Source organism: Pseudoduganella plicata, assembly GCF_004421005.1.
GTDB lineage: Bacteria > Pseudomonadota > Gammaproteobacteria > Burkholderiales > Burkholderiaceae_D > Rugamonas > Rugamonas plicata.
On record NZ_CP038026.1, the window covers coordinates 1 to 115,343 of the forward strand.

92 protein-coding genes, 4 tRNA genes and 2 pseudogenes (1 of these 98 running past the window's edge) are annotated in these 115,343 nt (G+C 66.5%); 53 read left to right on the plus strand and 45 right to left on the minus strand.

Annotation, left to right across the window (positions count from 1 at the left end; translation table 11 throughout):
• Positions 1-68: 68 nt before the first annotated feature.
• The 7 genes from cysS to E1742_RS00040 all read left to right on the plus strand — a co-directional run bounded on the left by cysS (position 69) and on the right by E1742_RS00040 (position 9,268).
• Entirely contained in the window at positions 69-1,454 is a 1,386-nt protein-coding gene (gene cysS / locus E1742_RS00005) for a cysteine--tRNA ligase (RefSeq protein ID WP_134382592.1), read from the plus strand.
• Positions 1,454-2,128: a DNA-3-methyladenine glycosylase family protein gene (locus tag E1742_RS00010; protein WP_134382594.1), complete on the plus strand. Its 675-nt coding sequence runs from the start codon at positions 1,454-1,456 to the stop codon at positions 2,126-2,128. The genes cysS and E1742_RS00010 overlap by 1 nt, the downstream gene beginning before the upstream one ends.
• Positions 2,129-2,195: 67 nt before the next feature.
• A complete protein-coding gene (locus E1742_RS00015; protein WP_134382596.1) occupies positions 2,196-3,170 on the plus strand; it encodes an acetyl-CoA carboxylase carboxyltransferase subunit alpha in 975 nt (324 codons plus the stop codon).
• A 115-nt stretch (positions 3,171-3,285) separates the two neighbouring features.
• Positions 3,286-4,647, plus strand: coding sequence for a tRNA lysidine(34) synthetase TilS (gene tilS / locus E1742_RS00020; protein ID WP_134382598.1), 1,362 nt, complete (start codon positions 3,286-3,288; stop codon positions 4,645-4,647).
• A gap of 138 nt (positions 4,648-4,785) precedes the next feature.
• Positions 4,786-6,033: an aspartate kinase gene (locus E1742_RS00025; protein ID WP_134382600.1), complete on the plus strand. Its 1,248-nt coding sequence runs from the start codon at positions 4,786-4,788 to the stop codon at positions 6,031-6,033.
• Between the two features lie 117 nt (positions 6,034-6,150).
• Positions 6,151-6,243 (plus strand) — tRNA-Ser (locus E1742_RS00030).
• A gap of 769 nt (positions 6,244-7,012) precedes the next feature.
• Positions 7,013-9,268, plus strand: coding sequence for a PhoX family protein (locus E1742_RS00040; protein WP_134382603.1), 2,256 nt, complete (start codon positions 7,013-7,015; stop codon positions 9,266-9,268).
• Between the two features lie 275 nt (positions 9,269-9,543).
• Here the strand turns inward: E1742_RS00040 and E1742_RS00045 are convergent, their stop codons facing one another.
• The 8 genes and pseudogenes from E1742_RS00045 to E1742_RS00075 all read right to left on the minus strand — a co-directional run bounded on the left by E1742_RS00045 (position 9,544) and on the right by E1742_RS00075 (position 18,554).
• The gene (locus E1742_RS00045) at positions 9,544-10,818 is read right to left on the minus strand and encodes an aminotransferase class V-fold PLP-dependent enzyme (RefSeq protein ID WP_134382604.1); all 1,275 of its coding nucleotides are present in this window, start codon (positions 10,816-10,818) and stop codon (positions 9,544-9,546) included.
• Positions 10,819-11,001: 183 nt separating this feature from the next.
• Complete coding sequence (locus E1742_RS00050; RefSeq protein WP_307721898.1) at positions 11,002-11,535, minus strand: AAA family ATPase; 534 nt, start codon at positions 11,533-11,535, stop codon at positions 11,002-11,004.
• Positions 11,495-11,716: pseudogene (locus E1742_RS27185) on the minus strand (ATP-binding cassette domain-containing protein); the annotation flags it as partial. The pseudogene E1742_RS27185 and the gene E1742_RS00050, both read right to left, overlap by 41 nt.
• 7 nt (positions 11,717-11,723) lie before the next feature.
• Positions 11,724-13,133 carry a DUF3526 domain-containing protein gene (locus tag E1742_RS00055; RefSeq protein WP_134382605.1) on the minus strand — a complete coding sequence of 470 codons (1,410 nt, stop codon included), beginning with the start codon at positions 13,131-13,133 and terminating at the stop codon, positions 11,724-11,726.
• Positions 13,130-14,566: a DUF3526 domain-containing protein gene (locus tag E1742_RS00060; RefSeq protein WP_134382606.1), complete on the minus strand. Its 1,437-nt coding sequence runs from the start codon at positions 14,564-14,566 to the stop codon at positions 13,130-13,132. The genes E1742_RS00055 and E1742_RS00060 overlap by 4 nt, the downstream gene beginning before the upstream one ends.
• A complete protein-coding gene (locus E1742_RS00065) occupies positions 14,566-16,491 on the minus strand; it encodes a TonB-dependent siderophore receptor (RefSeq protein WP_134382607.1) in 1,926 nt (641 codons plus the stop codon). Before E1742_RS00065 ends, E1742_RS00060 begins: the two co-directional genes overlap by 1 nt.
• Positions 16,482-16,682: a hypothetical protein gene (locus tag E1742_RS00070; RefSeq protein WP_134382609.1), complete on the minus strand. Its 201-nt coding sequence runs from the start codon at positions 16,680-16,682 to the stop codon at positions 16,482-16,484. The genes E1742_RS00065 and E1742_RS00070 overlap by 10 nt, the downstream gene beginning before the upstream one ends.
• Before the next feature lie 222 nt (positions 16,683-16,904).
• The gene (locus tag E1742_RS00075) at positions 16,905-18,554 is read right to left on the minus strand and encodes a M14 family metallopeptidase (RefSeq protein WP_229466370.1); all 1,650 of its coding nucleotides are present in this window, start codon (positions 18,552-18,554) and stop codon (positions 16,905-16,907) included.
• Positions 18,555-18,834: 280 nt separating this feature from the next.
• On the opposite strand from E1742_RS00075, the gene E1742_RS26495 reads away from it, so the two are divergent.
• A complete protein-coding gene (locus E1742_RS26495; RefSeq protein WP_229466372.1) occupies positions 18,835-20,145 on the plus strand; it encodes a TonB-dependent receptor in 1,311 nt (436 codons plus the stop codon).
• Between the two features lie 2 nt (positions 20,146-20,147).
• The gene (locus tag E1742_RS26500; RefSeq protein ID WP_229466374.1) at positions 20,148-20,882 is read left to right on the plus strand and encodes a TonB-dependent receptor domain-containing protein; all 735 of its coding nucleotides are present in this window, start codon (positions 20,148-20,150) and stop codon (positions 20,880-20,882) included.
• Positions 20,883-20,981: 99 nt separating this feature from the next.
• Here the strand turns inward: E1742_RS26500 and E1742_RS00085 are convergent, their stop codons facing one another.
• Together E1742_RS00085 and E1742_RS00090 are read right to left on the minus strand one after the other, a co-directional pair.
• Positions 20,982-21,680, minus strand: coding sequence for a hypothetical protein (locus E1742_RS00085; RefSeq protein ID WP_134382613.1), 699 nt, complete (start codon positions 21,678-21,680; stop codon positions 20,982-20,984).
• A 166-nt stretch (positions 21,681-21,846) separates the two neighbouring features.
• Entirely contained in the window at positions 21,847-22,524 is a 678-nt protein-coding gene (locus E1742_RS00090; protein WP_134382615.1) for a hypothetical protein, read from the minus strand.
• A 408-nt stretch (positions 22,525-22,932) separates the two neighbouring features.
• Here E1742_RS00090 and E1742_RS00095 point away from each other — a divergent pair, with 408 nt between their 5' ends.
• The gene (locus tag E1742_RS00095) at positions 22,933-25,629 is read left to right on the plus strand and encodes a bifunctional diguanylate cyclase/phosphodiesterase (RefSeq protein WP_166793368.1); all 2,697 of its coding nucleotides are present in this window, start codon (positions 22,933-22,935) and stop codon (positions 25,627-25,629) included.
• Between the two features lie 48 nt (positions 25,630-25,677).
• Here the strand turns inward: E1742_RS00095 and E1742_RS00100 are convergent, their stop codons facing one another.
• From E1742_RS00100 to E1742_RS00145, 10 genes are all read right to left on the minus strand, one after another.
• Positions 25,678-26,325 (minus strand): TetR/AcrR family transcriptional regulator, encoded by a 648-nt coding sequence (locus tag E1742_RS00100; protein ID WP_166793369.1) that lies wholly within the window; start codon positions 26,323-26,325, stop codon positions 25,678-25,680.
• Positions 26,326-26,561: 236 nt separating this feature from the next.
• Entirely contained in the window at positions 26,562-27,287 is a 726-nt protein-coding gene (locus tag E1742_RS00105) for a ribonuclease activity regulator RraA (protein WP_134382621.1), read from the minus strand.
• Positions 27,284-28,057 (minus strand): polysaccharide lyase family 7 protein, encoded by a 774-nt coding sequence (locus tag E1742_RS00110; RefSeq protein WP_134382623.1) that lies wholly within the window; start codon positions 28,055-28,057, stop codon positions 27,284-27,286. The genes E1742_RS00105 and E1742_RS00110 overlap by 4 nt, the downstream gene beginning before the upstream one ends.
• Complete coding sequence (locus E1742_RS00115) at positions 28,054-28,809, minus strand: GDSL-type esterase/lipase family protein (protein WP_134382625.1); 756 nt, start codon at positions 28,807-28,809, stop codon at positions 28,054-28,056. The genes E1742_RS00110 and E1742_RS00115 overlap by 4 nt, the downstream gene beginning before the upstream one ends.
• A gap of 12 nt (positions 28,810-28,821) precedes the next feature.
• Positions 28,822-30,141: an MFS transporter gene (locus tag E1742_RS00120; protein ID WP_206076716.1), complete on the minus strand. Its 1,320-nt coding sequence runs from the start codon at positions 30,139-30,141 to the stop codon at positions 28,822-28,824.
• Between the two features lie 31 nt (positions 30,142-30,172).
• The gene (locus tag E1742_RS00125) at positions 30,173-31,129 is read right to left on the minus strand and encodes a sugar kinase (protein ID WP_134382629.1); all 957 of its coding nucleotides are present in this window, start codon (positions 31,127-31,129) and stop codon (positions 30,173-30,175) included.
• Positions 31,122-33,140: a DUF4962 domain-containing protein gene (locus tag E1742_RS00130; protein WP_134382631.1), complete on the minus strand. Its 2,019-nt coding sequence runs from the start codon at positions 33,138-33,140 to the stop codon at positions 31,122-31,124. The genes E1742_RS00125 and E1742_RS00130 overlap by 8 nt, the downstream gene beginning before the upstream one ends.
• A gap of 11 nt (positions 33,141-33,151) precedes the next feature.
• Positions 33,152-33,907, minus strand: a complete 756-nt coding sequence (locus tag E1742_RS00135) for an SDR family NAD(P)-dependent oxidoreductase (protein WP_134382633.1) — start codon at positions 33,905-33,907, stop codon at positions 33,152-33,154.
• A 27-nt stretch (positions 33,908-33,934) separates the two neighbouring features.
• Positions 33,935-34,969: a LacI family DNA-binding transcriptional regulator gene (locus E1742_RS00140; protein ID WP_134382635.1), complete on the minus strand. Its 1,035-nt coding sequence runs from the start codon at positions 34,967-34,969 to the stop codon at positions 33,935-33,937.
• Positions 34,970-34,994: 25 nt separating this feature from the next.
• The gene (locus tag E1742_RS00145; protein WP_134382637.1) at positions 34,995-37,418 is read right to left on the minus strand and encodes a TonB-dependent receptor; all 2,424 of its coding nucleotides are present in this window, start codon (positions 37,416-37,418) and stop codon (positions 34,995-34,997) included.
• A 595-nt stretch (positions 37,419-38,013) separates the two neighbouring features.
• Here E1742_RS00145 and E1742_RS00150 point away from each other — a divergent pair.
• Both E1742_RS00150 and E1742_RS00155 read left to right on the plus strand, forming a co-directional pair.
• Positions 38,014-39,822, plus strand: coding sequence for an AI-2E family transporter (locus E1742_RS00150; RefSeq protein ID WP_229466376.1), 1,809 nt, complete (start codon positions 38,014-38,016; stop codon positions 39,820-39,822).
• A gap of 419 nt (positions 39,823-40,241) precedes the next feature.
• Positions 40,242-42,155, plus strand: coding sequence for a methyl-accepting chemotaxis protein (locus E1742_RS00155; RefSeq protein ID WP_134382639.1), 1,914 nt, complete (start codon positions 40,242-40,244; stop codon positions 42,153-42,155).
• Positions 42,156-42,501: 346 nt separating this feature from the next.
• Here the strand turns inward: E1742_RS00155 and E1742_RS00160 are convergent, their stop codons facing one another.
• A complete protein-coding gene (locus E1742_RS00160) occupies positions 42,502-42,723 on the minus strand; it encodes a hypothetical protein (protein ID WP_134382641.1) in 222 nt (73 codons plus the stop codon).
• Positions 42,724-43,003: 280 nt separating this feature from the next.
• On the opposite strand from E1742_RS00160, the gene E1742_RS00165 reads away from it, so the two are divergent.
• The 3 genes from E1742_RS00165 (at position 43,004) to E1742_RS00175 (ending at position 46,070) form a co-directional block, all read left to right on the plus strand.
• Complete coding sequence (locus E1742_RS00165) at positions 43,004-45,139, plus strand: TonB-dependent receptor (protein WP_134382643.1); 2,136 nt, start codon at positions 43,004-43,006, stop codon at positions 45,137-45,139.
• Between the two features lie 209 nt (positions 45,140-45,348).
• A complete protein-coding gene (locus E1742_RS00170) occupies positions 45,349-45,573 on the plus strand; it encodes a hypothetical protein (protein ID WP_134382645.1) in 225 nt (74 codons plus the stop codon).
• Between the two features lie 5 nt (positions 45,574-45,578).
• Positions 45,579-46,070, plus strand: coding sequence for a hypothetical protein (locus E1742_RS00175; protein ID WP_134382647.1), 492 nt, complete (start codon positions 45,579-45,581; stop codon positions 46,068-46,070).
• A 284-nt stretch (positions 46,071-46,354) separates the two neighbouring features.
• Here E1742_RS00175 and E1742_RS00180 read toward each other — a convergent pair whose 3' ends face one another.
• From E1742_RS00180 to E1742_RS00190, 3 genes are all read right to left on the minus strand, one after another.
• Entirely contained in the window at positions 46,355-46,603 is a 249-nt protein-coding gene (locus tag E1742_RS00180; protein ID WP_134382649.1) for a DUF3297 family protein, read from the minus strand.
• Between the two features lie 170 nt (positions 46,604-46,773).
• Positions 46,774-47,103: a DUF5710 domain-containing protein gene (locus tag E1742_RS00185; RefSeq protein ID WP_134382651.1), complete on the minus strand. Its 330-nt coding sequence runs from the start codon at positions 47,101-47,103 to the stop codon at positions 46,774-46,776.
• 28 nt (positions 47,104-47,131) lie between these two features.
• Complete coding sequence (locus E1742_RS00190) at positions 47,132-49,342, minus strand: hybrid sensor histidine kinase/response regulator (protein ID WP_134382653.1); 2,211 nt, start codon at positions 49,340-49,342, stop codon at positions 47,132-47,134.
• A gap of 159 nt (positions 49,343-49,501) precedes the next feature.
• On the opposite strand from E1742_RS00190, the gene E1742_RS00195 reads away from it, so the two are divergent.
• From E1742_RS00195 to E1742_RS00205, 3 genes are all read left to right on the plus strand, one after another.
• Positions 49,502-50,110 carry an SGNH/GDSL hydrolase family protein gene (locus E1742_RS00195; RefSeq protein ID WP_134382655.1) on the plus strand — a complete coding sequence of 203 codons (609 nt, stop codon included), beginning with the start codon at positions 49,502-49,504 and terminating at the stop codon, positions 50,108-50,110.
• A gap of 50 nt (positions 50,111-50,160) precedes the next feature.
• Positions 50,161-51,129, plus strand: a complete 969-nt coding sequence (locus E1742_RS00200; protein ID WP_134382657.1) for an MBL fold metallo-hydrolase — start codon at positions 50,161-50,163, stop codon at positions 51,127-51,129.
• Between the two features lie 94 nt (positions 51,130-51,223).
• Positions 51,224-52,234, plus strand: a complete 1,011-nt coding sequence (locus E1742_RS00205) for an AI-2E family transporter (protein WP_134382659.1) — start codon at positions 51,224-51,226, stop codon at positions 52,232-52,234.
• 12 nt (positions 52,235-52,246) lie between these two features.
• Here the strand turns inward: E1742_RS00205 and E1742_RS00210 are convergent, their stop codons facing one another.
• From E1742_RS00210 to E1742_RS00220, 3 genes are all read right to left on the minus strand, one after another.
• The gene (locus E1742_RS00210; RefSeq protein WP_206076717.1) at positions 52,247-55,573 is read right to left on the minus strand and encodes an exo-rhamnogalacturonan lyase family protein; all 3,327 of its coding nucleotides are present in this window, start codon (positions 55,571-55,573) and stop codon (positions 52,247-52,249) included.
• An 8-nt stretch (positions 55,574-55,581) separates the two neighbouring features.
• On the minus strand, positions 55,582-55,815 hold the full coding sequence (locus tag E1742_RS00215; RefSeq protein ID WP_134382661.1) for a hypothetical protein: 234 nt from the start codon (positions 55,813-55,815) through the stop codon (positions 55,582-55,584).
• Between the two features lie 295 nt (positions 55,816-56,110).
• The gene (locus E1742_RS00220; RefSeq protein WP_166793370.1) at positions 56,111-56,452 is read right to left on the minus strand and encodes a TonB-dependent receptor domain-containing protein; all 342 of its coding nucleotides are present in this window, start codon (positions 56,450-56,452) and stop codon (positions 56,111-56,113) included.
• A gap of 431 nt (positions 56,453-56,883) precedes the next feature.
• Between E1742_RS00220 and E1742_RS00225 the strand changes: the two genes are divergently transcribed.
• The 3 genes from E1742_RS00225 to E1742_RS00240 all read left to right on the plus strand — a co-directional run bounded on the left by E1742_RS00225 (position 56,884) and on the right by E1742_RS00240 (position 61,242).
• Positions 56,884-58,845 (plus strand): TonB-dependent receptor plug domain-containing protein, encoded by a 1,962-nt coding sequence (locus tag E1742_RS00225; RefSeq protein WP_229466378.1) that lies wholly within the window; start codon positions 56,884-56,886, stop codon positions 58,843-58,845.
• Complete coding sequence (locus tag E1742_RS00230) at positions 58,842-59,324, plus strand: YfiR family protein (protein WP_134382665.1); 483 nt, start codon at positions 58,842-58,844, stop codon at positions 59,322-59,324. Before E1742_RS00225 ends, E1742_RS00230 begins: the two co-directional genes overlap by 4 nt.
• A gap of 82 nt (positions 59,325-59,406) precedes the next feature.
• Entirely contained in the window at positions 59,407-61,242 is a 1,836-nt protein-coding gene (locus E1742_RS00240; protein WP_166793371.1) for a putative bifunctional diguanylate cyclase/phosphodiesterase, read from the plus strand.
• A gap of 12 nt (positions 61,243-61,254) precedes the next feature.
• Here the strand turns inward: E1742_RS00240 and E1742_RS00245 are convergent, their stop codons facing one another.
• Positions 61,255-61,743 carry a hypothetical protein gene (locus E1742_RS00245; protein WP_134382669.1) on the minus strand — a complete coding sequence of 163 codons (489 nt, stop codon included), beginning with the start codon at positions 61,741-61,743 and terminating at the stop codon, positions 61,255-61,257.
• A 207-nt stretch (positions 61,744-61,950) separates the two neighbouring features.
• Here E1742_RS00245 and E1742_RS00250 point away from each other — a divergent pair, with 207 nt between their 5' ends.
• Positions 61,951-63,519, plus strand: a complete 1,569-nt coding sequence (locus E1742_RS00250) for a methyl-accepting chemotaxis protein (protein ID WP_134382671.1) — start codon at positions 61,951-61,953, stop codon at positions 63,517-63,519.
• A 66-nt stretch (positions 63,520-63,585) separates the two neighbouring features.
• Here the strand turns inward: E1742_RS00250 and E1742_RS00255 are convergent, their stop codons facing one another.
• Positions 63,586-63,999: an Rrf2 family transcriptional regulator gene (locus E1742_RS00255; RefSeq protein ID WP_134382672.1), complete on the minus strand. Its 414-nt coding sequence runs from the start codon at positions 63,997-63,999 to the stop codon at positions 63,586-63,588.
• 103 nt (positions 64,000-64,102) lie between these two features.
• Between E1742_RS00255 and E1742_RS00260 the strand changes: the two genes are divergently transcribed.
• On the plus strand, positions 64,103-65,008 hold the full coding sequence (locus E1742_RS00260; RefSeq protein ID WP_134382674.1) for an NAD(P)/FAD-dependent oxidoreductase: 906 nt from the start codon (positions 64,103-64,105) through the stop codon (positions 65,006-65,008).
• On the opposite strand, the gene E1742_RS00265 is transcribed toward E1742_RS00260, so the two are convergent.
• Complete coding sequence (locus tag E1742_RS00265; RefSeq protein ID WP_229466890.1) at positions 64,998-65,687, minus strand: 4'-phosphopantetheinyl transferase family protein; 690 nt, start codon at positions 65,685-65,687, stop codon at positions 64,998-65,000. The two genes, E1742_RS00260 and E1742_RS00265, sit on opposite strands and share 11 nt — an antisense overlap.
• 61 nt (positions 65,688-65,748) lie before the next feature.
• Here E1742_RS00265 and E1742_RS00270 point away from each other — a divergent pair, with 61 nt between their 5' ends.
• On the plus strand, positions 65,749-66,699 hold the full coding sequence (locus E1742_RS00270; protein WP_134382678.1) for a 2-hydroxyacid dehydrogenase: 951 nt from the start codon (positions 65,749-65,751) through the stop codon (positions 66,697-66,699).
• Positions 66,700-66,723: 24 nt separating this feature from the next.
• Here the strand turns inward: E1742_RS00270 and E1742_RS00275 are convergent, their stop codons facing one another.
• Together E1742_RS00275 and E1742_RS00280 are read right to left on the minus strand one after the other, a co-directional pair.
• Positions 66,724-67,608, minus strand: coding sequence for a helix-turn-helix domain-containing protein (locus tag E1742_RS00275; protein ID WP_134382680.1), 885 nt, complete (start codon positions 67,606-67,608; stop codon positions 66,724-66,726).
• A 31-nt stretch (positions 67,609-67,639) separates the two neighbouring features.
• Positions 67,640-68,107, minus strand: coding sequence for an Lrp/AsnC family transcriptional regulator (locus tag E1742_RS00280; RefSeq protein ID WP_134382682.1), 468 nt, complete (start codon positions 68,105-68,107; stop codon positions 67,640-67,642).
• Positions 68,108-68,237: 130 nt separating this feature from the next.
• Between E1742_RS00280 and E1742_RS00285 the strand changes: the two genes are divergently transcribed.
• The 6 genes from E1742_RS00285 to E1742_RS00305 all read left to right on the plus strand — a co-directional run bounded on the left by E1742_RS00285 (position 68,238) and on the right by E1742_RS00305 (position 76,169).
• On the plus strand, positions 68,238-71,831 hold the full coding sequence (locus tag E1742_RS00285; protein WP_134382684.1) for an indolepyruvate ferredoxin oxidoreductase family protein: 3,594 nt from the start codon (positions 68,238-68,240) through the stop codon (positions 71,829-71,831).
• 222 nt (positions 71,832-72,053) lie between these two features.
• On the plus strand, positions 72,054-72,626 hold the full coding sequence (locus tag E1742_RS00290; RefSeq protein WP_134382686.1) for a hypothetical protein: 573 nt from the start codon (positions 72,054-72,056) through the stop codon (positions 72,624-72,626).
• Between the two features lie 223 nt (positions 72,627-72,849).
• Positions 72,850-74,034: a zinc-dependent alcohol dehydrogenase gene (locus E1742_RS00295; RefSeq protein WP_134382688.1), complete on the plus strand. Its 1,185-nt coding sequence runs from the start codon at positions 72,850-72,852 to the stop codon at positions 74,032-74,034.
• Positions 74,035-74,044: 10 nt separating this feature from the next.
• Positions 74,045-74,308, plus strand: coding sequence for a hypothetical protein (locus E1742_RS26505; protein ID WP_229466380.1), 264 nt, complete (start codon positions 74,045-74,047; stop codon positions 74,306-74,308).
• Entirely contained in the window at positions 74,305-74,622 is a 318-nt protein-coding gene (locus E1742_RS26510) for a hypothetical protein (protein ID WP_229466382.1), read from the plus strand. The genes E1742_RS26505 and E1742_RS26510 overlap by 4 nt, the downstream gene beginning before the upstream one ends.
• 11 nt (positions 74,623-74,633) lie before the next feature.
• Positions 74,634-76,169, plus strand: a complete 1,536-nt coding sequence (locus E1742_RS00305; protein ID WP_134382690.1) for an FAD-dependent oxidoreductase — start codon at positions 74,634-74,636, stop codon at positions 76,167-76,169.
• 87 nt (positions 76,170-76,256) lie between these two features.
• On the opposite strand, the gene E1742_RS00310 is transcribed toward E1742_RS00305, so the two are convergent.
• Positions 76,257-76,673, minus strand: coding sequence for an NUDIX hydrolase (locus E1742_RS00310; protein ID WP_166793372.1), 417 nt, complete (start codon positions 76,671-76,673; stop codon positions 76,257-76,259).
• Positions 76,674-76,933: 260 nt separating this feature from the next.
• Here E1742_RS00310 and E1742_RS00315 point away from each other — a divergent pair, with 260 nt between their 5' ends.
• From E1742_RS00315 to E1742_RS00350, 8 genes are all read left to right on the plus strand, one after another.
• Positions 76,934-77,989: a hypothetical protein gene (locus tag E1742_RS00315; RefSeq protein ID WP_134382694.1), complete on the plus strand. Its 1,056-nt coding sequence runs from the start codon at positions 76,934-76,936 to the stop codon at positions 77,987-77,989.
• Positions 77,905-78,195, plus strand: coding sequence for a hypothetical protein (locus E1742_RS00320; protein WP_134382696.1), 291 nt, complete (start codon positions 77,905-77,907; stop codon positions 78,193-78,195). Before E1742_RS00315 ends, E1742_RS00320 begins: the two co-directional genes overlap by 85 nt.
• A gap of 10 nt (positions 78,196-78,205) precedes the next feature.
• Positions 78,206-78,637, plus strand: a complete 432-nt coding sequence (locus E1742_RS00325; RefSeq protein ID WP_229466390.1) for a phosphate ABC transporter substrate-binding protein — start codon at positions 78,206-78,208, stop codon at positions 78,635-78,637.
• Positions 78,634-81,294 carry a bifunctional diguanylate cyclase/phosphodiesterase gene (locus E1742_RS00330; RefSeq protein WP_134382700.1) on the plus strand — a complete coding sequence of 887 codons (2,661 nt, stop codon included), beginning with the start codon at positions 78,634-78,636 and terminating at the stop codon, positions 81,292-81,294. Before E1742_RS00325 ends, E1742_RS00330 begins: the two co-directional genes overlap by 4 nt.
• Before the next feature lie 244 nt (positions 81,295-81,538).
• Positions 81,539-83,758, plus strand: a complete 2,220-nt coding sequence (locus E1742_RS00335) for a hybrid sensor histidine kinase/response regulator (RefSeq protein ID WP_229466394.1) — start codon at positions 81,539-81,541, stop codon at positions 83,756-83,758.
• Positions 83,759-83,795: 37 nt separating this feature from the next.
• Complete coding sequence (locus E1742_RS00340; RefSeq protein WP_134382702.1) at positions 83,796-84,371, plus strand: hypothetical protein; 576 nt, start codon at positions 83,796-83,798, stop codon at positions 84,369-84,371.
• Positions 84,372-84,396: 25 nt separating this feature from the next.
• Positions 84,397-84,987 carry a lysozyme inhibitor LprI family protein gene (locus E1742_RS00345; RefSeq protein WP_206076718.1) on the plus strand — a complete coding sequence of 197 codons (591 nt, stop codon included), beginning with the start codon at positions 84,397-84,399 and terminating at the stop codon, positions 84,985-84,987.
• A gap of 134 nt (positions 84,988-85,121) precedes the next feature.
• Positions 85,122-85,355 carry a hypothetical protein gene (locus E1742_RS00350; RefSeq protein WP_134382704.1) on the plus strand — a complete coding sequence of 78 codons (234 nt, stop codon included), beginning with the start codon at positions 85,122-85,124 and terminating at the stop codon, positions 85,353-85,355.
• A 397-nt stretch (positions 85,356-85,752) separates the two neighbouring features.
• Here the strand turns inward: E1742_RS00350 and E1742_RS00355 are convergent.
• Positions 85,753-86,920, minus strand: a pseudogene (locus tag E1742_RS00355) (mandelate racemase/muconate lactonizing enzyme family protein).
• A 112-nt stretch (positions 86,921-87,032) separates the two neighbouring features.
• On the opposite strand from E1742_RS00355, the gene E1742_RS00360 reads away from it, so the two are divergent.
• Entirely contained in the window at positions 87,033-87,932 is a 900-nt protein-coding gene (locus E1742_RS00360; RefSeq protein ID WP_371860188.1) for a LysR family transcriptional regulator, read from the plus strand.
• Here E1742_RS00360 and E1742_RS00365 read toward each other — a convergent pair.
• Both E1742_RS00365 and E1742_RS00370 read right to left on the minus strand, forming a co-directional pair.
• Complete coding sequence (locus tag E1742_RS00365; RefSeq protein WP_134382710.1) at positions 87,929-88,762, minus strand: HDOD domain-containing protein; 834 nt, start codon at positions 88,760-88,762, stop codon at positions 87,929-87,931. The two genes, E1742_RS00360 and E1742_RS00365, sit on opposite strands and share 4 nt — an antisense overlap.
• A 269-nt stretch (positions 88,763-89,031) precedes the next feature.
• Positions 89,032-90,315: a D-amino acid dehydrogenase gene (locus tag E1742_RS00370; RefSeq protein ID WP_134382712.1), complete on the minus strand. Its 1,284-nt coding sequence runs from the start codon at positions 90,313-90,315 to the stop codon at positions 89,032-89,034.
• Positions 90,316-90,419: 104 nt separating this feature from the next.
• Between E1742_RS00370 and E1742_RS00375 the strand changes: the two genes are divergently transcribed.
• Positions 90,420-90,911, plus strand: a complete 492-nt coding sequence (locus E1742_RS00375) for an Lrp/AsnC ligand binding domain-containing protein (protein WP_134382714.1) — start codon at positions 90,420-90,422, stop codon at positions 90,909-90,911.
• Positions 90,912-90,914: 3 nt separating this feature from the next.
• On the opposite strand, the gene E1742_RS00380 is transcribed toward E1742_RS00375, so the two are convergent.
• The gene (locus E1742_RS00380; RefSeq protein ID WP_134382716.1) at positions 90,915-91,382 is read right to left on the minus strand and encodes a GNAT family N-acetyltransferase; all 468 of its coding nucleotides are present in this window, start codon (positions 91,380-91,382) and stop codon (positions 90,915-90,917) included.
• Between the two features lie 217 nt (positions 91,383-91,599).
• On the opposite strand from E1742_RS00380, the gene E1742_RS00385 reads away from it, so the two are divergent.
• From E1742_RS00385 to E1742_RS00395, 3 genes are all read left to right on the plus strand, one after another.
• Complete coding sequence (locus tag E1742_RS00385) at positions 91,600-93,183, plus strand: hypothetical protein (RefSeq protein ID WP_229466396.1); 1,584 nt, start codon at positions 91,600-91,602, stop codon at positions 93,181-93,183.
• 267 nt (positions 93,184-93,450) lie between these two features.
• Complete coding sequence (locus E1742_RS00390) at positions 93,451-93,945, plus strand: hypothetical protein (protein WP_134382718.1); 495 nt, start codon at positions 93,451-93,453, stop codon at positions 93,943-93,945.
• 116 nt (positions 93,946-94,061) lie between these two features.
• Complete coding sequence (locus tag E1742_RS00395; RefSeq protein WP_229466891.1) at positions 94,062-95,315, plus strand: NAD(P)/FAD-dependent oxidoreductase; 1,254 nt, start codon at positions 94,062-94,064, stop codon at positions 95,313-95,315.
• 219 nt (positions 95,316-95,534) lie between these two features.
• Here the strand turns inward: E1742_RS00395 and E1742_RS00400 are convergent, their stop codons facing one another.
• Positions 95,535-96,239 (minus strand): sensor histidine kinase, encoded by a 705-nt coding sequence (locus E1742_RS00400; RefSeq protein WP_134382722.1) that lies wholly within the window; start codon positions 96,237-96,239, stop codon positions 95,535-95,537.
• A 160-nt stretch (positions 96,240-96,399) separates the two neighbouring features.
• On the opposite strand from E1742_RS00400, the gene E1742_RS00405 reads away from it, so the two are divergent.
• Positions 96,400-96,915, plus strand: coding sequence for a hemerythrin domain-containing protein (locus tag E1742_RS00405; protein ID WP_134382724.1), 516 nt, complete (start codon positions 96,400-96,402; stop codon positions 96,913-96,915).
• A gap of 69 nt (positions 96,916-96,984) precedes the next feature.
• Here the strand turns inward: E1742_RS00405 and E1742_RS00410 are convergent, their stop codons facing one another.
• Positions 96,985-98,622 (minus strand): response regulator, encoded by a 1,638-nt coding sequence (locus E1742_RS00410; protein WP_134382726.1) that lies wholly within the window; start codon positions 98,620-98,622, stop codon positions 96,985-96,987.
• 203 nt (positions 98,623-98,825) lie between these two features.
• On the opposite strand from E1742_RS00410, the gene E1742_RS00415 reads away from it, so the two are divergent.
• Complete coding sequence (locus tag E1742_RS00415) at positions 98,826-99,242, plus strand: hypothetical protein (RefSeq protein WP_134382728.1); 417 nt, start codon at positions 98,826-98,828, stop codon at positions 99,240-99,242.
• Between the two features lie 119 nt (positions 99,243-99,361).
• Here E1742_RS00415 and E1742_RS00420 read toward each other — a convergent pair whose 3' ends face one another.
• From E1742_RS00420 to E1742_RS00430, 3 genes are all read right to left on the minus strand, one after another.
• A complete protein-coding gene (locus E1742_RS00420; RefSeq protein ID WP_134382730.1) occupies positions 99,362-100,354 on the minus strand; it encodes a diguanylate cyclase domain-containing protein in 993 nt (330 codons plus the stop codon).
• Between the two features lie 267 nt (positions 100,355-100,621).
• The gene (locus E1742_RS00425; protein ID WP_229466398.1) at positions 100,622-103,570 is read right to left on the minus strand and encodes a PAS domain-containing hybrid sensor histidine kinase/response regulator; all 2,949 of its coding nucleotides are present in this window, start codon (positions 103,568-103,570) and stop codon (positions 100,622-100,624) included.
• 171 nt (positions 103,571-103,741) lie between these two features.
• On the minus strand, positions 103,742-104,575 hold the full coding sequence (locus tag E1742_RS00430; RefSeq protein ID WP_134382734.1) for a response regulator: 834 nt from the start codon (positions 104,573-104,575) through the stop codon (positions 103,742-103,744).
• A gap of 325 nt (positions 104,576-104,900) precedes the next feature.
• Between E1742_RS00430 and E1742_RS00435 the strand changes: the two genes are divergently transcribed.
• The 4 genes from E1742_RS00435 (at position 104,901) to E1742_RS00450 (ending at position 106,643) form a co-directional block, all read left to right on the plus strand.
• Positions 104,901-104,977 (plus strand) — tRNA-Arg (locus tag E1742_RS00435).
• 101 nt (positions 104,978-105,078) lie between these two features.
• Positions 105,079-105,155 (plus strand) — tRNA-Arg (locus E1742_RS00440).
• A gap of 55 nt (positions 105,156-105,210) precedes the next feature.
• Positions 105,211-105,287, plus strand: a tRNA-Arg gene (locus E1742_RS00445).
• Positions 105,288-105,488: 201 nt separating this feature from the next.
• Positions 105,489-106,643 carry an alpha-hydroxy acid oxidase gene (locus tag E1742_RS00450; protein WP_134382736.1) on the plus strand — a complete coding sequence of 385 codons (1,155 nt, stop codon included), beginning with the start codon at positions 105,489-105,491 and terminating at the stop codon, positions 106,641-106,643.
• Here the strand turns inward: E1742_RS00450 and bla are convergent.
• From bla to E1742_RS00465, 3 genes are all read right to left on the minus strand, one after another.
• Positions 106,636-107,517, minus strand: a complete 882-nt coding sequence (gene bla / locus E1742_RS00455) for a class A beta-lactamase (protein WP_134382738.1) — start codon at positions 107,515-107,517, stop codon at positions 106,636-106,638. The genes E1742_RS00450 and bla overlap by 8 nt on opposite strands.
• Before the next feature lie 121 nt (positions 107,518-107,638).
• Positions 107,639-108,577 carry a D-2-hydroxyacid dehydrogenase gene (locus E1742_RS00460; RefSeq protein WP_134382740.1) on the minus strand — a complete coding sequence of 313 codons (939 nt, stop codon included), beginning with the start codon at positions 108,575-108,577 and terminating at the stop codon, positions 107,639-107,641.
• Complete coding sequence (locus E1742_RS00465; protein ID WP_206076719.1) at positions 108,574-109,527, minus strand: LysR family transcriptional regulator; 954 nt, start codon at positions 109,525-109,527, stop codon at positions 108,574-108,576. The genes E1742_RS00460 and E1742_RS00465 overlap by 4 nt, the downstream gene beginning before the upstream one ends.
• A 228-nt stretch (positions 109,528-109,755) precedes the next feature.
• Here E1742_RS00465 and E1742_RS00470 point away from each other — a divergent pair, with 228 nt between their 5' ends.
• The 4 genes from E1742_RS00470 to E1742_RS00485 all read left to right on the plus strand — a co-directional run.
• Positions 109,756-109,941, plus strand: a complete 186-nt coding sequence (locus E1742_RS00470) for a hypothetical protein (protein ID WP_229466899.1) — start codon at positions 109,756-109,758, stop codon at positions 109,939-109,941.
• Positions 109,941-110,822, plus strand: a complete 882-nt coding sequence (locus E1742_RS00475; protein WP_134382744.1) for an alpha/beta hydrolase — start codon at positions 109,941-109,943, stop codon at positions 110,820-110,822. Before E1742_RS00470 ends, E1742_RS00475 begins: the two co-directional genes overlap by 1 nt.
• 212 nt (positions 110,823-111,034) lie before the next feature.
• A complete protein-coding gene (locus E1742_RS00480; protein ID WP_134382746.1) occupies positions 111,035-112,243 on the plus strand; it encodes an efflux RND transporter periplasmic adaptor subunit in 1,209 nt (402 codons plus the stop codon).
• Between the two features lie 35 nt (positions 112,244-112,278).
• On the plus strand, positions 112,279-115,343 hold the 5' portion of the coding sequence (locus E1742_RS00485; RefSeq protein WP_134382748.1) for an efflux RND transporter permease subunit. It continues 124 nt past the right edge of the window; only the first 3,065 of its 3,189 coding nucleotides appear in the window; its start codon is at positions 112,279-112,281; the stop codon falls past the right edge of the window.

Genomic DNA, 115,343 nt, shown 5'->3' on the forward strand with positions numbered 1-115,343 from the left:
GGCACGGCACAAAATGCCGGCGCCCTGATTTCGTATTGCCGCGATCGGCAGCAAGGAATATGAGTCCGATGAGCAACTTAAAGATTTACAACACGCTGGCGCGCGAGAAGCAGCCGTTCGTACCGATGGAACCGGGCAAGGTGCGCATGTATGTGTGCGGCATGACGGTGTACGACTACTGCCACGTGGGCCACGGCCGCATGATGATGGCGTTCGACGTGATCTACCGCTGGCTGAAGGCCTCGGGCTACGACGTGCGCTACGTGCGCAACGTGACCGACATCGACGACAAGATCATCCGCCGCGCCGTCGAGAACAACGAATCGATTTACGCGCTGACGTCGCGCTTCGAGCGCTACATGGACGAGGACACGCAGGCGCTGGGCATCCTGCCGCCCACCGACGTGCCACACGCCACCGAATACGTGCCGCAGATGCTGTCGATTATCGAGCAGCTGGAAGCGAAGGGGCTGGCGTACCAGGGCGAGGACGGCGACGTCAACTACGCCGTGCGCGGCTTCGAAGGCTACGGCAAGCTGTCCGGCAAATCGCTGGACGACCTGCGCGCCGGCGAGCGCGTGGACGTCAACACAGGCAAGCGCGATCCGCTCGATTTCGTGCTGTGGAAGGCCTCGAAGGAGTCCGAGCCGGCCGAAGTGAAATGGGACTCGAAATGGGGCCAGGGCCGTCCCGGCTGGCATATCGAATGCTCCGCCATGTGCCTCGGCACCCTGGGCGAGCAGTTCGACATCCACGGCGGCGGCGCCGACCTGCAGTTCCCGCACCATGAAAACGAGATCGCGCAGTCGGAGGGCGCGTTCGGCCACCCGATGGCGAACTACTGGCTGCACAACGGTTTCATTCGCGTCGATGGCGAAAAAATGTCCAAGTCGCTGGGCAATTTTTTCACGATCCGCGATGTGCTGAAGGTGTTCGACGCCGAAGTCGTGCGCTTCTTTATCCTGCGCGCGCACTACCGCAGCCCGCTCAATTACTCGGATGCGCATCTGGAAGACGCGCGTGGCGCGCTGACGCGCCTGTACACGGCGCTCGACGGCGTCGAAGGCGATGGCCAGCCGCTCGACTGGAACGAAGAGAACGCGAAAAAATTCGCCGAAGCGATGGACGACGATTTCAATACCCCGATCGCCGTCTCCGTGCTGTTCGACCTGGCGTCGGAAGTGAACAAGTCGAAGTCGCCCGTTGCCGTGCGCCAGCTCAAGGGCCTGGCCGGCGTCATCGGGCTCTTGGAGCGCACGCCGCAGGAATTCCTGCAGGCCGGCGCAACGGACGCTATCGGCGAAGCCATGATCGGTGAAGCCATCGCGGCGCGTGCGGCGGCCAAGAAGGCGCGCGACTTCGCGCAGTCCGACAAGATCCGCGCCGACCTGCTGGCACAGGGCATCGTGCTGGAAGACAAGCCGGACGGCACGACGAACTGGCGTCGCGCATAATGGTGCTTCAATCCAGGGACAAGACGGACGCCGTCGGCCGCCAGCTGGTGGTGCCGCCGTACTGGGAAGAGGCCAAGCTGGAACTAATGCGGCGCGACCGCATCATGAACAAGCTGATCCCCCAGTTCGGCGACCTGCACCTCGTCGGTCACGACGACCCGTTCACGACCCTGGCCCGTTCCATCGTCAACCAGCAGGTCACGCCCAAGGCCGCCAACGCAGCCTGGCAGAAGCTGCTGGCGGCGTGCCCGAAATTCACGCCGGCGCTCGTCATCAAGGCGGGTGCGGCGCAGCTGGCGGACTGCGGGCTGTCCAAGCGCAAGACGGAATACATCCTCGACCTGGCCGACAACTTCAAGACGAAGAAGGTGCATGCCACGGAGTGGCATGCGATGGAGGACGAAGCCGTCATCGCGGAGCTGGTGCAGATCCGCGGCATCACGCGCTGGACGGCCGAGATGTTCCTGATCTTTAACCTGCTGCGGCCGAATGTGCTGCCGCTGGACGACCCGCGCCTGATCGCGGGCATCAGCCATAACTATTTTTCCGGCGAGCCCGTCTCGCGCAGCGATGCGCGCGAGGTGGCCGCCAACTGGGAACCGTTCCGCACCGTGGCGACATGGTATCTGTGGCGCAGCCTCGATCCGGCGGCGCCGGCGGTTCCGGTAGAATGACGAAAAATTCGAATTCGCGCGACCCGGCTACCCGCCAACGCACGGGATTCATACTCTCGGAGGACCAATGACCAAAACTACTTTCCTCAATTTTGAGCAGCCGATCGCGGAACTGGATTCCAAAATTGAAGAGCTGCGTTTCGTCCAGGACGATTCGGCCGTCGATATCTCGGAAGAGATCGACCGCCTGGCCAAGAAGAGCCAGCAGCTGACCAAGGACATCTACGCCAAGCTGACGCCATGGCAGGTGGCGCAGATCGCGCGCCATCCGCAGCGGCCGTACACGATGGACTACGTCAACGAGATCTTCACCGACTTCCACGAACTGCACGGCGACCGCACCTACGCGGACGACCAGTCGATCGTGGGCGGCCTGGCCCGCTTCAACGGCCAGCCCTGCATGGTCATCGGCCACCAGAAGGGCCGCGACACGAAAGAGCGCGCGATGCGCAACTTCGGCATGCCCAAACCCGAAGGCTACCGCAAGGCCATGCGCCTGATGAAGGTCGCCGAGAAATTCAACCTGCCGATCTTCACGTTTGTCGACACGCCCGGCGCGTTCCCCGGCATCGACGCGGAAGAGCGCGGCCAGTCCGAAGCCATCGGCCATAACCTGTACGTGATGGCCGAACTGAAAGTGCCGCTGATCGCCACGATCATTGGCGAAGGCGGCTCCGGTGGTGCACTGGCGATCGCCGTCGGCGACGCCGTGCTGATGCTGCAGTACGCGACCTACTCGGTCATCTCGCCGGAAGGCTGCGCGTCGATCCTGTGGAAGACGGCCGAACGCGCGGCCGAAGCGGCCGAAGCGCTGGGCCTGACGGCGCACCGCCTGAAAGCCATGGGCCTGATCGACAAGATCGTCACGGAACCGCTGGGCGGCGCCCACCGCGATCCGAAGGAAATGGCACGCCTGCTGAAACGCGCGCTGGCCGACTCGCTGCGCCAGTTCCAGGGCATGAAGACGAAAGAGCTGCTGGACAACCGTCACAAGAAGCTGCTCAGCTACGGCAAGTTCAAGGAAACCACGCCGCAGGAGTAAAGCCTGCGGCGGTACCAAAGTTGGGGATAGTCCCGACGTCGGGGACAGGCACCTGTTGTCGGGAATGCATTCCCGAAAACAGGTGCCTGTCCCCGGTTTTTTTTATGAGTACCCAATGAAGTCCAGTCTCGACACCATTTTCGCCGCCGCCATCGCCGGCCTGCCGTCCAGCCAGCCGCTCGCCATTGCCTGCAGCGGCGGCCTCGATTCCTCCGTCCTGCTGCACCTGGCGCGCGCGCTGGGCCGCCCGCTGTTCGCCTTCCACATCCACCACGGGCTGAGCGCCAATGCAGACGCCTGGGAGGCCCACTGCGCTGCAGAAAGCGCGAGGCTGGGCGTGACGTTCGCGAGCCGCCGCATCAACGTCAACGGGGCAAGGGAGGGCATCGAGGCTTCGGCCCGCCAGGCCCGCTATGCGGCGCTGGGCGAGCTGTGTCGCGAGCATGGCGTGACCTTGCTGCTGACAGCGCATCACCTGGACGACCAGGCCGAAACGCTGCTGCTGCAACTGGCGCGCGGCGCAGGCCCGGCCGGCCTGTCCGGCATGGACGCGGCCAACCACGCGCCGGCGTTATTGGGCAGCGCGGACCTCGTGCTGGCGCGCCCGCTGCTGCAGGCATCGCGCCAGCAACTGGAAGCATACGCCCGCGAACACGGCATCGCGCATATCGAGGACGAATCGAATCTCGACACGCGTTACGCCCGCAATGCGCTGCGGCACACGGTCATGCCGGCGCTGGCCGCCGCGTTCCCCGGCTACCAGGAAAGGTTCGCCCGCAGCGCCGCGCACGCGCAGTCGGCGCAGCGGCTGCTGACGGAACTGGCGCAGCAGGATCTGCAAGCCTGCGCGCGCGACGGCGGCATCGACGTGGAAGCACTGCGCGCATTGAGCGCCGACCGCCGCAACAACCTGTTGCGGCACTGGTTTGCGGTGGAAGGCATTCGCATCCCGTCGGCCAGCTGGCTGCTGGAAATGACGACGCAACTGCTGGAGGCACGCGAGGACGCCAACCTGCTGGTCACGCATCCGGACCGCGAAGTGCGGCGCTACCGCGGCCGCCTGTACCTGGCGCCGAAACAGCGCGAGCTGGCCGGGACGCGCGAGGACATTTTCGAGGACGCGCCGTTCCAGCATTTCCGATGGCGCGGCGAAGCGTCGCTGGCGTTTCCCGACTACGGCGGCACCTTGCATTTCGACGTGGCGGAAGGGGGCTGCGCACCCGAGTGGCTGCGCGAACAGCTGCTGACAATCTCGTTCCGCCGCGGTGGCGAACGCCTCAAGCTTGCACCGAACCGGCCCACGCGCGGGCTGAAGCAGCATTACCAGGCACTCGATATCCCGGCCTGGGAGCGCGGCCGGCTGCCCGTGGTCGGCATTCCCGGGCAGTTGTTATACGCCGCAGGCCTCGGCATGGATTGCCACAACATTGTGCAGGGCCGCAATGACTGCGTTGTTTTGCGCTGGCAGCCGGAATAATCTTCGGCCCTGGAGCCGTTTTTCGCATGAGCTTATGCCGTAACTGTATGGGGCTGTTAACCTTTTGACTTGTCCTTTTGCAGCGCAGCATGTAGAGTTAAGGACCCCCTTACTTCAACCGAGTGGAAAACGCAAGTTATGGCTTTAATCGTTCACAAGTACGGCGGTACGTCGATGGGATCGACGGACCGTATCAAGAACGTCGCGCGCCGAGTGGCCAAGTGGCACGACGCGGGACACCAGATCGTCGTGGTGCCGTCCGCGATGTCCGGAGAAACCAACCGCCTGATCGCGCTGGCCAAGGAAGTGCAGAACCCGCCCGACCCGCGCGAACTGGACATGATCGCCTCGACGGGCGAACAGGTCTCCGTGGCGCTGCTGTCGATGGCACTGCAGGCGATCGGCAAACAGGCCGTCTCGTACGCCGGCTGGCAGGTGGGCATTAAAACCGATTCCGCGTTCACGAAAGCGCGCATCCAGTCGATCGACGACAAGCGCGTGCGCGCCGACCTCGAAGCGGGCAAGATCGTCGTCATCACGGGCTTCCAGGGCGTCGACGAGAACGGCAACATCGCCACCCTGGGCCGTGGCGGTTCCGACACGTCGGCAGTGGCCATCGCGGCCGCGCTGAAGGCGGCCGAATGCCTGATCTACACGGACGTCGACGGCGTCTACACGACCGACCCGCGCGTCGTTTCGGAAGCACGCCGCTTGAAGGCGATCACCTTCGAAGAGATGCTGGAACTGGCGTCGCTGGGCTCGAAAGTGCTGCAGACCCGCTCCGTCGAATTCGCCGGCAACTACCGCGTGCCGACACGCGTGCTGTCGTCGCTGACCGACCCGCTGATGGACCTGGCCGAGGAAGCCAGCTCGGGAACCCTGATTTCGTTTGAGGAAGACAAGAATATGGAACAAGCAGTCATCTCCGGCATCGCCTTCAACCGCGACGAAGCCAAAATCTCCGTCATGGGCGTGGCCGACCGCCCGGGCGTGGCGTACCACATCCTGGGCCCGGTCGCCGCGGCCAACGTGGAAGTGGACATGATCATCCAGAACCAGTCCGTCGAAGGCAAGACCGACTTCACGTTCACCGTCTCGCGCAACGACTACAACAAGGCCCTGGAAGCGCTGAACGCGCAGAAGGACGAAATCGGCTTCGCCACGCTGATCGGCGACGCGAAAGTATCGAAGATCTCCGTCGTCGGCGTGGGCATGCGCAGCCACGTGGGCGTCGCCTCGGACATGTTCCGCACGCTGGCCGAAGAGGGCATCAACATCATGATGATCTCGACCTCCGAGATCAAGATATCGGTGCTGATCGACGAGAAATACATGGAGCTGGCCGTGCGCGCGCTGCACAAGGCGTTCGATCTGGACAAAGAGTAAATATTTCAAAAAAAGATCGCCGATTTCCTTGACCAAAGTGGTCGTGGCAATTACTATGGCGGTCGTCTGATGTGACACAGAAATGCGGAGCAGAAGACATAGTTGAGCGATCGACTAGGAGACGTGGCCGAGTGGCCGAAGGCACTTCCCTGCTAAGGAAGCATACGGCTTATACCTGTATCGTGGGTTCGAATCCCACCGTCTCCGCCAGAACAAATAAAAAAGCCTCCCCTGCGGGAGGCTTTTTTATTTGTTCTTCCCGGACGACGGTGGATTCGAAGACGAGCGCCTGCCAGCGCGAGGCCCTGTCGAATCGCCCATCTGCTGGCGCTTCAGCGCCAGCGCCGCGCGCCGAGGGCGCGCGACGTATGCGCCGTCTATCGCCGGGCGATGAGCGCGCAGTGCAAGGCGCCCGCTAAGCGGAGCGCCACCGCAAGAACACTGGCGCTCCGCGCTGCTCCAGCTGCCACTCACGCTGCCCGCCGTGCTCAGCGGGATCAACCACCATAATGGCGCTGACGATGCTCGCGGTTGCCACGCCCTGCACATGATCGCGCCAGTCAGCGCGGGCACGGACAGCATCCACACGATGCCCGCCGGCGCGGCCGGCAGCGCGGACACGATGACGGCCGGGTCCAGCCACGACTGGAAGTTCACCACGATCGGCAGGTATCGGACAATCGCACCCAGTGCGATCCTGACCTGTGGACCCCACAAGCGTACCCACAAACGTACCCACAAATGCCCGCGAGCTGCCCGGATACGGCGGGAGACCTCCCGTGGCAAGGGCCGCTGGATCGGATGCTTCGCCACTATGATGCTCCTTCATAGCGCCGTTCTCTCGAAAAATGGCGCCTCTACAGAACCCGGGGCGATTCAGTCGCACGAATTCTTTTGAATACATGTCGGCTCGTCACAGCCCTGTCATTTACCTGCCCTACAATCCGCGCAGTTTTAAAACCCACCTAAGGATACGGGAATGCACAAGCCGGATGAACTGGTAGTTACTATTGTCGAGTCGGATGAGAATTGCAATAACTCGTCTAACGAGCACTTCAACACCGTGCTGAGCGCACGTCTCTCGCGCCGCAACATGCTGCGCGGCGGCTTCGCCACGGCAGCCAGCGCCGTCTTTGGCGGCCTGGGTCTGGCAGGTTGCGGCAGCTCGGACGATCCTGTGGCCGAGGCCCCCGCGCCGACCCCGCCGGTGATTACCCCGCCTGCCGAGAAACTGCTGGGCTTTGCCGCAGTGCCGAAGAGCCTGGCCGACAGTGTCATCGTCCCGACCGGCTACACTGCCGCCGTCCTGTACGCGCTGGGCGATCCGCTGCGCGCCGGCACCCCGGCCTATAAGAACGACGGCACCGACGCCGATTTCGATAACCGTGCCGGCGACCACCACGACGGCATGGAATACTTTGGCCTGTCCGCCACCGGCACCCCGTCGGCGACCGGTTCCGACCGCGGCGTGCTGGCGATGAACCACGAAGCCACCACCGACGAGAAGCTGTCCTCGCACTTCCTGCATGCCAACGGCGGCACCACCAGCCTGCCGCGCCCTGCTGCGGAAGTCGACAGGGAAGTCGCAGTCCACGGTATCAGCGTGGTCGAAGTGCGCAAGACCGGTAGCGCCTGGAACACCGTGGCCGATTCGACCTTCAACCGCCGCCTGACGGCCCTGTCCGAAGTGGAAATCGCCGGGCCGGCTCGCGGCAATGCCCTGCTGGTGACCAAGTTTTCGCCGGACGGCACCAGGACCCGCGGCACCCTGAACAATTGCGGCGGCGGCCGTTCGCCATGGGGCACCTACCTGTCGGGCGAAGAAAACTGGTCCGGCTACTTCGTCCGTTCGGCAACCGACGATGCCGCGCGCAACGACAAGAGCGTGGTCTCGCTGCGCCGCTACGGCCGCAACCAGGGCGCGACCTCGCGCCACGGCTGGGAAACCGGCGGCACGGACGACAAGTACCAGCGCTGGGACATCAGCAAGAAGGGCGCATCGCTCAATGGCAGCGACGACTACCGCAACGAGATGAATGGCCAGGGCTACATCATCGAAGTCGACCCGTACGACAAGACCAGACCGGCCAGGAAGCGCAGCGCGCTGGGCCGCTACGCGCACGAAAGCGCCGCCTTCAGCAATCCGGTCGTGGGCCAGCCGCTGGCGGTCTACATGGGCGACGACTCGCGCAATGAATACATCTACAAGTTCGTCACGAAAGCCGCATGGAGCGCGGCCGACGCCAATCCGGGCGACCGCATCGCCACCGGTGACAAGTACCTGGACGAAGGCACCCTGTATGTCGCCAAGGTCAACGCCGACGGCAGCGGCCAGTGGATCGAGCTGTCGATGAACAATCCGCTGATCGCGAACTACGCCACCTACAAGTTCGCCGACCTGGCCGATGTCCTGGTCAACGCCCGCCTGGCCGCCGATGCCGTCGGCGCGACCAAGATGGACCGTCCCGAATGGTGCTCGGTCAACCCGGCCAACGGCGAGATCTACTACACGCTGACCAACAATTCGAATCGCAACGTCAACGCCAGCGGCTCGTCGCAGCTGCCGCCCGACGCCGGCAACCCGCGCGCCTATACCGACATGAAGGGGTCGAGCGCGCAGAACGGCAACCCGAACGGCCACATCATCCGCTTCAGGGAAGGCGTCGCCGGCTCCGCCGCCACCAGCTTCACGTGGGACGTCTACCTGTTCGGCGCCGAGAGCGGCGCGGATGCGACCCGCGTCAACCTGTCGGGCCTGACTGCCGACCAGGACCACTCGAGCCCGGACGGCCTGGCCTTCCTGAAGAGCACCGGCATCTGCTGGATCCAGACCGACGATGGCGCCTATACCGACGTCACCAACAACATGATGCTGGCAGCGCTGCCGGGCAAGGTCGGCGACGGCGCAAAGACCACGCTCGTCTACGACAAGGCGGACGGCACCAAGCTCAATGTCGACACCTACGTGGGCAAGAAGGCCAGTGCCGATACGCTCAAGCGGTTCCTGGTGGGGCCGGTGGGCGCGGAAATCACCGGCATCACGGAGACCCCGGACGGCAAGGCGCTGTTCGTCAATATCCAGCACCCGGGCGAGAACACCGCGCTGGCCAATATTGGCGATCCGGCCAAATACACCAGCCAGTGGCCCGCCAATGCCGGCTATGGCGCGGGCAAGCGTCCGCGTTCGGCGACGATCGTCATTACCAAGAATGACGGGGGACGGATCGGTACCTAAACCGATCGCTCCTGCCCGGTAAATGGGCTGCAACGGGAAGCATCTCGCTATTGCGATTCGCTGACTTCATCGTTGCAGCCCTGTAGTGGTTTACAAGCGCTTGGCAATGCTCGACCAGGACGAGTGGCTCGCGGCAGGAAACTCCACACTATCTCTTGATGCCCCTGACGCACGCGCAATGTCGGTTGCGGCAGCAAGCACCTCAACAGTACATTGACCCCACCATTCGGCTCGCTTCAATGTACTGTTTCTTCGTACCGGAAACGCACGTCCGCTTACGTCCGCGCCAGCTCGCGGATGGCTGCGGCCAGCCGGGCCAGGTCGGTGTCGCGGGTGAAGTACGACGGCGTCACGCGGATGCAGCTGCCGCCGGCCGGGCCGGACCGTGCCACGGTGAAGAGGCCGTAATCGTCCGCGAGGCGCCGCGCCAGCGCCACGTTGTCCTCGAAACCGGTGCGACCGCGCAGGCGGAACGACGTGACCGCGCCGCTCATGCCCGGCTCCTCGGGCGTGAGGATCTGTACGCCGGGTACGTCGATGACCTGGCGCACCCAGTCGTCGCGCAACCCGCGCAGCCGGGCCGCGCGTTCGGCCAGGGGAAACTGCCCGTGGAACTTCAGGGCCGCCGGGATTGTCATGATCGCGGCCATGTTGACCGTACCGGCAGTGACGCGGGAGCGTATGTCGGTCGCAGGGAAGTTGGTCGTGCCCGCTTGCACGCCGATGTCCTGCAGGCGCGTTTCGCGAATGTACAGGAAGCCCAGGCCGAGCGGGGCGCCCACCCACTTGTGCAGGTTGGCGCCGACGAAATCGGCGCCAAGGTCCGGAATCCTGTAGTCCAGCTGTCCCCAGGACTGTGCCACGTCCACGACGACATCCGCGCCGCGTGCCTTGGCCATCCGCACGATCTCGGCGACCGGCATGACCAGCCCGGTGCGGTGGCTGACGTGCGTCAGCAGCAACAGCCTGGTGCGCGGGTGCTTGCGCAGCGCCTGGTCATAGGCGTCGATGACGTTCTGGCGCGTGGCCGGTTCCGGGATCTGTACCGTCGCCGTACTGGCGCCACTGCGGCGGGCCAGGTCGGCCATCGCGTCGATCATCGTGTCGTAGTCGAGATTGCCGTACATGACCGTCTCGCCGGGCTTGACGAGCCGGTAGTTGCAGATCAGGTTCTGCATCGATTCGGTGGCGCTGCGGGTAATGGCCAGTTCGCCCGTTGCCACGCCCGCATGCGCCGCGAGCTGGGCACGGATCGTTTCGATGCCTTTGCGGTCGAACTCGCGACGCAGGAAGTACGAGTTATAGCGGTTCAGGTAATCGATATTGCGCTTGAAATCTTCCGCCACCGGCCGCGCCATGATGCCGTAATAGGCGTTTTCCAGGTTGACGAAGTCGCTTGCGACGTCGTAGCTGGCGGCCAGCTGCTGCCAATCGAGTGCTCTGCTCGCGCCCGGGACGGCGCCCCGGGCGCCTCCGGCGGCGGCCAGCCCGGCGGTCAGGCCGGCGGCAGCGCGCAGCAGTGTCCGGCGTCGTTGTGCGAATGTACTCATGCATGCTCCTGTCAGTGGTTTTACAGCAAGTGTGGAATGCGGGAACTGTTCCAGGCCGGCCTGCGCTGCCGCCTTTACGAACGGGCCGGCATCGACGCGCACGTCCGGTGTTTCCGTACGAACGCGGCGTGGCCTGCACCGGTATCACCAGACTTCAGCATGCAGGCGCGAGCTCGCCAGCGCTTACGGGGCGGCCGCTACCGACATCTCGTCAAGGTACAACTGTTCCAGATCGCGCGCGCTCAGGTCCTGCGCATTGAAGGTTCGCAGCAGACGGCCGTTGCGCATCAAACCGATCGTGGTGGCCACCTCGCCTGCGCGAAACAGGTCGTGGGTCGCCATCAGGATGCTGGCGCCGGCGTCGCGCTGGCCCAGCAGCAGGCGATGAAACTCGGCACTGGCCTGCGGGTCGAGACCTGAAGTTGGTTCGTCCAGCAGCAGGGCGCGCGCCGAGCGTGCAATCGCCAGCGCAATCGCCACTTTCTGGCGCATGCCTTTCGAGTAACCGCCGGCGCGGCGCTCGACCGCCTCGGCAGGCACGCCTGCCTGCGCCAGCCAGCCGCGCAGGCGTTGCGGCGTGCAGTCGGGAACACCTGCCAGCCCCGCGAAATAGCGCAGGTTCTCCAGCCCGCTCAGCTCGCCGCAGGGCCACCTGCTCCGGCAGGTAGAGCAGGCGTCTGCGCGCCTGCGCCGGCTCGGCCTGCACGTCGATCCCATCAACCAGGGCCTGTCCCGACGTGGGCGTCAGGAACCCCATCAGCAGTTTGATCGTGGTGGTCTTGCCGGCGCCGTTCGCGCCCAGCATGCAAAAGATTTCGCCCGGCGCGATATCGAGGTCGAGGCCGTCGAGGGCGCGGTGGGCGCCGAAGGTCTTGGTTAAAGCATGGGTACGCAGCATGTAAGCCTCATTCGATCGGATTTGCCTGGCGCAGTCGGCGCACGCCAACGGCCAGGAGTGCCAGCAGGGCCAGCACCATGACGCCGGCGTCGGCGGACAGCGCGCCCAGGTGCCGGGCCGCTGGCGCTTCGCGGAAGGTGAAGCGCGGCATGCCGTGGTCATAGTCGGCCGCGGTAAGCAGCCGGTCTTCGTCCAGATAACGGTACGTCAGCCGGCGGACCTGCAACAGGAAGGCGTGTGCCTGCTCCTGAAAGCGCACGGCGCGGCCCGCATCGGTGCCTGCCAGACGCTCCAGTCCGTCCTGGAAGGCAATGGGCGGCGAGCTTGCGCGCAGCACGTCCATCCACCAGCGCCGGCGCTCGTCTTGTGCACGGTAAGGTTGCACCGCGGTGCGGATCAGTTCCTCGCCGCGCTCCACTTCCCTGGCGCGTCGCCGGAGGTTGTCAGGTATGTCTGGCGCAGGCGCGTGTCCGGGCCGGGAAGCGGCCGCACTTTGCTGGCGAAGCTCGGCGCGCGCCTGCATCGCCATCGCCCGCAGTACATTGGTGCGCTCGGCTGGATTGGACGGCGGCGCGACCTGGTCGGCCACGCCGAGCGCCAGCGCCGGCAGCAATACCACCAGCACCAGCCAGCCGGCGACGCAACCCAGCGCGGCCTGCGCCACATTGCGCGCAAACACGTTGACCAGGGCGGCGAAGCCGACCCAGAACAGGCCGTACAGCGCGGTCAATACGGCGGCCTGCAGCAGCGCCGCCGGCGTTGGTGACGCTGCAATGGACAGCACCGCCATCAGCAGCAATACCGGCGGACCCACCAGCAGCAGCGTGCGCGCTGCGGCCTTTGCGGTCACGTAGCGCAGCGGCGTCACCGGCTGGGCCAGCAGCAAGGGCTCCATGCCGCGTTCGCGTTCGAATGACCACAGATCGACGCTGCCGGCCAGGATCAGGAGCGGCAAAAGCCAGACCAGGACGAAGGCCACGTCGCAGCGCCCGGCGGCCAGCACCGCCGGATTCTCCATGCCGGCCATGTACTCGTCGAAGATCGTGTTGCTGGCCACGAAAGGGAAGATTTTCGCGGCCATCGGGTAGCCCTCGGCCTGGCCAACCGTCAGCACCGGCAGTTCGCCGGGCGGCAGCGTGGCGCGCAAGGACATCGCCGTGGGATAGATGGCGCCACCGTAGCGGGACTTGTTCTCGGGCGTGAGCTCGTTGACGATCTGGTTGCGGCGCATCCGGTGCACCTCGCGCTCCTCGTCCTGGATCGCGGCCAGCGCTGCGCTGCGCTGCGCGCTCCAGGCCGCGCCTTCCCACGCAGCGTATCCGCACATGGCAAGGAAGGCCAGCCAGAGTGGCACGAGCCAGCGTCCGCGCACCATGCGCAGTAGTTCGGTACGGAAGATGATGGCGGTGGCGCTCATGCCTTGCCCTCCAGCCGCGAGGCCGCAAGTCGCATCATCGCCATGGCGCCCGCCAGCCAGGCCAGCAGCCAGGCAAACGGCGCCGCCGTACGCGGCAGGGTCTCGCCGAGAGAGTAGGGCCGGGGCGCAAAGCGCACGCCGTGCGTGATGGCCGCTACGTCGGACGCATACTCGCGCATTTCCCGCTTGCGGTTGAACTTGATATCGCGGTTCAGCGTCTGCACCAGATCGTAGCGGTAGCGCTCGGCCTGGACCAGGAAGTGACGGTGCGCCGGCAGGTCGGACTGGGCCAGTGCCGCCGACAGGGGCCGCAGCGCCATCAGCGGCGAGATGATGGCTGCCTTCAGGCTGAAGCAAGCCTGGGCGTCGTAGTCCGCGTACAGCCGGTCGAAGTGGCGGTTGTAGATGTCGGCGGTGGTCTTCTCGCCGTATTCGAACAACAGCCCGCTGTAATTGATCGGCAAGTCTTCGACCCTGCTTACCTTGTACTGCCTGAGGGTCGCCTCCTGGAAGGCGGCGAAACGCATGTCGCGCGGGTTGTGCCCATCCGGACCTTTCATGATCTCGTCCACGACGCGCACATGGAAGGCCGTCGCGGTGGGTGTCGGGTGGCGGCGCTCCGCGAGCATGGGAGCCAGCATCGGTACCAGCATCGTGCTGACGATCCAGAAGCCAAGTCCCGCCAGCAGCGCGATCCGCGCGCTGGCTGCCGCGGCCGTGATAGCCAGCACGATGCCGAGGACCGCCAGCCAGTACAGGGCGTAACCGGACAGCATCAGCGCAAGTGTGGCGAAGTACTGCGCGTCCCAGGCCGCCATTGCAGGCAGCGCGACAAGGATGCCTGCGAGGATCAGCATTCCCAGCAGTGCCCCGGCGAACGCGATGAAACGGCCGGCCAGCAGCTGCCAGGGGCTGGCGCCGGCGCCGATCTCCTGCCACATCAGCTGGCGCGCGCGTTCGCCCGAAAATGCACCGAAGGCGGCGAACACGATCAGCAGCGGCACCAGCACCTGCATGGCGAAGGCCGGGCTGAAACCGCCGAAGCGGCTCAGGGCAGCCCCGCCATCGGTGCTCTTGAAGCGACTGGTGTTCTGTACGTGGCCTTCCAGCTTGAGGGCGCCGCCGAGGTGATCCTGCAGGCCCGGATCGAGCACCGACAGAGGCTGCACCGGCTTGTAGACATAGCGACCGAAGTGCGCGGCGCCATGCGGGTTGGCCGCGCCTTGCGCCTTCCAGACCTCAGCCTCAACGTGGGCATCGTGGGCGCGCGCCTCCTGGACCCGGCGCGCATCGAGCGCCGCATCCACCAGAGCGATCGCGGTGATCGCCAGCACCAGGACGCAGAGAATGCGCAGGCGCCGCTCGCGCAGCAGAATCAGCCACTGCTGGCGCACGACCTCCCGCAGCACCGCCCTGGAGGAAAGGGCGTGCATCAGTAGCTCCCGCGCACGCTCAGCAGCACGCTACGCGGGTCGGCGTAGGTGTTGTAGGTATTCAGCCCGCCCACCCGTGCCCAGTAAGTCCGGTCGAACAGGTTGTTGACGGCCACGCTCATTGTGACCCCGCGCGCGAAGGTATAACCCGCCTGGACGTTGGCTACCGCATATCCGCCCTGTTCGCGCAGCCCCGGTACGCCACTGCCAAGGAGCGCGCTGTTGGCAGTGACGCCGCCGCCCACGAAAAGGCCGCGCATCCAGCCCGGCTGCCAACGGGCGTACAGCTTGACACTGTGCTTCGGTTCGAAAGTCGAGAACTGGCTGCCTTCCAGGGTGGGGTGCACGCCATACTCGGTGCTCAGCCAGGTATAGCCTGCCGACAGATTCAGCTCGGGCAGCGGACGGCCGCCGACTTCGAACTCGACGCCCCGCACTTCGACCGTCCCGGCCGCCGTATAGATGTCGCCGACGCCGGTGTACAGGGCGCGGTTGCGGTCGCGGCTGCGGAACATGGCGGCCGAAGCGTTCAGCCGGCCGTCCAGGAAGTTGCCCTTGGCGCCCAGTTCGACCTGCTTGCCGACGCGCGGATCGAGCACCTGGCCTGCAGCGTCGAAGAGCGCCTGGGGGAAGAAGATGTCCGCGTAGCTGACGTAGGCGTTGATGCCGGCGGCAAGATGCCACAGCAGCGCGACGGAGGGCGTCACCTCGCCGCGTTCCATGGCGCCCGTCACAAAGGGCGTGACCGGCGAAGGCGCGATAGCGCGGCTCTCGCTGCGGTAACGCGTCACGCGCGCTCCCAGCGCGAGGGTGAGCGGATCGGCCAGCGACAGCCGGGCCTGAGTGTACAAACCGGACTGCGTGACTCTGTTGTCGTTGCCGCGCGCAAAATCGCCATCCGGCTCCGCCACCGTCTCAGGCTGGAAGATGCTCACATTCGGCACCGCCGAGTAGGTGACGTTGCGGTTGCTTGCCAGGCGCTGCTCCCAGTTATAGCCGATAACGAGCGCGTGGCTGCGGCCGAACAGCTTGACCGGACCGGAGGCGTACAGGTCGGCGCCGGTACGCTGGAAGTCCAGCGCGGCCGCGCGCCGCGCATACGTGGCGCGCATCGTTGCGGGATTGACACCCGTGCTGGGGTAGGCGTCCTTGTAGAATTTGTCGACGGTGCGGTGGACCGCGCGCGCCCGCACTTCCCAGCCATCGCCGAGTTGGCGGGAGAGTTCCGCGCTGCTTTCGTTGGTCGCCCAGAAGAAGCGGTTCCAGGACGGGTACACGTGCAGGGAGCGGCTGACGTCCAGGAAACGTCCGTCCAGATAAGCGGGCAAGCCCATCGACGGCGAGCGCAGATTGTCGACCTGGCGCGCAAACGCCAGCGACAGCACGGTAGCGGAATCGAGGTCGGCGTCCAGCGCCAGATAGCCGAGCCACTTGCGATCGTGGGTAACGTCGTGGAAGTAGTCGCGCTCCTGGAATGTGCCGACGGCCCGCCCGCGCAGGGTGCCCGCAGCGTTCAGCGGTGCCCCGGCGTCGATCTCGATACGGCGGTTGCTATGGGAACCGGCGCTCGCGGCGGCCGACAGGCGCGCCTCGCGCGAACCGCGCTTGCGCACGAAGTTGATGATGCCGCCCGGCTGTCCCGCGCCCTGCGTGACGCCGGCGGGTCCGCGCAGCAGCTCGACGCGCTCGTAGATGGCAAGCTCGAACTCCTGGGTGCCACTGCCGGGGCTGGCTGCGGGAATGCCGTCGTAGGCTTGCTCGAGGCTGTAGCCGCGTGAACGGAAGTCGGGATTGGCGCCGTCGAAGGGCATGACGCTGACACCCGGGGCCTGCTGCATCAGGTCGCCCAGCGTGAACAGGTTCTGGTCGCGCATGCGCTGCTCCGTGAACACGGTCACCGACTGGGGGATGTCGATCAGGCGCAACGGCGTTTTGCCCCGACCGTGGCGGTGCCCGGGGCATAGGGCTCTTCGGCGCTGCCGTTCACGATGACTTGCGGCACGGCTTCCTGCGCCGAGGCGAGCGGGATCGTGCCGGCGACCAGCAAGGCCAACGTAGAGCGGTACAGTGTGTGGAGGGCAGGGCCGGCGGGCGTCAGGGCAGATCGTCTTTTCATTGCATCTCTTGTTGGTGGGCGTCGTCAGGAAAACCGGGACGTCCGCGAGTCGGCATAGGGATGAGAGGCGAGGCAAACCGGCAATCGTCCCCGCTATTATCTAATAATGAGATGCCATTATCAATAACGGCAGAATAAAGATGGTGACCGACGGCATCGGATCGTTCGGGCGCGTCTCCTCTCGCGCACCGAGAACGTTGCGTATGCGCGCAGCCGTCGGTATCAGCGTCGCTCCATCATGACGGGGTAGGTCCAGCTCGAACGATCGCCATATTCCGAACGCTCCAGCCACCAGTTCAGGCGTGCCTGCGGATCGGCGGCGAAGGCCGCATCCTTGGCGATGGCGTCCTGGAACAGGGCGCGCAGACCGGGTGCGGTTTCCAGCAGGCGGTCGGCCAGCGGTGCCAGCAGATGCCGGGACAGGGCCGACTCGGGCGGCAGTGCGTGATCGAACATGCCGTTGGCCAGCATGGAGTCGTCGCTTTCCGGTTCCAGCAGCGCGGCGGCCAGGAGGCGCCCCGGCTGGTCCGCGGGAATGCGCACCGATCCGGCCGGCATCGTCACGCTCCTCGACGGCCTGCGCAGTTCCTGGCGATGCCCGCCGTTGGCCATCTGCGCCACGTCGACCATTGCGGCACGGGACATGTCGAGCACTTCCATCCGGATGCCATGCGAGCGCAGCAATGCGATCGCGCCAGTGTGTTCGGGCCGGATCCACCAGGCCCGCGGCAAGGTGACCTCCCTGGTGGAGCGAACGCCGAATACCGGCATGGCAATGGTCTGCGGCTCGCCCGTCCAGCGCAGCTCCCTGGCGCCGGATGCCGGTGACAGGTACGAATCGTAGCGGTAGCCCTTGAACTCTCTGACTTCGCGCGGCACGGATTCGCGTTCCCAGCGAACCATCAGCTGTGCCGGGCGTGCCGCCCGGTCGCGGTCCTTGGCTGCTGCGATCCGGGCATGTTCGCGCGCCACGGTCTTCAACGACTGTTCCAGCAGCACATACGTGCCCAGCACGCGTTGCCGGTACGGCTTCATCGTATGATTCTCCACGAGCACGGTCGGGATGCCCATGAAGTCGCCGTAACCGGTCGAATAGCGCGGCCCTTCGGCACTGATGCGCAGGCCGAGGTGCGGCGCGTTCTCGTCCACCCAGCTCGGGTAGGCGGCCGGCAGGTGGCCATCTGCGGTCAGCGCCTTGTCGACATCGGTGCTGTACGCGGTCATCAGCCACTGCGCCGTCGCTTGCGAACGCGCGTAGGTGCCCCAGCCGGCGAAGGTGTACGTCACGTCGTATTGGTAGTCGATGCCATCGCTGACGTGCACGTCGATATACAGCGCCGGATCGAACTGCTGCAGAAGCTTCACCACCGCGGCGACCTCGGGCGACTGCAATCTTGCATAATCGCGGTTGAGATCGAGGCCTTGCGCGCTGGTGCGCGCACCTTTCAGGAAGGGGCCGCGCTGGTGCGGACGGCCCGCCTCGCTCGCGTTCTCGTGCGCGTCCACGTTCAGGATCGGGATGAAGACCAGGTCCACGTGGTCCAGCAGATCGTCGCGGCCGCGTTGGGCGATGTCGCGCAGCAGCATCAGGCCTGCATCCTTGCCGTCGACCTCGCCGGCATGGATGCCGGCCTGGACCAGGACGACCGGTTTCCTGGCGCCCGGCTTCCCGGCGCCCGGCTTCCCGGCGAGTACGTAGTAAAGTTCCCGGCCCTGGTAACTCTTGCCGAAGGCGTGCAGGGAAATGAGCCGGGACCCGGCATCGATCGAACGCAGATACGCCACCGTCTGCGCATAGTCGGGCGAGCGCACGAATCCGGAGCGCTCCAGTGGCGTGGCATGCGGGTCGGCGGCCGGAACGACGCGCTCCATGCTTTTGCCTTGCCAGGGAGCCTCAGGAGGGAGAACGGCTGCCAGCGGTGCTGCGCAGGCTCCTGCATAGACGCATGAAAGAACTGCCGGGATAATTGCCGGGATGAACGAACGTACAATGAGCTTTTGCAAGACTGACCTTCTGAAACGAGGATAAGGACGCATCGTATTGCCGATGGTAATGAGAATGATATATCATTATTGTCTGTTCGGGTATCGGATGCCCGGTACTCACACCGGCGCGGGCCGGGCATGATCCATTCTTGAGAAGGTCTCTGGTTTGAAAAAGAAACATTTACCCTTGCTGCTCGCCTCGATGGCGGCGATGTCGAATCAGGGCGCAAACGCCCAGGACTCCACCGTCGTCATGGGCGAGGTGCGTATCAGCGCTGAGCGGGCTGCCGGACCACTGCTGAGCAATCGTGTCCTGACGTCGGTGGACCTGCTGGGGGCCGACAAGGTCGAGGACAAGAACGTGATGAACAGCTGGGAGCTCGTGGGCCAGCTGCCGGGCGTGCAGCTCACTGAAACGCGCATGGGCGCCGAATCGGGCAAGGCCACGTTCCGCGCCTTTAATGGCGAGGGTTACATCAACGGCATCAAGGTCCTGATCGACGGGATTCCGAGCAACGTCAACAGCGGCAACCAGCGTTTCATCGACATGATCTTCCCGCTGGAGATCGATTACATCGAAGTGGTGCGCGGCACGAACGATCCGCGCTACGGCCTGCACAATATTGGCGGCAACATCAATTTCGGGACCCGGCAGGGTGGCAACTACACGAATAGCCGCCTGACCCTCGGCAGCTACGACACACGCGAAGTCCAGTTCGCCGTAGGCCGGGAAGAGGGCAATCTTGCGCAGAACTATTTCATCGCTTCGCAACAGTCGGACGAGTACCGCGGCAGCGGTTCCGAAAAATATTCGATCGGCGGCAAATGGTTCGTCACGTCGGCCGACAAGGCGGTCAAGGCCGGCCTGGTCGTGCGTGCCTACAAGCATGACGCGGGCGAGCCGGGCTTCCTCACCGCCGCGGAACTGGCCTCGGACCGGCGCCAGTGGCCGGCGAAGAACGGCAACGACCGCAGCGAACGCGACATGCGGCACGCCAGTGTCCACCTGGACTGGCAGATCACGCCGGACGCGTTTTTTAGCAACCGGATCTATTACAACAGCTATGACGATGACCGGCGCGTCACCTTCACGAGCAATCCCGCAGGCTCCGCGCCGCGGCAGCGGCGGATCTGGGATGAGCGGCAGGTCGGCTACCTGGGGAATCTGACGTGGCGCGCGAGCGAGCTCGTGACCCTCGACGGCGGCATCAACGCCGAGCAGCAGGACAACCGCTATCGGCGCATGCGCTTCAGCTACGCGATGCCGACCGATTTCGGCGCGCCCGTGCTCGTGCAGAATGACGACACATATTCGCTCGACAACGTTGGTGCTTACCTGCAGGCCATTATCCGGCCGAGCGCATCGCTGAAGATCGTGCCCGGCTGGCGTGCCGACAAGTTCTCCGGCGACAGCACGCTGATGGCGGGGGATCCGCACGGCTGCAGGACTACGGCTGGATCCGGCAGCCCAAGCTGAGCATGGTCTACAGCCCGGCCACCGACATCAGCGTGTACGCCAACTGGGGACGTACGTTCCAGGTGCTGACCGGTTCGGGGGCGCCGGCCTATGTGGCACCCGGCCAGGCCACGTTCGACGCGTCGATCAATACCGGCAAGGAGCTGGGCGTCAAGTTCAAGCCCGCACCGCGTACCGAGATGCGCCTGGCCGTGTGGCGGCAGGACGCCACCGGCGAAGTCGCCAACATGCCGGCCACCGGTACCACGGTCGGCCTGGGCGAAACGCGCCGGCAGGGCGTGGACCTGCAGGTCTCGGGCCAGGTGAACGACAGGCTGGACGTATGGGCCTCGCACTCGCTGCAGAAGGCCGAAGTCCTGAAAGCCTTCACGGCGGCCGGCACCTCGCTGGCGGGCAAGGAGGTGTTTTCCACGCCGCGTCACATCTCCACGGCCGGTGTCGAGTACCGGGCATCAAGCAGCCTGCGGTTCGGGCTGCAGGGGCGTGGACAGGGCAGCTACTTCATCGACAGCCCCAACGAGCAGGGCAAGTTCGGCGGCTTCGTGCTGTTCGACGCCAGCCTGCGCTACCGGCTGTCCGAACGGGCCAGCATTGACGTGCAGGTGAAGAACCTCGCCAACCGGCGCTACGAGTATGCGTGGTACGACAACTTCTTCTGGCCTGGCGCGCAGGCCCAGCCGATGTTCTCGTCCGGACCGGGGCGGTCCGCATTTCTTTCGCTGAACTACAGTCTGTAGGCGTCGGCCAGCCAGGCAGAGACTGCCGGCCGCCTGTACCGCGGCTGCGCAACATTTGCACTCGCACGCGAGTACTCCGGGCATGAAATGCCGATTATCCTACTGGCGCGCACCCGCAGCTGACGGTGCGCCGGCATCGGCCGTGCCGCCGGGCGCGGACAGCCGTGCCCCCTTGACCAGCCACGCCACGGCAAACGCCACGACCGCGCAGGTCTCGGGCCAGAACAGCGACGCGCCACGGGCGGCCACCGCCAGCACGGCGATTGCGGCGTAGGACAGCAGCATGATGCCGCCGCACGCCTTGTACAGTTGCCGGCGCCGGCGTGCATGGGGGCTGGTATGCGGCGTCTGTGCACCGAACCGGAAATAGACAAGATAAAAGGACAGGGCGGCAAACGTGATGGCAAAGAACAGGTGGTACCCCAGCACGCCATGGTTCGAGTAGTGCCGTTCCGTACCCAGGTCGGGGTAGCGGGCCAGCAGTTCGGCCGCATAGGTCGGATCCATCGGGAACAGGGCCAGGCCGATCGCGGCGATCCCCGCGATGGTGGCGACGATGTTGTCGATCGCGTGGGAACTCCGGTAGCATGCGAGCAGCGCCCCGGTCAGCACGGTCGTGGCGACAAAGATGTCGCGCATGCCGGTGTAGTAGTAGGCGCTGAGGGAGTCGGTCGTGCGGATGCCTTCGCACAGCAGGCCGCCGCCGCGCACGGCGACCGGCATCAACAGGCCGGCCCAGCCGATCATCTTCTGCAGCGTCAGGTACGATACCGCGCAGGCTTTCTCGTCGATGTCCATGGCATGCTCGCGTTCTTCTCACGGTGATGGCGGTTCGCGCAGCCGGCATCGGACGGTGAACCGATGCCGGCGGAACGATATAAACAATATACACCGTTGCGCAACCCGTGCAACCCGATGGCTGCGCGGCATCGCCGCATGCCTGCTGGCGCAGCCGTTCCCGTTGTCAGGTCGCTGCCGGGCTGGAGGCAGCCGCTGCCGTACCATGCGGCGCGGCAGCCCGGCATTCGCCCAGCACCCGCGCCTGCACCACCACCAGTGCGATATAGCCCGCCAGCTCCGTCAGTTCCTCGAAACGCTGGTTCCGCAGCGTCGCCAGGCAGTAGGGCAGATGGCTTTCGGCGCAGCTCGAACCGACCGCCGCGGCCAGCACGGTGAGCATCGGCAGCCAGGGAAAGCGACCCCGTTCGAGTACGCTGTAGAGTTGCTTGTCGAGCCGGCAGCGCCACGCGCTCCAGGCCGACCAGGCGAACAGTGCGCACAGCACGGGCGTGACGAACGGCCGGTACCACAGGTGGTGCGACGTGAAGACGGGGCCTTCGGCCGTCATGTGATCCGGCGCGAACAGCACGGCACCCCAGCTCATTTCGCGGCCGATGAGGATGATCCAGATCGGCAGGACGCAACGCGCCAGCAGCGCCACCGAGACCGGCTGCGCGCGCATCCAGGTGACGAACGCCCAGGCCAGACCGACGCCGAGGACGATAACGTCGCCATCCTCGATGGCGCCGTTCTCCCACGCCCACGACGGCGGCAGCACGATGGAGAGCGGATAGCAGCTGAGCAGCAGCAGGATCAGGGCAAGAGCAGGAATATTTACGGAAAAGGGGGCTCGCGAAGGCATGGTCATTGTCGGCTGGTGGTATCGGATGGATGTCGCGCAGCCTTATGGCCCATGGCAAGCGCTGGCGGCGTTATTGCTGGCAACTAACGATTGTTCTATCGTTAGTTGCCAGGAAGTCTACCATGCGTTAACGAATAGTTAACCGGCAGTGTCAATCGTGCGGGGTTCAGGAGGCGCAGGCAGGGAAAGGGACGAGGATCGCCGGCAGGGTTGGTCTTTACCATGTGGCTGTCCGATACTGCGCAGCGGACTGGTGCAGCCGGCATGCCAGCAGATCGGCTACACTGCTTTTTCTTTTTCGCGACGCAAATTTACCCAGGCATATCCGCTGGTGCGGGCGAGCCTTGGCGAACGGGTGCCTGTCGACGCGCAGGCAACTCTTCATTCCTGACGATGCGTCTTGCATACATGGACATCAGACCCGGATTTTCCTTTGTCGTGCGGCACTCGAAGCGCATCCTGCTCTGGCCCGTGCTTTCACTGTGCATTGCCGTATTGACCTGGACATCGATACTCGACTCTCTCGACCGGGAGTACCGTGCCCGGGATGAGGGGGCGCGGCGGGATGCCGCCGCCATTGCCCGGGGTTACGCCGAGCACCTGGACCGGACTTTTCACATGATCGACCAGATCCTGCAGCACGTCCGCTTCGAATGGGCGCTCAGCGGGCGGCAATTGCGGCTGGAAGGCCCCAGTGCGCCCGGGTTGTTTCCTTCCACCCCCATATTCAATGTCGGCATTGTCGGCGTTGACGGTAAGCTGATCACCAATACACTGCCCGTTTCCACGGAGGATGTATCCGACCGGATGTATTACCGGTACCAGAAAGCGCAAACAGGGGACACCCTGTACGTGGGCGAGGCGGCCATAGGCCGGTCGACCGGACGTAGTGTCGTGCATTTTTCACGGCGATTGTCCGGCAACGATGGGAGCTTCGACGGGGTGGTCCGCGCGGCAGTCGCCCCGGCGTACCTGACCGCCAGCTATGACCGCGTGGCGCTGGGCGGCAACGGCATGCTTTCCATCCTGGGCCGGGACGGCGCCATCCGCGCCAGCCGCGTCGGCGACACCACCTATGCGTCCTATACGAGTCCGTTCGCCGCGGCGGCGCTTGCGGCGCCGGGATTACGCACCGAACTGCTGGCCAGCCCCGGGGGCAGCATGCTGGTCGACGGCGCCGCGTGGTTCCGTGACGGGCGCAGCCGTTACCTCGGCTGGCAGCAGGTGCCGGGATATCCGGTCATTGCCATTGCCGGCGTGGACCGGCAGGAAGCGTTCGCCGCCTTCGCGAGAGTCAGGGAGAATACCCTCGCGCGAACGGCCATCAGCAGCGTTGCCCTGGCCGTCTTCACGCTAATCGCCATGGCGCTTTCCCTGCGCCTGAGCTGGCGCAAGTACCAGGTGGAACTGGCGCGCGAAGCGTACCGGCTCGCCACGGAAGAGGGCACCGAAGGTTTTTTCATTTGTCGCGCGATCCGGGCCGGGAGCGCGGACCGGAACGCTGCCATCGCCGACTTTGAAATTGTCGACTGCAACCAGACCGGGGCCGAGTTGTACGGAAGGCCGCGCGCGGCCATGATCGGCGCCCGGCTGTCGACGCTGCACCCGGCGGACGACGGGGGCTGGGGCGCCCGGCTGCTGCACCGCCTTGGCATTGCCGTGGAACGCGGCATCCTGGAGGACGATATCGAAGTGCCGGTCGACGACGGGCCGCCCAAGTGGTACCGCCTCAAAGCGGTACATTCAAAAGGCTTGTTGTCGGTGACCGCCTGGGATATCACCGAGAGCAAGCAGCATCTGTTCGAACTCGAGCGTCGTGGCAACGAAGACCCGCTGACCGGGCTGCCCAACCGGCACTGGATGACCGCCTATCTGCCGGCTGCCCTGCAGCGCGCCGCCGACAAGCAATGCCTGATGGCCCTGCTGTTCATCGACCTGGACGGCTTCAAGAACGTAAACGATACCGCCGGCCACCACAGCGGGGACGAACTGCTGCGCAATGTGGCGAAACGCCTGAAACTCGCGGTGCGGCCGGCGGACCACGTCGTGCGGGTCGGTGGAGACGAGTTCATCGTGATCATCGAGCAGGTCCAGGACCGTGCCGCGGTAGCCCATATCGCGCAGCGCGTGCTCAATGCGTTCCAGGAACGATTCCACATCGCCCAGGGCAGCTACCCGGTCGGCGCTTCGATCGGCATCAGCCTGTTCCCGGACGATGGTACGCACATGCAGGAACTGCTCACGCATGCCGATGCCGCCATGTACGTCGTCAAGACCAGCGGCAAGATGAGCTACCGCTTCTTCGATCGGCAATACCACGATTCCATCCGCGCCAGGATCGACCGCAAGGCGGAGCTGCGGCATGCGCTCGATGCCGACCAGCTGATCCTGTACTACCAGCCCCGGGTCGAGGTTGCCACGGGCGAGACGTGCAGCATGGAGGCCCTGGTGAGGTGGGCCCACCCCACCAGGGGAATCCTCGAGCCGATCGATTTCATTCCCCTTGCGGAGGAAACGGGATTGATCGTGCCGCTCGGCGAAATCGTCATCGACAAGGTCTGCGCGCAGATCGCATGCTGGTCGCGGCAAGCGCAGCCGGTGGTCCCCGTTTCCATCAATGTCTCGCCACGGCAGTTCAATGAATCCGACGTGACCACGGTCTTGCGCAAGGCGCTCCTGCGCCATGGCGTAGCCCCTGCACTTGTCGAGATCGAACTGACGGAATCGTCGATGACCGCCGATAATGTCCACGTCGCGCGGTCCCTGGAGAATATGCAGCGGTTGGGCATTGCCCTCGCCGTCGACGATTTCGGCACCGGCTACTCGTCGCTGTCGCAGCTGCAGCGCCTCGATTTCGATGTGCTCAAGGTGGACAAGGCGTTCACCGCCGAACTGGAAAAGACCAGGGAGGGCAGCGTCTTCTTCACGGCCATCATCACCATGGCTCACGCGCTTGGCATGCGGGTCGTGGCGGAGGGCGTGGAAACGGCCGGACAGGCCAGACAACTGAAGCAGCTCGATTGCGACGAACTGCAAGGCTACTTCATTTCGCTGCCGCTGCCGGCCACGGAAACGCAGCCGGTCCTGGCACGGTGCGTTTTATAGCAGTGCAGCGCTCATGGCCCGCAGAGGACGCCGTTCGCCATGACGCTGTCACGCGCCAGGCATCGGGACGATGAACTGCTTGAGCATGCGCCGGTGCGATTCGCGCATCCTGGCGATATCGTCGGCGAAGCCACCCGTCACGCCGCCCTGGATCAGGCTGAGCAGCATGACGTGGGCGATGGGGGCAGTGGCAAGCTGAAAATGTTCCGCCAGCGCGTTGCGCTGGATGCGGCCCTGCGCGGCCAGCATGTCGATGATGCGCTGCTCCAGCTGGAAGAAGGGCTGCATGACGTTGTGGCGCCAGCGCTCGAGGATATCGGGGTGGCGGTTGCCCTCGGCCACCAGCAGCCGCAGGATCGACAGCAACGTCGGGTCGGCTGCGCGGGCATACCAGTAGTCGATCAGCCGGTCGACCATCGCATCGTCGAACGGCACGTCCGCCACCAGCCATTGCGGCCATTCGGGCCGCAGCAGCTCGTTGAACAGCGTTTCCAGGATGGCGTCCTTGCTCCGGAAATGCGCGTAGAGACCGGCCTGCGACAGGCCGGCGCGCTGGGCGATGCGCTCCGTGCTGGTCGCTCCGAAACCCTGCGCACTGAACTCGTGCAACGCCGCTTCGAGGATCAGCTGCTTGCGCAGGGCGGGCGCGAGGCGTACGCGCTTGCGGGCGGGCGGGGTGCCGGAACATTGAACCAAGGGGGCGAACTCCGATACAGGAAAGCCTGTATCGTAACCTATCGCCCTCGCGTTTTCTTGTTCCAGATGCAGTGCCCCCTTTTGCCGGGAAGCCGCTGCCGATCTGTCCTTGCAGCCGCAGGCTGCCGCCGGCCGAGGGGCGCGTGTTCGTCGACCACGTCGTGGCCGCGGCCAGGGAGCGCGGTGTGCCACGCGGCCTGGCGGCACCCGAGGGCGGGTGCCGCCGCGTCGCCCAGTCAGCCGTGCCGCCGCGCCAGCCACGCTTCGAACAGTGCACGGTTCTCGGGCCGCGTCAGCGGATACAGCCCGATGATCGAGGCGCCGCCGCGGACCTGCTCCAGCACGAAGTCTTCGTACCGCTCCATCGTGACCGCCTCGCGCGCGACCTCGCCGGCCAGATGCGCCGGGATGCAGACGACGCCGTCGTCGTCGCCCACCATGATGTCGCCCGGATACACCGGCACGCCGCCGCAACCGATCGGTGCGTTGATGTCCAGCGCGTGGTGGCGGATCAGGTTTGTCGGCGCCGACGGGCCAGCGCACCACGCTCCGATCTCCAGCGCCGCGATGCCGCTGGCATCGCGCAGGCCACCGTCGGTGACGATGCCTGCCACGCCGCGCACCTGCATGCGCGTGGCCAGGATGCTGCCGGCCGATGCGACCGAGACGTCGCCGCGGCAGTCCATCACGAGCACCGCGCCGGGCGGGATTTCCTCCACCGCCACGCGCTGGGGATGGCGCGGGTCGAGGAACGCATCCAGGCCGTCGAGATCCTCGCGGGCGGGGATATAGCGCAGCGTGAACGCTGGACCGGCCGTGCGCTGGCCGGCGCGCAAAGGGCGGGCGCCCTGCACGAACACGTTGCGCAGGCCGCGCTTGTACAGCAGTGTGGTGAGGGTCGAGGTGGCGCTGTTGCGCAGGATACCCAGCGTTTCCTCGCCGGCTTGCGCGACCGCGCTCATGGCTGCGTACCCGTGCGCTCGAACGTCGTCTGGGTGATGCGGATCCGGCTGCTGTCGATACCGTGCAGGCGGTAGTACTCGTCCCATTTGGCCGGGTCGCTGGTATGTCCGCCCGTGACCGGGTCGAGCGCCTGCAGATAGTCGCCGAACTTGAAATAGATCTTGCGCTCGTCCGCCGGCACAGTCGTTTGCGCCGTGTACTGCGCGCCATCGGCGGTATTGACGGTGACGACGGCGTCACCCGCGTCGAAGCGGATGTCCAGGCCAAATGTCTCGCCCGAGCGCACCGTGCCCAGCGCCTGGCTGACTTCCTTGCCGCCGGGACCCCGGATGCGCGCCAGGATGTCGAACACGCCGTTGCTGTCCACGCCGTCCGTGCCGGTGCCGTCCCTGGTGTCCTGCACGTAGACCTTGAGGATCGTGTCGAGACCGTCCACGTGGTATTGCGCGACGATCGTCTTGGCGCCGTCCGGCAGCGTGGGCGTCACGTTGCCGGAGAAATGCTCGTGCGTTTGCGCCGCGGTGAGGCGTTTGGTGCTGGCGACCTTCAGTTCGTTGCGGTAGCCGTGACCGTTCGGCGACGCGTACTTCGACGTCAGGGCGCTGAAGATCACCGTGCCGTTGTAGGGCGACGTGTACGGCGAATCGCCTTCGACGGCAAACAGCTGCTGCAGCGTCGCAAGCGGCGTATGCTTCGGTGCGGCGGCGCAGGCAAGCAGCGGGGCGCAGGTCAGAACCAGGGCGGCAAAACGGTTGGTGCTGGCGTTCATTTCATCATCTCCTCTAGCAGTGGTTGCATGGCATCCGCCCACAGTTGATAGCCGGCGGCGTTCGGGTGAAGCTGGTCGGGCATGATCGGGTAAGGAATGCGGCCGTCCTGGCCCAGGAAAAACCTGGATATGTCGAGGTAGCGCACGGTGTTGCCGTCATCGAGTCTCGCGAGTTCCGCGTTGAGCGCATCGATCGTCGCCAGCCGCTTGGCCGCTTCGGCCACCAGCGCCGGCGTGACGGGGCCACCGAAGCGGTCGCGCGGGCCGCGCGGGAGGACACCCAGCACCAGTACCTTTGTGTCGGGCAGCTTCGCGCGGATCATCCCGACGATCTTGCGGTTCGCCGCCGCGATCTCGGCGGCGCTGTAATCGAGGCTGTTATTCGTGCCCAGCATCAGCACCGTGACCCTGGGCGCGATGCCGTCCAGCTCCCCGTGCTCGATGCGCCAGATGACGTGCTGGGTGCGGTCGCCGCCGATGCCGAAGTTGGCCGGCTGGTAGCGGCCGAAATACGCATCCCAGATGTGCGGCGCCTTGCGCCAGTTGTCCGTGATCGAGTCGCCCAGGAACAGCAGGCCCACGGGGCCGCTGCGGGCGCGCGCCAGGTTGATCCCGTGCTTGCGCAGGAACTTGCCGTCGTCCTGCTTGACGGCGGGCAGCGACGGGTTTTCCTTCGGGTTGGACTGGGCGAATGCCTGGCACGTGGCCAGCGTCAGGAAGAATGCCCAGCGGCGTAATACGGCAACGGTCATGGATGGACTCCTTTAGCGAAGGTGGGTGCCGGCCGCCGCGCCGTGCGACAGCGCATCGGCGCAGGGCCGCACGCGCTCGACGGGGCCGCCCAGCCAGATGGCGAGGAAGACCAGCGGCACCAGCGCGGCGCCCAGCACGAAGAACGGCGTGTAGTTGCCGCCTTCCGTCAGCGCCGGCACGAGCTGCATGCAGGCGATCACGCCCAGCACGGCGGACGTGCCGCTGACGCCTGCCAGCGTGCCCACCGTGCGGCCGGAAAAGAAGTCGCTCGGCAGCGTCTGGATATTGGTGATGGCGGCCTGGAAGCCGAACAGGATGACGGCGATCGACAGCACCGCCGCCAGCGGTGTCTCCACCACCGCCGTCAGCAGCAGGGCGGGGAACATGATGACGAGGCCCAGCGCGATCACGCTCTTGCGGGCCCGGTTGACGGACAAGCCGTGCCGCAGCAGGCGTCCGCACAGCCAGCCGCCGCCCAGCGCGCCGATGCCCGCGCCCACGTAGGGTACCCAGCCGAACAGGCCGATCTGCTTGACGTCGAAGCCGAACTTCTCGTTCAGGTACAGCGGCAGCCAGCTGACGAACAGCCACCAGACGGGGTCGATGAAGAAGCGCGCGGCGATCACGCTCCAGCTCTGGCGGTGCGACAGCAGCTGCGCCATCGTCGGCACATAAGTGTCGGCCTGCGCATCCGCCGGCTTCTGGCCGGACAGGATGTAGCTGCGCTCCTCGTCCGAGATCCAAGGATGGGCCGCCGGCCCGGCCTTGTAGACGATCAGCCAGGGCACGATCCAGACGAAGCCCAGCACGGCGATCAGGATGAACGTGGTCTTCCAGCCGACGAACGCGTACAGGAAGGCGATCAGCGGCGGCGCCACGATGGAACCGGCCGATGCGCCGGCGCCGAAGATGCCCTGGCCGAAGGCCCGCTCGCGCACGGGGAACCACTCGGCGATGGCCTTGGTCGCGCCGGGCCAGTTGCCTGCCTCGCCGACGCCCAGCAGGGCGCGAAACAGCGCGAACGACAGCGCACCGCGCGCCACGAAGTGCAGGCCGATCGACACCGACCACACCAGGATCGACAGCAGGAAGCCGATGCGCGTGCCTAGCGCGTCGAAGATCTTGCCGAACAGCGACTGGCCGACCGCGTACCCTACCAGGAAGATGGTCACGATATTGGCGTAGTCGCGCTTGTCCAGCCCGAGTTCGGCGGCGATGCCCGGCCACATGACGGCCAGCGCCGAGCGGTCGATATAGTTGATGATCGTCGCGGCCGCCACCAGCGTGATGACCAGCCAGCGCAATCCGTTTGTCGTGCCTCTTCTTGTCATGTCCATGTCTCCGTATCGTTATCGGTGGGCGTCAGGCCCGGGCCGGCACCATCGCTGCGAGTTCCGGTTGCGTGGGCAGGCCGTCGCAATCGCCGCGGTAGCCCAACACGCGGGCGCCGATCGCATTGCCGCGCGCCGCAGCGGCGGCCGGCTGCAGTCCTTCCAGCAGCGCGCTGATGACGCCCACCGCGAAGCCGTCGCCGGCGCCCACCGTATCGACGACACGGGGTACAGGCACCGCGGCGGCGATGCCGCTTTCGGCCGCTGTGGCGTAGTAAGCGCCGTGGGCGCCGAGCTTGACGATGACGAGCCGTGCGCCACGCGCCAGATAGAACTCGGCGATATCCTGCGGCGCATCGCGTCCCGTCAGCAGCCGCCCTTCCTCCAGCCCGGGCAGGACCACGTCGGACATCGCCGCCATGTCGTTTGCGGCCGCGATCATCGCGTCCCGCGATGCCCACAACCGTGGCCGCAGGTTGGGATCGAACGTCACGGTGCGGCCTGCGGCGCGGGCCCGGCGTGCCATCGTTCGCGCCAGCTCGCGGCAGCTGTCGGACAGTGCCGGCAGGATGCCCGTCAGGTGCAGCAGCCGCGCCCCCGGCCAGTCATCCTGCGGCAGGGCCGCCACCGACATCTGGCTGGCGGCCGATCCGCGCCGGTAGTACTCGACCTGCGGGTCCGCGCCGTCGCCGGCCAGCGCTTTGAGCATGAAGCCGGTCGGATGGGCGGCATCGATGCGGACGTGGCGCGGGTCGATGCCTTGCGCGGCAATGAAGTCCAGCAGGTGGCGCCCCAGGCTGTCGTCGCCGACCGCGGACAGGTAAGCGACCCGCCATCCCAGCCGCGCCAGCCCGACGGCCACGTTCAGCTCCGCGCCGGCGGTGGCGCGCTGGAAGGCGCGCACGGCCGCCAGCGGCGCCGCGTCGGCAGCCATGAACAGCGCCATCGCTTCACCCGCGGTGACGACGTCGAACGTGCGCTCAGCCACGGACGGGCCTCAGCTGCGTCACCAGCGTCGCCACGCGGCTGGCGGGCAGCGACACGCGCAGCACCACGCCGCGCTGCTCGCGTGGACCCTTGTCGACATTGCCCGGGGGACCGGCTGCCGTCACCACGCCCGGCTCGATCACCGCCTTCGCCGCCGCCGTGCGAACGTCCACTTCCAGCGCGGCCGGTTTGCCGGCCACCAGGTAGCGGCGCCCGCCGGCCGCGGCGATGGCCGTGTCGCCGTGCACCTGGGCGGTCAGCGCGACGGGGCGGGAGGCGCGCAGGCGGTCCGTCACCGTCCATGTGCCGCCGGCCAGGGTGAACATGCGTTCCAGCTTGTCCACGCCCAGTTCCGGGCGGTAGGCGCCGGTCAGGTCGGCCACGATCCCGGCGCGGTCGGCGCCCAGGTCTACGCGGGTCAGCCGGATCGTGTCGAGCCGCGCGTACGGATAGCCGGCAAACGCGTCGTGGCCGTGGCCTTCGTTGGCCTGGCCCTGGCCGTCGACCAGCAGCGTGTTGCTCAAATTGCTGCGCGGGACGCCGGCATAGCCCATCGGCCCGCTCAGGTACGTGCCCTCGGCGTACAGGATGAAGCTGCCCGCATCGGGATGCGAGTGGCCCATCGACAGATGCCAGTCCGGCATCCGCGCCAGCAGCGTGGCGGCATGGTGGCCTTCCGGCGGCCCTGCGCGGAAGGCAAACGCGGTGGCCTTGCCGGTCCAGTCGCTGCGCCAGAAGACGGTGCCCAGGTCGTCGAAGTGATGGTGCGGCGGCAGCGCCGCGATAGGGCTGGCGGGGAGGTCGGCATCGCGCCACTGCAGCGTCCAGAAATCCTCCGCGCAGACATGGCCCAGCGACGCCATCCAGTCCGCCACACCCTGCGCCTGTTCGTTCCGGAAGCGCGCGGCCAGCCGGTACAGCAGGTTGTAGTTCGAGTGCAGCTTGCCGCCGGGGTGCGTACGCGCCGCATCAACGCCATGGCGGGCGCGCGTATGCGGCCCCTCGAAGGCATCGCCGAAGTCGAAGATGTCCTGGCCGTTCGGCGTCAGCGAGTGGGCGATGTAGAGGTGGGCGTTGCGCAGAGCGGGATGGTCGTACACGTCGTCGCCGGCCGCATGCGCGAACGCGTCGAGCGCATGCACGATCCACGGCATCGAGAAGATCCAGTACTCCACGCCTTCGTAGAAATAGCCGTCCGGCGACGCCACGTCCAGCACGCGGGCGAAGATGGCACGCGCCTGCGCCGCCCAGGTCGCCGCTTCCGGTGCCTCGTCCCATACGGCGTAGGCGGCAATCGCCAGGCCGGCGATCGGAATGAAGCAGTGGTTCTGGCTGTACGAGAACGTCTTGCCCGGCTTCGGTGCGAAGTGCGCGGCCAGCAGGCGCGCCTGGCGCACCAGCTTGTCCCGGTAGCGCGTGCGTTCGTCCACGCTCAGCGCGTCGAACAGCAGGTCGTAGCCCATACCGAGCCCGTACAGCAGATGGCCCGCGGCCAGGTCGACGTCCGGCTTGCTGTAGGTGTAGCCCCAGACCGGATAGCTGACGGCGGCATCCATATAGCGCTTCGCGGCCGCCAGGTAGCGCTCGTCGCCTTCGATCCGGTAGGCGAGGGCGGCGCCGGCGATGCCGATGGCCGTGGTGTTCTGCGCTCGCCGTGCCTGGGCGGGTGCCGCGGCCGGCGCTTCCTTCATTGCCACCAGTCCCGCCAGCGCCTTCTGCCAGGCGTCGCGATGGGTGGTGGTGGCGCGCCGGCGCAGGTCGGCCAGACCCGCCGCGGTGGTCAACACGCGTGGATGCACGCCGCGCAAGTCCGGCCGCAAGGCGGCGGGGTGCTGCGCCATCAACGCCTGCAGCGGGTGGGGGCCGGCGGTGGGCTTGCCCTCTTTCGGGCCCAGCGCCTCGCGCGAATCCTGCGCCAGCGCGCGGCCTCCGGCCAGCGCGGGTAGAGAGAGGGCGGGCAAAGCGCGGGCGGCGGTGCCGAGGAAACGGCGCCGTGTGAACGGTGGAGTCATCGGGGCTCCCGTCAGTAAAGGGCCAGGCCGCCGTTGACCTGGATGATCTCGCCACCCAGGAAAGCGGCCTTGCCGGAGGCAAGGAAGACAACGACGTTGGCGACATCCTCCGGCTGTCCCTCGCGCCGCGCGGGGGTGCGTTCGGCGATGGCCTGGCGGTTGGCCGGCGTGTTGAACACGTCATGGAAGCGGGTGGCGATCAGGCCGGGCGCGACGCCGTTGACGCGGATGCCGAGCGGACCCACTTCCTTCGCCAGTGCACGGGTAAAGGTGGCGACGGCGGCCTTGGACGAGGCATAGTGCGCCGAGCCGGGACCGCCGCCATCGAATGCGGCCAGCGACGACATCGTCACGATGGTGCCGGCGCCGCGCGGCTCCATCCGCTTCAGCGCGGCCTGGCAGATCAGGAACGTGCTGGTGAGATTGAGGTTCATCGCGTCGTTCCACAGCGCCAGCGGCATCTCGACGACGCGGCAGCGCTGGATCAGGCCGCCGATATTGGCGAACAGCGTATCGATCGGGCCGATTGCCCCTTCCGCTTCGGCGTAGACCCGTTCGGCCACCACCGCATCGGTCAGGTCGGCGCGGATCGCGTGGGCCTGGCGGCCCAGCGCGCGGATCTGCGCGGCCACTTCCTCGGCCTCCGCGCTGCTGCTCCAGTAGGTCAGCGCCACGTCGGCGCCCGCTTGCGCCAGGGCCAGCGAAGTGGCCTTGCCGATGCCCGATGCGCCGCCCGTTACCAGCGCGCGTTTGCCTTGCAGTTCCATGCTTGTCTCCATCGTTATTGTCCCGGTTTATCGAGGTGGTGTTGCGGTGGACGAGCGCACGATCAGTTCGGGGGCGAACAGCGCGCCGTCCGGTTTTTCGTCGGGCGCCAGGATGCGCTGCACGGCGGCATCGGCCATCGCCTGGATCGGCTGGCGGAGCGTCGTCAGCGGCGGATCGTGCGCTGCGCAGAAGAAGATGTCGTCGATGCCGATCAGCGAGATGTCGGCGGGGATGCGCCGGCCCAGCTGCTTCAGGCCCACGCCGATGCCGATCGCCATCATGTCGTTGATGGCGATCGCCGCGGTGGGGCGCGAGGCCGCCGTGACGATGCGCGCAGCGGCGCTGCGCCCCAGCTCGAACAGGCGGGTGTCGCCGTGCGGGTCGCTGGGGCCGTCGGTGGCGTCGGCAATCACCAGTTCGCCGGCGATGCCCGCGGCGCCCACGGCCTGCAGGAAGCCGCGGATGCGTTCCTGCCGGTTCAAGGTGTATGGCGGCGGTGTGACGAGGGCAATGGCGCGGTGGCCCAGTGTGACGAGATGCTGCACCGCCAGCGTGGTGGCCGCGGCGTTGTCCATCGAGATCGTCGCGATGCGGGCATGCGATTCGTCGTTGCGCTTGATGTCGAAGGCCACGACGGGGCAGCGCGACGTGACGGCCACCAGGTGTTCCGTGTCGCTCAGCGCGGACCCTGTGACGATACCCTTGACGCCATAGGCCAGCAGGTCCGCCATCACGGCGCGTTCCCGGTCCGGATCGCGGAAGGTACTGAACGTCATGACGTGGCAGCCGTGCCGCGCGGCCGCCGTCTCGACGGCGCACGCCAGCGCGCCAAAGAACTGGTTGGCCAGCGACGGCACCAGCAGCCCGACCATCGATGCGACGCCCGTCTTGAGCTGACGCGCGGCGTTGTTGGGCCGGTAGCCCAGCTGCTCGATGGCCTGCTGGATCTTGGCCTGCGTGTCGGGCCGCATCTGGCCCATGCGGTTGTTGAGGAAATTCGAGATGCTGGACGGTGAAACCCCGGCCAGTCGCGCAACATCCTGAATTTTTGGTTCGGTCATGGTGTCCTAGTTGAAATGCGGCCGGTCAGAAGTTCACGTCCAGCCGGGCGGTGTAATAGCGGAATGCGTCGCGCGCCGGTTGCCAGCCGTACGAGCGGATATCGGGTCCCGAAACCTGCTTGAAGTTCAGGAACGAGCCGACATTGCCGACTGCGTAATGGTGATCGAACAGGTTCTTGACGCCGACGGAAAACTTGTATTTTCCGCCATTGTCGGCGATCGATGCCCCCAGGTCGACGATGCCGTGGCCGGGCCGCATCAGGCTGGGGTCCTGGCTGATCGCGCCTTGCACCTTCGACTGTGCGCGCACGTTGCCGTTGATCGCCAACTTGTACGGAATGGTTGCAAAGGGCAGCGTGTATTCGCCGCCCAGGTTCATCTTCCATTTCGGCGCGTTCGGCATCATGCCGCCGCTGGCGTCGCGCAGGAAGGCGCCCGGCACCAGTTCGTTCGGCACGGTGCAGTCCTTCGCGCCGCTGTAGCACGGCCCCTGTTTCCAGTCGACGACGGTGGCGCGGGTGTAGGCCACGTTCGCCGTCAGCAGCAGTGCGCGCGTGAGCAGCGCCGTGGCATCTGCCTCGAAGCCCTGCGTCTGCAGCTTCGGAATGCTGTACAGCACGCTGGCCTGGCTGCCGTCCGAGAAGCGCTCCGTGGCCGACGTCTGATAGTCGCGAAAGGCTGTCTTGAACACGGCCAGGTTCAGCGTGGCACGGTTGTTCCACAGGTTGGCCTTGTAGCCGGCCTCGAAGCTGGTAGCTTCCTCTGGCGCCAGTGGCAGGCGCTTGAACACGTTGACGTTATTGGCGCCGCTCGTCATGTCGTAGGCGACGCCCTTGCTGCCGGTGGAGGCGGTGGCGTACACCATCGTGTCGGGCGTGGGCTTGTAGCCGTAGCCCAGCTTCCCGGTGCCGAAGTTCTCGTCGTGCTGCGGTGCGTTGTACAGGTTGTAGCCCGTGTGCACATTGTCCGGCGCCGTCGATGACAGGCTGTCGATCGTGTTGAACATGTAGTCGTTCGTTTCGCGCGTGAAGCGCAGGCCCGCCGTCAAGGTATGGCGTGCCCTGAAATCCCAGCTGCCGTTTGCGTAGACGGCGCGATTCAGGCTGGCCGACGTGGTCCGATAGTTGGTCCAGTTGGTCTCCTTGACGAACGGATTGCCGCGCATGTACCAGCGGTCGATGCTGGTGCGGGCCAGCCATAGCCCGACCACGTAGCGCAGCGCGCCGCTGTCGGGGGACGTCAGGCGCAGCTCCTGCGTCGACAGCTTCGTGTCCATCGTCCCGTTGATCGTCGGCGGCTCGGCGATCCCGGACGGTTTGCCCGAGTGGTCGAGCTGGTAGTAGGTCGAGATCAGGTCGATATTGTCGTTATCGCGGAAGTCGTTCGAGCGGTTCTTGTCGACGGACGTGATCGACGTCAGCGCATGGCCGGCCAGCGGCGAGGCATCGGGGAACAGGTAGTTGATGCGCACGCCGATGCCGCGGTCGGTGGCATCGAGCCCGGTCGGCGAGTCGTTGCGGATCGTCGTGTTGAACGGCGTGACGGCGATGCCGCGCAGGACCTCCCTGTTCGACAGGGCCCGGTAGTTCTTGTTGTACAGGTAGCCCACGCCCGGGCCGATTGCCGTGATGGCTGCCGTATTGCCGGTGCGCAGAGCGTGGTCGTAGCGGGGCGAGACCTGCACGTCGAGATCCGGCGTGACCTGCCACTGCACCTTGGCGAAAAACGTCTTGCCGCCCGAGCCGTTCTGCATGCTGTCGTTCGTCAGGTTGTGCAGCAGGCCCGGGAAGTCCGTCTTGCTGGCGAACAGGCGCACGCCGACCGTGTCGGAGAGCCGGCCGCTGACGGAGGCGGCCACGCGGTATTCGTCGTCGCTGCTGCGAAACAGCGACAGCTTGCCTTTCATCGGACCGGCGCCGATCGGTTTTGTCGTGATGACGACAGCGCCGGCAATCGCGCTCTTGCCGAACATCGTACTTTGCGGACCTTTCAGGACCTCAACGCGCGCCACGTCGGACTGGTCGCGGAAGGCCTGCTGCGCTTGCGCATACGGCATGTCGTCGACGATGATCGCCACGTCGCCTTCGATGCCGATATTGTTGGACGTGGTGCCGATGCCGCGCATGTTGATACTGTTGGTGCCGACCTGCGTGCCGGTGGAAATCGTCAGCGCCGGCGACAGGTTGACGATATCGTCGAACTCGCGCACGTTGTTGCGAATCAGCGCCTCCTCCGTCAGCACCGAGATCGACATCGGCACGTCCTCCAGCTTCTCGATGCGGCGGTTGGCCGATACGACGACTTTCTCGAGCTGGGGCGCCTCGCCCGGCGAAGCTGCCGGCGGCCCCTCCTGGGCGGGCGCCGGCAGGGCGACCAGCAACATTGCCACGGCGGCGGCAACAGGCGTAAGCGGCAAGGGCGCGCCTTGGCGGCGCTGTTGGATTGCCATATTGAAGTCTCCGTTATCGGTATTTTATGGTGCTTGAAGTATTGTTCACCTAAGTAAATCGTTCTACTGCAACGTTACAGTGACGCGGCAGAAAATTGGCAAAGATGAGCTTTGCCTGGTGTTCGCACTGGTGTGAGATGCTGCGGACCGAACACGACGCCCTGCCAAACAGCAACCTCTCCTTGCTATAGGAGGGTCGGCGACATGGCCGGCGCGAGCATAACACTGTCCGACATCACTTTTCTCTTACTAAATCGATTTACTGCATCGATTTAGTAAGCTTCTTCCCATCCGCGTCCGATGTCAACAATTTTTTTGCGCCACCGAGCGGCTCGTGCTGCACCGATCAAATGGACCTGTGCCGCCGTAGCCCGAGCGGTGCTGCGCTCAATCGGTCGGCCGTGCTGGTTCCCCGTAACCCGATCAGGCGGATGTTGACCGGCATCGGATGCAGCGCGCCAACCGCTGTGCAAGTGCGGTTGCGCCGCATTCTCACCTGGCTCCCGTGCTATCGCACCGAGTGCAAGCGGGAGGGCGCCAAGGGCGGCATGGCCGGGGTTTTTATGGTTAAATCCGCTTTTTACCTGAGCCGCCCGTGAACTACGCCGTTACCGCCACCTGCGTTATCGCACTGCTTCATTTCGGCCGTCCCGTGCTGCAGCCGATCATCCTGGCGCTGATGCTCAGTCTTGCGGTGGCGCCGCTGATCCGGGCGATGGCGCTGGCTGGCCTGTCGCGCGTGCATGCGACCCTGACGACGCTGGTACTCGTATGCGCCGCGCTGGTGGCCGGCTGCACGCTGCTGGGTGCGCAGCTGCTGACGCTGTCCGACGACCTGCCGCAGTACCGCGGCGAGATCGTGGCCAAGTTGAAGGACGTGCAGAGCCTCGCCGAGCGCCAGCCGCTGGCGCGCTTCCCCGTCGACCTGCTGGACGGCGAGCCGTTTGCTGCGCCAGGCGGCGGCCCGGCACCCGGTGTCGAGGACCCGCGCCCGATTCCCGTTGAAATCCGCGAGCACACCTCGGCCACGGACACGCTGACGAAGCTCGTCGCCGCCGTCTCCGGACCGCTGGGGGAGGCGGGCCTGGTGTTCGTGCTGCTGGTGTTCATCCTGCTCGACAGCGAGAACCTGCGCGAACGCATCCTGCGCCTCACCGGCCAGCGCGCCGTCGGCCGCACGATCAAGGGTCTGGAAGACGCGGCCACGGGCGTGTCGCGCTTTTTCTTTTCCCAGTTCCTCGTCAACCTCGTGTTCGGCGCCGTGCTGGCAACCTTGTTGTGGGTGCTGGGCCTGCCCCATGCCGCGTTGCTGGGCGTGCTGTGCGCGCTGCTGCGTTTCGTGCCCTACATCGGCGCGCTGATCGCCGCCAGCGGCATCGCCGTGTTCGCGGCGGCGTCCGGCCCCGGCTGGGCGCTCGCCGTATATGCCGTGCTGCTGTTCGGCGTGCTGGAGGTCGTGCTGGCCAACGTCGTCGAGCCGCGCGTGTACGGCCACAGCTCCGGCATGTCGCCGCTGGCCGTGATCGTCTCGGCCCTGTTCTGGAGCGCCCTGTGGGGGCCGGTGGGACTGCTGCTGTCGACGCCGCTGACCCTGTGCATCGTCGTCGCGGGCCGCTATATCCGCGCGCTGGAACCCGTCAGCATCCTGCTGGCCGAGGCGCCCGACGCCAGCGAGGCGCAGCGTTTCTACCACCGCCTGCTGAGCGGCGAGGCGGCCGCGATCATCCAGGATGCACGCGTGTTCCTGCGCAAGTACACGCTGGCGCGCTATTGCGACCAGGTGCTGCTGCCCGGCGTGGAGCTGGCGGTGGCCGACCTGCGCAGCGATACCGCCGAAGCGGCCCAGCAGCAACGCCTGCGCGCGACGATTGCGCTGGTCACGGAAACGCTGGGCCAGCGCACCGCGCCCACGCGCTCGCACCGGCGCCGCGTGTCGATGCTCAACGAAAGCATTGGCGCGCACCTGCGCCATGCGCGCGAGGAACGGCTGGGCCGCTGGCAGGGCTCGCTGGAAGTGCCGGAGCGCTCCATCGTGCTGTGCGCCACGCTGCCCACCCTGCGCGAGGAATTCCTGTGCGAGCTGCTCGTCATCAGCCTGCGCGAAGCGGGCATCGACGCGCGCAGCTTCGTGTTGGGACAAACCGACGACGAAGCGCGTCCGGACGCCGAGCACCTGGTATCGACGGTGTTCGTCGTCTATCCCGTTGAAAGCACGCCAGAGGCATGGTCCGATGCGGTGGCCGCCCTGCGCGAGGCCCTGCCGGACGCGCCGCTGGTGACGATCGCGCCGCGCCAGCAGGCCGACCCGCGCCCGGTGGCGCAACGGGTCGATCTGGTGTTGAAGTCTTTCGAAGAGGCGCTGGCGTTTGTCACGCCCGTCAAGGCAGCGGGCACCGGGAGCTGAGCTCGTGCATCCGGCCGACATTTTCGAGCCGGACAGCGCCCCGCGTCATCATCGCGGCTTCGGCCGGGCAGTTCGCGCCACTGTGCGAGTCGGGAAAGGCCCGGCGCCCGTGCGGACGGTGACGTGCGCCGGGCCGGCGGCAGGGATGGCGCTGCGCCAGGCGGGACGGTTCTCGCGCTGATTCTTTTTCGATCACGGCCGTTACGCTCCATCGTTCGAATCGGGTGCTGCCCACCCGGACGTAACGCAGACTGGCTGACCGACGTTTGCAAATCTTGAGCGCTTCGTGAACATTGCAGGATGGTCACGACAGTGGCGATGCGGGTGCGGCGCGGCTCAAATTATTTATTGCCGGGCCTCAAGATTTCACAATCGGGACCGAAAACACCCTCGTGCCCATCACTAATGTTGCTCCCATCATGCTTAGCAAAACATCCACGCGGTTACGCTACACCCTTCTGGCCTGCGCCTTTTTCGCCCTGTTGCTGCTCGCCACCTTCGCCGTCATGCGCCTGTTTGTCGCGCCCGACCTGGCGCAGCTGGAAGGCCGGCTGATCGCCGATCAGGCCGCCCAAATCGGCACCCGCGTCAGCGAGCAGCTGCGCAAGGTCGAGGCGCAGCAGCGCAGCGTCACGCAGACGGTAGCGCTGCTCGACAGCGACCAGATCGACAAGCTGCAACCGGGCCTGGTGGACCAGTACGGCGACCCGAACGTGTTCGGCGGGGGCATCTGGCCGTTGCCGAACAAGCGCGAGCAGGGCCGCGAAAAGTTCAGCACGTTCTTCGCGCGCGATGCGACGACGAAGCAGCTGGTGGTCAACACCCACTGGAATTCGCCGGAATCGCTGAAATACTGGGAGCAGCCGTGGTATGAGAACGGCAAGACCGCGGCCAAGGGCCACTGCAACTGGGCCAAGGCCTACCAGGACGACGCCAGCCCGCAGCCGCGCACCAACTGCGCGATGCCGATCTACAAGGGCGCCGAACTGTATGGCGTGTCCACCATCGACGTCACGCTCGGCTTCTTCAACGACCTGGTGGCCGACATGGAAAAGAAGATCGGCGGCCAGATCCTGATCGTCGAAGGCGACGGCAAGATCGTCAGCAACAGCACCCGCATCGACGGCAATATCGTGCTGAAGAACGTGGCCGACCTGGCAGCGTCGTCGCCGATGGCCGCGGAGATCAAGGCGCTGCTGGCCAAAACGCGCGACGGCGCACCGATCGAAGGCGCGTACCGGACGCCGGATGGCCCGCAGACGCTGTTCCTGAAAGCGATTCCCGGCAGTCCGTGGTTGATCGCCACCGGTATCCCATCGAGCATGCTGGCCACGAACAGCGACCGCATCATGATGAAGCTCGCCGCCATCCAGGTGCCGATGGGCGTGCTGCTGCTGGTTGCCGTGATCAGCGCGATCGGCATGTTCATGCGCCGCCTCGGCACGCTCAAGGCCAGCATCGACGAGCTGGGTGCGGGCGAAGCGGACCTGACCCGGCGCCTGCCGGAAACGGGAGGCCAGGAATTCGCCGCCGTGGCGCGCAGCTTCAACGGCTTCATCGCCCGCCTGCAGGACATCGTGCGCCAGGTTGCCACGGGTTCGGCGTCGATCAGCGCTGCGTCCGAAGAGCTCTCCAGCGGCAACCGCGACCTGTCGGCACGCACCGAGGATCAGGCCGCGTCGCTGGAGGAAACGGCGGCATCGATGGAAGAACTCACGGGCACCGTGAAGCAGACGGCGGACAACGCGGACCGCGCCAACCGCCTGGCAACGCAGGCTTCCGACGTGGCCACGCGCGGCGGCAAGGTGATCGGCGACGTCGTCCAGAAGATGACCTCCATCAGCGACGCGTCGAAGAAGATCGTCGACATCACCAGCGTCATCGACGGCATCGCGTTCCAGACCAACATCCTGGCATTGAACGCGGCGGTGGAAGCGGCCCGTGCGGGCGAACAGGGCCGCGGCTTTGCCGTCGTGGCGGGCGAAGTGCGCAACCTGGCCCAGCGCGCCGCCGGCGCGGCCAAGGAAATCAAGGCGCTGATCGAGGACTCGAACACGCAAGTCAACGCGGGCGCCGAGCTGGTGCAGCAGGCGGGCGCCACGATGCACGAGATCATCGCCAAGAACGTCAACGTCGCCACGATCATCAACGAGATCGTTCTGGCGAGCCAGGAACAGAGCCGCGGCATCGAGCAGATCAACCAGACGATCACGCAGCTCGACGGGGGCACCCAGCAGAATGCCGCGCTGGTCGAACAGGTTGCCGCCAGCGCCGAGTCGATGCAGCAGCAGGCGCACGTGCTGCATTCGCTGGTGGGTTCGTTCCGGCTCTGAGGCGGCGAGGTTTCTTGACTACACGAGCCTTTCCGTCGCCGCGTTCCGGCGGCGTCGGGTCCAGGTAGTCACGGATGTGCCGTACCCGTCCAGGCCGCGCTCCTGGACGTCTCGGCCGGCCGCCGGGGATGATGCAGAAATTGGCGAGGCGTGCCACCGCTGTCGCTGCGCCCAGGGACATCGTTGCATACCGGTTTGGGTCGCACCGCCCGGTTCGCATAAATGGACAACAGCCAGCTGGCCATCGCACGACTGACCGCAGCGCCTATACGTTTCCGGTCCAGCCCTGCACCTTGAGGCGGCCTGCCTCCTGAACCAACGTGCGCGGCGCCAGCACGGCATCGCGTCAGATCAGGTTCACACCCAGAACAAAGGAAATCTTGCCGACCTCGGCACCTTCGCGCTGGACTTCGAAGGACTCCAGCACCGGCAGCACCAGCGACGTGCCGCGGCTGTAGACCTCGCCGTGCCGGAGCAGATATCTGAGTTCGTTCTCGGCCACCTGGAACGGTTCCACGGAGTAGGACGTGCCGGCCGCATTGCAGCCCTGTTCAACCAGCTTTTGCATGATACGCCTGCAGCCTTCATCGACTGGCGCATCCGCTACTGTTACATCGAGTGTCATCTTTGCTCTTCTCATGCTTGTACTCCTGCGGCGTGCGCCTGCTGGTACAGGACAGCGTCGCGGTCGATTCCTGTGGAGATACCGCTAATATGACAGATTGATGACATTTGGTAAAGAAGTGGCCTGACCAGTGTCCCGTTCACCGTTAAAAGTTGTCATTGGTCATTGTTTTCGTGATAACCTGTAAACGATAATCATTCGTATTGACAGTTCACTGGACAGGATGCATACCCATTTCAAAACGCCGGTCGCCGTTGCCCTCGCAGCCGCCGTGCTGGCACCGGCCCAGGCGCAAAGCCATGCCCCGGCAGCCACCGAGCCCTCTGCGGGCGCCGCGCTGCCGCAGGTCACCATCAGTGCCGGCCGCAGCGACACTTTTTCCGGCGGACAGCTTGCCCGCAAGGCCCGGCTGGGCATGCTTGGCAATCTTGATGTCATGGCGGTGCCGTTCAACGTCAGCAGCTATACGGCCCAGGCCATCGCCAACGTGCAGGCCGTGACGGTGGCCGACGTGCTGGCGCGCGATCCGGCCGTGCGCGCCACCGGCCAGGGCGGCGGCATCCTGGATGCATTTTTCATCCGCGGCTTTCCCATCGGCGAGGGCAATGTGGGCGAGATCGCACTGGACGGCCAGTACGGCGTCGCTCCCAACTACCGGGTGTTCGCCGGTTACGCCGAGCGCGTCGAAGTCATCAAGGGTCCGGCCGCGCTGCTGTACGGGATGTCGCCCAACAGCGGCATCGGCGGCGTCGTCAACGTCGTGCCCAAGCGCGCTCTCGATACCGACCTGACGCGCCTGACGCTGGATTATGCGAGCGACGCGCAATCGGGTGGCCACGTGGACCTCAGCCGCCGCTTCGGCCTGGCACGGCGGTTCGGCGTGCGTGTCAACGCCAGCGGCCAGCAGGGCGATACGCCGCTCGACGGGCAGGAGCGCGGGGCGGGCGTCGCCGCGCTGGCGCTGGACTACCGGGGCGAACGCCTGCGCGTGACCCTCGATGCGCTGGGGCAGAACGAACGCTTCGATGCACCGTCACGGCCCTTCCTGGCGGCCGCCGGGGTGGCGGTGCCTGCGGCGCCGGCGGGCCGCCGCAATGTGACGCAGTCCTGGGAATGGGCGCGCATCGAAGACCGCGCCTTGCTGCTGCGGGCCGAATACGACGTGTCCGACACGCTGACCGTGTTTGCCAACGCCGGCGGGGCGCGCAGCAAGGTGGCGCGCCTGTTCGGCACCCCGACCATCCTGAACGGCGCGGGCGACACCCGCGTCGTGCCCGAGAACTTCCGCCTGGAAGCGGCGCGCGCCACGCTCGACGGCGGCCTGCGCACGGCGTTCGACGCAGCCGGCATGCGCCACACGGTAACGCTGCAGGCCAGCCGCTACCGCGATGCGCTGGACCGGGCCTCCGTCGCCGGGACGGCCGTGCTGTCGAACCTGTATGCGCCGCTGGCCGCGCCCGTGCAGGCCGTTGCCGCGCCGGGCTTCGTGCCGCGTGTCTCGGAGACCCATCTGTCCGGCGTCGCTGTGGCCGACACGATGACGGCACTGGACGAGCGCCTGCTGCTGACGGTCGGCCTGCGCCGCCAGCAGGTCGAATCGGAGAACTTCAACGCGGCCGGCGCGCGCACGGCACTATACGACCGGCGTGCGACCACGCCGATGCTGGGCGCATCGTTCCGGCCATGGCGCCACGTTTCGCTGTACGCCAACCATATCGAGGGCCTGGGCAAGGGCGACACGGCGCCGCCCACGGCGTCGAACGCGGGCGAGATCTTCGCACCCTATAAATCGAAGCAGAACGAGCTCGGCGTCAAGGCCGAACGGGGCACGCTGGCAGCGACGTTGAGCGCGTTCCGCATCGTCAGGCCCAGCGGCCAGATGACGGGCACCGTCTACGCCGTCGATGGCGAGCAGCGCAACCAGGGCGTGGAGCTGGCGCTGTTCGGCCAGGCGGCGCCCGGCCTGCGGCTGACGGGAGGCGCGACGTGGATTGACGCCAGCCTGACGCGTACCAACAGCGCGGCCACCCTGGGCAAGCGGCCCGTCGGCGTGGCGGCGGCGCAGGCGAACCTGGCCGCCGAATGGGACAGCCCGCTGCCGGGCCTGACGTTGACGGGCAGCGTGCCATACACAGGCAGCCAGTACGTCAACCAGGCCAACACGCAGTGCATCCCGCACTGGACCCGTCTCGATCTCGGCGCGCGCTATCGCCTGACGATCGCCGGCCGTGCGGCAACGCTGCGCGCCAGTGTCGTCAATGCGACGGCCCGGCACTACTGGTCCGGCGTCGCCTCCTACGGCGCCTTCGTGCAGGGGGCGCCGCGCACCGTGCTGCTGTCGGCCGAAGTCGACCTGTGACGGCTGCCACCGGCCATGTCGATCCGGCAGCATGTTCCCCTCGACGCGGTCGGCCACCGCCGCCCGCCGGGTGCGCGCAGGTTGCCGGAATTGATGACAATTGACCGACAAATCATTGCCAACTGGCGTACGGGGGGATGCAATACTGACGTCACGCCGCGCACAGCGGCCTGCACCGCGGTCTTCCCCCCAACCAGACAGGAGCGATCATGTCGGCACATCTCGAACAGGCAGGCGAACTTCCCACCGCGCCTCTCACCTGCGAACAACGCGTTATCCTCGTGGAATCCATGACCGTCACATGGAAAGCGATGGAGCATCTGCGCAGCATGGGTATGATCAGGCCGCTGGCGGACGGCAGCAACCCGTTGCGGCGGGCCGACGGCTGCTGCAAGCCGGACGGCGGCACCTGCTGCCCCAACGCGGCCCGGTAACCGCCATGGCGATCTCGAACGAGTGCCTGCGCGCCGCGTTCCTGCCGCCGCAAATGGCGTGCTACTTTGCAAAAAAGCTGCCGGCGCTGGATCCGGCGGAACGCCGCATCCGCATCGAGGAGACGCTGAAGTTCCTGAACATCGCCGTCTACTGTCGCGGCAATATTCCCGTCACCCGCGACATCGACGACATCTGGCATCTCTGGATCCTGGAGACGCAGGAGTACGAACGCCTGTGTGGCCGGCTGCAGGGCCGCAGGTTCATCCATCACTCGTCGAATGCCTACACCAGTTGCGGTGACGAGGCAGCGTGGACCCCGGAGCAGGAGCTGGAGGAAAAAGTGGCCGCGCTGGCCATGTATGTCCAGAATTACGGCCCGTTCGAGCCGGAACGGATCCGCTACTGGAAATTCGCCGCCTGGCTGGTGGACGATTGCGGCTGGTCCGTCGGCCAATTGAACGGCTGGCTGCTGCGGCCCGCGCCCGTGGCGGCCTGACGGTTGCCCGTCAGCTGCATGGCGGAAAGCGATCCGGCGGTACGGTCAGCGAGCGCTGAGAACTGATCCGGTGCATGCAGGCTGCCGCTGCCGGCCGTTCCCGGCCAGCGATATCGAAGCTGCCTTGCCCGCAGAGCCCGACGGCGCCCGGAATCGGGTGACGGCCGCGCCGTCCACGCATGAAAACGCCCGGTGGCGCGCAAGACGCAACCGGGCTCGGATACGACGGCGGACCGCACGCGTAATGGCGCGCGGTCGCAACATGTGATGCTTACACGTAGACCTTACGCGTAATACGCTTCGACCTTGCCTTTCAGCTTGATCAGCATCGGCTGGCCCTTGCGGTCCAGCGTCTTGCCGGCCGGGACCTTGATCCAGCCTTCGCTGATGCAGTATTCGGTAACGTCCTGGCGTTCCTTGTCGTTGAAACGGATGCCGACGTCGTGTTCGAATACGGCCGCCACGTGATGCGGGCTGCGCGGGTCGGTGGACAGGCGGTCGGGCAGGGGAGGGAGTTGTTTGGTATCGTTCATGGGCGCCAATTATCCGCCAGTTGGGCGTTTGCGACAACCCGGGCGGCAATCGTATCATGCAACCCGGGCGGCAATCGTGCCATGCCGCGACGTCGCCATTGCCGCTGCCATTGCGGCCTGCATCGCCCCTGTTATTGTCGCCGCGCTTGTGCCGGACTGTGCCGGTATCGTTATTCGCGCACCCAGCGGGCGAACGGTGCGACGTCCGCGCCGGCCGGCACGTACCACTTCTTGTTGGCCGCATCCCAGCGCGCGCCAAGCCGCTTGGCCTCGTCTTTTTCGGCGAACGGCACCTGCAGCACCGCTGCCGGCTGCGTTGCCGGTCCCGATTTCCCGCGCGCCAATGCGGCGGGCCGTGCCTGCGAAACGGCACCGGCACCCGCAGCCGGCCAGACGGGGGCCGTCGTGTCCACCTGCGTGCCGTCCGCCAGCACCTCCACCCAGCGGGTCTCGTCGATTTTCAGCTTGTAGGGCGGTGCGAAAGGCAGGTCGGGGGTCATGTGGTCGATGGTGTATCCGGGCCGGCAATTATAGCAACTGCGGCAAGTGCCGCAGATGCGTAGCCCGGCGCAGGTCGTCGACGCTGGCCGGCTTGGTCAGGTGCACGTCGAAGCCGGCCTGGCGCGCCCGCTCGACATCGGCTTGCTGTCCGTAGCCCGTCAATGCCACCAGCCGCAACGGGCCGGCACCGCCGTTGCGCAGCGCGGCCGCCAGCGCGTAGCCGTCCATGTCCGGCAGGCCGATGTCGAGGATTGCCACCTCCGGCTCGTAGTGCCGGCGCAGCGCAAGCGCCTCGGCCGCCGTATGCGCGACGCGCACCTCGTGGCCGATATGGCGCAGCAGCGCGGCGCTGGCGACGGCGGCATCCTCGTTGTCGTCCACCAGCAGCACGCGCTGGGCGACCGTCGGTTCGCCTTCGGATTGCGCCGGCGCCGGCGGGGTCGCCTGTGCCAGCGGCAGGACCACGTCGAAGCGGCTGCCCAGTCCCGGCCCCGGACTGTGCGCCGCGACGCTGCCGTCGTGCAGTTCGACGATGCGCCGCACGATCGCCAGCCCCAGACCCAGGCCGCCGGTACGGCGCGCCATCTGCTGCGGCGCCTGGAAGAACGGGTCGAACACGTGCCGCAGCAGTTCCTCGCTCATGCCGACACCCTGGTCGGCCACCGTCAGCGTTGCCTTGCCCTCGTCGCAGGCCAGCGTCACCTGCGCCGCGGCGCCGCCGAAACGGGCAGCGTTCGACAGCAGGTTGTTCAGCACCTGCGTCAGCCGGCTGTCGTCGCCCTGCACCCATATCTCGTCTGGCGCCGTCAGCGCAATGCGCTGGCCGGGAAACGCGGCCACGGCCTGGCGCACGATGTCGGCCAGGTTCACCGGCCGCAGGTCCAGCTGCAGCTTGCCGGACGCAATGCGGGAGACGTCGAGCAGGTCGTCGACGAGGCGGCGCAGATGGTTGACCTGGCGCCGCAGTACCTCGCGCTCGCGCCGGTGTGCCGTCGCGTCGCGCAGGTCCATCAGGTCGAGCGAGGCCACGATCGGGCTGAGCGGATTGCGCAGTTCGTGGCCCAGCACGGCGAGGAATTCGTCCTTGGCGCGGCCCGCTTCGCGCGCTTCGGCCAGCGCGTGTTCGCGCCGCTCCAGTGCGTCGCGCAGCGATTCGAGCAGGCGCGAACGTTCCTGCTCGTTGAGGGTGTGCTGGCGCGCGGCAGCGGCCAGCGCCTCGCCCATCGTGCGGATTTCGCGTATGCGCGAGTCGGGCACCGTCACCACGCCGCCGGTGGGGAGGGCGGTAGCGGCGGCCTGCAACTGGCGCGTGGAGCGCACGATGCGCGCGGCCAGCAGCGAAGCGAGCGCAAAACAGGCCGCCAGCGAGGCTGCGATGCCCACGCCGTAGACGGCAAAGCTCTGGATGCGGGCGGAGCGCAGTACCGCCGACGGCGTGGCGACGACGACCGTCCAGCCGTAACGCGAGAGGGACGTGTAGGCCGTTGTCACGTCCTCGCCTTCCATTGTCCTGGCAGGGCCCACGTTCTCGCGCCCGCCGGTATCGAGCAGGCGCGCCAGCGAGGGACTGGGCGGTCCGCCCACGCGCGCGGTATGGTTGGTGGAGCGGGCCACCATGGTGCGCGAAGCGTCCAGGATGGCGATGACGGCGCCGGTCGGAATCACCTGGCGCTCGATCACGCGCAATATACGGTCGGGGCGGACCACGGCGGTCAGCACGGACTGGCGCCCGTGCACGTCGGCGACGGGCACGCGCACGGGCAGGGCGATTCGGCCACTGGGGCCGCGCGCCACGCGACCGACGACCGGACGGCGCAACGCCAGTGCCTGGGCCAGGCTGGCGGGATCGGCAATGGGCGCGGGCGGGGCGCCAAGCGGCGCCGTCGTGCGGAACTGCATGCGCCCTTTGGCATCGGTGAGAATCACTGCCAGCCATTGCGGCTGCGATTGCGCCTGCACGCGCACGACGTCATAGAACGCGGGCACGTCGCCGGCGACCAGCGCGGGCACGCGCGCCATCCCCGTCAGCGTGGCGACGACGCCATCGAGCTCCGCATCGGCGGCGCTGGAAAGCGCCCGCGCCAGGTCCAGCATGGCGCGCTGCTGCTCGCGCTCCTGATACTGGCTTGCGGCATGGATGCTCCAGACGCCGAGCAACGCCAGCGGCAGCAGGCCGAGCGCCGTCAGCACGATCAGCAGCGCGCGCAGCGAGATGGTGGTAAATCGGAAGGGCCCCATGTGCGCACCTTGGAAAAGGTCATTATAAGGCGCGGATGGTATGACACGACCGCGAACACGACCGCGTCCTGCAGCCAGGCGCGCGCCGCTCATGGCACGGCTGTGGCAAAACCCGTGCTGGGCGCCGCGGTCGCACAGGGAATTTCAAGGGGGATTCAAATGCAGGGTGGACAAACGCACATCGCATTGCTGGGCGACTCGATCTTCGACAACGCCGCCTACGTGGGGCCGGGACAGGAGGTGGCGGCCGCGCTGCGGCACCACCGGCCGGGCTGGCGCGTCGCAATGCTGGCGCGGGACGGCGCCGTGCTGGCGGACATGCCGGCGCAGGTGGCCCGGCTGCGCGCGCTGGCCGAGCCGCCGGACCGGGTAATCGTCAGCTGCGGCGGCAACGACATCCTGCCGCTCACCGGTATGCTGCACAGTCCCTGCGCAACGATCCTCGCGGGACTGGAGCAGCTGGCCGCATGGCGCGGCGATTTTCGTGACGATTACCGCCGCATGCTTGACGCGGTGCTGGCAGTCGGGCTGCCTGCCGCCGTCTGCACGGTCTACGATGCCGTGCCGGGGCTGACGCCGGGTGTACGCTGCGCCGCCGCCGTCTTCAACGACGTTATCGCCGTCGAGGCCCGGGCGCGCGACGTGCCGGTGCTGGACCTGCGTGCCGTCTGCACGGAGCCCGGCGATTATTCGGCCCGTTCGCCGATCGAGCCGTCCGCGGCGGGCGGTGTCAAGATCGCCGCGGCGATAGCGCGTCTGGTGGGCTGACCGCGGGAAAGCGGCTCGCTCACGCCCTCGTCGCTTCTATAATAATGCTCATGGAACTTCAATTTCTCGGCACTTCCTCCGGCACCCCGACCAGGACCCGCAACGTGGCCGGCCTCGCGCTGCGCATGGAGGGCGGCGGCTGGCTGCTGGTCGATTGCGGCGAAGGCACCCAGCACCGCATCCTGCATACCAGCCTGTCGCTGCACACGCTGCAGGCAGTCCTCATCACGCATCTGCATGGCGACCATTGTTACGGCCTGCCAGGACTGCTGGCCAGCGCCGGCATGGCGAACCGCACGGCTCCTTTGATGCTTGTCGGCCCGCCCGCGCTGCAGTCTTACCTGGGCGGCGTCATGGCCAGCACCGAACTGCGCCTGCCGTACGAGCTGACGTTCGTGGCGGTGGAAACGCTGGTTGGGCGCTCGCTCGTGCCGGATCTCGACATCTCCGCCACGCCGCTGTCGCACCGCGTGCCGTCGTGGGCCTACCGGTTCGCCGAGCGCCACGTCGAGCGCCGGCTGGACGTGGCGAAGCTGCGCGCCGGGGCGGTGCCAGCCGGGCCGCTGTGGGGCCGCCTGCAACAGGGCGAGGACGTGACGCTGCCCGATGGCCGCGTGCTGCGTCCGGCCGACTACCTGCTGCCGGCACGCCGGCCGCGGGCCATCGTTGTCGCCGGCGACAACGACCGTCCGGAGCTGCTGGCCGACGCGATGCGCGACGCCGACGTGCTGGTGCACGAAGCCACCTATACCCAGGCGGTGCTGGAGAAGGTGGGGCCGGGTCCGCAGCACAGCTGCGCGCGCATGGTGGCCGCGTTTGCCGCCGCCGCGGGCGTGCCCAACCTCGTGCTGACGCATTTCAGTCCCCGTTACCGGGACGCCGGCACGGGCCCGGCCACGCTGGCCGAGGTGGCGGACGAAGCACGCGCGCAGTTCGCCGGGCCGTTGTTCCTCGCCGCCGACCTGGCCCGCTACCGGCTGGACCGTGACGGTACGCTGCATCCGGTTTCTCCTCCATAAAGCCACGCATAAGTTTCGGCAGTACGGCATAGGGCATAATGCAGCACCCGTGCGCGACGGGTGGCAGTGTCAATCCAGTTCACTTATTCGAGCCATGTCCGACCGAAAACAAGAACTCAGTAATATCGCTTCGTACATCCTGATCGGCTCCTTCCTGTTCCTCGCGCTGCTGAAGGGACTCCTGGGCGCCTTGTTCGCCGGGCTGCTGATGTACTCCCTGATCCATGTCATCGCGCCCGCGCTGGGCCGGCGCATCAGCGACGCGCGCGCGCGCACGATCGCCGCGGCGGCCATCGGCACCATCCTGATCGCGTTGCTGGGCCTCCTGATCTGGGGCGCCATCGCGCTGTTCAAGCTCGATGCGAACAGCCTGACCAACGCGTTCCGCCGCCTCGCCGACGTGATCGACTCTTCGCGCGACCAGATCCCACCCTGGCTCAGCGCGCGCCTGCCGGTGGGCGCCGAAGGGGTGCGCGAGACGGTGACGACGTGGCTGCGCGAGCATGCGGCCGTGGCGCAGGCATTCGGCGCGGAGGCGGGCAAGGCGCTGACGCGCATCCTGATCGGCATGATCATCGGCCTGATGGCATCGCTGCGCGACACGCTGCCGAACGGTCCGCGCCGGCCGCTGGCGGCGGCCATGGTGCAGCGCCTGTCGTTCCTGGCCGAGTCGTTCCGCAACATCGTCTTTGCCCAGGTCTGGATCTCGGGCATCAATACCATCATCACGGCGATCTTCGTGTTCATCGTGCTGCCGCTGGCGGGCGTGACGCTGCCGCTGTCGAAAACCGTGGTCGCCGTGACGTTCATCGCCGGCCTGCTGCCGGTGATCGGCAATCTGATCTCCAACACCGTGATGGTGGTGGTGGGACTGTCGTATTCGCTCAACGTGGCCGTTGCCGGGCTGACGTTCCTCGTGGTCGTGCACAAGCTGGAGTACTTTCTCAATGCCCGCATCATCGGCTCGCACATCAACGCGCGGGCATGGGAGCTGCTGACGGCCATGCTGTTCGGCGAAACGCTGTTCGGCATCGCCGGCGTGATTGCCGCGCCCGTGTTTTATGCGTACGTCAAGAAGGAGCTGAGTGCGCGCGAGTTGATCTGACGACCCGCGCTTTCAGCTGAGCCGATACACCGCGAAGTCGGTGATCCGCTGGCGCGACTTCGTCGTGCGCAATCCGAACCAGCCGGCGTCCCCCGCCGCGCCGGCGGCGCTGAAGTACTGCACACCGTCCACGTACAGCCGCGTGCCGTGGCCGTCCACGACGATGCGGATACGGTAAGGGTGATTGGCCCGCAGCAGATACGGCGCCGCCGTGTACTCGCGCAGCAGGTTGCGCGCCCCGCTGCCGTCCAGGCGGCGGAACCGTGTCGTCGTGTTGCCGTTGCCGCCGATGCCCGCGTAATACATCGGGATACGGTCATAGTCGCCCAGCCTGCCCGACACGGGCCTGCCGCCGGTCTGCGCCTGCCAGAACACGTTCAGGTCCGAGACACGGTCGTGCGCCTGTCCTTCGTCCAGCACCGTGCGCGTGAATGCGATCTCGTAGTGGCCCGACAGCGGCTGCGCCAGCCATACGGTCAATCCCCCTGTCGCCTCCAGCAGCAGCGCGCCGTCGCTTGCGTACGCCGCGGCGTGTGACGCGTCCCTTTCCGCTTCCACCCGCCAGCGCGCGGTATCGAAGCGCTGGAAGTCGTCCCGCACCAGCACAGGGCCGGGCGGCCGGGCCAGCGGGTCGAGCGCCAGCAGGCCGAGCGCGCCCAGCCCCCACTGGGCGGCCGCGTTGGTGGAGATGCCGGGCGCTTCGTCCACGTCCGCCAGTACGGCCGGCACGGTCACGCGGCGTATGGCGAAATCGGCGTCGCGCAGGCCCGCGCGGCCCGCCTCGAACTGGCGCCATGCCTGCGTCATGGCTGCAGGGTCGCGTGTCTGCGCTGCGGCGAAGGCCAGCAGCCGCGCGTGGCCCTGGCCCAGATTGAGCTTGCCCAGGTCCTTGCCGAGCGCTGCCCGTTGCTGTTCCGGGGTGGCGTTGTACAGCCGGCAGTAGTCCAGCCACGCGGCGCGAAAGGCCGGCTGCGGCAGGTTGCGCAGCAGTTCGCCTGCGACTTCCGTCAGCCCGAACACGGCCGACAGGTGGGACACGGAGATCTTCCCGGCCCGCCCGGGCAGGAACGCGCCCGTGTCCAGGTTCATCACGGCGGTGCCGGTGAAGAAGCCGTGCGGCTGGGCGGCAATGGATGCCATGCCGGCCAGCAGCCGGTCGCGCAGCGCCGTGTCGCCGCGGCGCTCCCACCCGACGAACCAGGCTGACGCGATGGCACCCCAGTCGGTGCCGAACGACACGCTGGCGTGGCCGGGCGCCTCCGCCGCGAGCTGGCCCACCTTGCGACCGGGGACGATGTCGCGCAGGCGCCGCACGCCTTCGATCTGTTCGTCCAGCAGGTCGCCGATGCGCTCGTCCGCCGCCAGGTAGTACAGGAAGCGCCGGTTCAGGGCCGTCGAGATGCGCAGCTGCTTGGCGCTGTCGCCCCAGTGCTGCACCCCGTGGCGCGTGCCCAGGGGGCTGAACGGGCCTGCGTGGTAGACGTCCACCTCGCCCGTGTGGCGCGTCATCGCCTCGGCCAGCCGGAACGCGTCGGCGCGGCCCGAATGGAGGAAATAGTGCCACAGCCAGATGTCGGTACTGAGTTCCGAGTTATCCCAGGCGAAGCCGCCCACGTCGTAGCGCCACATGTGGCGCGGCCCGTCGTAGGTGTGCATCACGTCGCCGAAGTCCCAGAAACCATACCAGCGGCGCTGTTCCACCTGGCCGCGGTAGAAGTCGAACAGCCCCGCCAGACGGACCTGCAGGCGCATGGCCCGTTCGTCGCCGGCCGGTGCCGCCGGGGCCCAGTAGCTGCCGAAGGCCTCGGCCGCATGCAGCCGTGCCGGCGGCGGCACGATGCGCGGCGGTTCGGCGACGCGGCGGCCGATGGCGACCAGTTCCGCATCGGCCGGCGTGGCCGCCAGCAGTTGCAGTTCCAGTTCGCTGGTGCGGGCGATGCCCGCGGGCGTGCCGAAGCCCGGTTCGTAATCTTCGTACGTGATGTCGAGACCCGCGCGCTGCTTCAGGTGGGTGTCCTGGCCCATGCCGTCGTGGTAGAAGCGCAGGTCCATGCCTTCGGCCTGCGGGGCCCACAGCCACAGCGTGACGGTGGCGCGTTCGCCGGCGGCGCCGGCGATGTCGATCTGGCCGGGATGGCTTTGCCAGAAGTGGCGCACGCCGAATGCGACGCCGCCCTTCGTTCCGCCCAGGTAGCCCGTGCCGGCCGCGCGCGTTCCGCTGGCGGCGTGGATCCAGCCATTGCCGGCACCCGTGCGCTTGGCGATGGTGAAACCGTCCGCGCTTGCCTGCAGCAGCCGGTAGTCGCCGAACGCCGGGATGTATTGCAGTCCTGCGGCCACAGGGACGGGCAGGGCGGCGGGCAGGGGCCGGCCCGCGCGCTGGGCCGATGTGACGGCGTCGCCCGGATCGCGCCGCAGCCCCGTAACGCCGCGCACGCTCTCGGCAAAAACGCCGCCATTTGCGCCGACGAAGCGTACGTGGCGGTCATGTAGCGCGTCACCCCGCGCGCCACCGAGGGTCACGCCAAAGCGCAGGCCGACTCCGCGCACGAACTGCGTGGCCGGGTCGATGTCCACCGTCAGCGTGTGCAGCACGCGCACGGCGTCGGCATCCTTGTAGAAGTACAGCCGCACGACAAACGGCAGCAGCGTCGTTCCATCGGCATGGCGGTGCGTGCCGGTCGCTTTCAGTACCGCGCGCACCGGACCATCCTGCTCCACTTCCACCTGCGCGATTTGGCTGCGGTAGCGCCGCCGCGCGGGCGTGGCCGCCTCGTCGTCGGACGGGCCATCCGTCAGCACCACCAGTTCGCCGTCGTGCAATTGCGTGCGGCCCATGCGCGCCAGCGTGGCGAACAGCACGGCGCCGCGCCGCGGCACACGGCATTGCAGGGCGCCCGTGTCGACAACGATATCGCCATCTCGCTGCACGATCAATCCGGCGCCGCGCGCCGGCTCCGCAACGGGTACGAGCGTGTACCGCTGCGCGACCGGGACGCCCGGCCCGAGCGCGTGGGCGCTCCATTTGACGGAGCCGTCCGGCCAATATGCCAGCGGCCAGGACTGCAGCGCCGGCGCCTGGCCATCCCCGGCCTGCAGGCGAAAGCCGCCGCCCGGCATCACGCGGCCCTGTGGCCAGGGCACACCCCAGGTGGTGCCGGCAAAACTGGCCGGCGCCGTGCCGTCCAGCCATTGCAGTGGCGTCTCGACGTCCTGCGCTGCCGGCGCCGTCGGTCTTGTCGTGGTACCTGGCCGCGCTGGCGCCGCCACGCCAGGACCTGGTGCCGCCACCAGGGTGAACAGCTTCAGTACATTGCGGCGTCGTCGATTCGTGTCCATTGCGTCCCTCAGTAGTTATAGGCCAGCGTCGCGCCCAGGGTGCGCGGTTCGCCGCGCCAGCCGGCCACGGCGCCGTCGTCGCCGTTCACGAGGCGCCACCACGTCTTGTCGAAGGCGTTGTTCAGCCAGACCGATACCTCCGGGTTGCCATGCGCCAGCTTGCCGCCCGTGCCCGCGGAGAACGACGCCAGGCCGTAATCTGGCACGCGGGTCAGTGTGGAATTGCCGACGGTGCCGAACATCCGGCTGCGGTTGCGTCGCGGGCGCCGACAAAGGAGCGCAGGCCGCCCGCGCTTGTCCAGGTATAGCGCGCGCTGGCATTGTAAGTCAGCCCTGGGGCGTTAAATGCTCGTTCTCGTGAGAGATTGCAGGACGGCGGCGGATTGGCCGACAGCGTCACTTCCGGCGGGCAGCGTGCGTGTTCGTAATCCGTCTAATAGGCGTCGTTGGAGACGCCAGCCAGGTCAATTTCCTACGCCCGCGTGGGCGCAAGGTGGGCGCTTGCCTCCACGCCGCGCGAGCGGTACGAGCCCGCGTTCATAGGTAGACCTGCCGGTCCTCGACGGAGTAGCCCTGCGTCTGGAAGCCGGCGACCTCGGTCAGGAACACGTCGCCCTTCAGTGTGACGCGGCCTTCGGCCAGCGTTGCCGTGGCACCGATTTCCCCACTGCGGCTGGTTTCCGGTTTGATGAACAGCGGGTCGAGGCCCGCCTGACGCGCGGCGCCCGCCGAGATATTCAGGCGGCCCGACGTTTCGCCGTAGGCAGCGGCGGCATAAGTGGACAGGCCGGGTGCCGGACGCCACGTCGCCACGTCGCCACCAGCGTGCCCGATGGCCCGGTCCTCGGCATCGTGGCGGCAGCCGACCAGCCGCCGCATGCTGGCCGCCAGCCACGGATAGCTGTGGCGGAACCTGATGGAGAAAGTGGTTGCGCGATGCGGGACGCCCCGTGAGACAGAATAGAACGCGAGGCGCGCGGCGGCGCGAGGCCATGGTGAAAAATATGGACAACGCGGCCAGTGAAGCAAACGAACCATTTCGACTATCCATTGGCGCAATGCGTTTCAGGCCGTGGCAAATGTTAAATATAAGGAACGCGTCGAAGGCAAGCCGGTCGCGCGATGGCGACAGTTGGGCGTTTGCGGCGGGTCAGTTGTTAAATATGTCTGGATGTTGCCGTACGGAATCGTTATACTGGGTCCCTTTCCTGCATCTTGCGCCGCGTCAATGCGACCGCGGATGCCAACGCCAATCCGGATGTCCTGCCATGAACTGCGGCCGCAATTGCCTCGCCCTGTCTGTCCTTCTCATGAGCGCCACGGGCGGCGCCAGCGCCGCGGGCGAACCCGACGACCTGGCCGCCATGCCGCTCGAACAGCTCATGCAGGTGCCGATGGTGACGTCGGCGTCGCGCTTCGAGCAGCCAGTCAGCGATGCGCCGTCGGCTGTCGTCGTACTGACGGCGCAGGACGTGCGCGAGCACGGCTGGCGCACGCTGGCCGACGCGCTGGCATCCGTGCCGGGCCTGTACGTCACGCAGGATCGCAACTACACCTACCTGGGCGCGCGCGGTTTCCTGCGCCCGGGCGATTACGACAGCCGCTTCCTGCTGCTGATCGACGGCGTGCGCGTCAACGATGCCCTCTACGACCAGGCGTTCGTCGGCAACGAGGCGCTGCTGGACATGGATCTCGTCGCACGCATCGAATACGTCCCCGGTCCCGGCGCCGCGGTTTACGGCTCGAACGCGCTGTTCGGCGTTATTAACGTCATCACCAAGTCGGGCAGTGCCATCGGCGGCCTGCGGAGCAGCGCCACCGTGGCCAGCGCGGGCGAACGCCGCCTGCGTGCCACGTGGGGCTGGCATGCGCAGAACGGCGACGACGTGGTGCTGTCCGCAAGCAGCATGCGCCGGCGCGGCGGCGACCTGTATTTCCCGGAGTTCGACACGCCCGACCAGAACCACGGCGTGGCACAGGGGCTGGACGGCGAGCGCGCCCATACCTTCTTCGCCAAGGCGGCCGGGCGCGGCTTCACGTTCACGGCCGGCTACGTGGACCGCACCAAGGATATCCCCACGGGGTCCTTCGGCGCCGTCTTCAACCAGCCCAACAGCACGCGCGACTCGCAGGCGTTCGCCAATCTGGGGTACGCGGGCGATGCGGCGTCCGGGGTGCTGCTGGCAACGAACGTGTTCTGGGGGCGCTCCGACTATATCGGCATCGGCCCGTATCCGGACGGCACAGGCGCGGCTCGGCGCAACGTCGATGGCGCGCACGCCGTCTGGTACGGCGCCAACGCCCACGCGACGGTAACGCGGTTCGCCGGCCACAAGCTGGTAGCGGGTATCGAGGGGCAGCGCAACGCCAGGCGTGACCAGTACAGCTTTAACGAGGCGCCGTACGAGCCGCTGCTGGACGATCGCCGCGCCGACAGCCGCTGGGGCGTCTATGCCGACGACGAGATCGCGCTGCGCGCTGGCCTGATTCTGAACGCGGGGGTGCGCTACGACCGCGACAGCGTGATCGGCAGCCGGGTCAGCCCGCGCGCGGCACTGATCGCCCATCCCGGCAAGCGCGACACGCTCAAGCTGATCTACGGCACGGCCTACCGCTCGCCAAATGCCTACGAGCTGTATTACGGCTTCCCGGGCGAGGGTGGCATGCAGCCCAATCCCGAGCTGCGCGCGGAAGTGATCCGGAGCCAGGAGCTGGTGTGGGAGCACATGTACGACGCCTATGGCAAGCTGACCGCGTCGCTGTTCCGCAACCGGATGGACGACCTGATCACGCAGCAGCTGGATGCGGACACGGGCATGCTGATGTTTCATAATACCGACAAGGCGACGGCACACGGCATGGAACTGGCCGGCGAGCGCGCATTCCGCTCCGGTGCCCGGGTGCGCGGCAGCTACACCTGGCAGCTGGCGCGCGATGGCGCCGGCGCATGGCTGGTCAGCTCCCCGCGGCACCTGGCCAAGCTGGCCGCGACCGTCCCGCTGGGAAGGCTGCCTGCGCGCCTCGGCAATGAAGTGCAATGCTCGTCGAACCGGCGCACGGAACACGCGATGGCCGGCGGCTATTGCGTGGCCAACCTGACCCTGACATCGCTGCCGCCCACGCGCGGCGTGCAGCTGGGCTGGGCCGTGAGCGTCTACAACATGCTCGATCGCCGCTATGGGGACCCGGCCGGACCGGCGTTCGCGCAGGAGTCCCTGGCGCGCCAGGGCCGCACCGTGGCGCTGCGGCTGGATTACGATTTCGCGCAATGAAGCGGTCCGACTCGTTCACCCACCCGGCGCGCGGCCACATCCTGGCGGCTCTGCCGGTGTTGTTGGCCACGCTACTGTACGCCGGCCCGTGCGGCGCGCAGAACGATGACAGCCGTCTGAAGGCCGCCTTCATCTTCAATATCGCCCAGTTCACCACATGGCCGCAACCGGCCGTGCGGCCGCTGGTCGTCTGCGCCAGCCCGGTCCACAGCGTATGGACGGGCCTGCGCGAGCTCGATGGCAAGGCGGCCGGCGGCCGCGCGGTCACGGTGATCGACAGCGCGGCCGGCAAATCCTGCGACGTCATCGTCTACAGCGCCACCGCAGCGCCCACCATGCCGCCTGCGCTAGCCGCAGGCACGCTGACGATCGTCGATGGCGTCCGTACCGGTCACTACGGCGGCGCCGTCACGCTGATCGAGGAAGCCCCCACCTGCGCTTCGATATCGATACGCGCGAAGCGGCCCGCGCCGGCCTGAAGTTCTCGTCGCGGCTGCTGCAACTGGCAAGGAACGTACTGTAATGCCCACCCGTATGCAAAAGGTCCGACAGGACCGCCAGATGACCCGCACCATGGGCGTCGGGCAGCTGGTCGGCGTCGCGCTGGCGCTGCTGTTCGCCGGCGCCATCCTGCTGGCGTACGAATGGGTGTCGCTGCGCGCCGCGCTGGTGGACGAGACGCAGATGCAGGCCGCCATCGTGGCCGACAACGTGGCCGGTTCGCTGATGTTCGGCGACCGGCAGGCCGCCGGCGAGATGCTGGTGTCGCTGCGCAAGGCGGACCACCTGCGTTCGGCCGCGCTATATGGCCGCGACGGTGCGCTGTTCGCGCGCTTCACGTCGCCCACCCGCGGCGCGCGCGAAGGACTGGAAGAGCTGGTGCCGGCATTGGGCGAGGTGGCGGTGACGCATCCCGTGGCCTACCGTGGCCAGGCCCTCGGCCGGCTCGAACTGGTGACGGGCACCGACCGTATCCTGACGGGGATGCTGCGCTATGCGGGCCTGCTGGCGCTGGCGTCCCTGGGTGGCGTGCTGGTGGTAGCTGCCGTGATGCGCCGCACCCGCATTCGTGTGGCGGCCGCCGAACAGGAACTGAACTACCTGGCCAATACCGACCCTGTTACTGGCCTGGCCAACCGCCGCGCCACCTACCGCTGGCTGGAGCAGGCCATTGAAGCCCGCCGCAAGACGGGCGACCAGGGCGGCCAATTGGCCGTGCTGCTGATCGACCTGGATAACTTCAAGGTCGTCAACGACACGGCCGGCCACGCGGCAGGCGATGTGCTGCTGCGGCAGGTGGCAAGTGCGCTGGCCTCGATCATGCGGTCCACCGACCTGGTGGGCCGCATCGGCGGCGACGAATTCGCCGTCATCGCGCCAGTGGCCGACGGGGACGCCGCCGCAGTCATCGGCCAGAAGATCCTGACGGTGCTGCGCACCCCGTTCCTGCTGGAGACAGGCGAAGTGTTCGCCACCGCCAGCCTGGGACTGTGCCTGTTCCCACAGGACGCGCCGGGCATGACGGAGATGCTGAGCAGCGCCGACGCGGCGCTGTACCGCGCCAAGAACGCCGGGCGCAATCGCCTTGCCTCCTTTGTGCCGGAGATGACACTGGCCACGCAACGCCGCGCCCTGCTGGAAGCGGAACTGCGCAGGGCCATCGAGCAGCACGCGCTGGTGCCGTATTACCAGCCGCAGTTCGACTGCCGCACCGGCGCGATGGTCGGCGTCGAAGCGCTGCTGCGCTGGCCCCATCCACAGCGTGGCTTCGTGCCGCCGATGGAATTCATTCCGGTTGCCGAGGATACAGGGTTGATCGTGGAGCTGGGCCGCTGGGTGCTGCAACGCGCCTGCGACGACGCCGTCGCATGGGACCGTGCCGGCGCGCCGCCGCTGACGGTGGCCGTCAACGTCTCTGCGCGCCAGTTGAAGGAGAAGTGCTTCCTCGACGACGTGCTGACAGCGCTGCACCGCAGCGGCCTGCCGCCGGACCGGCTGGAACTGGAGCTGACGGAAAGCCTGCTGATGGAGGACATGGAAGGCGCGGTGGCGTTCATGCATGCCGTGCGCGCGGCCGGCGTGCGCCTGTCGATCGACGATTTCGGTACCGGCTATTCGTCGCTGGCCTACCTGCAGTCGTTCCCGATCAACCAGCTGAAGGTGGACCGCACGTTCGTGCAGTCGTTGCCGGTGGCCGGCCATACGATCGCGACGGCCGTGATCGCACTGGCGCGGGGGTTCGGGCTGTCCGTGATAGCCGAAGGCGTGGAACGCCCGGAGCAGCTAGAGTGGCTGCGGGCGGCCGGCTGCGATTATGCGCAAGGCTTCCTGCTGGGCCGCCCGATGCCGGCGGCGGACGTGCTGGCGCTGACGGTGGCGCGCGGCGAGCCCGCCTGACGGCCAGTCCCGCTAGTTGCCCTGCTTCCTGACGCGGGCCGCGAAGGCCTTCTCGAAAAACTCGCCCAGCTTCGCTTCCAGCCACTGCGGCGTCAGATCGGCGCAACCGATGGTGCCGCCTTCCTTGCCGCTGCCGTCGCGGGCGCGCTGGTCGAACGCGCTGGTCCACTCCAGCAGGCAGCTGTTCTCGATGGCGGCAAACGTCAGCATGCAGGCATCCCGGCCCGCGTGCGCGGCCAGACGGTTTTTCTCCGGGACGAAGATCAGGCGAATAAAATCGTTCCAGCCGTCGTTGCCTTCCTCGACCTTGCCATCGTAATCATGTTCGTACATCTGCTTGCGCACGGCGGCAAACTGCGGCCGCACGACGTTCTCCAGCGTCTGCCGGTACTGTTCGCGGAAGTCCAGCCGCGCCTGGCGCGCAGCCTGTTCCTGCGCGGCCTGCTTGGCCTGGGCCAGATCCGCTTCGTGCTTCAGGGCGGCTTTTGAGAAGATCGACATCGCATCCTTACCAGAAAAACATCAGTGTACACGCGCGCGTTGCGTCCATGCGCCACAATCGGTCCAAGGCGCGGGAATACGTGACGCGCGCCTTGCCGCATGCTACCATTGATTCTATACGGCAATAAACCTGCCGGCCTCCCTCGGTCCCTATCCCTGCCCGAACCGCGGCTTCCGTCGCCACCGTTGTACTCTCTAACGCTAACAATGAAACTCGCTAATCTTAAAATCGGCGTCCGCCTGTCGTTGCTGGGCGTGTTCTTCCTGATTACTCTGCTGCTCGTCGGCCTGACCGGCTGGTCCGCACTGCGCGCCATGAACGAGCGCAATGCCGCCGGCTTTACCGAGGCTGGTCAGTTGCTCGATGCCGTCGACAGTGCGCGTGTGGCACAGGTCGAGTTCAAGATCCAGGTGCAGGAGTGGAAAAATATCCTGCTGCGCAGCTATGACGACGAACACATGACGACGTATCGCGGCAAGTTCGTGAAGGCGGGTGACGTAACGTCGAAGCAGCTGGCCTCGCTGAAAGGGACGATGACGGCACTGCAGCTGGACACGGCGATCGTCGAGGAGGCAACGCGCCTGCACGGCGACCTGCAGCAGCGCTACCTGACGGCGCTGCAGCAGTACGTGGTGGGCGATCCCGCCAGCGCCAAGGTTGTCGACGGCCTCGTCAAGGGCATGGACCGCGCGCCGACGGAACAGATCGACAAGATCGTCGCGTTCATCGAGAAAGCGGCGTCCGAACGCATGGCTGCGGTCGAGGCGAAGAATGCGAACGATTACGCGCGCTCGGTCTGGCTGCTGCTGGCGTTGCTCGTGGCCGCCGTTGCCATCGGCACCGTCATCGTCGTGACGCTGGTACGCGGCATCACCGGACCGCTGGCGCGCGCCGTGTCGATCGCCCGCGACGTGGCGGACGGCGACCTGCGCGCAGACGTGCGGTCGACCCGCAAGGACGAGATCGGCGAGCTGCTGCGCGCACTGGGCACGATGAGCGGCAACCTGTCGCGCATCGTCACCCAGGTACGGGGCGGCACGCAGGCCATCGCGCTGGCGTCGGCCGAGATCGCCACGGGCAATGCCGACCTGTCGGCCCGGACGGAAGACATGGCCGGTTCGCTGGAAGAGACGGCATCGTCGATGACGGAAATCACCAGCACCGTCAGCCAGAACAGCGAGAACGCCAGCGAGGCGGCCCGTCTGGCCAGCGCGGCATCGGGTGTCTCCAGTCGCGGCAGCCAGACGGTGGCCGAGGTGGTGGCATCGATGAGCGCGATCGGCGAAAGCTCCGGCAAGATCGCGGAAATCATCGGCGTGATCGACGGCATCGCGTTCCAGACCAACATCCTGGCCCTGAACGCCGCGGTGGAAGCGGCCCGCGCGGGCGAGCAGGGCCGCGGCTTCGCCGTCGTCGCGAGCGAAGTGCGCAACCTGGCGCAGCGCTCGTCGGCCGCGGCCAAGGAGATCCGTGAGCTGATCACCTCGTCCGTGGCGGAAGTGGGCTCCGGCCGCGCGCTGGTAGACCGCGCCGGCGCCACGATGCGCGAAGTGCTGACGAGCGTCGAGCAGGTCAGTGCGGTCGTCACGGAAATTTCGCTCGCAAGTAACGAGCAGCAGGAAGGTATCGCCCAGATCGGTACTGCCATCGCGCATATCGACAGCGTGACGCAGCAGAACGCAGCGCTGGTGGAGCAGGCCGCCGCGGCAGCCGAATCGCTGAGGGAGCAGGCGCGCGAGCTGGATGAGGCGGTGGCCATCTTCAAGCTGCGTTGACAACCCGGGACAGTCCCCTGTTTTGGGGAAATGGTTCGTCAAGACCCGGGTCCGTCCCGGGTTTTTTTATGGCACCGCGCTCTTTGCCAGGTCCGCCAGCGTCACGCTGCCAAAGCGTTCCAGCAACAGTTCTTCGGCCTGCCGCAATGCGCCGCCCAACTCGACGTTGACGGCCCGCTCGATAAGGCACCCCGCGTGGTCGCTGCTGATGCCGATGGCGAACACGGACGGGCTGCCCAGCGCCCGATGAATGTCCAGCAGCGAGATTTCGCTCAGCGGGCGGGCCAGCACCCAGCCGCCGCCGTGGCCCTTTTCCGATTGCACGTACCCCGCGTCGCGCAGGCCGGCCATGGTCCGGCGCACCACGACCGGGTTGGTGGAGAGCATGTGCGCGATGGCGTCGGACGTGGCGCGGCCCGCATGGGCGTCCATGTGGATCAGCACGTGCAGCATGCGCGATAGTCGGCTGTCGGATCTCATTACTGGATTCTACACCTTGCGCAACTAATGGAGTTGCGTGAGAAGGCGATCCGTGAAAGAATCACTCATGAAACAACCCGAGTTACATAATCACGGAGGAATCATGGATGTCATCGTTATTGGCGGCAGCTTTGCCGGTCTGTCTGCGGCGCTGCAACTGGCACGGGCGCGCCGCCGTGTGCTGCTGATCGACGCGGGCGAGCCGCGCAACCGCTTTGCCGCCACCGCTCACGGCTTCCTGGGGCAGGACGGCGTGGCGCCGCACGCCATCCGTGCCACTGCGCGGGCGCAGCTGGCGGCCTATCCGACTGTCCGCTTCCACGAAGGCGCCGCGACGGCGGTCACGCGATCCACAACGGCGTCGGCCGAAGGTTTCAGCGTCACGTGTGCCGATGGCAGCAGGCATGGCGCGGCACGCCTGATCCTGGCCACGGGCGTGCGGGATACTTTGCCGGACGTGCCGGGCCTGCGCGAAAGGTGGGGCAGGACGGTGCTGCACTGCCCGTACTGCCATGGCTACGAGCTGCACGGCGCGCCGGTGGGCGTGCTCGCGGGCCACGAGAAATCGGCCCACCAGGCCGCATTGCTGCCGGACTGGGGGCCGACCACGTACTTTACGCAAGGGGCGTTCGAGCCGGACGGCGAACAAACCGCGCTGCTGACGGCGCGCGGCGTGACGATCGAACGCACGCCTGTCGTTGCGCTGCTGGGCGAGGCGCCGGCGCTGACGGGCGTGCGGCTGGCGGACGGACGCGTCGTGCCGCTGGGCGGCCTGTTTGTTGCGCCGCGCACGGATCCGGGGCCGCTGGCCGGTCAGCTGGGATGCGCGGTGGACGACGGCATGACCGGACCGCTGGTGCGCGTCGATGCGATGCAGCAGACGACGGTGCCGGGCGTGTACGCGGCGGGCGATGCCGCCACGATCATGCACAACGCAACGTTCGCCTCGGCGGCCGGCGTCATGGCCGGCGTCGCAGTGCACCAGTCGCTGGCGATGGCTACCAGATGACAGCCGTCAGCACGTCGCCGTCGGGCAGCCGCCGCCAGTGCGCCTGCACGGGCGTGCCCACGGCCCAATGCGGGGACAGCGGTTCGGCCACGATGAAGGTCAGACGGTCGGTGTCGATGGCCGTCACCCGCACGGCGGAAAAGTCGAAGAAGCGGCCGACGGCGCCGTACGCGGCCTTGTAGAAGCTTTCCTTGGCGGAGAAGACCAGCGGCAGCAGCGCGTCGCGGTCGGCGCCCAGCAGGCGCAGCTCATCGGCGCTTACGGCCAGGCTGGCAAGGCTGTCCAGCTGCTCCGGCGTGGCGGGCGACTCGATGTCGATGCCCACGCCGTGCCATGCCCCGGCCGGCAGGGCGACGGCGCCCGCACGGCGGCCGTTATGCGTGATGCTGCCGATCGCACCGACGGGCCACAGCGGCTGGCGTCCGGTGCCGGTGCCGATGTCGGTAACCGGCAGGCCGGCCGCCGCCAGCGCGTGACGGGCGGCCAGCCGGCCATGAAAATACTCGGCCTGGCGCTTGCGCACGCTGCGCTCGATATGCGCCGGCAGTGCCAGCGCGTGGGCGGCAAAGGCGGCCGGGGTGAAGGCTTCGGCTGTAAACTCGATCAACTGCACGGCCAGCGTGGGCGCATCGGGCAGTGGCCAGGGGAGCACGTGAGGCCGGGCGATAAAGGGTGGCATGTCGGACAAGATTAACGCGAACACCCTACAATAGCGCTATCGACCACGAACGCAAAGACCGATGAAGCCGGAAATCCTCGTCATGGCCCCCAGTCCGTCCGCTCCCGTCATGGAGCAGCTGGATGCGCAGTTCGCGTGCCACCACCTGTGGCGGGAACCAGCCGCCGGGCACGACGCCTTTATCGCGGCCGTCGGCGCCAACGTGCGCGGCCTTGCGACGACCGGCACGATCGGCATGGACGCGGCGCTGGCCGCGCGCCTGCCGCGCCTGGAGATCGTGGCCGTCAACGGCATCGGCGTGGACGCCGTCGATTTCACGGTCACGCGCGCACGCGGCATCAAGGTGACGAACACGCCGGGCGTGCTGACGGACGACGTGGCCGACCTTGCGGTGGCGCTGCTGCTGGCCGCCGCGCGCCGCATTCCCGCGCTCGATCATTATGTACGCGGCGGCTCATGGGGCGCCCGCGTGCCGCTGACACCGGCACGCACACTACGCGGCAAGACGGCCGGCATCTATGGATTCGGGCGCATCGGCAAGGCCGTCGCGGCGCGGCTCGCCGGCTTCGGCATGGCGTTGCGTTACTACCAGCCGAACGTGGTGGCCGATACCGACGTGCCGCGCAGCGCATCCTTGCTGGCGCTGGCGCAGGAGGCGGACTACCTGGTCGTCTGCGCGCCGGGCGGCGCGGCCACGCGCGGGCTCGTCGACGCGGGCGTGCTGGCGGCGCTGGGGCCGCAGGGCACGCTGGTCAATGTGGCGCGGGGATCGATCGTCGATGAAACGGCGTTGACGGCGGCGCTGGCGAACGGCACGCTGGGGGCGGCGGCGCTGGACGTTTTCGCGAACGAGCCGCAAGTGCCGGCCGCGCTGACGGCGCTGCCCAATGTCGTGCTGACGCCCCATGTGGGCAGCCTGACCGTGGAGACGCGCCATGCGATGGGCCAGCTGGTGGTGGACAACCTGCTGGCACACTTCGCGGGCGCACGGCTGCTGACGCCCGTCCAGTAAAGGCTGCCGCAGGGTTGCGGCGGCCTAAGGCGTCGTGCCGTGCAGCGCCCGTTCGCGGAACTGCTTCGGCGTGACGCCCATCAGCTTCTTGAACAGGCGGCTGAAGTAGGCGGGGTCGCGAAAGCCCAGTTCCTCGCCCACGCTGGCGATGGAAGCGGGCATGTACGTCAGCTTGCGGCACGCTTCCAGCAGCAGGCGCCCCTGCGCCATGTCGAATGCCGACTTGTCGGCCAGCTTTTCGCAGACGCGCGAGAGCCGCGCGGGCGTGACGCCCAGTTCCTCCGCATAACGCGCCACCAGCCACTGTTCGCGGTAGTGCTGCTCGACGAGGGCGCGGAAGGCGCTGAACAGTTCGAAGTCCTCGCGGCCCGATTCGTCCGCCAGGCGGCGCTCCGTGTCGAGCCGCACCAGCAGCAGCAGGATGCCGCGCGCCAGCCATTCCACCATCAGCGGCTGGCCGTAGCGGGGCCCGCGCGCTTCCGCCGCCAGTTCGCGCAGCAGGGCGGTCAGGCGCTCGCGCACCTCGGGTGCCTCCTGCAGCCGCAATGCCTGGGGGCGCTCGAACAGCGGCGCGAACAGGTTCAGCGACGCCACGATGCGGTGATCGATCGAGACCACCCAGCCGTCGGCCTGGTCGCGGAACCCGCACGAGTGCGGGATGGTCGGCGGAATCGCGATGACGGCCGGGCCGTCGCATTGCCAGACCATGTTTTCCACCTGCGCCGTGGCGCGCCCCGTCATCAGGAACACGAGCTGGTACAGGCCGCGGTGTACGTGCGGTCCCACGTGCCAGCCCTTCGGGCGCTCGTATGGCAGGATCGGTTCGATGTGGACGAACTCGGCATTGTTGATGGCCGCGTTGTCGCCGTACAGGGCAAAGCGGGGCATTTCGCGGGGCAGCGTTTTCATGGCGTCAGTGTATCCCGTTAGCGGCCATGGCTCAAAGGGGCAGCGCGGTCTGGTACTTCACCTCGCGCAGCGCCACGTTGGTGTTGATCTGCGAAACGCCCTGCAGCTTGAACATGACCTCGTGCAGGAAGTTCTGGTAGGCCTCCATGTCCGGCACGATCACCTTGATCGTGTAGTCGGAATTGCCCGTCGTCTCGTAGCATTCCACCACTTCGGCGCGTGCCTGCATGGCGCTCTCGAACGCCTCGACGACGCCGGCCGAGTGGCGGTTCAGCGAAACGTGGGCCAGGCAGCACACCATGAGCCCGACCTTGCGGCGGTCCACCAGCGCCGCGTAGCGTGTGATGTAGCCATTGTCTTCCAGCTCTTTCTGCCGGCGCCAGCATGGCGTGGCCGACAGGCCCACTGCCTCCGCCAGCTCGGCCGTGGACAGGCGGCTGTTCTTCTGCAGAGCAGCCAGGATTTTCACGGAAGACGCGTCCAGGGTATGGTTTTTCATTTTGGGGTCGAAAACCGAAAAGATTTACCAAAACAGTAGCACACACAACAATAAATAGGGAAATTATTCCGCCACCGCGCAACTAAGATCTTCGGCACGGAGACAAAGCCCATCGAGGCAAGGAATAATAATGAATGCCCATACCACGCAAGGCGCCGCCGCGCTGCAGGCCGCCACGCCCCCATCCAACGCGCCCGTTGCTGGCACCACTGCCGATCCCGCGATAGTCGATCCCCGATACGCCTTGCAGGACAACCTGACCCGCGAGTCGGGCCGGGTCTTCCTCACCGGCACCCAGGCGCTGGTGCGCCTGTTGACCATGCAGAAGCGCCTGGACGCCGCCCGGGGCCTGAATACCGCCGGCTTTGTCAGCGGCTATCGCGGCTCGCCGCTGGGCGCTGTCGACCAGGAGATGTGGCGCGCGCAGAAGCACCTGGCGGCGCATGCCGTCGAGTTCCTGCCGGCCATCAACGAGGACCTGGGCGCCACCGCCGTGCTGGGGTCGCAGCAGGTCGAGACGGATCCCACCCGCAAGGTCGATGGCGTATTCGCCATGTGGTACGGCAAGGGCCCCGGGGTGGACCGCTCCGGCGACGCGCTCAAGCACGGCAACGCGTACGGCTCGTCGCCGCACGGCGGCGTGCTGGTGGTGCTGGGCGACGACCATGGCTGCGTGTCGTCGTCGATGCCGCACCAGAGCGAGGCGGCACTGATGGCCTGGAGCATGCCCGTGCTGAACCCGGCCAATATCGAGGAATACCTGGAATTCGGCCTGTACGGCTGGGCGCTGTCGCGCTTTTCCGGCAACTGGGTCGGCTTCAAGGCGATCTCGGAGACGGTGGAGGGCGGCGCCGTCGTCGAGCTGCCGGCCATGCCGTGCTACGTCACCCCGAAGGACTATACGTACCCCTCGGAAGGCCTGCATTACCGCTGGCCGGACCTGCCCAGCCTGAAGATCGAGCAGCGCGTGGCCGCCAAGCTGGACGCCGTGCGCGCGTTCGCCCGCGTCAATTCGATCGACCGCTTCGTCGCGACGGCACCGCACGCGACACTGGGCATCGTCAGCGCCGGCAAGGCCTACCTGGATCTGGTGGAAGCGCTGCAGCGCATGGGATTGACGCCGGCGCGGCTGGAAGAACTGGGCATCCGCCTGTACAAGCCGGGCCTCACGTGGCCGCTGGAGCCCAACCGGCTGGACCGCTTTACCGAGGGCCTGCGCGAGGTGCTGGTGGTCGAAGAGAAGGATCCCGTCATCGAGCAGCAGATCAAGAACCACCTGTACAACCGTGCCGCCGGGCGGCGCCCGCAGGTGCTGGGCAAGACGGACCTGGCGGGACAGCCGCTGCTGGCCGCCATCGGCGAGCTGCGGCCGTCGCGCATCGCTCCGGCCCTGGTCCGCTGGCTGGCACCGCACCTGCCGCAGCTGGACCTGCCGCGCTACCTGGCGGACTTCTGCGCCGCCGCCGTCAAGGCCGATCCGGCCAACGCGCTCCGCACGCCGTACTTCTGCTCGGGCTGCCCGCACAACACGTCCACCAGGGTTCCCGAGGGCAGCACGGCGATCGCCGGCATCGGCTGTCACTTCATGGCGACGTGGATGGAGCGCGACACGGTGCAGCTGACGCAGATGGGCGGAGAGGGCGTCACGTGGGTCGCCGCGTCGCGCTTCGTCGGCCGCCCGCACGTGTTCCAGAATCTGGGTGACGGCACGTATTACCACTCCGGCTTCCTGGCGCTGCGCCAGGCGGTCGCGGCGCGCGCCAACATCACGTACAAGATCCTGTACAACGACGCCGTGGCGATGACGGGCGGCCAGCCGGTCGATGGCAAGCTGACGGTGCCGCAGATCGTCCAGCAGGTGCTGACGGAAGGCGCCGTGCGCGCGGTGATCGTCACCGACCAGCCGGAGAATTACCGCGACGTGAAACTGCCGGCCGGCGTCACGGTGCACCATCGCTCCGAGCTGGACATGGTGCAGCGCCAGCTGCGCGAGATACAGAACGTGACCGTGCTGGTGTACGACCAGACCTGTGCGGCCGAGAAGCGCCGCCGGCGCAAGAAGAACACGGCCACGCATACGGAGTTCCCCGATCCGCCGCGCCGCGTCGTCATCAACGAAGAAGTCTGCGAAGGCTGCGGCGACTGCGGCGTGCAGTCGAACTGCCTGTCGATCCTGCCGCTGGAAACACCGCTGGGCAGGAAGCGCCAGATCGAGCAGGCATCGTGCAACAAGGACTACTCGTGCGTGGAAGGCTTCTGCCCCAGCTTTGTTTCCGTGCTGGGCGGACAGATGAAGAAGCCGGCCGCGGCCAGGCTGGACGTCGCCGGCATCGAAGCCACGCTGGCCGCGTTTCCGCCGCCGCCCCCGTATGACTTTACAAGCGCGAAGCCGTTCGAGATGCTCGTGGCCGGCGTCGGCGGCACCGGTGTCGTGACCATTGGCGCGCTGATCACGATGGCCGCGCACCTGGAAGGGAAGGGTGCCTCGACCCTGGACTTCATGGGCTTTGCGCAAAAGGGTGGTGCCGTCATGTCGCACGTGCGCGTCGCCGCTTCGCCGCGTGCGCTGCACCAGGTCCGCATCGACCTGCAGCAGGCCGATGCCGTGCTGGCGTGCGACGTCGTGGTCGCCGCCATGCCGGACGCGCTGGCCGTCATGCGCCACGGGCATACGCAGGTGATCGCGAACGAACGGGAAATCCCCACCGCGAAGTTCACCCGCAATCCCGACGCCAGTAACGACATGGGCGGCCTGTTCGCCCAGCTGCGCCGGGCCGCCGGCGATGCCAGTGTCCATGGCTTGGACGCGCAGGAGCTGGCCACGCGCCTGCTGGGCGAGCCCATCGCCGGCAATATGCTGATGCTGGGCTACGCGTGGCAGAGGGGGCTCGTGCCCGTCTCGCTGGCGGCCCTGCTGCGCGCGGTGGAGCTGAACAACGTGGCCGTGCCGATGAACCGGCTGGCGCTGATGCTGGGCCGCCTGGCCGCTGCCGACATGAAAGCGCTGGAGGGGCTGGCTGGCAGCGGCAAGGTCGTGCAGTTCACGGCGCCGGCCACGCTGGAGGAACTGGTCGCGCAGCGTATGCCGCGCCTGGCGCAATACCAGAACGACGCCTACGCGCAGCGCTACCTGGCGGCGGTGCGCCGCGTGGAAGAGCGCGAGCGGGCAGTGGATGGGCCGGCCTCGAAGACGCCGCTGGCGAAGGCGGTCGCGCGCGCGCTGTTCAAGCTGATGGCGTACAAGGACGAATACGAGGTGGCCCGCCTGCATGCCGATCCCGCCTTCCGCGCGAAGCTGGACACTCAGTTCGGCGGCGATTACCGGCTGGAGTTCCACCTGGCGCCGCCGCTGCTGGCGCGGCCCAAACCGGGCTCAAGCGTGCCAGCCAAGATGCGTGTCGGCGCCTGGATCCTGCCTGCGTTCCGGCTGCTGGCACCGCTGAAGGTACTGCGCGGAACAAGGCTCGACCCGTTCGGCTGGACGGCCGAGCGGCGCCATGAGCGGGCATTGCGGGATGAATATTTCGCGCTGATCGACGAGCTGTGCGCCAGCCTGACGCTGGAGAACCAGGCGACGTGGCTGCAGCTGGCCCGGCTGCCCGAGCGCATCCGCGGCTTCGGGCACGTCAAGGCACAGAACGCCGCGCTCGCGGCGCAGGAGGCGCAGCGCTTGCGGGCACAGATGAACCCCGGTCTTGGGCAGCAGCCGGCACACGCGGCATAGGTAGAGTACTGCCAGCCGCGTGTGCGTCGGAACGATCCCGGACTGAACCGAATCGTTCCGTCGCGGCGCCGTTGTCGTCGCGGCAACCATAAAAAATTGTAAATTACTTGGCGAAGTTCCGACCGCCATGCGGCGTGTAGTCCTACTTCCGGTATCCCTGCGTCATGGGACAATTTTGTCTCACCGTGACGGACACGGTAAAACAACGCAAAGGAGAACCTCATGAAGACGAAACTCGCAATGGTCATCGCAGCAATGCTCGTCAGTGCCGGTGTCGCGGCGCAGTCGACCAGCTCCGGAAGCACCGATACCGATCCGCAAAAGAATTCGGCCGCGAAGAAATCGCAGAAGGCCGACAAGTCGAAAAAGAGCAGCGCCAAGCATGATCAGAGCACTTCCGGCACTTCCGGCAGCGCCGGCTCCAGCTCCACCGACATGAGCACGGGCAGCGGTTCCGGCGCGTCGGGCGCAACCGGGAGCACTGGCTCGTCCGGTACCGCCGGTACGGGCACGGCCACCTCGCGCGGTGCCTCCGGCACGGCCGGCATGAACAGCTCGGGCGCCAGCGGCACGGGTACGTCGGGCACTTCAGGTATGTCGGGCACGTCGGGTGCGTCCGGCACTTCCGGCGCGACCGGCACCGCGGGCAGCGACATGACCGGCACCACGGGCGGCAACCGCTCCGGCTCGACAGGCTCCATGGGCACCAGCGGCGCGGCAGGCACGGGGACGGGCGCAAGCTCGTCCGGCACCACCACGTCGCCCAACACGCCCACCACGCCGCCGACCCGTTAAGGGGGCGCGCAGCAAGTTCAGCCGCCCTCGGCGGCTTTTTCTTGCCCGGCGAATCGACAGACCGAAGGCAGTACGTTGCGCACGTTACCGTACGTCTATCGCAATCGCCGGGGATTTGCTCTACCTTGAAGGCATGCGCGTGGCGCAGCCTTCAGTTCAGTTTGAACCGAACCTGGCAGCAGAACACAATCGAATCATCCGAATACACTCTACAGGAGGCTTTATGCTGGCGATGAATTACCGCGGTCCCTTCCGCGTGCGTGCAGACCACAAACCCGACCCCGTCATCGAGCATCCCGGCGACGCCATCATCCGCGTCACGCGCTCGTGCATCTGCGGGTCCGACCTGCACCTCTACCATGGCCTCGTGCCGGACACGCGTGTCGGCACCACCTTCGGCCACGAATTCGTCGGCATCGTCGAGGACGTCGGTTCGGACGTCAAGAAACTGAAAGTCGGCGACCACGTGCTGGTGCCGTTCAACGTCTTTTGCGGCTCGTGCTTCTTCTGCCAGCGCGAGCTGTACGGCAATTGCCACAACACGAATCCGCAGGCGTCGGCCGTGGGGGGCATCTACGGCTATTCGCACACGGCCGGCGGCTATGACGGCGGGCAGGCCGAGTTCGTGCGGGTGCCGATGGCGGACGTGGGCCCGACGGTCATCCCGGCCGACATCCATGAGGATGACGCCGTGCTGCTGACAGACGCGCTGCCGACCGGCTACCAGGCCGCCGAGATGGGCGACATCGCCGAGGGCGACACGGTGGTCGTGTTCGGCGCCGGCCCCGTCGGCATCTTCGCCGCCAAATCCGCGTGGCTGATGGGCGCGGGGCGCGTCATCGTCGTCGATCACGTCGAGTACCGGCTCGACTTCGTGCGCCGCTATGCCCAGTGCGAGGTCGTCAACTTCCGCGAAGTGGACGACATGGCCCTGCACATCAAGAAGATGACGGACTGGCTGGGCGCGGATGTGTGCATCGATGCCGTCGGCTGCGAAGCGGCCGGCAACGCCATGCAGACGATCACGGGACCTTACACGATGATCCAGGCTGGCTCGGCCACGGCGCTGCACTGGTGCATCAACTCCGTGCGCAAGGGCGGCAATGTGTCGATCGTCGGCGTCTACGGCCCAACGTTCAATGCCATACCCATCGGTAATGCGCTGAACAAGGGATTGACGCTGCGGATGAACCAGGCCAGCGTCAAGCGACACCTGCCGCGCCTGATCGAGCACATCCAGGCCGGCCGTATCGATCCGAAGCAGATCATCACGCACCGCGTGCCGCTGGAAGAGGTGTCGGATGCGTATCACATCTTCTCCAGCAAGCTGGACAATTGCATCAAGACTGTCCTGATCCCGCCGAGCGCGCGCGAGACGCGCGTCGTCGAAGCTACCGCGTTGCCATAAGGAGGACACCATGAGCGATCACGATCATAAGCACGACCACAATCACGAGCACGGCCATGAAGGCGGTGGCAAGAACGACCTCGCCGTCTTCCAGCATGGCCGTCCGCCCGTGGACCGCTCCGCCATCCAGGGCTGGGGCGCCGACCTGGACCGAAAGAACCGGCCCGGCGTGCCGATGGAGCGCATGCCGCAGCGCCTGGACGCCCCACTGATGCAGCCGACACAGCAGGAGCAGCACGTCGAGGTGCTGGTCTCCCCGAGCGCCCGCACATGACGCCGCTGTTCGGCAGCCCGCAGCCGCCGAGCGGCGTATCGGGCATGTTGCGCCGGGCCGCCTTCAAGACCACCGAGAACGACCTGCGCCACTGGTTGCTGCTGCTGCTGGCCGACCGCGTCAACATGGTGGAGGGCGTGGTTGACGACCTGGCGCGCGGCCACGTGCCGAACGTGCTGGCCGAGATGGGCATCAAGGCCGAGTGGGAGCACAACCGGAGCGGCCTGGTCAAGAAGGTCGCCGTCGCGGCCGCCGTTGCCGGCGTCGGCTATTACCTGTTGAAACGGCGCAGCGACAGCCGCGACCGCTACTGACGGAGGCCGGCATGCAAAGCAATGCTGCGACAACGTCGCTGTGGACCGCGACGGCCCAGATTCCGGCCAACCCCCCGCTGGCCGGCGATACGGAAACGGACGTCTGCGTTGTCGGCGGCGGCATTGCCGGGCTGACGGCGGCCTACCTGCTGGCCAAGGAAGGCCGGCAGGTGCTGCTGATCGATGCGCTCGACGTTGGTGCAGGCGAGACGGGCCGCACGACGGCCCACTTCATGCCGCCGGACGAGCGCTACTTCGAGATCGTCAAGCGCCTCGGCGTGGAAAAGGCCGCGCTGCTGCGCGACAGCTTCGAGCAGGCCATCAGCCAGGTCGAGGCGATCGTGCAGAACGAGCAGATCACCTGCGACTTCCGCCGGCTGGACGGCTATCTGGTGCCGGCAGCCGAGGGCGGTGCGGACATCATCGACAAGGAGCACGCCGCCACGTCGCGCCTGGGCGTGGACGCCGAGCGCCTGCTGCGCGTGCCGGGGCTGGAGTGGGATACCGGGGCGGCGCTGTGCTTCCACCGCCAGGCACAGTTCCATCCGGTGAAGTACATGGCCGGGCTGCTGCGTGCCATCAAGCGCTTGGGCGGCAGCGTGCACGGCGGTACCCGGGCCCGCGAGCTGGCCAGCTCGCACGAGGGCATCACGGTGACGACGGAACGGGGCGCTATCCGCGCCCGCGCCGTCGTGGTCGCCACCAATACGCCGTTCAATACCCGCGTAATCATGCACACGAAGGTGGTGGGATACCACAGCTACGTCGTTGGCATGAAGGTGCCGCGCGGCGCGCTGGCGCCATTCCTGCTGTGGGACACGGCCGACCCCTATCACTACGTGCGCCTCGATGCGCAGGAGGGCGAGCAGCCGTACGACATCCTCGTCGTCGGCGGACAGGACCACAAGGTGGGCCAGGACGGCACGCCGCAGCACCGCTATGACGAGCTGGAAGCCTGGACGCGCCAGCGCTTTCCGCAGGCGGGCGAGGTGGTGTACCGCTGGTCGGGAGAAGTGATGGAGCCGGCCGACGGCGTCGCCTACCTGGGCCGCGCGCCGGGCGAGAAGGGGGAGGTCTACCTGATCACGGGCGACTCCGGCACGGGCATGACGCACTGCACGGCCGGCGCCATGCTGATAACGGACCTGATCCAGGGCCGCAGCAATCCATGGGTGCCGCTGTACAACCCGGCCCGCAAGCCCATCCACAGCATGGGCGAGTACATGATGGAGCAGGCCAATACGCTGGCGCAGTACACGGACTGGCTGCAGGGCGGCGAAGTGAGTGCGCCCGACCGCATCCCGCCGGGCGAGGGCGCGCTGATCCGCGATGGCCTGAAACTCATGGCCGTGCACCGCGCCAACGACGGCAGGCTGACGTTCCTCTCGGCCGCCTGCCCGCACATGGGCTGCGCCGTGCACTGGAACTCCGGCGAAAAATCGTGGGACTGCCCGTGCCACGGCTCGCGCTTCGATATCGAAGGAAACGTGCTGCACGGGCCTTCGGCGGCGCCGCTGGCGAAGGTGGCTGCGGGCAAACATGGCTGACCGCGGTGCCGCCGTGCACACTCGGGGGACCAGCACCTGCGCAGGGCGTTCGCCCGGCACGGGAGCCGGTCCCAGCCCCCTCGACCACTACCAGTCGATTGCCAGCAACCGCTCCGCCATCCGCGGCCAGCACAGGGTCCGCACCTCGTCGCGCGTCGCCCACCGGTAGCCGTCCGCCTCCGGTGTGGGCTTGCCTGTGTAGCGGTGCGGGAAGAAGCTGGTGCATTGCAGGCCCTCCAGCGTGCCCAGCTCGTCGCCTGCATCGACGCGGAACAGGTGTAGCCGCTTGTCCCGCCGGTAGTCGAACATGCCGAGCTCGACGTAGCGCGCCGCGTCGAACCGCACTCCCGCCTCCTCGAACAGCTCTCGTTGCGCCGCCGCGAGCGGCGTTTCGCTCCCGTCCAGCAGACCCTTCGGAATGTCCCAGTGCGCCGTGCCGGTCACGTGGCACAGCAGCAGCTGGCCGCTGTCGTTGAAGACCAGAGTTCCGCATGACGTGTCCAATTGGCATCCTTTAGGTAAAAACTGTCGCCGTATTGTAGGGGACCGCCGCTCTGCACGGCGCCTTGCTGTTGTTTCGAGCGGTCAGTCACTAGTTCCATGTGGAAACTTATCGACAGTTACTGTTTCCTGAGATAAAGTACAGGCGCACCTCATCCCCGTGCCCCGCCGTTCCGGCATCCATGCGAGCTGATGCTCGCCTTGATCTGTCGAGCCCCGCGCCCCGCGCCGCTCCTGTACATCGTTAGTCATCGGATTCCTTCATGCCACAGAGCCGTCGCCCTGTCAGTTGCCATTGTCGTGCCCGCGCCGCGGGCGTCGTTACCGTTGCCTTGCTTGCAGGTGGCGGTGCATGCGCGCAGGCGGCCGATGGTCCGCGCTGGACGTTCGGCGGGTTCGGCACCGTCGGCGCCGTGCATTCGTCGATGAAGGAGGCCGATTACTCGGCGACGCCGCTGTCGCCCGGCCACGCCGGTTACAGCCGCGATTGGGCCTTCGACGTGGACAGCCGCCTCGGCGCGCAGCTGGCCGTACAGCTGGACAGGCAGTGGTCCGGCGTGATCCAGGTGGTATCGGACCGTACCATGGTAGATGGCTTCAAGCCGCACGTCGAATGGGCCAACATCAAATACCAGGCCACGCCGGATCTGTCGCTGCGTATCGGCCGCATCGCCGCGCCAATGTTCCTGGCAGCCGACTACCGCAAGGCCAGCTTCGCGCTGCCGTGGGTGCGCCCGCCCGTGGAGCTGTACAGCACCATGCCCATCACGAACAGCGACGGCGTGGACGCGACGTACCGCTGGCGCACGGGCAACGCGCGGCACAGCACGCAGCTGTTCGTCGGCTCGACGTCGGTGCCGCTGGCGCCGGAGTTTACGGCGCATGCGCGCATGGGCGGCGTCAATCACTCGGTCGTCATCGGCGCGCTGACCCTGGGCGGCTCGTTCGCGCAGGCGCGCCTGAAGATTCCCGGTGCCGGCGAGCTGTTCGACGTTCTGCAGCGGTTCGGCCCGCAGGGCCAGGCACTGGTCGAGCGCTACGACGTGCGTTCGACCCGCACGACATTGCTCAGCGGCGGTTTCAACTACGATCCGGGCAGCTGGTTCGTGACGGGCGAGGTGGGCCGCGTGAATACGCGCTCGATGCTGGGCGACCAGACGGGCGCCTATCTGAGCGCCGGCTACCGCTTCGGCTCCCTGACCCCTACGCAACGCTCAGCCGCGTGCGCGCCAACATGGCCGTGCAGGTTCCCGGCCTGGACACCGTCGACCTGCCGCCGTCGGCGGCGGCGCTGGCCGGGCAGGCCAACGCCGTGCTGAACGACTTCCTGCGCGAGGTGCCGACGCAGGATGCGGCCAACGTTGGCCTGCGCTGGGACGTGGCGCCGAATTACGCCGTCAAGCTCCAGTACGATGTGGCGCGCCCGCGCGATGGCTCCAGCGGGTCGCTGGTGAACGTGCAGCCCGGCTTCCGGTCGGGCCACGCGTTCCGCGTGTTCAGCGCCTCCGTCGATTTCGTGTTCTGACGGGATGGCCATGCTGAAGAGAACCCTCGCGGCCGTGCTGGCCGCATGCGCGGTGAGCGCCGCCGCAGCGGCCGAGGTGGGAGAGCTGGTCGTCATCGTCTCCGCTCGCACGCCTCTTACGATGCTGCGCACTGACCAGGCCGCCGGTATCTTCCTGGGCGAAAGCTACAGCCTCCCGGACGGCGGCGAGGCGGTGGCGCTGGATCAAAGTGTCGGCTCGCCGCTGCGTGACGAGTTTTACCGCAAGGTGGCGCACCGTTCGCCCGCGCTGATGAAGGCTTACTGGACCAAGATGATCTTCACCGGTCGGGGCCAGCCGCCGCGCGAGGCGCCCAGCAGCGCCGCCGTGCGCCGGCTCGTGGCCGACAACCCCGGCATGGTCGGCTATATCGAGCGCGCGGCGCTCGATCCGACCGTGCGCCCCGTGCTGGTGCTGAAATGATCCGCGCGCTCGCCACGAAAGCGGCGCGGCTGCGCCTGCTGCGCCTGGGCCTGGAGACGTACGTCACGCTGCCGGTGTTTACGGTTCTGCTGGTTGCCGTCATCTTCGGCGCCGCCTTCCACCTGATCGCCAACGAACGCGCGGCGGCCGCAGAGGCGGCGCGTGACTCCGTGCAGGAAGTGCTGGAGACCTACGAGGCGCAGGCCGTGCGCAACCTGAACGGCATCGACCAGGCGCTGAAGGTGATCAAGTACGCCGTCGAGCGCAAGGGCGCCGCGGGCGCGCTGCCGGAACTGGCCGAGCAGGACCTGCTGCCGCCCGGGCTCGTGTTCGCCGTCAGCATCGCCGATGCTTCCGGGACTATCGTCGCCAGCAGCCCGCAGGCGACGCGGCAGTCGGTCCGGCATGAGCGCTATTTCACCATCCATCGCGACAGCCGGCTGGACGCAGTGTACGTGGCCCAGGCGATGCGCGATGCGGTGCGCCGCGACTGGCACCTGCATTTCACGCGCCGCCTGAACGACCGCGACGGCCGCTTTGCCGGCGTGGCCATCCTGGAAGTCGAGCCGGCGTATTTCACCAGTGGGTACGAGCGCACGCGCCAGGGCGATCTGGGCCTGCTGGCCATTGTGGGCAACGACGGCGTGGCGCGCGCCGTGCGGATCGGTGAGCGCAGCAGCTGGGGCCAGCATTTCGACCTGGATGCGTGGCGCAAGCCGGTGGCGCAGCCGTGGACCGACAGTTTCGACGGCGTGGCCCGCTACACGGGCACGCGCGCGCTGCGCGCTTATGGACTGGTGGTGCTGGTGGGCCTGGCCGAGTCCGAGCAGATGGCACCGTTCCAGAGCCAGCGCCGCAAGTACCTGTGGGAAGCCGGCGCCGCCGCGGCCGGGACGGTGCTCGTGATGGCGCTGCTGTGGCTGTGGTCGTGGCAGGGCGCCAAGGCGCGCCGCCGCATCCGCCGGGCGCAGGAAACGTATGCGGCCGCGTCGGAAGCGAACCTGGACGCGTTCTTCGTGCTGCGCGCCGTGCGCAACCCGCTTGGCGTCATCGTCGACTTCCGCATCGCCTCGGCCAACAGCCGGGCCGAGCAGATGACGGGGCGCAGCAAGGCCGACCTGCGCGGCCATACCGTGTGCGAATGGCTGCCGCAGGCCCGCACCAACGGCATGTTCGACCGGCTGGCCCAGATCATGGCGGCCGGCGGCGTGCACCAGGAGGAGTGGCGCAACGAGATGCCCGAGTTCCGCGCCGAGTGGATGCACTGGCAGGTGGTCGGGGTCGAAGGCGGCCTGGTGGCGATCCTGCGCGACATCTCCGAGCGCAAGCGCGACGAGGCGCGCATCGTCCACATGGCCCATCACGATACGTTGACGGGGCTGCCGAACCGCAGCCTGATCGGCGACCGCCTGGAGCAGACGATCCTGCTGGCCGAGCGCGAGAAGCAGCACCTGCTGGTGGCGTTCGTGGACCTGGACAGCTTCAAGCTGGTCAACGACAGCCTGGGTCACGCGGCCGGGGACGAACTGCTGAAGGTGGTGGCCGGCCGCATGGTCGAGTGCCTGCGCCGCAGCGACACCGTGGGCCGCTTCGGTGGTGACGAGTTCGTGCTGGTCCTGCCGCAGGGACAGGTCGCGGACGGCGCCGTGGAAGCGGCCGGGCTGCTGGAGAAGATCCTGTCGGCCGTGGTGCGCCCGATCGCGCTGGAGGGCCAGCAGGTGCAGGTGAGCTGCTCGATCGGCGTGGCGATGTATCCGCGCGACGGCCGCGATGGCGGCACGCTGCTGATGAACGCCGACGCCGCAATGTACCGCGCCAAGGAGCTGGGCAAGAACAACGTGCAATTCTATGCGCAGGAAATGAACGCGTCGCTGGAAGAGAAGCTGGCGCTGATGGAAGGGCTGCGCAAGGCTGTCGACAACGACGAGCTGCGCCTTGTCTACCAGCCGAAGGTCGACCTGGCCAGCGGCCAGGTGTTCGGGGTGGAGGCGCTGCTGCGCTGGCATCATCCCGAGCGCGGCATGGTGCGACCGGACCACTTCATTCCGCTGGCCGAGGAAAGCGGCAGCATTGTCGCCATCGGCGAATGGGTCCTGCGCGAAGCGTGCCGCCAGGCGCGTCGCTGGCAGGATGCGGGCGTGGCGCCGCTGGTGGTGTCGGTCAACGTCTCGCCGCGCCAGTTCGACGACCGCCGCCTGGTCGCGCGGGTGGCCGATGCGCTGCGCGACGCCGGACTGGCGGCGCGCTGGCTGGAGCTGGAAGTGACGGAAAGCCTGATCATGCGCGACGTGCAGCAGGCCATCGACAAGATGCGCGAGCTTGAAGGGATGGGCATCGGCCTGTCGATCGACGATTTCGGCACCGGCTATTCCAGCCTGGCGGCGTTGAAGTCGTTCCCGATCAGCCGCCTGAAGATCGACAAGTCGTTCGTGCGCGACCTGGCGCACAGCAGCGACGACCAGGCGATTGCGCGCGCCATCATCTCGCTGTCGCACCAGCTGCAAATGCGGGTGATCGCCGAAGGCGTTGAAACGGAGCAGCAGCGCGCGTTCCTGGCGCAGTACGGCTGCGACGAAATGCAGGGATACCTTTTCAGCAAGCCGGTACCGCCGGAAGATATCCCGGCGCTGCTGGCGCGGCAGGATGCCGCCGCCTGAGCGCTCCCGACGCGGTAGAGAGCGGTCGGATTGCGTACTGGCGCCATTCCGAGAACGGCTCCGGCGCCGGCTGGCGCCATCTCTACATTTGTACTGGTAAAATCGGGAAGCCAAGAACAAGGATAATCGTCATGCTGCATTCCGACAGGCCACGGGCCGCCACCGTCCCATACGGCCGGGCAGCCATCTCCACCGCTCTGCGGGCGCCACGGCGCGCCTGCGGGGCGGCGGCACAGGTGTCGCCGTGTTCAGGCTGAACAGCCTGCGCGGACGCCTGATCCTGCTGGTAGGACTGGCCATCACGCCGATGGCCGCGATGACGGTCATGACCGGCGTGCGCGAGCGCGAGCACGCCATCGAGGTGGCGCGCGAGAACCTGCAGCGCGTCGCCAACCTGGCCGCGGCCAACGAGGCGCAGTCGATCGAAGGCGCACGGCAGATCCTGCGCGACCTGTCCAGCGTGCCCGACGTGCTGGCAGACCCGGACGACTGTTCCGTGCTGTTGTCCGACATCCTCGCCAAGAACACCGACTACGTCAATTTCGGCCTGATCCGCATGAACGGCGACGTCACGTGCAGCGCCGTTTCCTCCAGCAGCGTCGTCAACCTGGCCGACCGGCCGCACTTCCGCCGCGCCGTGACGGAGCGCCGCTTCATCGCGGGCAATTACGTATTCGGCCGCGTGATCGGCAGGCATACGATCAATCTCACCTATCCCGTCATCAAGCGGGGCGAGGTCGTGGCCGTGCTGTTTGCCGCGCTCGACCTGGCGGAGTTGGACAAATTCGTGCTGGACGTGCAGCTCTCTCCCGGCTCCGTACTGTGGACAACGGATGCCAACGGCACCATCATCTCGCGCCGTCCGGATTCGGCGGAGTGGCTCGGCCGGAAGGCGCCGGCCGCGCTGCTGGCGGCGCTGGCAACACGGCCGAAGACGCCCGTCGTGGTGGCCGATGCGGACGGCGTCGAGCGCCTGTACGCGTTTGCCCGGGTGGGCAGTCACGAGGTGTCCGACTACACCGTCATGATCGGCATTCCGCACGAGGAAATCGTTGCGGCGGCCACGCGCGACCAGCTGATCGCCAGCGTCGGTCTGGTCGCTACCGTCACGCTGGCACTGCTGGCGGCCTGGTTCGGTGGCGACATCCTGATCGTGCGGCGCGTGCAGTCGCTGGCGCGGACGGCCAACCGCATCGCCACCGGTTCGCTGGACACGCGTACCGGCATGCCCTACGAGAACGAGGAGATCAGCGACCTGGCCCGCTCGCTGGACGAGATGGCGCAGGCGTTGCAGAAGAAGGAGCTGGAACGCGATGCGGCCGCCGCCTCGCTGCAGGCGGCGGACCGGCGCAAGGACGAGTTCCTGGCCATGCTGGCGCACGAGCTGCGCAATCCGCTGGCGCCGATCAGTTCCGGCGCCCAGGTGCTGAAGCTGGCGCACGCCGACAACCCCTCCGTGACGCGCACGGCCGAGATCATCGTGCGCCAGGTCGCGCACATGACGCGCCTGATCGACGACCTGCTGGACGTGTCGCGGGTGACGCGCGGCCTCGTCAAGCTGAATCGCCAGCTGCTGGACCTGCGCACCGTCGTCGAGGACGCCGTCGAACAGGCGTATCCGCTCCTCAAGGCCAGGCGCCAGCAGTTGCAGATCGACCTGCCGCACACGCCGGTGGGCGTCAGCGCGGACCACAAGCGCATGGTGCAGGTGGTGGCAAACCTGCTCAACAACGCGGCCAAGTACACACAGGAATACGGCCACGTACGCATTGCCCTGGCGCGCGTCGAGGGGGGCAATCTCGCGCGCCTGACCGTGGCCGACGACGGCATCGGCATGGCGCCCGAACTGGTGACGCGCGTGTTCGACCTGTTCACGCAGGCCGAGCGCACGTCCGACCGGTCGCAGGGTGGCCTTGGGCTCGGGCTGGCGCTGGCGCGCACGCTGGTGCTGCTGCACGGTGGCACGGTGCGCGCGGAGAGCCCGGGACCGGAGCGGGGCAGCATGTTCACGGTCGAGCTGCCTTACGAAGAGGTGCTGCAAACGCCCGCTGGCGCGAACGCGTCGGCGCCGCAGGGAGCGCGCCCCGGTCGCCTGCGCTGCCTGGTCGTGGACGACAACGTCGACGCGGCGCAGACGCTGGCGCTGTTCCTGGAGGCGGCGGGCCACGAAGTGAGCGTGGCCTACCGTGCGTCCGAGGCGCTGGACCTGGCCGCCAAGACCACGCCGCACGTCTGCTTTCTCGACATCGGCCTGCCCGACATCGATGGCAACGAGCTCGCCACCCGCCTGCGCCAGCAGCCCGCGACGGCCAACGCCCTGCTGATCGCCGTGACGGGCTACGGCCGCAAGGAAGACCAGGAACGCGCGCTGGCGGCCGGCTTCGATCAGTATTTCGTCAAGCCGCTCGATACGGCGAAGCTGGTGGCGGTGCTGGGGGTGTTGACGCCGGAAGCAGTGCCGTAGGCTAAAATGCCGTTTTGCTAATCTGCAAGGACACCAGATGAGACTTCAGGCTGCATGGGCCGCACCGGCGCTGTTTGCATTGAGCGTGCACGGCGCGCTGGCTGCCGCGCCCGCCAAGCCGCCCGCCGAGAAAGCCGAACTGCCACTGCGCTATGGCGTCAACGACGTCACGGCGGGCGACGACAAATTCCAGATCATGCGCGGCTTAGTCAGCAACCTGAGCGCCACCAGCTTCGATACCTACACCGTCTTTCTGGTGCCGTCCAAGGCGGATGCGCCGTGGATGCACGTCACGATGCCGGCAACGAAGGGCATGGGCTACAACCTGCGCAGCGCGGAGACCGGCGACGCCACGATGGTCGCCATCGCCTTCTTCCGCCAGCAGGGCCAGCTGTATGCGGTCGAAGCAGAGCGCGACGGCAATACCCCCGCCGAGCGTCTGAAAAAGGGCTCCGTCCAGTTCCGGGTGTACGGGTTCAATGGCGACGGCGACGTTCCCATGTTCGAGCCGGTCGAGACGCGCCGCTCGGTGGCGAAATACCAGAATGCCGACGAGGCGCTGAAGGACGAGTTCTTCATCGCCGCGGGCGGGCGTTACCGGCCGGCAAGGTAACGGTATGGCAGCGTTATGAATTTTGTTGGGGTGGTCCTGGTGGCTGCCGGCGCTGGTCGCGGGGCACGCCTCGGCGGCCGGCTTCGATTGCGCCAGGGCCGGTACACGGGTCGAGCGGATGATCTGCGCCCAGCCCGCGCTGTCGGCGCTGGATGGCGAGCTCGCCAAGGCGTACGAAGCGGCGCGGCGTTCGGGCCGCCACCCTGGCTTGCTGGCGCAGCAGCGCGCCTGGCTGGCCGACGTGCGCGACCGGTGCACCGACGCGGCCTGCCTGCGCGCAGCCTACACGACCCGCATCGCTGCCTTGCGCGGCGGCGAGCGACCCTGCGAGGTGTCGGAAGCCCAGCTGATTGGCGCGTGGCGCGGGATCGACGGCACCGATCCGGAAGAATTCGAGCTGTCGCACGAGCGTACGAAGCGCGTCTTTACATCGTGGCGCAACCACCGCCTCGACATGATGGGCGTCTGGACGTATCAGGGTTGCCGGCTGCACATCGCGCACATCAGCCAGCCCGCCCTCGGTTACGACTTCCACGCGGTCAGCCGCAAGGATGGCAAGCTGACGCTGCGCGACGGCGGTGGCGCGACCTACGTCTATACGGCTGCGAAACCATGATGGCCGCTGCTGCTGCCGCCTTTCGATGCGGCGTCGAATCAGCCCCGATGCCTGCCCGGGGTGGCCCGATCTTGCCGGTGCGCGAATCGTCAGCCGTGCGCGGCGCCGTAACCGGCCCGCGCTAGACTGACCCCATGAAACGCTATCGCAATCTGGAAGGCCACTCCGGCGTGCTGGCCTATGACATCCGCGCCGATGCCATTGCCGTCAAGTTCGCCGGCGGCGACGTCTACGAGTACACGTATGGCCGGCCGGGCCGCGCACACGTGGAGGAAATGAAGCGGCTGGCGCTGGCGGGACGCGGATTGTCGACATATATCTCTCGACACGTGCGTGAGGACTATGCGGCCAGGCACGAAGGGCGCTAGCGCCTGCTCCCGGCCTGGCGGCAATGCGCGGCTATAGCGGACCGTACGGCGCTGCCGCCGTCCCCGTTGCCGCTGAAGAGACTGACGCCCTTTACCGACTAGATCCTGCGTTCGCTGATCTGCCTGGTCATGAACCGCGACCACCTGGCAACGATCCAGGCATCGCCGACCTGGACTGAGCAGCCGCCTATATCCCACCGGCAATCATAGCAACGGATGTCTTATTCATCCGGCCGAAGGGTGCCGGGTCGATCTCTCGCTAATGTTCAGGTGCTGGCTGTTGAGACCACGGTACTGCCGGCGGCGCAAGCTTCCAGGGCTGGTGCGTGGCACGGTCGCATGCACTGGCTGTACGCCCATGTTGCACACCCCGGTTGCACGCGCCGTCACCTGCGCGTCATTGCGCCAGCTGTCGCATCTCCCGATAGAGGTCGGCCTTGCCTTCGAACCCGATGCCGGGCAGGTCCGGCATCGTGATATGGCCGTTTTCGACCCTGACGCCGTCCGGGAAGCCGCCGAACGGCTGGAACAGATCGGGGTAGGACTCGTTGCCGCCCAGGCCGAGGCCAGCTGCGATATTGAGCGACATCTGGTGGCCGCCATGCGGAATGCAGCGGCTGGGTGACCAGCCGTGTTCGCGCAGCATGTCGAGGGTGCGCAGGTATTCCACCAGGCCGTACGAGAGCGCGCAGTCGAACTGCAGCCAGTCGCGGTCGGCACGCATGCCGCCGTAACGGATCAGGTTGCGCGCATCCTGCATCGAGAACAGGTTTTCGCCTGTGGCCATCGGATTCCTGTAGTAATTGCGCAGGGTGGCCTGGAGTTCGAAGTCGAGCGGATCGCCCGCTTCCTCGTACCAGAACAGGTCATACTGCGACAGCGCTTTCGCATACGCGATCGCCGTGTCCAGGTCGAAGCGCCCGTTGGCATCGACGGCCAGCTTCTGCCCGTCGCCCAGCACGCTCAGGATGGAATCGATGCGGCGCAGGTCCTCGTCCAGCGAGGCGCCGCCGATCTTCTTCTTGACGACCGTATAGCCGCGGTCGATATAGCTGCGCATCTCGTCCTTCAGCTTGCCATGGTCCTGGCCGGGGTAGTAATAGCCGCCCGCGGCGTAGACAAACACCTTGCGCTCTGGCCGGCCGCTGCCGTAACGGTCGGCCAGCAGCTGGAACAGCGGCTGGCCGGCGATCTTTGCCACGGCATCCCAGACGGCCATGTCGATGGTGCCGATGGCAACCGAGCGCTCGCCGTGACCGCCCGGTTTCTCATTGGTGAACATGCAGTGCCAGATGCGGTGCGGGTCGAGGTTGCTGCCGCTATCGTCGAGCAACGAAGCGGGCTCGGCTTCCAGGATGCGCGGGATGAAACGCTCGCGCATCAGCTTGCCCTGGCCGTAGCGGCCGTTGGAGTTGAAACCATAACCGATGACGGGCTTGCCGTCGCGGACGACGTCGGTGACAACGGCAACCAGGCTCAGCGTCATTTTGCTGAAATCGATATAGGCGTTGCGGATCGGTGAGCTGATCGGGATGGTTTTTTTCGCGTATTTCAACAATTTGCATGGCAGCTCCAGGGGGAATCGAAGGCCACAGTCTAAAGCCGGTGCGCAGGTCTATAATTCTCCAAAATTCATTTGAGAAGTGAAATTCAGTGAAGAATGACCCTACATCGGACATGCAGTTTTTCGTCCTGATTGCTCGTCACGGCAGCCTGGCGGCAGCCGCCCGCGCCATCGACCTGACGCCACCGGCCGCAACCAAGCGGTTGGCGGCGCTGGAAAGCCGGCTGGGCGTACGCCTGCTGAATCGCACGAAGCGCAGCCTCAGCCTGACCAGCGAGGGCGAAACCTATCTGCTGCACGCCACCCGCATCCTGGCCGATGTGCGCGACATGGAGGACGTGGTGGCGCAGGGCAGGGCGGTCCCGCGCGGCCTGTTGCGGGTGAACGCCACCTTGGGATTCGGGCGTACGGTGTTGGCGCCGCTGGTGTCCGCGTTCGCCGCGCGCTATCCGGAGGTGGAGGTCCTGATGGAGGTGACGGACCGTCACATCGACATCGTCGAGAGCGGCTTCGACCTGGCGATCCGCTTCGGCACCTTGCCGGACAAGCGGCTGAACGCGCGCCGCATCCTGTCGAACCGGCGCTTCCTGTGCGCCTCGCCCACGTACCTGGAGCGGCATGGCGCGCCCGCCACCTTGGCCGAGCTGGCCCGCCACCGTTGCATCATCCACCGCCAGAACGACGACGCCTACGGCATCTGGCGCTTCCTGCACGGCGAGCACAGCGAGGTGGTGAAGGTGCATGGCGCCCTGTCCAGCAACGATGGCGATATCGTGCTGGGGTGGGCGCTGGACGGTCACGGCATCCTGATCCGGTCGGAATGGGACCTGGCGAAATACCTGGACAGCGGCAGGCTGCGCGTCGTGCTGCCCGAGTTCACGCTGCCGGCGGCGGACCTGTTCGTGTATTACCCGGACCGTCGCAACCTGCCCGTGCGGGCGCGTGTTTTCATCGATTTCCTGGCGGAGCACTTCTCCGCCGGAGAGAAGGAAAAACGCAGGGGAAAGGCCTAGACCAGCATGGCGCTGTTCATCGCGGCCGCGTCGAGCTCGGCCTGAGCAACCATGCGCGCGGCCATTTCCTCGTCGATGAACAGGTCGACGACGGATTCGGCCTGCGGCACTTCCTCGCGTGCCGTGCCCAGCGGCGAAGCCACGGGGGAGAAGTGGTTCGCCAGCAGCAGCGTGTCCAGCAGCGTTTCCGGTGGCACCCCGAGGAAGCCGTCGCGCAAGCCTTCGATGGCGCTGGCGACGGGCTCCGGAATGCCCAGCTTGTTCATCACTTCGCGCAGGATGATTTCCTCGCTGGCCGGCTGCCAGTTTTCCGGGTCCGGATCGAGCAGGCCAGGGAACTCGTCGGCGCGCGACAGCAGGTAGAAGCCAACGACTTCGTGGACGATGCCGGCGAAGAGCGCTGTGTCCGCGTTCACTTCCGTCACCTCGCGGGCGATGATACGGGCAAGGCATGCCACGTGCACCGTGTGCTGCCACAGTTGCTCCGCCTTGACGCGCAATGCCGGGTCGGCAATCTTGCTGCCGAACTGGCGCACCACCATGGCGGCCGCAAGCGCATACAGGTTGTGGTAGCCGATGCGGTTGATGGCGGCGCGCACATTGGTGATCGTGCCGCCGCCACGGCTGAACATCGCCGAATTGGACAGTGCGACGGTGCGCGCCGCCAGCTGCGGCTCTGCCAGCACGAGGCGGATGGCCTCATCCATCGGACAGTCGGGGTCGTCCAGTGCGAGCTGTACGCGCAATGCCGCATTGACGCTGGTGGGAAACACCAGGTCACCACGGATCGCCAGCGCGGCGATGTGCCCGAAGGCTTCCAGTTTATTCATGGATAAAATTATACGCACGGCGGCACAGCGACACAATTGTGCATGCTCGGTGGGGGGCGCGGTGACAACAATGTGCGGCCAAGGGACACAATGCCAGCGGCCCAGCTCGTGACAACAAAGGGGTCAGGCACGAAAACTGTCACAAGCTCGGCCTTGAAGCCCCGTGCGGCGGCGCGCGATGACAGTTTCTGTGCCTGACCCCGATGTTGTCACGAGCGCGGCCGTGGCCGTGCCGGCGCTGACCCGGCACCGGGCGGCTCCGGCCGTCGTCAGGCGCCCGCGAGTTGCGGCTGGCGCACAGCGCCCTTGCTGCGATAGCGCTCGACGGACAGGTCGTCGGCGAAAATGGCGGGGCGGCGGGCCGACATGATGTCGGCCAGCAGTTGCGCGGAGCCGCACGACATCGTCCAGCCCAAGGTGCCGTGGCCCGTGTTGACGAACAGATTGCGTACCGGCGTGCGGCCGACAACGGGCGTGCCGTCCGGCGTCATCGGGCGCAGACCCGTCCAGAACAATGCCTGTGCGGTGTCGCCCGCGCCGGGGAACAGGTCGTTGACCACCATCTCCAGCGTTTCGCGGCGGCGCGGGTTCAGGCGCGTGTCGAAGCCCGCGATCTCGGCCATGCCGCCCACGCGGATGCGGTCGTCGAAGCGGGTGACGGCGATCTTGTACGTCTCGTCCAGGATCGTGGACGTGGGCGCCTTTTCCGCGTGCGCAATCGGCACGGTGATCGAGTAGCCCTTGAGCGGATAGACGGGTATCTGCACGATTTTCTTCAGCAACGCCGTCGAATAGGCCCCCAGCGCCACGACATACGAGTCGCCGGTGACGATCTCGGCGCCACAGCGCACGCCGGCGATCTCGTCGCCTTTCGTGACGAGGTCCGTGATGTCCACGTTATAGCGGAACTTCACGCCCAGCGACTCGGCCATGGCCATCAGGCGCGTGGTAAACAGCTGGCAGTCGCCCGTCTCGTCGTTCGGCAGGCGCAGGCCGCCCACAAGGCGGTCGGCGGCAATGCCGGGCTCGGCGGACAGCAGCTCGCGCGCGCCCAGCAGCTCATACGGCACGCCTGTTTCCTTCAGCACTTCGATATCCTTGGCGGCATCGTCCAGCTGCTTCTGCGTGCGGAACAGCTGCGTCGTGCCTTGCTGGCGGCCTTCGTACGAAATGCCGGTAGCCGCGCGCAGCGCCTTGAAGCAGTCACGGCTGTACTCGGCCAGCCGGACCATGCGTTCCTTGTTGACGGCGTAACTGTCGGCATTGCAGTTCTTCAGCATCTGCCACATCCACTGCAACTGGAACAGCGTGCCATCGGGCGAAATGGACAGCGGCGCATGGCGCTGCATCATCCACTTGACGGCCTTCAGGGGAATGCCGGGTGCGGCCCATGGCGACGCATAGCCGGGCGAGATCTGTCCGGCGTTGGCAAAACTCGTCTCGAGCGCGGGACCGGGCTGGCGGTCGAGCACCGTCACCTCATGGCCGGCCTGGGCCAGGTAATAAGCCGTGGTCACACCGATAACGCCACTGCCCAGAATCACGACACGCATGTTTTGCCTCGAGTATAAGAAATGTTGTATGCAGATTTTTACTATGATAATGTGGTCGAGGTAGTGATTGTTACTATAAAACCTCTCGAATTCAGCGGAAAATCATGCGCACACAAAAAGAGTCGGTACGCACCCTCGACAAGCTGGACCGCAAGATCCTGCGCATCCTGCAGCAGGACGGCCGCATCTCGATGAAGGATCTGTCCGAGCAGGTAGGGCTGTCGATCACGCCTGCCATCGAGCGCGTCAAGCGCATGGAGCGCGACGGCGTCATCACCGGCTACCACGCCCGGCTGAATCCGGCTGCCGTGGGGGCGACGTTGCTGGTGTTCGTGGAAATCACGCTGAACCAGAAATCGGCCAGCCACTTCGAACAGTTCCGCCGCGAAGTGCTGCGCATCCCGGAGGTGCAGGAATGCCACCTCGTCTCGGGCGACTTCGACTACCTGATCAAGGCGCGCATCCACGAGATGGCGGAGTACCGCAAGCTGCTGGGCGACATGCTGCTCAATCTGCCCGGCGCCGCGCAGTCGAAGAGCTATGTGGTGATGGAGGAGATCAAGGAGACGCTGGTGCTGGCGACGGAGCCGGCATGAGGGTCAGGCGGCGGAGGCTGCCGGGGCATTCGGCAGGATGTGCGCAATCATCTCGCCGTCGGCGTCGATGCCCACCTCCGTAAAGCCGCAGGCAAGATAAAGGGCGCGCGCCACCGCGTTGTCGGGGTGGTAGCAGATCGAGATGCGGTGCGCATCCGGCTGGGCACGCAGTTCCGCCAGCAACAGCTCCAGCGCACGGCGGCCGATGCCGCGACCCTGGCGTTCATGCTCGACCATCAGGCGGTAGATGGCGTAGTGGCCGGGCACGTCGCCGGCCGCCACGGCATACAGCAGGAAGCCGGCCGGGCGGCTGTCGCAATAGATGGCGCGCGCCCGATAGTTTGGATAGAAGCGCGACTGGGCGATGGAGAACGCATTGTTGGCGATATAGCGGTCCTGCTCGGGCGGCAGGGTCATCTCCATCAGCGTTTCAAAGTTGTCGATGGTGACTGGTTCCAGCGTGATCTGCATCGGGGTCTCCGGTATGTTGCGTGCGCCTGATAACAGTTCGGCATTCTTGCATGCTTACTAATGGTTTGCAATGGGTGGCGCCCGGCCCAGTTCGGGACGCGCACCGCTGCGCGGCGGTTTCCGCGGTCCGGTGCTTCCGCTAGAATGTCAAAACGGCATCGGACCGCGGCGGAGACCGCGACGCAACATCGCGCGCCATAACGCACAGGGGATCATCGTGAACGACGCAACTTCGCATCCGCAAGTCATGCCGGCCGCGCCGGAGCATACGTTGAAGTTGCGCACGCTGGACGAGCACCTGTGCTCGGACCACAGCTTCGCCTCCGCGCTGGCGCGCGCCGTCGGTGCCATCGCCGTGGGCGAGGACGGTTCGCTCACGCTGGCCCAGTTCGCCGCCGTGACCGATATCGCCGGCGAGGGCAAGGCGTCCGCCGTGTTCACGGCCCTGGTGCTCAATGCGATCGAGTCCGGCGTGACGGTGGAATGGTCGCTGAACGCGCTCTCGCGCAGCAGCAACGGCGCCGACATGGCGACGCGCGACGGCGCCTTCATGCTGATGCGCCCGCTGTTGGCGCTGCACGGCACCAAGTCCCGGCCGCTGGCGCAGAAGGTGGCGCGCGCGCTGGGCATCCGCCTGACGCCCGAGCATTTCTACACGCTGCCGCCGGAGCAGGAGCGCCGGCTGCTGAACAACCTGGGCACGCAGGCACGCAAGCTCGTCAGGGGGCCGGGGCTGGTCGACGCCATCGCCGATTTCGGCCGCAGCACGGGCCAGACGGAGCTGCTCGATCATGCGCGCGGCTTCAATGGCGGCATGATGGGGCACGACCAGCTGCGCGAGGCCGTGCAGCGGGCGGTCGCCACCATCAGCCAGGGCATTGCCACGTACGAGGAGAACGCCGGTGCGCCGCTGGCGGCGGAGGCGGGCGCGGCGGGGCTGTCGGCCACGGCGGAACAGCTGCGCCAGCAGGTGCTGCAGCGTCTTGCGCTGATCGACGCCCGCATCGCCTACGAGCGCCGGGTGCTGTGGCAGGATATCGACGAGGCCGTGCAGGATGCCGGCAACGCCGTCGAACTGGCCATCGGCGAGCGCCTGGACAATGAGCAGTGGAAGGACGAGCAGGTGTGGTCCAGCATTGGCCGCCAGCAGTTCGCGCAGGAGATGGAAACGCGCCTGCAGCGCGTCACGCGGCGCAAGCAGGAGGCGCTGGACCTGCTCAATCACGACCTGAAACTGTTCCAGTCCGATATGCGGCTGTCGCAGGTCAACGCGTTCGAACGCCAGCACAGCGCCGCGCTGGCCCGGCTGATGCCGCGGCTGCGCATCGGCACGCGTCTTGTCAATACGGTCGACACCGCGGCCAACCTGACCTTGATGGGCAGCGCCGTCGCCGCCGCGGGTACCAGCACGGCTGCTTACCTCTTCGGCGTGGCCGTCGTGGTGCCGGTCGTCGCGCCCGTGGTGCCCTTTGTCGGCGGTGCCGTGCTGCTGGCCAGCGCGTTCAAGTGGGCGACCGACAGCAACAAGCGCAAGCGCGACGAGATCCGCGACAAGCGCCGCGCCTTCGAGGAGGAGCTGCGCCGGCGCATGAAAGAGGCGGAGGAGTCGTTCATCGTCCAGCTCGACCGCATCGGCACGGCATTCTACGAGTCCGCCAGCCAGTTGCTGACGCCGCTGATGCTGGAGGCTGAGGCCGCCGGGCGCATCCAGGGGATGCGCAAGCGCATTGCCGACAAGGTGATTGCGCAGGCGCGCGGCGCCATTTCCCAGCTGGAGGCCGCGCTGGCGCGGGCCGCATGACAACTTGCCGGACAGACTTCCGTTTTCGCCTTTGGAAAACGGTGTCTGTTCGTACCAGTTAAAGACTTTGCAGGTGGGTCTGCGGCGGCGGGCGGTGCCTGGCTCGGCATTTCAAGGAAACATCGGGCACGGCCCGCAAGCGGCCGCTCGCCGGAGCACCCCCTGTCCCAGCCTTTGTTCAGCGCCGCACCGACGGGGTAGCCGCGTCCTCTGTACAATGATCGCCGGCGTCCTGTTTTCGCGCCTTGCTTCCACTACTACGAGTTTATGAAAAACCTGATTCTTTCCGCCAGCCTGCTGGTGCTGTCGTCCTTTGCAGTTGCCCAGGACGTGGGCGTTTCCATCGATATCGGCCAGCCGGGCTTCTACGGCCGCATCGATATCGGCAACACGCGGCCCGCGGTTATCTACCGCGAGCCTGTCATCGTGCAGCGCCCGGCACGCCATGTGGAAGCGCCGCTGTACCTGCGCGTGCCGCCCGGCCACGCCAAGCACTGGAGCCGGCACTGCCGCGCCTACAATGCCTGCGGGCGTAACGTCTATTTTGTCAAGGACAGCTGGTACCTGAACGAATACGCGCCGCGCTACCGGGCCCGGCATGACCATGGCGGTCCGCGACACGAGCCGCGTTACGACCGCCATGACGATCGCGGTCACGATGATCGGGGTCATGGCAAGGGCCACGGCAATGGCAAGGGCCACGGCAATGACAATGGCAATGGCAAGGGGCACGGCCACGGCAACGGCCACGGGCGCGACTGAGTACGCGACCCGCCAGCCGCCGCCGGGTCGCGGCTTTTCACGTTCAAGGAGAAACGTTTGCAGAGCAATTACGTCATTGTAGGGGAGGGGCGGGCGGCCTTGAGCTGGCCTGCAAGCTGGGGCGCAAGCTGGGCCCGAAGAAGGTCATGCTGGTGGACAGCCGCCTGTACCATATCTGGAAGCCGTCGCTGCACGAAGTGGCGGCGGGTTCGCTCGACATCCACGCCGAGGGCCTGTCGTACCAGATGCTGGCGCACGACAACGGCTTCACTTACGTCTACGGTGCCCTCGAGGCGCTGGACACGGCGCAGAACACGATCACCGTCGGGCCGATCGAGACAGCCGCCGGCGAGACCGTGCTGCCGCGGCGGTCCATCGGTTTCCATTCGCTGGTGCTGGCCGTCGGCAGCACATCGAATTACTTTGGCGTGCCCGGCGCGGCCGAGCACACTATTTCCCTGAACGGCACGGAGGATGCGGAACGCTTCCGTCTCACCTTGCTGAAACTGCTCGCCAAGGCCGCGACCGAGAAGAGCGAGCATGAACGGGGCAGCGGCGGCGGGTCGGGAATCGACATCGTCATTATTGGCGGCGGCGCCACCGGCGTCGAGCTGGCTGCGGAGTTGCGCGAGGCCAGCGGCGTTTATGCCGCCTATGGCTTCGGCCACCTGCAGCCCATGCAGGACGTGCGCATCACGATCCTCGAAGGCGCGCCGCGCATTCTCGCGCCGCTGCCGGAGCGGGTGTCGACGGCGGCCGTCAAGCTGCTTGCCGAGCGGGGTGTGCGCGTCAGCGTGGAAACGCGCGTGACGGCCATCGAGGCGGACAAGGTCATCGTCGGCAACGGTACCGTGTACCCGTCCGATATCACTGTCTGGGCCGCGGGCATCAAGGCGCCCGATCTCCTTGCCAGGCTGGGCTTGCCGACCGTCAAGGGTGGCCAGGTGGACGTGACGGGCGAGCTGTCAGTCAAAGGCTTTCCGAACATCTATGCGCTGGGCGACTGCGCGCTGTGCGTGGGCGCGGACGGCAAGCCCGTGCCGCCCAGGGCGCAGGCGGCGCACCAGCAGGCCGATTACCTGCTGGACGCGCTGCTGCGGCGCGAGCAGGGCAAGCCGCCGCGCGGCAAGCCGTACGTCTACCGGGATTACGGATCGCTGGTGTCGTTCGGGCAGTCGACGTCCGTCGGCAGCCTGATGGGCTCACTGCAGGGCAGCAACTGGTTTGTCGAGGGGGCGTTCGCGCGGTTGATGTACACCAGTCTGCACCTGATGCATCACAAGGCGATCATGGGGACCATGCGCACGGGCGTGCTGGCGCTGGCGCGGTTCTTGATCAAGCGCTCCACGCCGCATGTGAAGCTGCATTGACAGTCTCTGGCGCCGGGCGCAAGTCCCAGGTGTCTGCCGGTGTCTCGCCAGCCTCGGCCGATCCGCAGTCAACGGGCCTGAGTTGCCGGGGACAGGCTTTTGCCTGAGGCCCATGCGTGTGACAGCAGCCAGTGGCGGGAGTGGTGCTTCGCGCGGACGCGGTAGTCGCTGGCCTTCCCGGGTCAGCTATCCGCGCTGAAGCCTTGCATCCCTGACGAATCAGGCGGCAGCGGCAGGCGTTTTCGGCAGCAGCAGCGTCAGCGCGGAGCCACCGTCCGGGTGAGCTTTCAGCTCGAGCGTGCCGCCGAGGTGACGGGCCCGTTCGCGCACGAGGCGCAGGCCAAACTTGTCGGCGCCGGCGTCCGGGGCGCCCGGGCCACTGCCGTTGTCGCGCACTGTCAGCATGATCTCGTCCTCGTTGTCGTCCAGGATCACGTCAACTTCCGTCGCGCCAGCGTGGGCGGCGATATTGCGCAGGCCTTCTTCCAGTGCGAACAACAGCGCGACGCCGTGTTCGCGCGAGCACGACGGTTCATCCTCGGGCAGGCTGTAGCGCGCCTGCACGCGGTATTGTTCGCCGAACTGCAGCACCAGCTCGCCGAACGCTACCTTGATGCCGAGAAATTCGAGCTTGTCGTTCCACAGCTTGTGCTGCATACGGCGGTTGTTTTCGATAATGGTGTGCAGCAGGTTTTTCATCTGCGCGGCGCGTTCGCGCAGCGCGGGCGGCTCGGCAGGCAGTTTTGCCGTCAGCAGACCCAGGTGCATCGTCAACGCCGTCAGCGACGAGCCCACGCTGTCGTGCAGCTGCCGGGCCAGCGCGCGGCGCTCGTTGTCCCAGGCGGTGTTGACGTGACCCAGCAGCTCGCTGAGTTCGGCGATGCGCGCCGTGTCGGTCTGATCTTCCGGTGCAATGTCGGACATGGGTGGGCTTCTTGTTTTTGGTCTGCAATCGGTAACGCTCGGATCATACATGAGGTTTTGCGGAAATGTCGCACTGGCATGATCGTGAAGTGCCGCACAGAGCATATGCTGCAAAAGTGGCAATCTATGGCTGTCGTTCAACCAAACACAAGGAGCAGCCATGAGTGCCACAGCCAAGCCGCAAGACGCGATCGCCCTGTTGAAGCAGGATCACGCCGAAGTGAAGGCGATGTTCAAACAATTCGAAGAACTGGGTGAACGCGCCTATGTCGCCAAGAAGAAGCTGGCCGACAAGATTTGCCTGGAGCTGACCAAGCACGCCATCGCCGAAGAGGAGATTTTCTACCCAGCCATGCGCGAAGAGGCCGACGACGCCGAAGACATGGTGGACGAAGCAACCGTCGAGCACGCTTCGGCGAAAGACCTGATCGCGCAGATCAGCAGCATGGAGCCACAGGACGACCTGTATGACGCGAAAGTGAAAGTGCTGGGCGAGTACATCGACCACCACGTCCAGGAAGAAGAGAAGGAAATGTTCCCGGAAGCGAAGAAGGCCGGGCTGGACATGGTCGAGCTGGGCCGCCAGATCCAGGCGCGTAAGGACGAGATCACGGAGATCCCGCCGGAGCCGCTCCTGGTCGCCCCGTCGAAACAGGGCAGCCAGCCACGCATCTAACCGTATCGGCCCGCGTCTGGTCGTCACTGGCGGCGGGCACGGCCCGCCGCCGGCATCATGCCGCTAACCTTACGACGCCGGTGCCGCCGTCGGTGTGGCGTTCGGATTGGTCAGGCTGCTGATGGCCTTCATCAGGCTTTCGATATCGACAGGCTTGACGAGGTGCATGTTGAAGCCCGCCTCCAGCACGCGGCGCTGGTCTTCCGCCAGGCCATAGCCCGTCAGCGCGATCAGGCGGATGCCGCTCGTGTCGCTGTTGGCGCGCAGGCGCCGCGCCACCTCGTAGCCGTCGATGCCGGGCAGGCCGATATCGACCAGCGCCACGTCCGGCCGGTAGCTGAGGGCCGTCTCGATCCCCTGCAGGCCGTCGGGGGCGGAGCGCACGTCGTACCCGTAGCAGCTCAGCATCATGGCCATCATTTCGCGGCCATCGTCGTTGTCTTCAATCAGCAGCACATTGGGCTTGGCTTGTTCGTTCGTATCCATGATCTCCGGCTCTTTCTCGATAATTCGTTCAATTCTTGGGAGGCGGATCGAGAACACGCTGCCTTCTCCCGGCCCTGCGCTCTCGGCGTCCACACTGCCGCCATGCAACTCTGTCAGGCGCCGCACCAGCGCCAGGCCGATTCCCAGTCCGCCCTGCGCACGGTCGATCGTACTCGTGCCCTGCACGAACACATCGAACACATGCGGCAGCAATTCGGTGGAGATGCCGACACCGGTATCGTGAATCGTCAGCACGGTATCGTCCCCGTCCACCTCCAGCACGACGTCGATCGTGCCACCCGGCGCGGTGTACTTCAACGCATTGTCCAATAAATTGGAAAAGATCTGCTCCAGCCGCGTGACGTCACCGTCGACCCAGCCCGCTTCCAGCTCCGCGCTGACCTTGTAGTGGGCCGTGCGGCCCGTCGCGCGGTACGTCTCCAGGCAGTTGCCGATCAGCGCGGCCAGGTCGACGGGCACGCGGTTCAGCAGGATCTTGCCCGACATCGCACGGGACAGGTCGAGCAGGTCGTCGACAATGCGGCCCAGGTGCTGGCTCTGGCGCTGGATGATCTTTTTGGCCCGGACCGCGCCTTCCATCGACACCCCGGGCAGGGCGATCAGCGACGCAGCGCTGCTGATGGCCGACAGCGGATTGCGCAGTTCGTGTCCCAGCATGGCCAGGAATTCGTCTTTCGCGTGATTCTGCCGTTCGGCGATCTTGCGTTCCTCGATTTCCTGCAGGAGTTGCCGGTTGCTGCTGACCAGGTCGTTGGTACGCTGATGCAGCTGGCGCGCCTGCTGTTTCAGTTCTTCGTTCTTCAGTGCAAGCGCGACGAAAACCGAGATCTTGGCATGCAGGATCTGCGGGATGACGGGCGTGAACAGGAAGTCCGCGGCGCCGCGCTGGTAGGCCTTCAGCCGGTCCAGTTCGTCCGCGACAAAGGCCGTGATGAAGATGATGGGGACATTGGCCGAGCGGCCCCGTTGGTGAATCGCTTCGGCCGTCTCGAAGCCGTCCATGCCGGGCATGTTCACGTCGAGGAGGATGACTGCGAAGTCATGCAGCAGAACCTGCCGCAAGGCCTCCTCCCCGCTGCGAGCAGCGATCACCTCGTACGGTTCTTCCTCGGCCCATTGTGCCAGCAGGCTCGTCAGAGCGAACAGGCTGTTGGCGTCATCGTTGACGACGAGGATTTTTGGTTTGTCCAATTTTGGCACGTTAATTTTATGTTGATCGCGTTGAAGCGAACAGTTCTGTCAGACAAACATCCGGACGATCATAGCAATAGCATATTGCAAAGTCAAAAGTCCATGGAACTACAGGACGCGCTCCGAATTGTTCGATTGCGCACATACAGCCGGGTGTTTTCATGCCATATTGAAAGCGTAGACAACACGGCAACTAAACGAAAGGACACATCATGAATATCGATACCGTCGTAGACAATAAACACCTGGGCAAGTGCTTCAAGGATCTGGCCGATGCCCCGATCAGTGCCCTGCGCGGTGTCAGCGAAGACGATGCCAAGGCGCTGCAGAAGGCCTTCAACGTCACCACCGTGCGCGAACTGGCCAGTCTGAATTTCGTCAAGTGGGCCGTGGCCATCACCACGCTTGCCGACGAGGAGCAGCTCCAGCCGGCGGAGAAGGCCAAGGAAGAGCTGCTCGACGATGCCGTGGAAATGACGTTCCCCGCCAGCGACCCGATCTCCGTCGATTCCGGCATCACGCGCATTGAAGTGGCGCCGGACAAGGTCGATGCCCAGGGCGACCACCAGCACGCCAACAAGGTCGAGGCATCCACCGAAAGCGGCAAGGAAAAGGAAGTCGCCCAGTAAGAACCCGCCGCCCGAGGGCGGCACGCGTCGTTATGAGAAACCCGCGCCTGGACGCGGGTTTTGTCGTTGCTGGACGAGAGGGACAGGTCACCCAGGGTGGCCATCCCATCGGCCTATCCTCAGGCAACCGTCGTGGCAACGCTTTTCAGCTGGTGCGCGACGACGCCGGCAGCACCTTTCGTGCTGCCCGGGGCGGCGCAATAACGGTTCTTGCCGGCGCGCTTGGCGTCATACAGCGCATTGTCGGCCGCGTGGATCAGGTCGCCAACGGACGTGGCGTCATCCGGGAACAGGGCGATGCCGATGCTCGTCGAGAGGCGCAGCGTGACGCCCATGACCAGGTAAGGCTCGGACACCACTTCGATCAGTTTGGAGGCCGGCTCGCGGGCGTCGCCCAGGCCGCTGACGTCGCCCAGCACGATGACGAATTCATCGCCGCCGACGCGCGCGACCGTGTCTTCCTTGCGCGACGAGCCGACCAGCCGCTGCGCAACCAGTTTCAGGATCTCATCGCCATAGGCGTGGCCGTGGGTGTCGTTGATGGCCTTGAAGCCATCCAGATCGAGGTACATGACGGCCGCCTTGCGCTGCGCGCGCAGCGCGTGCTGCAACGTCGTCTCGATGCGGTCTTCCAGCAGGCGCCGGTTTGGCAGGCTCGTCAGTGGATCGTGCAGGGCCAGTTCCTGCTGCTTCTTGCTGTACTGGGCCAGCTCTTTATACAGCAGGCGTACCTCTAGCATGTTGTGGATGCGCTTGTGCACTTCCAGCAGGTCGAACGGTTTGCTGATGAAGTCGCGCGCGCCGGCTTCGAGAGCGGCAATCTTGAAACTGGGCTGCGCCGTCAGGGCCAGCACAGGCAGGTAACCGTCCTGCTCGATCTCCTTGAGACCTTTCATGACCTGAAAGCCGTTCAGGCCCGGCATCTGCAAATCCAACAGGATCAGATCGTAGCAATGCTGCCGATGCAGGGAGCAAACCTGATCGGGCAGCATGGTTGCCGTGACATCGGTGTAGCCGGCTTCGCGCAGGATCTCGAGCATCAGATCGACATTGTCCGCGCAATCGTCCACCACCAGGATCTTGGCATTCAGGATCTCATCTGGGCTGGGCATAGTTATCTCGCATTACGTGCTCCGGCGTTTTTTCGGCCTGGAGCGGAACACCAAGTGTAGCGCCGCAGGGTTTGCTGCGTCGCACGGATTGAAAAATCTTTTCCGGGAGAAGATTTTTCGGAAGCTAAAGTGTAGCAAATCTTCTGAAGTTTCTTGTAGGACATTGCCGCGTCTTCAAGTAGGAACAGAAGGAAATTATGATTTCCCTCAAGACTTGTTGTTTTTATGTCGTGCAGTGGCTAAAAAACAACAAATAGTTCGCAACCACTACCCGCGCCGGAAGGCCGTTGCCATCAGTGCCACCGCCGCGATCAGTTCGCCCGGCTCGACCGGTTTGGAGAGGTGGTCGTGGAAGCCCGCTTCCAGCGCGCGCAGCTTATCCTCGGACTGGGCAAACGCCGTCAGCGCGATGGCGGGCACGTCGCCACCCGCCGCCGGACCCAGCGCACGGATGCGCTCGAGCAGTTCGAATCCATCCATGTCGGGCATGCCGATATCGCTGACCAGCAGTTCCGGGCGCAGCCGCGGCACCAGTTCGAGCGCCTGCGTTGCCGTGGCCGCGCTCACCACCTCCGCATTGCAATCGAACAGCACGCGCTTGATCAGCTCGCGACCGTCCGCCTCGTCGTCCACGACCAGCACGCGCAGGCCGCGCAGGTCCGGCATTTCGCCGTCGCGGGCGAGGGCGGACGTGGCGGGCGCCTGCAGGCCGGCGCGCGGGCGCTCGCCCAGCGGCAGGTTGCCCGCCAGCGGCAGGCGTACGGTAAACGCGGCGCCATGGCCCTCGCCGCCGCTGGCGGCGCTGACCGTACCGCCGTGCTGCTCGACCAGGTGCTTGACGATCGACAGTCCCAGCCCCAGGCCGCCGTGCCGGCGCGTCGTCGACGCGTCGGCCTGGCGGAAGCGGTCGAACACGTGGTCCAGGAATTCGGCACCGATGCCGATGCCCGTGTCGGACACGACGATCTCCGCGTAGCCCGCCCGCTCCCCCACGGTCACGCGCACGTGGCCGTCCGGCTGGGTGAATTTGATGGCGTTCGACAGCAGGTTCCAGACCACCTGCTGCAGCCGGCCAGGATCGGCCGCGATCATCGGGCAGGGCTGGAAGTCGCTCTCGATGACGATGTTCTTCGCTGCGGCCGCCGGGCGCACGGCTTCGACAGCCGCCTCGACGACGGTCACCGGCAGCACGCCCTGCATTTCCAGCAGTACCTGACCCGACATGATGCGGCTCATGTCCAGCAGGTCCTCGATCAGCTGCGCCTGCGCGCGGGCATTGCGTTCGATTGTCTGCAAGCCCTTCTGCAAGTCCGCTTCGCCACGGCTGCCGCGGCGCAGAACCTGCGACCAGCCGAGAATCGCGTTGAGCGGCGTGCGCAGCTCGTGCGACAGCGTGGCGAGGAATTCGTCCTTCATCCGGCTGCTGCGCTCCGCCTCGGCGCGCGCGCTGCGCTCGCGGTCGAGCAGGGCAATGCGTTCCTCGGCCGCGTTACGCGCGGCCTCGTTCAGGCGCGCATTGTCGATCGCCACCCCGGCCTGCGCGGCGATGCCGCCGACGATGCGCTCCGTGCGCTCGCCAAACACCCCTGCCTGCGGGTGGCCGAACAGCAGGGTGCCCACCATCTCTCCCGTGCGCGACATGACGGGGGCGGCCAGGAAGCTGCGCACGTCCGGCAGATGGGCGCGGTCCACCTGCGGCAGGCAGTCCGGTTGCGCCGGCAGGTCGTCGCAGCGCACGATGCCGGCGCCGGGCGCCGCCTGCGCCTCGCCCTGCCAGACCGGGTGCTGCCCGGCCAGCAGTGCCGCGCCCGGTCCCGACAGATCGTCGTACCCGGGCGGCGGCTGGCCGGACAGCGCACCGAGGCGCAGCGAGCGGTCGTTGCTGCTGAAGTAGAACGCGCCGAAGCGGGCACCGGCGATGCGGGTGGCTGCGTCCGTCACTTCCTGCAGCAGCGGCTGCAGGTCGCGGTGGCGGGCCAGCGCATTGCCGGTGCTGTTGAGCATTTCAAGAATGTTGGTTTCGTCGCGCAGTGCTTCCTGCGCGCGCTTGACCTGGTCCACGTCGGTGCTGGTGCCGAACCAGCGCAGCATCTGCCCGGCGCTGTCGCGAACGGGGTTGGCGCGGGTCAGGAACCAGCGGTACTGGCCATCCGCGCCGCGGATCGGGACCTCCATTTCAAACGGCTTGCCGGTTTCCGTGGACGTGCGCCAGTGCGCGACCATCGCGTCGATGCACTCGGGCGCATAGACCTGCTGCCAGCCGTCGCCTTCCAGCTGGGCGGGCGGCATGCCCGTGTACTCATGCCAGCGGCGGTTGTACCAGACTATGCGGCCGTCGTGATGGGCGATCCAGGCCAGCTGGGGAATCGAATCGGCCAGCGCGCGCAGCTGTTCCTCGCTGTGGCGCAGCGTGTCCTCGGCGGCCTTGCGCTCGGTGATGTCCTGCACCATGCCGGTCATGCCCAGCAGGCGGCCGCCGTCGTCGTAATTGCCCTGTCCGACGATTGCCAGCCATGCCGTGCCGCGCCCGCGCGCGATGCGGCATTCGACACTGACATCGGTGCGGGTCGTGAATGCCTGCAGGAAGGCAGCCTGCGCTTCGGCGCGGTCCTCGGCGACGATGCGTTCCTGCAGCGCCGTCCAGGTGAGGGTGGCGCCCCGGGGCAGCTTGAAGATCTGCGCCGCGCGCGCGCCCAGCGCCACCTGGTCGGTGGCCGCCGTCCAGGTCCAGTCGCCCAGCTTGCCGGCCGCCAGCGCGACCTGCAGCCGGTTGCTGTTTTCACGCAGCGCCCGTTCGTGCTGCTTGCGCTGGTGGATGTCCAGCAGCGTGATGGTAAGACCTTGCGCGAGGCCCTGCGCCTGGTCCGAACCGAACGGGTACGCGCGCACTTCGATCCAGCGCTGGCGTGCCCGGAAGTAGAATTCGACATGCGCCGCGTGCTGTCGTTCCATGGCCTGGCGCAGCTGCGTTTCCAGCATCGTGCCGGTCAGTTCCGGGAATGCCTCCCACAGATCGCACCCGTCAACGTCCTCGTGGCGGCCCGGATGCAGCAGGCGGGAAGCAGCCCGGTTCAGGTGCAGGACCGTCCACGAGCGGTCGACGACGGCAAGCGCGTCGCTGATGCCGGCCAGGACTGCGCCTAACTGCTCCAGCGGCAGGCGCGGTTCGTCGCGCGCTGCCGGCGTGGGGCGTGGCGGGTCTGCATCAGGGGGCAAGAAAATCATGGAATTGTCACAGCAAAAAACGGCAGGCGTCGGAACACGCCTCGGCACGGGCGTCGCAAAAGCATCAAAGCAGGGAAGAAGACGACGCCGGAATTGCGTCGGACCGCGCTGTTTCGATTGTAGCGTCACGCCGCCGCCGGCGCACGCACTGTTGACGACTTGCTAGCGCGAAGCCGGCAGGCGCGTGCCGACCCGCTCCAGGATGGCCTGCAACTGTTCGATCTCGTACGGCTTCTGGATCGCTTCGGCGGGGAAGTCCAGCTGCTGCGTCAGCGTGCCGCCATAGCCGGATGCGAAGATTACCTGCAGGCCGGGCTGTGCCGCCACGGCGCGGCGGGCCAGTTCGACACCGGACATGCCTGGCAGGCTGACGTCGGAAAACAGCACTTCGAATGCGCCGCCTTGCAGCTGCTCGAGCGCCGCTTCGCCGGTGGCGACGGCATCGACATCATGGCCGAACGCGCGCAGCATTTCGCAGACGAGATATTGCGCGTCCAGGTTGTCTTCGACGACCAGCATGCGCAGCGGACGCGGGCCGTTCGCCGCGGCCGCCGCGCTGGGCGGCGCCAGCGTGCAGAGGATGCCTTGCACCGCATCCTGCGCATCGCGCAGTGGCGTGTAGTGGAGGTCGAAGCGCTGTTCGGCGACGCCATCCGGGCGCCACAGGCGCAGCGCCGCACCGACGCAGATGCTGCCGGTGCCGCCCCAGGCCTGTTCAATGGCCTGGCCGTTCCAGCTCCACGCGGAGGGCTGCATCGCCGGCACGCGCCCGCCTGGCGCCGGCTGCAGCGGGCCGCCGACCAGCGCTGCATACGCGTCGTTGTACAGCATGACTTGTTCGCGCCCCCACATGACCAGCATGGGCAGCGGCGTGTTGAGGATGATATCGACCGTCAGACGCAGCCCGTGCGACCACGTCTCGGGATGGCCGATGGCCGCGCGCGACCAGTCGTGCTCGTTCAGCGCCTTGAGGCTCTTGCAGGCTTGGGCAGTCATCGCCGGCTCCGTATTAATCTGAAAGCAAAGATGGTTAATGCTACACCAACGGGGCGGCGGCGGGCCGGCGAAAAAGCCCATTGCCGCCTTGTGCAATTTGCTCTGGACAACGACGTTGCGCCACCCTATAATCTTGCTCCTTTCGCAGCAAACACTGTGAGAGGGAAGCGGAAGGCAGCAGCCTTCGGCCTGGAAGTCGGGTTCGCGGCGCTAGTGGCGAACCAGGCGGTGGATGAAAAATCCAGCTTTCCAAGCCGTAACGAATGCTGTACAATGCCGACTCGCTTGATTGCAGTACATCGGCAGTAACTAAGCAGTAAAAATTGCGGCTGTAGCTCAGCTGGATAGAGTACTTGGCTACGAACCAAGGGGTCGTGGGTTCGATTCCTGCCAGCCGCACCAGAATTCGTTCGCAGACGGGAGTTTGCGTACTTGCAGTAAATCGTTGGACGCAGGCAGTGTGGCGAAGTCAGTCCGCTGTCTGTTATGATGTAAGAAGTTTTGCGGCTGTAGCTCAGCTGGATAGAGTACTTGGCTACGAACCAAGGGGTCGTGGGTTCGATTCCTGCCAGCCGCACCAGTTTTACGTCGTGAATGGAAGTTCGCGGCGCAGCAGTTCAGATGTTGAAGTTTTTGCGGCTGTAGCTCAGCTGGATAGAGTACTTGGCTACGAACCAAGGGGTCGTGGGTTCGATTCCTGCCAGCCGCACCAGATGGAAGAAAAGGGTCAGTCCGCAAGGGCTGGCCCTTTTTTATTGTGCTCCGAAGACCTGCGCGTGAAGACCCGGGACAGGCCCCTGTTTTGAGGAAACGATCAATCCGCTGACTCATCGCCGGTCGGTGCGCTCAACGGGTTGGCAATCGCCGCGAAATGCCCGATGATTCCCGGCATGTTCCAAGCCGAGGCCCTTGCATGACGACCATTACTTCCATCGAAGACCTGCGCGTGCTGGCCAAGCGCCGCGTACCGCGCATGTTCTACGACTACGCCGATTCCGGCTCGTGGACCGAATCCACCTACCGCGCCAACGCCGGCGACTTCCAGCACATCAAATTCCGCCAGCGCGTGGCGGTCGACATGTCGAACCGCACGCTGGCAACGACGATGGTGGGGCAGGACGTCGCCATGCCCGTGGCGCTGGCGCCCACCGGGCTGACCGGCATGCAGCACGCGGACGGCGAAATCCTGGCCGCGCGCGCCGCGGAAAGGTTCGGCGTGCCGTTCACCCTGTCGACCATGAGCATCTGTTCGATCGAGGACGTGGCCGCACATACGACAAAGCCGTTCTGGTTCCAGCTGTACGTGATGAAGGACCGCGATTTCATCAACCGCCTGATCGACCGCGCCAAGGCGGCCAACTGCTCCGCGCTCGTGCTGACCCTCGACCTGCAGGTGCTGGGCCAGCGCCACAAGGACATCCGCAACGGCCTGTCCGCGCCGCCGCGCCTGACGCTGCCGAACATGCTGAACATGGCGATGAAGCCGGGCTGGTGCCTGGGCATGCTGGGCACGAAACGGCGCTACTTCGGCAATATCGTCGGCCACGCGCCGAAGGTCGCCGACATGTCCTCGCTGTCGTCGTGGACGGCGCAGCAGTTCGACCTGACCTTGTCGTGGCGCGACGTGGAATGGATCAAGCAGCGCTGGGGCGGCAAGTTGATCGTCAAGGGCATCATGGACCCGGAAGATGCGCGCCTGGCGCTGGCCAGCGGCGCCGATGCCCTGATCGTGTCGAACCATGGCGGACGCCAGCTCGATGGTGCCCAGTCGTCGATCACCGCGCTGCCCGCCATCGTCGACGCCGTCGGCGACAACATCGAAGTGCACTTCGATGGCGGCATCCGCTCGGGCCAGGACGTCATCAAGGCCGTGGCGCTGGGCGCGCGCGGCGTCTATATCGGCCGCGCGTTCCTGTATGGCCTGGGCGCGATGGGCGAGGCCGGCGTCACCCGCTGCCTCGACATCATCCGCAACGAGCTCGATATCACGATGGCATTCTGCGGCCTGCGCGATATACGTGACGTTACGCGGGAGATTCTTCTGCCGGGGACGTATCCGGTTACTTGAGGTAGTCGTACAGCGGCCTGGCGAGGGCGACCCTGGTCGCCGCGGCGACGATCTCGCTGCGCGCCTCGGCCGCCTTGTCCATGCTGTGGGTGAACACGACCACCACGACCGGGGCCCGATCGGGCACCCAGACAACGCCGATGTCGTTGGCGACGCCGTAGCTGCCGCTCGTGCCGGTCTTGTCGGCCACCATGGCGCCTTTCGGCGCGCCGGCGCGGATGCGCGTGTCGCCCGTGGTATTGCCCACCATCCAGTCTTTCAGCTGCTGCCGCTGCGCGGGCGGCAAGCCATCGTCGAGCAGCAGCTTTTTCAGCGTGCGCGCCATCGCCAGCGGCGTCGTGGTGTCGCGCTCGTCGCCGGGGATGGCTGTGTTCAGTTCCGTTTCCCAGCGGTCCAGCCGAAACGTCGTGTCGCCCAACGTGCGCGCATACGCGGTGATCGCGGCCGGCCCGCCCAGCTCCTGCATCAGGATGTTCGCCGCGGCGTTGTCGCTGTACTGGATCGTGGCGGCGCACAGGTCGGCCGTCGTCATGCCGTCCGCCACGTGCTTTTCGCTGACGGGGGAGTGCGGCCTGATGTCGGCCTGCGTGTACCGCAGGCGCTTGCGGAGGAAACCCCGCTCGGTGACGCTGCGCGCCAGCACGGCCGCCGCCACAATGGTCTTGAACGTGCTGCACATTGGAAAGCGCTCGTCGCGGCGGTGGCCGTCGTTCTCCCCGGTCGCCGTATCGATGGTGGCGACGCCGAGGCGGCCGCCCAGGTTCCGCTCGATACTGTAGAACGTGGCCGGGCTTCTCGTTGCGAACGACGGCGACGAAATGAACGGGAGGGTGGCGGCGGCCAGCAGCGTGCGGCGCTTGAGCGATGTGGTCATGGGCATGAGTGTTGGTCAAAAGACCATTGTAAATGCGCTTCCGTCCGCTGCACAGCATTCATCCGACTTACCTTCGGACTTTTCGGGACAGCCCCGGAAAAAGTCCGACGGCGCCCGCAGATCAGCCGACGACATTCCTGGGCGCGCCTGCCACAAACGCCTCGACATTGTCGATCAGCTGATCCGCCAGCCCCTGCATCGCTTCGAAGCTGGCCCACGCATTGTGTGGCGTCAGGATGAAGTTCGGCAGGCGCAGGTTCAGCAGCACATTGTCCGGCGCGGGCGGCTCCTGCGTCAGCACGTCGAAACCGGCGCCGGCGATGACGCCGCGGGTGAGGGCGTCGGCCAGTGCCGCTTCGTCCACCAGGCCGCCGCGCGCCGTGTTGATCAACAGGCTCGTTCGCTTCATCGCTGCCAGCTGCGCGGCACCGATCAGGTTGCGCGTTTCGTCCTTCAGCGGCACGTGCAGGCTGACGATGTCGGACGTCGCCAGCAGCTCGTCCAGCGGCAGGTTGACGACGCCATGGACGGGCGTGCGCGTGTGCACGGCGATCTCCATGCCGAACGCGCGGCCGATCTGCGCCACGCGCCGGCCCAGCGCGCCGAAGCCGACCAGGCCGAGGCGGCTGCCGTGCAGGTCGCGGATCGGGTGGTCGAACAGGCAGAAGCGAGGAGAGCGCTGCCACGCGCCCGCCTCCACGTCTGCCCGATACGCCAGCAGGTTGCGCCGCAGTGCCAGGATCAGCGCGAATGTGTGTTCCGGCACCGCCGCATAGGCGTAATCGCGGATATTGCAGACGACGATGCCGCGCTCGCGCGCTGCGGCCAGGTCGACGATGTCCGTGCCTGTCGCCGCCACGGCGATCAGCTTCAGGTCGGGCAGCTGTGCCAGTGTGTCCGCCCGCAGCGGCACCTTGTTGGTGATGGCGATGGCCGCGCCGCGCAGCCGTTCCGCCGCCTGCGCGGCGGTGGTTGCGTCATATTCCGTCCACGCGTGGACAAAGGCGGGGCGGCGCACATTGGCGACGAGGCTGGCGCGGTCGAGGAAAACGATGTTCATGCGGCCTCCGGCTGCCGTTGTGGCTGGGGCGGCGCCATCTGGCGCACACGCATGCCGGGATGGCTGTCGAACAGCTCCGCCACCCATTCGACGAACACGCGCACCTTGGTGGACAGGTGGCGGTTCTGCGGATAGACGATATTGATGGGGATCGGGTCGGAGATCCAGTCCGTCAGGATCTGTGTCATGCGCCCGGCGTGCACGTGGTCCATCAGCAGGTAATCCGTCATCTGCACGATGCCCAGGCCCGCCAGCCCCGCTTCCACGTAGGCGTTCGAGTCGTTCAGCGCGATCATGCCGGGCAGCGGGAGCTGGATACGCTCGCCGTCGCGCGTGAAGTCCCAGTCGTAGATCTTGCCGGTCTTGGCGGAAAAATAGTTGACGCAGCGGTGCCGCTCCAGCTCGCGCGGATGCCCCGGCACGCCGTATTTTTCCAGGTAGGCGGGCGCCGCGCACGTGACCATATTCAGTACGCCCACGCGCCGCGCGATCAGCGCCGAGTCGCCCAGCGCGCCGCCACGTACGGCGCAGTCCACGCCTTCCTCGATCAGGTCCACGGGCCGGTCCGAGGAACCCAGCTCCATCACGATGTCGGGATAGCGCTCGAAAAACGCGGGGAGGGCGGGAATCAGGATACTGGATGTCAGTCCCGTCGGCGCATCCACCCGCAGCCGCCCGCTCGGTGACAGCCGGGTGCGCGACAGCGACTCTTCCGCCTCCTTCACGTCGGTGAGAATCTGCAGGCAACGCTCATAATAGGCGGCGCCGTCTGCCGTCACGGTAACCTGCCGCGTTGTGCGGTGCAGCAGCTTCACCGACAGGGCCGCTTCCAGTTGCTGGATCAGTGTCGACACGGTGGCCTTGGGCAGCTGCATGTTGTCGGCGGCGCGTGAAAAGCCTCCCGCGTCGACGACCTGGACGAATACTTCCATCGCTTGCAGTTTATTCACGTCCGCCCCTTATGTTGTCGTATCGATAAGGGCTTTGCTCATCACTGCCCCAACTGACCAGTTAAAACACGTCATTGACCTGTCATTGTTCGGTGTGGTGAACAATCAATTCGTCCTTGACGTCTTTATCGGATTGTAATTCAAAGCTATAGTTACTGCACTGCACTAAAGAACTGACATTTGAAGAAGGACTGACGGGAGTCGATCATGAGCTATCGCGAGACAATCTTGGCAACGGTGTTACTGGCATTGTGCTTGCTGGCGCTGGCAGGCATCGTCTCGACCGATGCCTATTCGAGTACGGCGGGCGCCGAAGCAAAGGGTTTGGGTGCACTGCAGCGTGAAGTGCTGGGCGGTTCGCAACTGGCCTCCGCCGGCGCCGCGCTGGCATCGACGCCCGGGGCGGCACGCTGATGGGTAGCCACGCAGCGACACCGGGTGTGCCCGAACTGGCCACCGACCTGGTTCTGCGCGAGCTGGAAGTGAAAGGCGCCGAAGGCGTGCTGGCGGCGCGGCTGTACCAGGCCGGTCCGGCGGCAAGCAAGCGCGACACCCTGGTGGTGTTCTTCCATGGCGGCGGCTTCACGTGCGGTTCAATCGACGAGGCCGACGATTTCCTCTGCCGCCTCGTCAGCGCCGACCCGCGGCAGGTGGCGCTGGCCCCGGCCTATACCCTGGCGACGGAGCGGCCGTTTCCGGCCGCCGTCGAGGATGCGCATGCCGTGCTGCTGTGGGCGAAGAAGAACAAGGCAAAGCTGGCGTGGAGCGGCAAGCGTCTTGTCGTCGCCGGCATCGAGGCGGGTGCGAACCTGGCCGCCGTGGTGTCGCTGATGGCACGCGACCGCGGCGGCCCGTTGCTGACAGGGCAGGTGCTGATCATGCCGATGCTGGACCCGGGCCTGTCGACGTGCTCGATGCGGGAAATGCCGGCCTGCCCGGACAAGGCCGCGCTGGCCGACAAGGTGGCCGGCACGTGCGCCGCCGGCTATCGGGGCTACCTGCCGAATGCGGCGGACCGGACGCACCCCTATGCGTCGCCGCTGCAGTCGTCGCGGCTGAAGAACCTGCCGCCGGCGTTGATCCTGTCCGCCGAGGACGATCCGCTGCGCGACGAAGCCGAGCAGTACGGCGCCAAACTGATCAAATGCGGCATCACGACGACCGTGCGTCGCCTGCCGCCGCCGCCACTGGAACAGCCGGGCGGCCGCAACGATTGTGCGTGCTACTACGCACTCAACGAGATTGCCGCGTTCATACGCGGCGTCGATGAAGAGTCTCCGCCAGGAGATAAGTAAGTAAAAACGTTTACATATTGTCGGGTCGACGATATAGTGAATCGTCCGTGTCCTTAACCATTAGTAGTTTCTGAGTCGCACCGAAGTTTTCTCGTAAAACAGCGCGCCAGTCGTTCCGATTGGCGGGCCGGGCTCGCTGCACCCTTTGGCTTGGCAAAGGGTCAAGTAATCGCTCAGTTCATTACATTTTTTCATACAAATAGGGGTGAATAATGAAAAACGTAAAATCATTGACAGCATTGGCGCGACCGATAGTCGCTGCGCTTGCCGTTGCAGGCCTGGCCGCCAGCCTGTTGGCCGGCTGCGATGACGCCACCGGCCAAACCGCGGAGGCACCTGCCGCCGCTGGCGGCCCGCCTGTTTCCGCCGCTGTCGTCGTCGAGAAAACGATTGCGGAGACCCAGGAATTCTCCGGCCGACTGGAAGCCATCGACCGCGTCGAGATCCGTCCGCGCGTGTCCGGCTTCATCACGGCCGTCAATTTCAAGCCGGGCAGCGAAGTAAAGAAGGGCGACGTCCTGTTCGTCATCGATCCGCGTCCCTACCAGGCCGAAGCCGACCGCGCGCAAGCGGCCGCCAGCTCCGCCAGGGCCAAGGCGGATCTGGCCCGACTGGAACTGAACCGCGCCGAGAAGCTGCTGGCCGACAAGGCCATCGCGCAGCGCGAGTTCGACGAGCGCGCCTCCACCCAGAAGGAACTGGACGCCAACGCCCGCGCGGCCCAGGCCCAGTACGAATCGGCCAAGCTGAACCTGGCCTACACCCGCGTCACGTCGCCGATCGATGGGCGCGTCTCGAAAGCGGAAATCACGCTGGGCAACCTGGTGGACGGCAATGTCGTGCTGACGTCCGTCGTGTCGCTCGACAAGATCTACGCCAGCTTCGATGGCGATGAAGAAACCTACCTGCGCGTGGGCAGCCAGTCGCACAAGGGCCAGCCGGTCGTCGTCAAGGTGGGCCTGGCCAACGAGGAAGGCTTCCCGCACGAGGGCAGGCTGGAATTCGTCGACAACCAGCTCGATCCGCAAACGGGCTCCGTGCGCATGCGCGCGACGTTCGACAATACGGACGGCGCGCTGGTGCCGGGCCTGTTCGCGCGCGTCCAGCTGGGCGGCGGCACGGCGCAGACCAAGGCGATCCTGATCAACGACCGCGCCGTCGGCACGGACCAGAACCGCAAGTTCGTCTTCGTCGTCGGCAAGGACAACAAGGCCGAGTACCGTCCCGTCAAGCTGGGCCCGACGATCGACGGCCTGCGCGTGGTGCGCGAGGGTCTGAAGGCGGACGAGAAGATCGTGGTCAACGGCCTGCAGCGCGTGCGCCCCGGCGCGCCGATCACGCCGCAGGTCGTGCCGATGGATTCGAACGTGGCCGCTGCCGGCAAAGATAACAAGAAGGATGCGAAGGTCGCCGCGCTGTAAGGCGTGCTTTCGCAAAACCAGTCAAGGAACCATCCATGAATATTTCACGATTCTTTATCGACAAGCCGATCTTCGCGGCCGTGCTGTCGATCATCGTCTTCGTGGCGGGGCTGATCTCGATTTTCAAGCTCCCCATCTCCGAGTACCCGGACGTCGTGCCGCCGTCGGTGGTCGTGCGTGCCCAGTATCCGGGCGCCGATCCGAAGGTTATCGCCGAAACGGTGGCCGCGCCGCTGGAAGAGCAGATCAACGGCGTCGAGAACATGCTGTACATGTCGTCGCAGAACACGTCCGACGGCGCGCTGGCGCTGACGGTCACGTTCGCCATCGGCACCAACGTCGAACAGGCTGAAACGGCCGTGCAGAACCGTGTCCAGCGCGCGCTGCCACGCCTGCCGGAAGAGGTGCGCCAGATCGGCGTCACGACGGTGAAAAGCTCGCCGAACCTGACGATGGTCGTCCACCTGAATTCCCCGGACGGCCGCTACGACGACCTGTACCTGCGCAACTACGCGGTGCTGAACATCAAGGACCAGCTGGCCCGTATCCACGGCATGGGCGAAGTCCAGCTGTTCGGCTCCGGCGACTACGCGATGCGCGTCTGGCTCGATCCGCAGAAGGTGGCGGCGCGCGGCCTGACGGCGGGCGACGTCGTCAACGCGATCCGCGAGCAGAACGTGCAGGTCGCGGCCGGCGTGATCGGCCAGGGCCCGTCGAAGGACGCCGACTTCCAGCTGACCGTGAAAACCCACGGCCGCCTGCAGTCGCCCGAGGACTTCGGCAATATCGTCGTCAAGGTCAATACCGACGGCGCCACGACGCTTCTGAAGGACGTGGCACGCGTGGAGATGGGTTCGAACTCCTACGCGCTGCGCTCGCTCCTGAACAACAAGTCGGCCGTCGCAATCCCCATTTTCGAAGCCCCCAACGCCAACGCGCTGCAGCTGTCGGCCGACGTGCGGGAGCGGATGAAAGAGCTGTCGAAAGATTTCCCGGAAGGCGTCGAATACAGCATTGTGTACGACCCGACCCAATTCGTGCGTGAGTCGATCGACTCCGTCATCCACACGCTGGTCGAAGCGGTGATCCTGGTCGCGCTGGTCGTGATCATCTTCCTCCAGACGTGGCGTGCTTCCATCATCCCGCTGCTGGCCGTGCCGGTCTCGGTGGTGGGTACCTTTGCCGTGATGCTCGGCTTCGGCTTCTCGATCAACACGCTGTCGCTGTTCGGCCTCGTGCTGGCTATCGGTATCGTGGTCGACGACGCGATCGTCGTGGTGGAAAACGTGGAACGCAATATCGGCAACGGCCTGTCTCCGCGCGACGCAACGATCCAGGCGATGAAGGAAGTCTCCGGCCCGATCGTCGCCATCGCGCTGGTGCTGTGCGCCGTGTTCGTGCCGATCGCGTTCGTGTCCGGCCTGACGGGCCAGTTCTATCGCCAGTTCGCGCTGACGATTGCGATTTCCACCGTCATCTCGGCATTCTGCTCGCTGACCCTGGCGCCGGCGCTGTCGGCCGCGCTGCTGAAGGCACACGACGCACCGAAGGACGTGCTGACCCGTGGCATGGACAAGGTGTTCGGCCGCTTCTTTGCCGGCTTCAACAAGTTCTTCAACCGCTCCGCGCACAGCTATGAAAACGGCGTCAAGGGCGTGCTGCGCCACAAGGGCGCTTCGCTGGTGCTGTACGCGCTGCTGACCGCCGCTGGCCTGTTCATGTTCAAGGCCGTGCCGCCGGGCTTCGTGCCGTCGCAGGACAAGCAGTACCTGATCGGCTTTGCCCAGCTGCCGGACGCCGCATCGCTGGACCGTACCGATGCCGTCATCCGCAAGATGTCGGAAATCGCTACCGACATTCCTGGTGTCGAGAACTCGATCTCGTTCCCTGGCCTGTCGATCAACGGCTTCACCAACGCGCCGAACGCCGGCATCGTGTTCCTGGGCCTGGAGCCGTTCGAGAAGCGCCGCGCCAAGAACCTGTCGGCCGAAGCCATCGCCGGCGAAATGAACAAGCGCATGGGCGCCGTGCAGGACGCGTTCGTGATGGTGCTGCCGCCGCCCCCGGTCAATGGCCTGGGTACGACGGGCGGCTTCAAGCTGATGATCGAGGACCGGGGCAACCTGGGCTACGACGAGCTGTTCAAGGCGGTACAGGCCGTCCAGGCGAAAGCCGCGCAGAACCCGCAGCTGGCCGGCGTGTTCTCCGGCTTCCAGATCAACGTGCCGCAGCTGTTTGCGGACGTGGACCGCGTCAAGGCAAAACAGCTGGGTGTGCCGCTGGCGACGATCTACCAGACGTTGCAGATCAATCTGGGTTCGCTGTACGTGAACGACTTCAACCAGTTTGGCCGTACCTACCAGGTGCGTGTGCAGGCCGATGCCCAGTTCCGCTCGCAGCCGGAGCAGATGACGCAGCTGAAGGTGCGCAACGACAAGGGCGAGATGATTCCGCTGTCGTCGCTGATGCGCGTGAAGGACACGTATGGCCCGGATCGCGTGCAGCGCTACAACGCCTACGTGTCGGCGGACCTGAACGGCGGCCCGGCCCCGGGCGTGTCGTCCGGCCAGGCGCAGGCCGCGATGGAGCAGGTGCTGGCCGAAACGCTGCCGAAGGGGATTACGTATGAATGGACGGAGCTGACCTACCAGGACATCCTGGCCGGTAACACGATGATCTACGTCTTCCCCCTGTGCGTGCTGCTGGTGTTCCTGGTGCTGGCTGCCCAGTATGAAAGCTGGACCCTGCCGCTGGCCGTCATCCTGATCGTGCCGATGTCGATCCTGTGCGCGCTGATCGGCGTGAAGGTGACCGGTGGCGACAATAACGTGTTCACGCAGATCGCCCTGTTCGTGCTGGTGGGACTGGCGTCGAAGAACGCGATTCTGATCGTGGAATTCGCCCGCGAACTGGAAGACCATGGCCGCACGGTGGTGGAAGCGGCACTGGAATCGTGCCGCCTGCGTCTGCGTCCGATCCTGATGACGTCGATCGCGTTCATCATGGGCGTGCTGCCGCTGGTGTTCTCGAGCGGTGCGGGTTCTGAAATGCGCCATGCGATGGGTGTGGCCGTGTTTGCCGGCATGCTGGGCGTGACGTT

Bases quoted from the DNA above. Each gene is read 5' to 3' on its own strand.
- cysS (WP_134382592.1), top strand. From the start codon at position 69: ATGAGCAACTTAAAGATTTACAACACGCTGGCGCGCGAGAAGCAGCCG.
- E1742_RS00010 (WP_134382594.1), top strand. From the start codon at position 1,454: ATGGTGCTTCAATCCAGGGACAAGACGGACGCCGTCGGCCGCCAGCTG.
- E1742_RS00015 (WP_134382596.1), top strand. From the start codon at position 2,196: ATGACCAAAACTACTTTCCTCAATTTTGAGCAGCCGATCGCGGAACTG.
- tilS (WP_134382598.1), top strand. From the start codon at position 3,286: ATGAAGTCCAGTCTCGACACCATTTTCGCCGCCGCCATCGCCGGCCTG.
- E1742_RS00025 (WP_134382600.1), top strand. From the start codon at position 4,786: ATGGCTTTAATCGTTCACAAGTACGGCGGTACGTCGATGGGATCGACG.
- E1742_RS00040 (WP_134382603.1), top strand. From the start codon at position 7,013: ATGCACAAGCCGGATGAACTGGTAGTTACTATTGTCGAGTCGGATGAG.
- E1742_RS00045 (WP_134382604.1), bottom strand. From the start codon at position 10,818: ATGAGTACATTCGCACAACGACGCCGGACACTGCTGCGCGCTGCCGCC.
- E1742_RS00050 (WP_307721898.1), bottom strand. From the start codon at position 11,535: ATGGGATCGACGTGCAGGCCGAGCCGGCGCAGGCGCGCAGACGCCTGC.
- E1742_RS00055 (WP_134382605.1), bottom strand. From the start codon at position 13,133: ATGAGCGCCACCGCCATCATCTTCCGTACCGAACTACTGCGCATGGTG.
- E1742_RS00060 (WP_134382606.1), bottom strand. From the start codon at position 14,566: ATGCACGCCCTTTCCTCCAGGGCGGTGCTGCGGGAGGTCGTGCGCCAG.
- E1742_RS00070 (WP_134382609.1), bottom strand. From the start codon at position 16,682: ATGAAAAGACGATCTGCCCTGACGCCCGCCGGCCCTGCCCTCCACACA.
- E1742_RS00075 (WP_229466370.1), bottom strand. From the start codon at position 18,554: ATGGAGCGCGTCGTTCCGGCCGCCGACCCGCATGCCACGCCACTGGAG.
- E1742_RS26500 (WP_229466374.1), top strand. From the start codon at position 20,148: ATGGTCTACAGCCCGGCCACCGACATCAGCGTGTACGCCAACTGGGGA.
- E1742_RS00085 (WP_134382613.1), bottom strand. From the start codon at position 21,680: ATGGACATCGACGAGAAAGCCTGCGCGGTATCGTACCTGACGCTGCAG.
- E1742_RS00090 (WP_134382615.1), bottom strand. From the start codon at position 22,524: ATGCCTTCGCGAGCCCCCTTTTCCGTAAATATTCCTGCTCTTGCCCTG.
- E1742_RS00095 (WP_166793368.1), top strand. From the start codon at position 22,933: ATGGACATCAGACCCGGATTTTCCTTTGTCGTGCGGCACTCGAAGCGC.
- E1742_RS00105 (WP_134382621.1), bottom strand. From the start codon at position 27,287: ATGAGCGCGGTCGCGCAAGCCGGCGAGGAAACGCTGGGTATCCTGCGC.
- E1742_RS00110 (WP_134382623.1), bottom strand. From the start codon at position 28,057: ATGAACGCCAGCACCAACCGTTTTGCCGCCCTGGTTCTGACCTGCGCC.
- E1742_RS00115 (WP_134382625.1), bottom strand. From the start codon at position 28,809: ATGACCGTTGCCGTATTACGCCGCTGGGCATTCTTCCTGACGCTGGCC.
- E1742_RS00120 (WP_206076716.1), bottom strand. From the start codon at position 30,141: ATGACAAGAAGAGGCACGACAAACGGATTGCGCTGGCTGGTCATCACG.
- E1742_RS00130 (WP_134382631.1), bottom strand. From the start codon at position 33,140: ATGACTCCACCGTTCACACGGCGCCGTTTCCTCGGCACCGCCGCCCGC.
- E1742_RS00135 (WP_134382633.1), bottom strand. From the start codon at position 33,907: ATGGAACTGCAAGGCAAACGCGCGCTGGTAACGGGCGGCGCATCGGGC.
- E1742_RS00140 (WP_134382635.1), bottom strand. From the start codon at position 34,969: ATGACCGAACCAAAAATTCAGGATGTTGCGCGACTGGCCGGGGTTTCA.
- E1742_RS00145 (WP_134382637.1), bottom strand. From the start codon at position 37,418: ATGGCAATCCAACAGCGCCGCCAAGGCGCGCCCTTGCCGCTTACGCCT.
- E1742_RS00155 (WP_134382639.1), top strand. From the start codon at position 40,242: ATGCTTAGCAAAACATCCACGCGGTTACGCTACACCCTTCTGGCCTGC.
- E1742_RS00160 (WP_134382641.1), bottom strand. From the start codon at position 42,723: ATGCAAAAGCTGGTTGAACAGGGCTGCAATGCGGCCGGCACGTCCTAC.
- E1742_RS00165 (WP_134382643.1), top strand. From the start codon at position 43,004: ATGCATACCCATTTCAAAACGCCGGTCGCCGTTGCCCTCGCAGCCGCC.
- E1742_RS00170 (WP_134382645.1), top strand. From the start codon at position 45,349: ATGTCGGCACATCTCGAACAGGCAGGCGAACTTCCCACCGCGCCTCTC.
- E1742_RS00175 (WP_134382647.1), top strand. From the start codon at position 45,579: ATGGCGATCTCGAACGAGTGCCTGCGCGCCGCGTTCCTGCCGCCGCAA.
- E1742_RS00180 (WP_134382649.1), bottom strand. From the start codon at position 46,603: ATGAACGATACCAAACAACTCCCTCCCCTGCCCGACCGCCTGTCCACC.
- E1742_RS00185 (WP_134382651.1), bottom strand. From the start codon at position 47,103: ATGACCCCCGACCTGCCTTTCGCACCGCCCTACAAGCTGAAAATCGAC.
- E1742_RS00190 (WP_134382653.1), bottom strand. From the start codon at position 49,342: ATGGGGCCCTTCCGATTTACCACCATCTCGCTGCGCGCGCTGCTGATC.
- E1742_RS00195 (WP_134382655.1), top strand. From the start codon at position 49,502: ATGCAGGGTGGACAAACGCACATCGCATTGCTGGGCGACTCGATCTTC.
- E1742_RS00200 (WP_134382657.1), top strand. From the start codon at position 50,161: ATGGAACTTCAATTTCTCGGCACTTCCTCCGGCACCCCGACCAGGACC.
- E1742_RS00205 (WP_134382659.1), top strand. From the start codon at position 51,224: ATGTCCGACCGAAAACAAGAACTCAGTAATATCGCTTCGTACATCCTG.
- E1742_RS00210 (WP_206076717.1), bottom strand. From the start codon at position 55,573: ATGGACACGAATCGACGACGCCGCAATGTACTGAAGCTGTTCACCCTG.
- E1742_RS00215 (WP_134382661.1), bottom strand. From the start codon at position 55,815: ATGTTCGGCACCGTCGGCAATTCCACACTGACCCGCGTGCCAGATTAC.
- E1742_RS00220 (WP_166793370.1), bottom strand. From the start codon at position 56,452: ATGCGGCGGCTGGTCGGCTGCCGCCACGATGCCGAGGACCGGGCCATC.
- E1742_RS00225 (WP_229466378.1), top strand. From the start codon at position 56,884: ATGAGCGCCACGGGCGGCGCCAGCGCCGCGGGCGAACCCGACGACCTG.
- E1742_RS00230 (WP_134382665.1), top strand. From the start codon at position 58,842: ATGAAGCGGTCCGACTCGTTCACCCACCCGGCGCGCGGCCACATCCTG.
- E1742_RS00240 (WP_166793371.1), top strand. From the start codon at position 59,407: ATGACCCGCACCATGGGCGTCGGGCAGCTGGTCGGCGTCGCGCTGGCG.
- E1742_RS00245 (WP_134382669.1), bottom strand. From the start codon at position 61,743: ATGTCGATCTTCTCAAAAGCCGCCCTGAAGCACGAAGCGGATCTGGCC.
- E1742_RS00250 (WP_134382671.1), top strand. From the start codon at position 61,951: ATGAAACTCGCTAATCTTAAAATCGGCGTCCGCCTGTCGTTGCTGGGC.
- E1742_RS00255 (WP_134382672.1), bottom strand. From the start codon at position 63,999: ATGAGATCCGACAGCCGACTATCGCGCATGCTGCACGTGCTGATCCAC.
- E1742_RS00260 (WP_134382674.1), top strand. From the start codon at position 64,103: ATGGATGTCATCGTTATTGGCGGCAGCTTTGCCGGTCTGTCTGCGGCG.
- E1742_RS00265 (WP_229466890.1), bottom strand. From the start codon at position 65,687: ATGCCACCCTTTATCGCCCGGCCTCACGTGCTCCCCTGGCCACTGCCC.
- E1742_RS00270 (WP_134382678.1), top strand. From the start codon at position 65,749: ATGAAGCCGGAAATCCTCGTCATGGCCCCCAGTCCGTCCGCTCCCGTC.
- E1742_RS00275 (WP_134382680.1), bottom strand. From the start codon at position 67,608: ATGAAAACGCTGCCCCGCGAAATGCCCCGCTTTGCCCTGTACGGCGAC.
- E1742_RS00280 (WP_134382682.1), bottom strand. From the start codon at position 68,107: ATGAAAAACCATACCCTGGACGCGTCTTCCGTGAAAATCCTGGCTGCT.
- E1742_RS00285 (WP_134382684.1), top strand. From the start codon at position 68,238: ATGAATGCCCATACCACGCAAGGCGCCGCCGCGCTGCAGGCCGCCACG.
- E1742_RS00290 (WP_134382686.1), top strand. From the start codon at position 72,054: ATGAAGACGAAACTCGCAATGGTCATCGCAGCAATGCTCGTCAGTGCC.
- E1742_RS00295 (WP_134382688.1), top strand. From the start codon at position 72,850: ATGCTGGCGATGAATTACCGCGGTCCCTTCCGCGTGCGTGCAGACCAC.
- E1742_RS26505 (WP_229466380.1), top strand. From the start codon at position 74,045: ATGAGCGATCACGATCATAAGCACGACCACAATCACGAGCACGGCCAT.
- E1742_RS26510 (WP_229466382.1), top strand. From the start codon at position 74,305: ATGACGCCGCTGTTCGGCAGCCCGCAGCCGCCGAGCGGCGTATCGGGC.
- E1742_RS00305 (WP_134382690.1), top strand. From the start codon at position 74,634: ATGCAAAGCAATGCTGCGACAACGTCGCTGTGGACCGCGACGGCCCAG.
- E1742_RS00315 (WP_134382694.1), top strand. From the start codon at position 76,934: ATGCCACAGAGCCGTCGCCCTGTCAGTTGCCATTGTCGTGCCCGCGCC.
- E1742_RS00320 (WP_134382696.1), top strand. From the start codon at position 77,905: ATGGCCGTGCAGGTTCCCGGCCTGGACACCGTCGACCTGCCGCCGTCG.
- E1742_RS00325 (WP_229466390.1), top strand. From the start codon at position 78,206: ATGCTGAAGAGAACCCTCGCGGCCGTGCTGGCCGCATGCGCGGTGAGC.
- E1742_RS00330 (WP_134382700.1), top strand. From the start codon at position 78,634: ATGATCCGCGCGCTCGCCACGAAAGCGGCGCGGCTGCGCCTGCTGCGC.
- E1742_RS00340 (WP_134382702.1), top strand. From the start codon at position 83,796: ATGAGACTTCAGGCTGCATGGGCCGCACCGGCGCTGTTTGCATTGAGC.
- E1742_RS00350 (WP_134382704.1), top strand. From the start codon at position 85,122: ATGAAACGCTATCGCAATCTGGAAGGCCACTCCGGCGTGCTGGCCTAT.
- E1742_RS00360 (WP_371860188.1), top strand. From the start codon at position 87,033: ATGCAGTTTTTCGTCCTGATTGCTCGTCACGGCAGCCTGGCGGCAGCC.
- E1742_RS00365 (WP_134382710.1), bottom strand. From the start codon at position 88,762: ATGAATAAACTGGAAGCCTTCGGGCACATCGCCGCGCTGGCGATCCGT.
- E1742_RS00370 (WP_134382712.1), bottom strand. From the start codon at position 90,315: ATGCGTGTCGTGATTCTGGGCAGTGGCGTTATCGGTGTGACCACGGCT.
- E1742_RS00375 (WP_134382714.1), top strand. From the start codon at position 90,420: ATGCGCACACAAAAAGAGTCGGTACGCACCCTCGACAAGCTGGACCGC.
- E1742_RS00380 (WP_134382716.1), bottom strand. From the start codon at position 91,382: ATGCAGATCACGCTGGAACCAGTCACCATCGACAACTTTGAAACGCTG.
- E1742_RS00390 (WP_134382718.1), top strand. From the start codon at position 93,451: ATGAAAAACCTGATTCTTTCCGCCAGCCTGCTGGTGCTGTCGTCCTTT.
- E1742_RS00400 (WP_134382722.1), bottom strand. From the start codon at position 96,239: ATGTCCGACATTGCACCGGAAGATCAGACCGACACGGCGCGCATCGCC.
- E1742_RS00405 (WP_134382724.1), top strand. From the start codon at position 96,400: ATGAGTGCCACAGCCAAGCCGCAAGACGCGATCGCCCTGTTGAAGCAG.
- E1742_RS00415 (WP_134382728.1), top strand. From the start codon at position 98,826: ATGAATATCGATACCGTCGTAGACAATAAACACCTGGGCAAGTGCTTC.
- E1742_RS00420 (WP_134382730.1), bottom strand. From the start codon at position 100,354: ATGCCCAGCCCAGATGAGATCCTGAATGCCAAGATCCTGGTGGTGGAC.
- E1742_RS00430 (WP_134382734.1), bottom strand. From the start codon at position 104,575: ATGACTGCCCAAGCCTGCAAGAGCCTCAAGGCGCTGAACGAGCACGAC.
- E1742_RS00450 (WP_134382736.1), top strand. From the start codon at position 105,489: ATGACGACCATTACTTCCATCGAAGACCTGCGCGTGCTGGCCAAGCGC.
- bla (WP_134382738.1), bottom strand. From the start codon at position 107,517: ATGACCACATCGCTCAAGCGCCGCACGCTGCTGGCCGCCGCCACCCTC.
- E1742_RS00460 (WP_134382740.1), bottom strand. From the start codon at position 108,577: ATGAACATCGTTTTCCTCGACCGCGCCAGCCTCGTCGCCAATGTGCGC.
- E1742_RS00475 (WP_134382744.1), top strand. From the start codon at position 109,941: ATGGGTAGCCACGCAGCGACACCGGGTGTGCCCGAACTGGCCACCGAC.
- E1742_RS00480 (WP_134382746.1), top strand. From the start codon at position 111,035: ATGAAAAACGTAAAATCATTGACAGCATTGGCGCGACCGATAGTCGCT.